Origin of the sequence: Mediterraneibacter torques, assembly GCF_044591705.1 — a bacterium.
Classification (GTDB): domain Bacteria; phylum Bacillota; class Clostridia; order Lachnospirales; family Lachnospiraceae; genus Mediterraneibacter; species Mediterraneibacter torques.
The window spans coordinates 2,825,908-2,941,250 of sequence record NZ_CP172594.1; the positions used below are offsets into that span (position 1 = coordinate 2,825,908).

The 115,343-nt window shown below is 42.1% G+C and carries 86 protein-coding genes, 10 tRNA genes, 3 rRNA genes and 3 pseudogenes (2 of these 102 only partly in view); 20 read left to right on the forward strand and 82 right to left on the reverse strand.

Features of this window, described 5'->3' with window-relative positions; translation table 11 throughout:
• Positions 1–80 carry the final stretch of a PolC-type DNA polymerase III gene (locus ACH9UM_RS13080; protein ID WP_009242537.1) on the forward strand. It extends 658 nt beyond the left edge of the window, so only the last 80 of its 738 coding nucleotides appear in the window; its start codon lies beyond the left edge, outside the window; it ends in the stop codon at positions 78–80.
• A 3-nt stretch (positions 81–83) separates the two neighbouring features.
• On the opposite strand, the gene ACH9UM_RS13085 is transcribed toward ACH9UM_RS13080, so the two are convergent.
• Positions 84–1,904, reverse strand: coding sequence for a DUF885 domain-containing protein (locus tag ACH9UM_RS13085; protein WP_009242538.1), 1,821 nt, complete (start codon positions 1,902–1,904; stop codon positions 84–86).
• A gap of 140 nt (positions 1,905–2,044) precedes the next feature.
• On the opposite strand from ACH9UM_RS13085, the gene ACH9UM_RS13090 reads away from it, so the two are divergent.
• Both ACH9UM_RS13090 and ACH9UM_RS13095 read left to right on the forward strand, forming a co-directional pair.
• Complete coding sequence (locus tag ACH9UM_RS13090; RefSeq protein WP_004845988.1) at positions 2,045–2,560, forward strand: spore maturation protein; 516 nt, start codon at positions 2,045–2,047, stop codon at positions 2,558–2,560.
• 210 nt (positions 2,561–2,770) lie between these two features.
• Positions 2,771–3,424: an ABC transporter ATP-binding protein gene (locus ACH9UM_RS13095; RefSeq protein WP_004845987.1), complete on the forward strand. Its 654-nt coding sequence runs from the start codon at positions 2,771–2,773 to the stop codon at positions 3,422–3,424.
• Positions 3,425–3,444: 20 nt separating this feature from the next.
• Here the strand turns inward: ACH9UM_RS13095 and rsmI are convergent, their stop codons facing one another.
• The 30 genes from rsmI to ACH9UM_RS13245 form a co-directional block, all read right to left on the reverse strand.
• Positions 3,445–4,305, reverse strand: coding sequence for a 16S rRNA (cytidine(1402)-2'-O)-methyltransferase (gene rsmI, locus ACH9UM_RS13100; RefSeq protein WP_004845986.1), 861 nt, complete (start codon positions 4,303–4,305; stop codon positions 3,445–3,447).
• Positions 4,306–4,446: 141 nt separating this feature from the next.
• Positions 4,447–5,160, reverse strand: a complete 714-nt coding sequence (locus tag ACH9UM_RS13105; protein WP_004845985.1) for a tRNA1(Val) (adenine(37)-N6)-methyltransferase — start codon at positions 5,158–5,160, stop codon at positions 4,447–4,449.
• A 10-nt stretch (positions 5,161–5,170) separates the two neighbouring features.
• Entirely contained in the window at positions 5,171–6,049 is an 879-nt protein-coding gene (locus ACH9UM_RS13110) for a stage 0 sporulation family protein (RefSeq protein WP_004845984.1), read from the reverse strand.
• 4 nt (positions 6,050–6,053) lie between these two features.
• Entirely contained in the window at positions 6,054–7,049 is a 996-nt protein-coding gene (holB, locus tag ACH9UM_RS13115) for a DNA polymerase III subunit delta' (RefSeq protein ID WP_004845983.1), read from the reverse strand.
• Between the two features lie 142 nt (positions 7,050–7,191).
• A complete protein-coding gene (locus ACH9UM_RS13120) occupies positions 7,192–7,776 on the reverse strand; it encodes a guanylate kinase (protein ID WP_004845982.1) in 585 nt (194 codons plus the stop codon).
• A complete protein-coding gene (locus ACH9UM_RS13125) occupies positions 7,769–9,271 on the reverse strand; it encodes an aminotransferase class I/II-fold pyridoxal phosphate-dependent enzyme (RefSeq protein ID WP_004845981.1) in 1,503 nt (500 codons plus the stop codon). The genes ACH9UM_RS13120 and ACH9UM_RS13125 overlap by 8 nt, the downstream gene beginning before the upstream one ends.
• 137 nt (positions 9,272–9,408) lie before the next feature.
• Positions 9,409–21,732, reverse strand: coding sequence for a Spy0128 family protein (locus ACH9UM_RS13130; protein ID WP_400091552.1), 12,324 nt, complete (start codon positions 21,730–21,732; stop codon positions 9,409–9,411).
• A 395-nt stretch (positions 21,733–22,127) separates the two neighbouring features.
• Positions 22,128–22,904, reverse strand: coding sequence for a response regulator (locus ACH9UM_RS13135; protein ID WP_302242021.1), 777 nt, complete (start codon positions 22,902–22,904; stop codon positions 22,128–22,130).
• Positions 22,905–23,203: 299 nt separating this feature from the next.
• Positions 23,204–23,276, reverse strand: a tRNA-Lys gene (locus ACH9UM_RS13140).
• Positions 23,277–23,311: 35 nt separating this feature from the next.
• A tRNA-Phe gene (locus tag ACH9UM_RS13145) sits at positions 23,312–23,384 on the reverse strand.
• Positions 23,385–23,408: 24 nt separating this feature from the next.
• Positions 23,409–23,482, reverse strand: a tRNA-Met gene (locus ACH9UM_RS13150).
• A gap of 30 nt (positions 23,483–23,512) precedes the next feature.
• A tRNA-Thr gene (locus tag ACH9UM_RS13155) sits at positions 23,513–23,585 on the reverse strand.
• 43 nt (positions 23,586–23,628) lie between these two features.
• Positions 23,629–23,710, reverse strand: a tRNA-Tyr gene (locus ACH9UM_RS13160).
• 14 nt (positions 23,711–23,724) lie between these two features.
• Positions 23,725–23,797, reverse strand: a tRNA-Val gene (locus tag ACH9UM_RS13165).
• Between the two features lie 6 nt (positions 23,798–23,803).
• A tRNA-Asp gene (locus tag ACH9UM_RS13170) sits at positions 23,804–23,877 on the reverse strand.
• A gap of 72 nt (positions 23,878–23,949) precedes the next feature.
• Positions 23,950–26,930 (reverse strand): 23S ribosomal RNA (locus ACH9UM_RS13175).
• A 220-nt stretch (positions 26,931–27,150) separates the two neighbouring features.
• Positions 27,151–27,223, reverse strand: a tRNA-Ala gene (locus ACH9UM_RS13180).
• Positions 27,224–27,260: 37 nt separating this feature from the next.
• A tRNA-Ile gene (locus tag ACH9UM_RS13185) sits at positions 27,261–27,334 on the reverse strand.
• A 6-nt stretch (positions 27,335–27,340) separates the two neighbouring features.
• Positions 27,341–27,458: ribosomal RNA gene (gene rrf, locus ACH9UM_RS13190) — 5S ribosomal RNA — on the reverse strand.
• 66 nt (positions 27,459–27,524) lie between these two features.
• Positions 27,525–29,055 (reverse strand): 16S ribosomal RNA (locus ACH9UM_RS13195).
• Together the 16S, 23S and 5S rRNA genes with 10 tRNA genes alongside form the textbook arrangement of a ribosomal RNA operon.
• 445 nt (positions 29,056–29,500) lie before the next feature.
• Positions 29,501–29,588: transfer RNA gene (locus tag ACH9UM_RS13200), tRNA-Ser, on the reverse strand.
• Positions 29,589–29,730: 142 nt separating this feature from the next.
• Positions 29,731–30,456, reverse strand: a complete 726-nt coding sequence (locus tag ACH9UM_RS13205; RefSeq protein WP_004847218.1) for a 1-acyl-sn-glycerol-3-phosphate acyltransferase — start codon at positions 30,454–30,456, stop codon at positions 29,731–29,733.
• Positions 30,453–31,004 carry a Fe-S-containing hydro-lyase gene (locus ACH9UM_RS13210; protein WP_400091555.1) on the reverse strand — a complete coding sequence of 184 codons (552 nt, stop codon included), beginning with the start codon at positions 31,002–31,004 and terminating at the stop codon, positions 30,453–30,455. Before ACH9UM_RS13210 ends, ACH9UM_RS13205 begins: the two co-directional genes overlap by 4 nt.
• A 55-nt stretch (positions 31,005–31,059) precedes the next feature.
• Entirely contained in the window at positions 31,060–31,905 is an 846-nt protein-coding gene (locus ACH9UM_RS13215) for a fumarate hydratase (RefSeq protein WP_004847222.1), read from the reverse strand.
• Positions 31,902–32,390, reverse strand: a complete 489-nt coding sequence (locus ACH9UM_RS13220) for a dCMP deaminase family protein (protein ID WP_044929531.1) — start codon at positions 32,388–32,390, stop codon at positions 31,902–31,904. Before ACH9UM_RS13220 ends, ACH9UM_RS13215 begins: the two co-directional genes overlap by 4 nt.
• Before the next feature lie 43 nt (positions 32,391–32,433).
• Positions 32,434–33,066, reverse strand: coding sequence for a uracil phosphoribosyltransferase (gene upp, locus ACH9UM_RS13225; protein WP_004847226.1), 633 nt, complete (start codon positions 33,064–33,066; stop codon positions 32,434–32,436).
• Positions 33,066–34,589 carry an L-threonylcarbamoyladenylate synthase gene (locus tag ACH9UM_RS13230; protein ID WP_004847227.1) on the reverse strand — a complete coding sequence of 508 codons (1,524 nt, stop codon included), beginning with the start codon at positions 34,587–34,589 and terminating at the stop codon, positions 33,066–33,068. The genes upp and ACH9UM_RS13230 overlap by 1 nt, the downstream gene beginning before the upstream one ends.
• A gap of 20 nt (positions 34,590–34,609) precedes the next feature.
• Positions 34,610–35,371, reverse strand: coding sequence for an N-acetylmuramoyl-L-alanine amidase (locus ACH9UM_RS13235; RefSeq protein WP_009320448.1), 762 nt, complete (start codon positions 35,369–35,371; stop codon positions 34,610–34,612).
• A gap of 88 nt (positions 35,372–35,459) precedes the next feature.
• Positions 35,460–37,418 carry a glycosyl hydrolase family 18 protein gene (locus ACH9UM_RS13240; RefSeq protein ID WP_009243007.1) on the reverse strand — a complete coding sequence of 653 codons (1,959 nt, stop codon included), beginning with the start codon at positions 37,416–37,418 and terminating at the stop codon, positions 35,460–35,462.
• Between the two features lie 126 nt (positions 37,419–37,544).
• The gene (locus ACH9UM_RS13245; RefSeq protein WP_330360053.1) at positions 37,545–37,778 is read right to left on the reverse strand and encodes a hypothetical protein; all 234 of its coding nucleotides are present in this window, start codon (positions 37,776–37,778) and stop codon (positions 37,545–37,547) included.
• Positions 37,779–38,156: 378 nt separating this feature from the next.
• Between ACH9UM_RS13245 and ACH9UM_RS13250 the strand changes: the two genes are divergently transcribed.
• Entirely contained in the window at positions 38,157–38,876 is a 720-nt protein-coding gene (locus ACH9UM_RS13250; RefSeq protein WP_004847238.1) for an adaptor protein MecA, read from the forward strand.
• Between the two features lie 90 nt (positions 38,877–38,966).
• Here the strand turns inward: ACH9UM_RS13250 and ACH9UM_RS13255 are convergent, their stop codons facing one another.
• On the reverse strand, positions 38,967–39,176 hold the full coding sequence (locus ACH9UM_RS13255) for a DUF1858 domain-containing protein (RefSeq protein WP_004847239.1): 210 nt from the start codon (positions 39,174–39,176) through the stop codon (positions 38,967–38,969).
• 567 nt (positions 39,177–39,743) lie between these two features.
• Complete coding sequence (locus ACH9UM_RS13260) at positions 39,744–40,889, reverse strand: NlpC/P60 family protein (RefSeq protein WP_004847241.1); 1,146 nt, start codon at positions 40,887–40,889, stop codon at positions 39,744–39,746.
• A 382-nt stretch (positions 40,890–41,271) separates the two neighbouring features.
• Between ACH9UM_RS13260 and ACH9UM_RS13265 the strand changes: the two genes are divergently transcribed.
• The 3 genes from ACH9UM_RS13265 (at position 41,272) to ACH9UM_RS13275 (ending at position 43,360) form a co-directional block, all read left to right on the forward strand.
• On the forward strand, positions 41,272–41,667 hold the full coding sequence (locus tag ACH9UM_RS13265) for a transcriptional repressor (protein WP_009243005.1): 396 nt from the start codon (positions 41,272–41,274) through the stop codon (positions 41,665–41,667).
• Between the two features lie 40 nt (positions 41,668–41,707).
• The gene (locus ACH9UM_RS13270) at positions 41,708–42,250 is read left to right on the forward strand and encodes an NADH peroxidase (protein WP_004847244.1); all 543 of its coding nucleotides are present in this window, start codon (positions 41,708–41,710) and stop codon (positions 42,248–42,250) included.
• A 210-nt stretch (positions 42,251–42,460) separates the two neighbouring features.
• Complete coding sequence (locus ACH9UM_RS13275) at positions 42,461–43,360, forward strand: ROK family protein (RefSeq protein ID WP_004847246.1); 900 nt, start codon at positions 42,461–42,463, stop codon at positions 43,358–43,360.
• An 85-nt stretch (positions 43,361–43,445) separates the two neighbouring features.
• Here ACH9UM_RS13275 and ACH9UM_RS13280 read toward each other — a convergent pair whose 3' ends face one another.
• The 22 genes and pseudogenes from ACH9UM_RS13280 to ACH9UM_RS13385 all read right to left on the reverse strand — a co-directional run bounded on the left by ACH9UM_RS13280 (position 43,446) and on the right by ACH9UM_RS13385 (position 81,782).
• A complete protein-coding gene (locus ACH9UM_RS13280; RefSeq protein ID WP_004847248.1) occupies positions 43,446–43,694 on the reverse strand; it encodes a GIY-YIG nuclease family protein in 249 nt (82 codons plus the stop codon).
• Between the two features lie 81 nt (positions 43,695–43,775).
• Positions 43,776–44,516, reverse strand: coding sequence for a M23 family metallopeptidase (locus ACH9UM_RS13285; RefSeq protein WP_009243004.1), 741 nt, complete (start codon positions 44,514–44,516; stop codon positions 43,776–43,778).
• 98 nt (positions 44,517–44,614) lie between these two features.
• Positions 44,615–45,655, reverse strand: coding sequence for a SpoIID/LytB domain-containing protein (locus tag ACH9UM_RS13290; protein ID WP_129795051.1), 1,041 nt, complete (start codon positions 45,653–45,655; stop codon positions 44,615–44,617).
• 60 nt (positions 45,656–45,715) lie between these two features.
• Entirely contained in the window at positions 45,716–46,354 is a 639-nt protein-coding gene (locus ACH9UM_RS13295; RefSeq protein WP_004847253.1) for a hypothetical protein, read from the reverse strand.
• Positions 46,355–46,399: 45 nt separating this feature from the next.
• Positions 46,400–48,871 (reverse strand): glycogen/starch/alpha-glucan phosphorylase, encoded by a 2,472-nt coding sequence (locus tag ACH9UM_RS13300; protein WP_009243002.1) that lies wholly within the window; start codon positions 48,869–48,871, stop codon positions 46,400–46,402.
• A 92-nt stretch (positions 48,872–48,963) separates the two neighbouring features.
• Positions 48,964–52,113, reverse strand: coding sequence for an isoleucine--tRNA ligase (ileS, locus tag ACH9UM_RS13305; protein WP_004847257.1), 3,150 nt, complete (start codon positions 52,111–52,113; stop codon positions 48,964–48,966).
• Between the two features lie 740 nt (positions 52,114–52,853).
• On the reverse strand, positions 52,854–53,747 hold the full coding sequence (locus ACH9UM_RS13310; protein ID WP_004847260.1) for a hypothetical protein: 894 nt from the start codon (positions 53,745–53,747) through the stop codon (positions 52,854–52,856).
• A 359-nt stretch (positions 53,748–54,106) separates the two neighbouring features.
• Positions 54,107–55,048, reverse strand: coding sequence for a hypothetical protein (locus tag ACH9UM_RS13315; protein ID WP_370741804.1), 942 nt, complete (start codon positions 55,046–55,048; stop codon positions 54,107–54,109).
• Positions 55,049–55,582: 534 nt separating this feature from the next.
• Positions 55,583–56,412: pseudogene (locus ACH9UM_RS13320) on the reverse strand (transposase); the annotation flags it as partial.
• A 134-nt stretch (positions 56,413–56,546) separates the two neighbouring features.
• The gene (locus ACH9UM_RS13325; protein WP_400091565.1) at positions 56,547–62,285 is read right to left on the reverse strand and encodes an endo-alpha-N-acetylgalactosaminidase family protein; all 5,739 of its coding nucleotides are present in this window, start codon (positions 62,283–62,285) and stop codon (positions 56,547–56,549) included.
• 315 nt (positions 62,286–62,600) lie between these two features.
• Positions 62,601–63,017: a NifB/NifX family molybdenum-iron cluster-binding protein gene (locus ACH9UM_RS13330; RefSeq protein ID WP_009242998.1), complete on the reverse strand. Its 417-nt coding sequence runs from the start codon at positions 63,015–63,017 to the stop codon at positions 62,601–62,603.
• Positions 63,018–63,101: 84 nt separating this feature from the next.
• Positions 63,102–64,646, reverse strand: a complete 1,545-nt coding sequence (locus ACH9UM_RS13335) for a D-alanyl-D-alanine carboxypeptidase family protein (RefSeq protein ID WP_009242997.1) — start codon at positions 64,644–64,646, stop codon at positions 63,102–63,104.
• Between the two features lie 154 nt (positions 64,647–64,800).
• Positions 64,801–65,340, reverse strand: a complete 540-nt coding sequence (rbr, locus tag ACH9UM_RS13340; RefSeq protein ID WP_004847609.1) for a rubrerythrin — start codon at positions 65,338–65,340, stop codon at positions 64,801–64,803.
• Positions 65,341–65,452: 112 nt separating this feature from the next.
• On the reverse strand, positions 65,453–66,145 hold the full coding sequence (locus tag ACH9UM_RS13345) for an LPXTG cell wall anchor domain-containing protein (protein WP_227077111.1): 693 nt from the start codon (positions 66,143–66,145) through the stop codon (positions 65,453–65,455).
• On the reverse strand, positions 66,135–67,043 hold the full coding sequence (locus tag ACH9UM_RS13350) for a class C sortase (protein ID WP_009242995.1): 909 nt from the start codon (positions 67,041–67,043) through the stop codon (positions 66,135–66,137). Before ACH9UM_RS13350 ends, ACH9UM_RS13345 begins: the two co-directional genes overlap by 11 nt.
• 86 nt (positions 67,044–67,129) lie before the next feature.
• On the reverse strand, positions 67,130–68,668 hold the full coding sequence (locus tag ACH9UM_RS13355; RefSeq protein ID WP_004847612.1) for a SpaH/EbpB family LPXTG-anchored major pilin: 1,539 nt from the start codon (positions 68,666–68,668) through the stop codon (positions 67,130–67,132).
• Positions 68,669–68,699: 31 nt separating this feature from the next.
• Positions 68,700–76,943 carry a hypothetical protein gene (locus tag ACH9UM_RS13360; protein ID WP_302545158.1) on the reverse strand — a complete coding sequence of 2,748 codons (8,244 nt, stop codon included), beginning with the start codon at positions 76,941–76,943 and terminating at the stop codon, positions 68,700–68,702.
• Between the two features lie 10 nt (positions 76,944–76,953).
• Entirely contained in the window at positions 76,954–77,364 is a 411-nt protein-coding gene (locus tag ACH9UM_RS13365; RefSeq protein WP_004847614.1) for an Rrf2 family transcriptional regulator, read from the reverse strand.
• 500 nt (positions 77,365–77,864) lie between these two features.
• On the reverse strand, positions 77,865–79,280 hold the full coding sequence (locus ACH9UM_RS13370; RefSeq protein ID WP_337597798.1) for a glycoside-pentoside-hexuronide (GPH):cation symporter: 1,416 nt from the start codon (positions 79,278–79,280) through the stop codon (positions 77,865–77,867).
• Position 79,281: 1 nt separating this feature from the next.
• Positions 79,282–79,944 (reverse strand): hypothetical protein, encoded by a 663-nt coding sequence (locus ACH9UM_RS13375; protein WP_009320435.1) that lies wholly within the window; start codon positions 79,942–79,944, stop codon positions 79,282–79,284.
• A complete protein-coding gene (locus ACH9UM_RS13380; RefSeq protein WP_004847617.1) occupies positions 79,944–80,603 on the reverse strand; it encodes a cyclase family protein in 660 nt (219 codons plus the stop codon). The genes ACH9UM_RS13375 and ACH9UM_RS13380 overlap by 1 nt, the downstream gene beginning before the upstream one ends.
• 15 nt (positions 80,604–80,618) lie before the next feature.
• The gene (locus ACH9UM_RS13385) at positions 80,619–81,782 is read right to left on the reverse strand and encodes an iron-containing alcohol dehydrogenase (RefSeq protein WP_004847618.1); all 1,164 of its coding nucleotides are present in this window, start codon (positions 81,780–81,782) and stop codon (positions 80,619–80,621) included.
• Positions 81,783–81,890: 108 nt separating this feature from the next.
• Here ACH9UM_RS13385 and ACH9UM_RS13390 point away from each other — a divergent pair, with 108 nt between their 5' ends.
• Complete coding sequence (locus tag ACH9UM_RS13390) at positions 81,891–82,730, forward strand: MerR family transcriptional regulator (protein ID WP_004847619.1); 840 nt, start codon at positions 81,891–81,893, stop codon at positions 82,728–82,730.
• Here ACH9UM_RS13390 and ACH9UM_RS13395 read toward each other — a convergent pair.
• From ACH9UM_RS13395 to ACH9UM_RS13445, 11 genes are all read right to left on the reverse strand, one after another.
• Entirely contained in the window at positions 82,722–83,360 is a 639-nt protein-coding gene (locus ACH9UM_RS13395) for an HAD family phosphatase (protein WP_004847620.1), read from the reverse strand. The genes ACH9UM_RS13390 and ACH9UM_RS13395 overlap by 9 nt on opposite strands.
• Positions 83,361–83,423: 63 nt before the next feature.
• A complete protein-coding gene (locus ACH9UM_RS13400; RefSeq protein WP_004847621.1) occupies positions 83,424–83,834 on the reverse strand; it encodes a hypothetical protein in 411 nt (136 codons plus the stop codon).
• A 128-nt stretch (positions 83,835–83,962) separates the two neighbouring features.
• Entirely contained in the window at positions 83,963–84,850 is an 888-nt protein-coding gene (locus ACH9UM_RS13405) for a fructoselysine 6-kinase (protein WP_009242988.1), read from the reverse strand.
• A gap of 132 nt (positions 84,851–84,982) precedes the next feature.
• Positions 84,983–85,771: a PfkB family carbohydrate kinase gene (locus ACH9UM_RS13410; RefSeq protein WP_129794966.1), complete on the reverse strand. Its 789-nt coding sequence runs from the start codon at positions 85,769–85,771 to the stop codon at positions 84,983–84,985.
• 7 nt (positions 85,772–85,778) lie between these two features.
• A complete protein-coding gene (locus ACH9UM_RS13415; RefSeq protein ID WP_004847626.1) occupies positions 85,779–86,216 on the reverse strand; it encodes a secondary thiamine-phosphate synthase enzyme YjbQ in 438 nt (145 codons plus the stop codon).
• Positions 86,217–86,221: 5 nt separating this feature from the next.
• Positions 86,222–87,070 (reverse strand): amidohydrolase family protein, encoded by an 849-nt coding sequence (locus ACH9UM_RS13420; RefSeq protein ID WP_004847628.1) that lies wholly within the window; start codon positions 87,068–87,070, stop codon positions 86,222–86,224.
• Positions 87,071–87,217: 147 nt separating this feature from the next.
• On the reverse strand, positions 87,218–88,753 hold the full coding sequence (locus ACH9UM_RS13425; protein ID WP_009242986.1) for an FGGY-family carbohydrate kinase: 1,536 nt from the start codon (positions 88,751–88,753) through the stop codon (positions 87,218–87,220).
• Positions 88,754–88,821: 68 nt separating this feature from the next.
• The gene (locus tag ACH9UM_RS13430; protein ID WP_004847633.1) at positions 88,822–89,631 is read right to left on the reverse strand and encodes a BtpA/SgcQ family protein; all 810 of its coding nucleotides are present in this window, start codon (positions 89,629–89,631) and stop codon (positions 88,822–88,824) included.
• 72 nt (positions 89,632–89,703) lie between these two features.
• On the reverse strand, positions 89,704–90,519 hold the full coding sequence (locus ACH9UM_RS13435; protein ID WP_009242985.1) for a sugar phosphate isomerase/epimerase: 816 nt from the start codon (positions 90,517–90,519) through the stop codon (positions 89,704–89,706).
• A 133-nt stretch (positions 90,520–90,652) separates the two neighbouring features.
• Complete coding sequence (locus ACH9UM_RS13440) at positions 90,653–91,975, reverse strand: anaerobic C4-dicarboxylate transporter family protein (RefSeq protein ID WP_004847639.1); 1,323 nt, start codon at positions 91,973–91,975, stop codon at positions 90,653–90,655.
• A 411-nt stretch (positions 91,976–92,386) separates the two neighbouring features.
• Entirely contained in the window at positions 92,387–93,397 is a 1,011-nt protein-coding gene (locus tag ACH9UM_RS13445; protein ID WP_004847643.1) for an SIS domain-containing protein, read from the reverse strand.
• 163 nt (positions 93,398–93,560) lie between these two features.
• Here ACH9UM_RS13445 and ACH9UM_RS13450 point away from each other — a divergent pair, with 163 nt between their 5' ends.
• Complete coding sequence (locus tag ACH9UM_RS13450; protein WP_009242984.1) at positions 93,561–94,271, forward strand: GntR family transcriptional regulator; 711 nt, start codon at positions 93,561–93,563, stop codon at positions 94,269–94,271.
• Positions 94,272–94,429: 158 nt separating this feature from the next.
• On the opposite strand, the gene ACH9UM_RS13455 is transcribed toward ACH9UM_RS13450, so the two are convergent.
• The 11 genes and pseudogenes from ACH9UM_RS13455 to ACH9UM_RS13505 all read right to left on the reverse strand — a co-directional run bounded on the left by ACH9UM_RS13455 (position 94,430) and on the right by ACH9UM_RS13505 (position 103,430).
• The gene (locus tag ACH9UM_RS13455) at positions 94,430–95,020 is read right to left on the reverse strand and encodes a sugar O-acetyltransferase (protein ID WP_129794965.1); all 591 of its coding nucleotides are present in this window, start codon (positions 95,018–95,020) and stop codon (positions 94,430–94,432) included.
• 93 nt (positions 95,021–95,113) lie between these two features.
• Entirely contained in the window at positions 95,114–95,239 is a 126-nt protein-coding gene (locus ACH9UM_RS13460; RefSeq protein WP_081017363.1) for a helix-turn-helix domain-containing protein, read from the reverse strand.
• Positions 95,240–95,260: 21 nt separating this feature from the next.
• Positions 95,261–96,721 (reverse strand): ribosomal protection-like ABC-F family protein, encoded by a 1,461-nt coding sequence (gene abc-f / locus ACH9UM_RS13465; protein ID WP_009242983.1) that lies wholly within the window; start codon positions 96,719–96,721, stop codon positions 95,261–95,263.
• Between the two features lie 504 nt (positions 96,722–97,225).
• Positions 97,226–97,528: pseudogene (locus ACH9UM_RS13470) on the reverse strand (DUF4143 domain-containing protein); the annotation flags it as partial.
• Between the two features lie 327 nt (positions 97,529–97,855).
• Positions 97,856–99,334: a glycoside hydrolase family 1 protein gene (locus tag ACH9UM_RS13475; RefSeq protein WP_004847650.1), complete on the reverse strand. Its 1,479-nt coding sequence runs from the start codon at positions 99,332–99,334 to the stop codon at positions 97,856–97,858.
• Between the two features lie 39 nt (positions 99,335–99,373).
• On the reverse strand, positions 99,374–99,856 hold the full coding sequence (locus ACH9UM_RS13480; protein WP_004847651.1) for a PTS glucose transporter subunit IIA: 483 nt from the start codon (positions 99,854–99,856) through the stop codon (positions 99,374–99,376).
• 1 nt (position 99,857) lies between these two features.
• Positions 99,858–101,246: a PTS transporter subunit EIIC gene (locus tag ACH9UM_RS13485; RefSeq protein ID WP_004847652.1), complete on the reverse strand. Its 1,389-nt coding sequence runs from the start codon at positions 101,244–101,246 to the stop codon at positions 99,858–99,860.
• A gap of 14 nt (positions 101,247–101,260) precedes the next feature.
• Positions 101,261–102,127 carry a PRD domain-containing protein gene (locus ACH9UM_RS13490; protein WP_009242980.1) on the reverse strand — a complete coding sequence of 289 codons (867 nt, stop codon included), beginning with the start codon at positions 102,125–102,127 and terminating at the stop codon, positions 101,261–101,263.
• 197 nt (positions 102,128–102,324) lie between these two features.
• Positions 102,325–102,498: a hypothetical protein gene (locus tag ACH9UM_RS13495; RefSeq protein ID WP_155492450.1), complete on the reverse strand. Its 174-nt coding sequence runs from the start codon at positions 102,496–102,498 to the stop codon at positions 102,325–102,327.
• A gap of 334 nt (positions 102,499–102,832) precedes the next feature.
• Positions 102,833–103,147: a type II toxin-antitoxin system RelE/ParE family toxin gene (locus ACH9UM_RS13500; protein WP_129794964.1), complete on the reverse strand. Its 315-nt coding sequence runs from the start codon at positions 103,145–103,147 to the stop codon at positions 102,833–102,835.
• On the reverse strand, positions 103,137–103,430 hold the full coding sequence (locus tag ACH9UM_RS13505; protein WP_004847656.1) for a type II toxin-antitoxin system RelB/DinJ family antitoxin: 294 nt from the start codon (positions 103,428–103,430) through the stop codon (positions 103,137–103,139). The genes ACH9UM_RS13500 and ACH9UM_RS13505 overlap by 11 nt, the downstream gene beginning before the upstream one ends.
• A gap of 202 nt (positions 103,431–103,632) precedes the next feature.
• Between ACH9UM_RS13505 and ACH9UM_RS13510 the strand changes: the two are divergent.
• From ACH9UM_RS13510 to ACH9UM_RS13520, 3 genes and pseudogenes are all read left to right on the forward strand, one after another.
• Positions 103,633–103,899 (forward strand): annotated as a pseudogene (locus ACH9UM_RS13510) (VaFE repeat-containing surface-anchored protein); the annotation flags it as partial.
• Between the two features lies 1 nt (position 103,900).
• A complete protein-coding gene (locus tag ACH9UM_RS13515) occupies positions 103,901–104,278 on the forward strand; it encodes an RNA polymerase sigma factor (RefSeq protein ID WP_022003030.1) in 378 nt (125 codons plus the stop codon).
• Complete coding sequence (locus ACH9UM_RS13520) at positions 104,250–104,453, forward strand: helix-turn-helix domain-containing protein (RefSeq protein WP_004847659.1); 204 nt, start codon at positions 104,250–104,252, stop codon at positions 104,451–104,453. The genes ACH9UM_RS13515 and ACH9UM_RS13520 overlap by 29 nt, the downstream gene beginning before the upstream one ends.
• A 98-nt stretch (positions 104,454–104,551) precedes the next feature.
• On the opposite strand, the gene ACH9UM_RS13525 is transcribed toward ACH9UM_RS13520, so the two are convergent.
• The 4 genes from ACH9UM_RS13525 to ACH9UM_RS13540 form a co-directional block, all read right to left on the reverse strand.
• Positions 104,552–104,788 carry a DUF4869 domain-containing protein gene (locus tag ACH9UM_RS13525; RefSeq protein ID WP_022003031.1) on the reverse strand — a complete coding sequence of 79 codons (237 nt, stop codon included), beginning with the start codon at positions 104,786–104,788 and terminating at the stop codon, positions 104,552–104,554.
• A gap of 65 nt (positions 104,789–104,853) precedes the next feature.
• Complete coding sequence (locus tag ACH9UM_RS13530) at positions 104,854–106,107, reverse strand: ATP-binding protein (protein ID WP_004847661.1); 1,254 nt, start codon at positions 106,105–106,107, stop codon at positions 104,854–104,856.
• Positions 106,108–106,308: 201 nt separating this feature from the next.
• Positions 106,309–106,800 carry a Spy0128 family protein gene (locus tag ACH9UM_RS13535; RefSeq protein WP_009242977.1) on the reverse strand — a complete coding sequence of 164 codons (492 nt, stop codon included), beginning with the start codon at positions 106,798–106,800 and terminating at the stop codon, positions 106,309–106,311.
• Positions 106,787–106,969, reverse strand: coding sequence for a hypothetical protein (locus tag ACH9UM_RS13540; protein ID WP_147607168.1), 183 nt, complete (start codon positions 106,967–106,969; stop codon positions 106,787–106,789). The genes ACH9UM_RS13535 and ACH9UM_RS13540 overlap by 14 nt, the downstream gene beginning before the upstream one ends.
• Positions 106,970–107,059: 90 nt before the next feature.
• On the opposite strand from ACH9UM_RS13540, the gene ACH9UM_RS13545 reads away from it, so the two are divergent.
• The 7 genes from ACH9UM_RS13545 to ACH9UM_RS13575 all read left to right on the forward strand — a co-directional run bounded on the left by ACH9UM_RS13545 (position 107,060) and on the right by ACH9UM_RS13575 (position 114,856).
• Positions 107,060–107,758 (forward strand): phage integrase SAM-like domain-containing protein, encoded by a 699-nt coding sequence (locus ACH9UM_RS13545; RefSeq protein ID WP_155236780.1) that lies wholly within the window; start codon positions 107,060–107,062, stop codon positions 107,756–107,758.
• Positions 107,759–108,299: 541 nt separating this feature from the next.
• Complete coding sequence (locus tag ACH9UM_RS13550) at positions 108,300–111,353, forward strand: VaFE repeat-containing surface-anchored protein (protein WP_117787946.1); 3,054 nt, start codon at positions 108,300–108,302, stop codon at positions 111,351–111,353.
• A 178-nt stretch (positions 111,354–111,531) separates the two neighbouring features.
• Positions 111,532–111,855: a YdcP family protein gene (locus ACH9UM_RS13555; RefSeq protein WP_005334875.1), complete on the forward strand. Its 324-nt coding sequence runs from the start codon at positions 111,532–111,534 to the stop codon at positions 111,853–111,855.
• 15 nt (positions 111,856–111,870) lie between these two features.
• Positions 111,871–112,254 (forward strand): YdcP family protein, encoded by a 384-nt coding sequence (locus ACH9UM_RS13560; RefSeq protein WP_118324635.1) that lies wholly within the window; start codon positions 111,871–111,873, stop codon positions 112,252–112,254.
• Between the two features lie 88 nt (positions 112,255–112,342).
• A complete protein-coding gene (locus ACH9UM_RS13565; RefSeq protein ID WP_117819228.1) occupies positions 112,343–112,870 on the forward strand; it encodes a hypothetical protein in 528 nt (175 codons plus the stop codon).
• Positions 112,871–112,965: 95 nt separating this feature from the next.
• Positions 112,966–113,361: a DUF6483 family protein gene (locus tag ACH9UM_RS13570; protein ID WP_400091583.1), complete on the forward strand. Its 396-nt coding sequence runs from the start codon at positions 112,966–112,968 to the stop codon at positions 113,359–113,361.
• 103 nt (positions 113,362–113,464) lie between these two features.
• Positions 113,465–114,856 carry an FtsK/SpoIIIE domain-containing protein gene (locus ACH9UM_RS13575; RefSeq protein WP_118001316.1) on the forward strand — a complete coding sequence of 464 codons (1,392 nt, stop codon included), beginning with the start codon at positions 113,465–113,467 and terminating at the stop codon, positions 114,854–114,856.
• On the opposite strand, the gene ACH9UM_RS13580 is transcribed toward ACH9UM_RS13575, so the two are convergent.
• On the reverse strand, positions 114,848–115,048 hold the full coding sequence (locus tag ACH9UM_RS13580) for a helix-turn-helix transcriptional regulator (protein ID WP_005334884.1): 201 nt from the start codon (positions 115,046–115,048) through the stop codon (positions 114,848–114,850). The two genes, ACH9UM_RS13575 and ACH9UM_RS13580, sit on opposite strands and share 9 nt — an antisense overlap.
• A 107-nt stretch (positions 115,049–115,155) precedes the next feature.
• Here ACH9UM_RS13580 and ACH9UM_RS13585 point away from each other — a divergent pair, with 107 nt between their 5' ends.
• Positions 115,156–115,343 carry the beginning of a hypothetical protein gene (locus ACH9UM_RS13585; RefSeq protein WP_118324637.1) on the forward strand. It continues 226 nt past the right edge of the window, so only the first 188 of its 414 coding nucleotides appear in the window; the start codon lies at positions 115,156–115,158; its stop codon lies beyond the right edge, outside the window.

Below are 115,343 nucleotides of genomic sequence, written 5' to 3' on the forward strand. Positions count from 1 at the left end.
AAGCGCTCTCTTATAATCCGGAAACGCTTTCACGAAGCGATGCTTCCAGGCTGATCGACAGATTACTGAAAGGGAATTGATTCTTACATTTTCCACATATAATCTTCAACTATTTCAAACGGCGCAGGTCCGATTTTCAGCACAGCCGAATGAAATTCCTTTTGTAAGAAATCTTTTCCTTTCTCGTCAACCCACATTTTCTTTAATTCAAGGAATTCTACATACCCGATATAGTATTTCAGATAGTTGGCAGGCGAACCGAGGATCAGCTTATAGATTTCGCCGACTGCATCTTTATCTGTAATCCCGTAGTTTTTAAAAAATGCTTCCGTATCTTCGACGCTCCACCCGTCATAATGGATTCCGATATCCGCAAGGGCATAAAGCGCCAGTATGATAGAGGCGTTTTTCTGTAAAAGGGTCGCCTGCTCTTTGGAAAGCCCCATCAGATAATAACTGCCCATTTCCGCATAAGTCGCCCATCCTTCCACATATCCGCCGAAATCAAGAAGACTTCTGATTGGATCAGGATGCGTACTTTCATAATAAATCGTCTGATAAAGATGTCCCGGATATCCTTCATGAGCAAGTGTCGTAAAAAGCGTCATATCGTTTCCCATGCGCGCCCTGTTAATATAGATCACGTTTTGCTGTGAATTATCGATCGCGGGTATCATGTAAAACGCAGGACTTAGATGTTCCTCCATTGCCTCCGGAACATACTTTACTTCCAGCTTTGTCTGAGGCGGTTCCGGAAACGCAGTTTTCGATCCTTCTTTTAACTGTTCCAATATCTGCTCTGCCTTTTTATCTGTGATCACCGCCGCAGCTTCCTTAGCTTCCTTTGTTGTCAGACCGAGCACTTGCTCCATCGCCGTAAGATCTTCGTTTATCTGTCTGCGTGTCAAATCTTTTAGTTCCTCTACCGAACGTCTTGAACCGGTTGACTGCCGGGCAAGAAGTTCGTAATATTCCTTCCCCTTCGGAAAATATACAAGACCTTTTTCATTTTTACCCGATCCTTTGAGCTGTTCCAGTTCCTCCGTCATACGCTCATACGCAGGAAACACATAATCGGATATTGCAAGTGCATTTTCCTGTATATAGTCACTTTTTTCTTTCTCTGTCAATGTATTTAATTCCATCACTCGATCTGCAAACGTCGAATACAAGTAATTTCCGTTCCCCATTTCCAAAAAGGCGCGGCACTGCCCGATCACTGTTTCCACCGCCTGATCCGGCATGAACAAACCCATCTCTGCCTTTTTCTTTTCAAATATCATGATCTCTTCAAAATATTCTTCCGTCTGTCTTACAAGCGCCAGATATACTTCCACATCTTCCTTATCATAAAAACGATATTCTGATAAAACTACCGGAAGCTGTGTCTGCACTCCGCTTACAAGCCCGAGCGGTTCTTCATACATTGTATAATCCGCGCTCTTTTTCATCAGCTTTAACCGATAATTTAAAATGTCATATGTAATCTTATTTTGTACGTTAAGATCATCATAGTTGAATCCAAGAAGAGCCTGACGCATATTTTCCGCCGCCGCCTTGACTGCTTCCGGCTCTCTTTCAAACTGACCGAATGTAGCGTCAGTTGCTTCAATCCCATATTTTTCCGGCGCTTTAAGCGTATAATGCAGACTCACTGTATTTGCCGACACTTCTTTGCAGAATAGTTCCGCCGTGTATTCTTCAAATCTTGCATCTTCACTTTGCCTTTTTCCTGCGCTTTTCGCACCTTTTGCTCCCTGCTTACTCTCCATTGAGCATCCGCCCACTGACGCCACAGAAAATACAAGTATTATAACGAGCAAAAGATTCAAAATTTTGAAATATATTCGTTTCTTTTGATTATTATTTACTTTCTCTTTGCCGTTACATTTCCATATCGGCATAATAACCCCCGAATCTTCTTTTACTGCATCCTATGTTATATCCGGCCTTAATATACATTGCTTTTTCTTATTTTAGGAATGGATCTTCCTGCCGTACATATAATCAAATAATCCGTACATTCTGTAAAGGAAGGTTTATTATGCAGCTTCTCGTCTATATTTCAAACTATATTGTTCCGTTCCTTATACTAAGCATCATCGTTTACGGTCTGTCCGCAAAGGTCAATGTTTACGAAACATTTATCAAAGGAGCAAAAAGCGGTTTTTTTACAGTCGTTCGGATCATGCCGACGCTTATCGGACTTATGGCGGCCGTCGGAATACTCCGCGCTTCCGGGTTCCTTGATTTCATTTCCGGTCTGCTTGAAAACTTTACCGGAAGGATCGGTTTTCCCGGCGAACTCGTTCCGCTTACTATCGTAAAAATGTTCTCTTCGTCTGCAGCGACAGGACTCCTCCTCGATATTTTCAAACAATTCGGCACAGACTCCCGTCTTGGTATGATCGCATCGATCTCGCTGTCTTGTACAGAGACAATCTTCTATACGATGAGTGTTTACTTTATGACTGCCGGAATCAAAAAATCCCGCTACACGCTCGCCGGTGCGCTTATCGCTACATTCGCGGGACTTGCCGCAAGCGTCCTCCTCGCATAACCTGAGCAGCATCTAAGTGCCGGTTTTATTTAAGGCTTTGAATATGGTTCGGTTTAAGACTTGAACGTCGGTCCGATTTAAGATTTGAGTATGGCTCGGCTTAAGACTTGAACGTCGGTTCGGTATTTGAACATCGGTTTTTGTTTAGGATTGTAGACCGAGGCGCTTTATGCTAATATATTACTATAATGTGATCATGGAGGTGTTTTTATGGCAAGTGTGACATTAGAACACTTATCGAAAATTTACTCAAACGGTTTCGTCTCCGTCAATGATGTCAGTCTTCGTGTTGACAACGGCGAATTCATTACTCTTCACGGTCCCAGCGGATGCGGAAAATCTACGATCCTCCGCATGATCGGCGGATTAGAGGATATCACTTCCGGTAAGATTTATCTCAGTGATGAATTATTAAACGATATTTTGCCGCGTGACAGACGGCTTGCGATGGCGTTCCAAAATTATACGCTTTACAAGCATTTTAACGCCTACGACAACATGGCGCTCGGTCTGCGTCTGAGGGATTTTCCCCGCAACATTATCGACAGCCGTGTAAACGATGCCGCCAAACTTCTCGGGATTTCAGGAGTTCTGGGGCAGAAGATCAAGGCGCTTTCTGAAAGAGACAAGCAAAAAGTCGCTCTCGGACGCGCGATTGTCTGCCAGCCGAAAGTCCTCCTCGTAGACGAAGATTTTGCGCGTCAAGATCCTGAACGAAGAAAAGAGATGCTTTGTGATATTCTCGAAATTAACGAAGAACTTAAAATTACCGTCTTATATGTAACAAACGATCCTTTGGAAGCCCGCACATTAGGCAAAAAGATCGTATTTATGAAAGACGGCAAAATAACCGATATCGGATAACCTCCGGTATCGGTTATTTTTTAGTTTCCTTCACCACTTTTTAGTTTTTCAAGATAGTTATAAATTTCTCTTTTCTGCACTCCTCGATCTTTTGCGGTTTTCTTCATCGCTTCTTTTTTATCGATTCCCTGCGACAGATAATACTCCATATGTTCTTCGATCGACAGATTACTCCACTTCTTTTGCTCTTCCTGCTCGATCTCTTCACGGCTCAATCCTTCAATTACAAGAACGCACTCCCCTTTCGGAAGATTTTCTTCATAATAAGAAACCGCTTCCAAAAGAGTCGATCTATACACAGTTTCATGCCGTTTTGTCAGTTCCCGGCATACGCTTACCCGCCTGTCGCCGAGCCGCTCTCCCAGCATCTTCAATGTTTTGATAAGACGGTGCGGAGCTTCATACAAAACGATTGTCCTCTGTTCCTTTTCCAGACAACTTAAGACAGCTTCCCGCTCTTTTTTATCTGATGGCAGAAAAGCTTCAAACGCAAATCTTCTTGTCGGAAGTCCCGAGATCGTAAGTGCAGACACACACGCCGAAGCTCCGGGAACAGCAGTAACCGTAATCCCTTCTTCATAACACATACGTACAAGCTCTTCTCCCGGATCGGAGATCCCGGGCGTTCCCGCGTCTGTAATAAGCGCAATATCTTTTCCTTCCAAAAGCTTCTCTATAAGCACTCTTCCTTTATCAAATTTATTGTATTCATGGTAGCTCGTCATCGGCGTTTCAATCTCAAAATAATTCAAAAGCCTAATGCTGTTACGTGTGTCTTCCGCCGCGATAAGATCTGCCTCCCGAAGCACTCGAAGAACTCGAAATGTAATATCTTCTAAATTCCCGATGGGCGTCGCACACAAATAGAGAGTTCCTGCCATCTTTCCCTCCTGTTTTTCTCTTCGTCTCTTTTTGTTTTCTGTTTTCTTTTCTTGTTGTCTATTTTTTTATTTCTTTATTTGTTTTTTCATTTCTTTTTTATATCTTTTTAATTCTTATTTATTTTACCTTTTCATTTCTTTTTATTTATAAATCACAAGCGGCGGTTCTACCGTGATACGCGGCTTTGCCCCGCGTACGCCTTCTATCATTACCATCGTCGGCTCTTTATCAAGATACGGATAAATAAACTGAATCCGTTTCGGCTCAATTTTATAATAATTCATTTTAATCATAATCTCCGTCAGCCTGAATGGACGGTGTATCATATAAAATCTTCCCTTATCCTGCAAAAGGCGCATACTCTCCCGCAAAATATCATCAAGTGAACAAAGCACCTCATGCCGTGCGATCGCCTTGGCGTCCGCCGGATTGCGAAGTCCGTGATCTGCGATCATGTACGGCGGATTTGTCGTGATCACATCAAAAAAGGCCGGCTTAAATATTTCCGCCGCCTCTTTGATGTCGCCTGTCACAATATCCACTTTATCTTCTAAACCGTTATAGTCTACACTTCTTCGAGCCATCTCTGCCATCTCCGGCTGAATCTCCAGACCTGTAAAATGACGTCCCTGCGTCTTTTCAGACAACAGTATCGGTATAATCCCGTTCCCTGTTCCCAGATCAAGAGCCCGCTCCCCCGCCTTTATTTTCACAAAATCCGAAAGAAAAACAGCATCTACGCCAAAACAGAATTTCTTCGGATCCTGAATCAATTCAAGACCGTTAAGCTGCAGATCATCCAGTCGCTCGCCCGGAAAAAGAACCGCTTCTTTCCCCTTCTTTTGTCCGCTCATATGCCGCTACCTACTCCTTTTCAAGTTCCGCAAGCTGCTTCATCTCTTCTTTTGTAACTTTCTGTTTCTTTCGTCTCGGTTTAAATTTCAGCTCATCCGCCATATATTCTCTGATCTCTTTCTCATCGTTTTCCAAATTTACGATTACTTTTACCAATCTGCGCAGAACGCTCAATGAATGGACAACTCCTGTAAGTCCGTCTTTTGTCGTAACCGCATCCCCGACTGACGGAAGCTGGCTGTTAAGCATCTCATACGTCTCTTCTTCATTCGTCAGACAACACATAAGCCTTCCGCACACACCTGATATCTTCGTCGGATTCAGAGACAGATTCTGTTCTTTCGCCATCTTAATCGACACAGCGGAAAATTCAGTCAAATATGTGCTGCAGCAAAGCGGCCGCCCGCAGATACCGATCCCCCCGCGGATCTTCGTCTCGTCACGCACTCCGATCTGACGAAGTTCGATCCTTGTGCGAAATACTGCGGCAAGATCTTTTACAAGCTCTCTAAAATCAATTCTTCCGTCTGCTGTGAAATAAAATAATATCTTATTCCCATCAAAAGTGTACTCAACGTCGATTAATTTCATTTCCAGTCCATGCTTACGGATTTTTTCAAGGCAGATCTTAAACGCCTCTTTTTCTTTCTGTTTGTTTTTATTTACAACTTTCTGATCCTGCTCAGTCGCAATCCTGATCACTGATTTCAACGGCTGGATCACATCTTCTTCGGCAACTTCTTTTACTCCGCTTACAACTCGCCCGAACTCTACGCCGCGGGCAGTTTCCACGATCACATTGTCGCCTTGCTTAATATCAAACTGTCCGGGAGAAAAAAAATAAATTTTCCCGGCAGTACGAAATCTGACTCCGATTACTTTTACCATTTTGTCAATTCTCCTTTATCGTCAGCAGGAGCAGTTCCATCGTCAGCTCAAAATTTACATTCGCTTTCATTCTTGCCTTTGCCTTTTCAAGAGAATCGAGAATATTTTCAATCCCCTCGTATGAGCTCTTCTTCGCCCGCTCCCGAATATATTTCATCTGATCGGAAAACACGACCCGATCCACACTTCTTGTTGCTTTATAGATCAACACATCTCTGTACCATATCGCGATCATATCAAGATAATCGCTGATCTCCATCTTATATATCATGCAGCGTTTTACCGCTTCCATCAGATCCGGAACTGTCATCTCGTCGATATTTCTCAGCAAATGTACAACTTCCTCTTTAATCTCATTGAAATATTCGGAGTTTGCCAACATGATCGCCTTCCCCATATTTCCCTGAGCAAAAGCAACGCAGACATCTGCTTTATAATCCGGCACTTCCAACTGCTCCATGAGATATTTTTTCACGAGCTGATCTTTAATATTGCGAAGCTTCATCATAACACATCTTGAACGGATCGTCGGAAGAAGTGTCTCCGCATTCTCCGTCAGAAGCATGATAACGGCATACTCCGGCGGTTCTTCGATTGTTTTCAAAAGCGCGTTCTGCGCCTCCACGCTCATCATATCCGCATCTGCTATAATATAGATTTTATATTTGCTGCTGTACGGCCGGATCATAATATCGTCATTCACCTGCGTACGGATATCTCCTACTCCGATCGTATTCGGTTTCTCATGCATGATCCGGATAATATCCGGCTGATTTCCGCCTGCCGCCTGCCTGCACGAACGGCATTTTCCACAGGCGTCGCCGTCTTCATCCCGGTTTTCACATTGCAGGCTCATGGCAAACAAATTCGCAAGCAGCTTCTTCCCTGAACCTCTCTCGCCATTCAAAATATACGCATGAGAAACTGCGTCCGCAGTCACTGCGTTCTGAATGTACTTAATAATATTCTTATGTCCTACTACGTCTTTAAAACCACTCATCCATATCACCTGCACTCTTAAAATTAATTTTCCAAAATGCCTCTCAGAAGACGTTTCCCTTTCAAGACATACTCCTATTGTACTACAATTTTAAATTAAAAGGTATTACAAAAGAGTGAAATCTCATAAAAACTGATAAAATCTATCTTATTTCTTCAATATATCTTTGTATTTTATTCAGACACTCTGTGAAATCTTCATTGCCAAACCGCTCTGTAATCCCGCTTTTGATAAGATTTTCTTCCGAAAAGTCCTCCTCGTCCGCAAGAAAACGGCGGCACATCTCCGCATATTTCGGCTTCTCCTGTCTGCGTTCCCGCTCAAGCGCGCGGGCAAGCCGCAGTCCGTCTTCCACTTCGAGATAAACCGGCACGATCGCCTCCTCTCCGAAATATTCCCGCAAAGCCTGATATGACACGAGCGTTCCGATCAAAAGATAATCTGCGGCGCTTAGATCGATCTGCCCGTCATCCGCAGTAAAATAAGTCCATATTCCGCACTTTGTGTTATAAGACCGGGACTCTATCACCTTCCCGTCCTCCTTCATCGCACGAAACTGTTCCGGATCCACAAAATAATATTCGACGCCGTCTTTTTCGCCTTCTCTGATCGGACGGGTCGTATAGGGAACAATCAAACGAAACTCTTTATATTGCTCTTTTAACTTTTTATAAACAGTATCCTTTCCCGAAGAACTCTTTCCCATCACACAATAAATTTTACCCATTTATCAATACCTCAATCTTTCCTTTCACCTTTGTTCCCTCAATCCGAAATCCCATTTTTTCATACTCGGACATCTCTTCCGCTATTTTCTCTGAGATCCGTTCTCCCGGAACGATCAGCGGGATCCCCGGTGGATAAATATAGGCATATTCTGCCGCGACCTTTCCGCCGCACATTTTCCATTCAACAGATTCGCATCCCTTTTTTAAACGCTGTCGTTTCGTCTCGCTCGGACTATAGATATATATATTCTTCTGATGATCCCGTTCTTTCTTGTCCTTCAATATATATTGATATGTATCTGAATCCTGCACTATATATCGCGCCAGAGAATTATTTCTTTCATACTTATCTCTTTTTGCAAGTTCGCCGTCAATTTCTTCCAATGCAGACACAAGGCGCTCCATCCCTTCGTCTGTATCTGCCGGCGAAGTCATCAAAACAACGTATGAGCCTGATGCCATCTCCGGTTGTAGTAAATATTTATCTTTCAAAACGTCATATAATTGTTTTCCTGTAAACCTATTTATGTCTTCATCGCCATGATTCCCAACCGCAGTTACTATCTTCGACCTGTCATACTTCTCCGTCTCAATCAGTTTCAACACAGAAAGCCTGCTTATTCTCTTTCTTACAGATTCCAGACGCTTCACATAATTGTCAAAAACATCTGAGCTTCTCTCTCCCACGAAACGAACACACTCGTCTATTCCTGCCATAAGTATATATGACGGACTGCTCGATTGAAGCATATGGACGTACTCTCTGATATCCGTTCTGTTAGCCAGCTCTCCATTCATATGAAGCAGCGCAGTCTGAGTCAACGACGGAAGCGTCTTGTGCAGACTATGAATAACGATATCTGCCCCTAAAGTATTACTGTTCTTTGGAAAATACGGATGGAACCCGAAATGTGCCCCATGCGCCTCATCCATGATCAATGGAATGCCCTTTTCATGAACAATTCCGGCAATCCGCTCAACATCCGAAACAACGCCTTCATACGTCGGAGATGTAATGACAACAATCTTCACATTCGGATTTTCCTCAAGAATCCGCTTAACTTCACCGGGATTTATTGCTCCGTTTTCAGGATAAATATAAATCGGATGAAGTTGGTTCATAAAGACTGCGTTATAGACCGATTTATGACAGTTTCTTGCCATTAAAATACAATCTCCCGAGTTTGTGCTTCCCATAACCGCACTCAGCAGCCCGACTGTGCTCCCGTTCACAAGGTAATGCGTTTCCTCCGCATGATATACGCACGCCGCATACTCCTGCAGTTCCTTCAGTATCCCCTCCGAATGATGAAGATCGTCAAATCCGTCGATTTCTGTGATATCCAGTTCATATGGAAGTTCTGATCCAATCAGCGCAGTATTCCTTTTATGCCCCGGCATATGAAACGGATAATAACCCGTGTTCGCATATTCCTTTAATTTTCTATATAAATGCTCCATCATATCCCTCCGGTCACCCTGTCCTCTGTACATCGGTTCTTTTCTCTTGTTTCTTTACATCGTCATATCACTGCTTTATTCTAACACAGAGCTTTATGATTGACTATGGCTATATACAAAAAAGCAGCGGCATCCTCTGCCGCTGCTCTCATTTCCAAAATCACGTTATTTTATGATTTTTTCTTTCTTCTGATCATAACACCTGCTGCCACCGCTAAAGCAAGCGCCGCCATTCCCAGCGTTCCCGCAAACGAATTATGATCTCCGGTCTGCACCGCTCCCGGATTCTGTGGTTTTACAGTCGGGGTCGGCTGTTCCGGTTTCACCGGATTTTGGGGTTTCACATATGTATTAACGAATTGCGGCGTCCTGCCGTCTCCGTATACCGCCTCTGCGATCAAATTGCCTTTTCCGTTGTCTGTAACCGTAATCGTTACATTGTATACGGTTTCGTCGTATGTTACATTTTTCTGCCCATCATTTTTCTCAGAAATTGTGTATTCATATACGCCCGCCCGGTCATAGATCAGCGTCTCAAACATAACCTGTCCGTCTGCGCCGTTCTTCGCTTCAAACACAACGTTTCCATCCTTGTCTTTGAGCACGAACGTAAACTGTTTGTCTTTCAGCTCCGCTCCCTTATAAGTCTTGGAAGCTCCGAGCGTTACCGACGCCGGACGAGCTTCGTAGATATTTCGGAATACGATGCCGTTCATATCTTCTCCGCTCTTCGTCTCTGCTTTCGCGCTCAATGTACCGTCGCCGTTATCTGTCACAATGACAGTCACCGTATGCTCTGCCGAATCGTATTGTACGCCTCCGGCTGTACCTTCCACCTCGCGGATCACATAATTGTATGTGCCTGCTTCTGTGTAATGCAGAGCTCCGAAACGAACCGTTCCGTCCGCCTCATTCACTGCCGAAGCCACAACATTTCCGGACTCATCGATGAGTTCAAATGTAAATTCTCCCTCGTGCAGATCACGTCCAGTCAGCTCTTTTTTGATGCTGATATGTTCATTCACACTGTAATCTGTCGGATTTACACGGTATGTGTTTGTAAACTCAAATGCGAAATCATTCTGCCATGAGGAAACGGCGCTGATCGTTCCGTCGCCGTTGTCTGTCACGGTTACTGTAAACGTCTTTCCTTCCGCAGCCGCCAAATCGTTCGTCACGCCCGCCATGCTGCCGGACTCTGTCACTCTATAAGTATAAACTTTTGTCCGAGGCTCGCTGAATCTGTTCGCCTGACCTGCTTCTTGCGCGTTCATTGTTCCGGCTTGATCAACGACGTTTCCGCCGTCCGCCGAAGCCGCTCCTGCCGCTTCTTTGTCCTGATCTTCTCCGCTTGATCCGGCGTTCGATCCGCCGTTTGCTTCAATGTCTGTTTCATCTGTTTCCGGCGCTTTCGTTCCTTCTGTTCCGTCTCCCGCCGTTTCTTCTGACGCCGCGTTTTCTGCCGCGTCTGCCGCATCTTCTGCCGCCGTCTTATCTTCCGCTGTATCGGCTGCCGCCGGGTCTTGTCCTGCTTCCGCATTCTGATTTGTATCCGCCGGGTCTTCTCCTGCTTCCACATCCTGATTTGCATTTGTCTGCTCATCCTGACTTTCCGCTGAACCAAATACATTTTCCATCGTATAGACAAGTTTTCCGAAATCGATATTTCCTGCCGCATCGTTCGTCGTCTCTGTCACGACTTTGCCGTCTTTTACAGGCATCGGCGCAGGATTTCCAAGTTCATCTGTTCCTGTGATCGTAAATGTATACTTTCCTGCTATATCCGGCGCGTTGACGGATTCTTTCTCATATACTTTCTTTCCGTTCAGCGCGATCTCTGCATTTGCAGACTTGCCGTATACATTCTCAAACGGAAGCGAATCTTTTCCGTCAGGATATTTCACTTCGATCGCCAGCGTTCCGTCGCCGCGGTCTGTAACGATCACCTGGATCGCAAATGTCGTCGCAATACCTGTCACTCCGCCGGACGGGTTGTCTTCCGTCACCGTATAGTCATATGTGTAGACATATGCCGGAGCCTGAGACTTTTTGTCTACGGATGCGATTCCTGCTTTCACATCTGCCATTAGTCTGTCTGTATCGTAGCTTACCGGAGCAAACGTAATGCTTCCGTCCGCCGCGTTCGTACCTGTCGCCTCGGCGTCTTTGCCGACAACCGGATTTCCTTTTTTATCAAATATTCTAAACGTAAATTCTCCGTCTGTCAGCGGTCTGTTTGCCAGCGTCTTTGTCGCGTTGATCTTCACGCTTCCTTCTCCGCCAAGCTCGACCGGTTCGTCGTTGTATGTATTTACAAACGATATAGTCGCTTTTTTCTGACCGACTTCTCCTGTTGTTACTTCCTGCTCGTCCACGATCACTTCCTGACCGTCTTTTACTTTCGTAACCCGTGTCGTTACCGTCAGCGTCGAATTGTTATTATCTTTTACTTTGACTGTTACGGTTCTTACATCTGTATCATACGTATAAGCTGTATTTGTTCCCGCCGTCTCCGCCGCTTCATAGGTAAACGTCTTGCCTGCGTCTGCCTGCGTAAATGTAACGTTCTTTCCGTCGAGTACGTTGATCGTCGTCACTGCGCCTGCTTCTGCGGCTTCATTCTTATATGTATTTGCCGCATTCGCAAGTCCGAATTTTTCCGCCGCTTCTTCCGCAGTCGTGCTTCCTTCCGTCGCTTTCGGCGTCACTGTAAAGGTGAACTGATCTTTTTCCATATCTCTTCCGTTCAGCGCCTTCGTGATCTGCAGTCCTCCTGCCGCCGCATAATCAAGCTGGGATTTGTACTCATTTGTAAATGTTCCGTTTTCGGAGGCGATGTTTGTTACTTCCAATTTACCTTCCAGGTTATCCGATACTGTGATCTTCAATGTCGCCTCATGTCCGTCGATCGTCACTCCCGTCATCTTTCCATCCGGAAGCGGATTTTCTTTCACTGTGTAACGGAATTCTTTCGTCCTTGTTCCATCCTGTCCTGCGGCAGCTCCGTTCATATCCTCATCTGTAAACCGGATCTTTCCGAAACCAAACAGAACAGCTTCTCCTGCTTTTGCACTGTCAGACGTTACTGTTACTGTTTTCGTACCGTCTGCCGCCGCGTCTTCCGCCGCCGGCGCGCCATCCTGCGGCGTAATGGTAAATGTAAACTCGTCTGTTCCTAACCAACCGCGCCCTGTCAGCACTTTATTAAAGTATGATTTTGCGTCCGCAGGATCTGTATTGACCTCTGTGTCTTCGGCAGTATAAGCATTTTCAAATACAATACCGCCTTCCGGAAGCTGTACTTGTGCAGTTAATGTTCCATCTGTACGATCTGTCACTACGACCGTAAAGTCGAAAGACGTCTTTCCTTCTACTGCGGTTACTCCGCCCGGAAGTTTGTCTGTTATCTCTCTTGCGGTATAGCTGACCGTCCATACATCCGAACCGTCATCATTTTCAGATTTTACGGCATATCCGTCTTTTACTGCCTGATCAAGCGACTCCGTCGTATACGTCAGAGCGCCGTCATTTCCTGCAAATTTTACTGCTCCTTCCGCTCCTTCCGCAGCTTCTGTATTCGTTCCTGCCGCTGCGAAAGTTTCCTTGAATCCTTCCGGATTTTCTGCCGCTCTTGTCACAATTTCAAATCGGAACTCATTCGCCTTCATATCACGTCCGGTCAGTTTCTTCGACGCCTCGATCTTCGCCGCGATATCCTCGTCTCCTGTGCCTGCGCCATATGTATTGATAAAGGTCAGATTCTCACTCTCGCCTTCGACAACGGCTGCTTCGAGCGTTCCGTTTTTCTTGTCTGTCACTTTCACAACCACAGTTCTTTCCGCTTCCTGATCGTCCGTAATACCGGCGATACCGCTTGGCTGCTCCGTAACATTGAACTTGAACGTTCCGGCGATCGTAAATTGGATATCTCCAAATGCCGCCTGATGTCCTGCAGATGCTTTTGTAATCTCAAGTCCGCCTGCATTTTCCGGAAGCGTGATAAATCCATTCTCAATGGCTTCCACTGTCGCTTCATCCGCTGCCGTCAACGTATAGCTAAACGTATCTGTATCAAGCCATTTTCTTCCTGTCAGTTCCTTCGTCACTTTAAGCGCTTCGCTTCCGCTAAGACTTCCTGCCACGCTGTACGTATTCGTAAAGTTTGCTTCTGCAGTTGTATTTGAAGTAATCGTACCGCTTGCCGCATTGCCGGCGTTTCCGTTTACAGTTGTGGTGTATCCGTCAACTTCTTTTTCAGTTACCGTATACTGCGCGCCAGCCGGAAGTCCGGTAATCACTGCCTTCTGTCCATGCTGGAAGGAAATCTCGGTACCGTCTGCAGCATTACCTTTCTTGATTTCCTCTCCGCTTTCGCCTGTTACGGCGTAAGCATATTCTTTCGTCAATGCCGTACCTTTGGCATCCTTAAGCGCTACTATAAATGTAAACTCTTTCTCTTTGTCGATCCCTGTGCCCTGACCTTCTGTCAGTACGATGGTTTTACTGATGGAAAGATTTCCATCTTTCGGAATCTCTTTCCGATCGGTATCCGTCTCATATTCAGGTCCATTTTCGCCGATCTGGATCGTCGCTTTGTTCTCAACTACTGTCTCGGCGCTTTCATTTACTCTAGCATCAAATGTAACCGTTCCGTCTGCTCCTGGCTGAACATCTGCAATCTTCCATGTCAGCATACGTGTCTCTGCGTTATACGATGCATATTCGCCCGCGCTGTCGTCTACATAATCAAGACCTTCCGGAATGCTGTCTGTAATGATAACTGTCGCCGCTTCAATTTCCGGGTTCTTATAGGAAATGGTATAGGTCAAAACCTTGCCGACCTGTAATTCTCCGTCGCCTTCTACTACAGAATCTTTGCCCGGAACGTTCGTGGTAACTGTATTGGTCTGATTTGGATCGTTGTCTCCAATGGTAATCTCTGCCGTATTTTCTACCGCTGTTCCGCCTGCGCTGTCAAGCACTTTTACTACAAAGCTTACCGTTCCGAAAGCTCCTGCTTCCTGCTCGCCAAGCGTCCAGGTGATTGTCTTTGAAGTCTCTTCATAAACTCCATTCGTATCTGCGCTTACATATTCCGTACCTTTCGGTACAATATCTGTGATCTTCACCTCCGCTTTCGCAGGAGCGCCTGTTTCATCTACTGCATTATTTACCCAGTCGATAGTATAAGTCAACTGATCGCCGACACCGACAATCTTGCCATTTACGGACGTGGACGGCTCTTCTGTGTTAATAACATCCTTCGCGTCTTCCGCCTCGTAAATATTAGTAAATGTCGCGCTTCCTGCTTGACTTCCATCCGCGACTTTCGCTGACAACGTTCCCTCCGCCGCATTATAAGTCACTGCAATGTCATAGCTAAAGGTATGCTTGTCATACGTCATATTCGGATCAGCATATTCCGGAACTACTTCCGTAATCTCTACATGATAGTTTCCTGCCGCTTTGAACTGAATATTTCCGAAGCTTACAGAACCGTCTGCCGCGTTTGCCGATGTGATTGTATCTCCAACTGCTCCCTCCGGAAGTACAACATTGTCCATGCTGCTTGTATCATCTGCCGGTGTAATCTTCATTTGGAAATTGAATTCACCTGCCGCTAAACCTGTGTCACGGTTTCCTTTCAGAACTTTCGTTACCTTTCCGGCAAATGCTCCCGGCTCAATGGTTACGATATCCGGTGTATAGCTGTTTACGAACGGCGCTACTGCTGTAGCTTTACTTTCTGCCGAACTATATTCCTTACTATCGTCTCCCTTGGTTACGGTTGTTACCGTATACAGTTCTCCATCTTTCTCCTGTACCGTAATTGCAACGGTCGCTGATACTTGATCATACGTATACTTTGTATCGGTGCCTGCTGCCTCGCGAACGGAGTATTGATATGTCTTACCAATGTCTGTTTCATCAAACTTCACGTCACTAAGCTTACTCATCACCGCGACATCGTCTTTGCCTGGTGCAGTATTCTTAAAGCTCTTATCAGCCTCTGCAAGTTTTGCTTCTGCTTCTTCTGCAGTTACACTGTCAGTTGCTTCACTGGTAATTGTGAAATCAAACATATCTGCTGCAAGTGTACGTCCATTCAATGTCTTTGTAACATTCAGTCCGCCTTCATCACCGTAAGTTGTCGATGCTTCAAATTTATTGATGAAGATTTGTGAATTGGTCACCCCGTCAGCATTGATCTCTTGTGTTGCCTTCAATACAGAATCCTGGTCTGTTACTTTAATAATAATCTCATATGTATGAGAATCATACGTCCATCCTGTCGGTGCATTTGCATTGGTCTCTTGAACGGTAAACTTATAAGTTCCGGCTTTCTTAAATGTCAGCGCATTAAAGTCTACTTGCTCTGTTCCATCCTTTGGAATCAGTTTAGTTGTCGTTTTCTCTGAGCTGTATAGATCTGCCGTCGTTCCAATTCCGGTCAGTGTTCCACTGTCAATCGCCGCCTTCGTTGCTTCATCGGCTGCGCTCAGCTTGAATGTAAAGATCTCTTTCGCATTAAGCCCCTTTACCTCCTTCACTACGGATGGCGTAAATGTTGCATCCTGCGTTGTTGCATAAGTATTCGTAAATATTAATTCCTGTGATCCTTCTGCCAGCGCCGCTGTTAATGTTCCGTCATCATTATCCGTAACATTAACGATAATCGTAACCGTCTCTGCATTATAGGCAACTCCCGGAATCTTGTCTCCCTCTGCCGGTACAACTTCACTGACTGTGAATTTGTAAGTTCCCTTCTTATTAAAGGTAATATCTCCAAAGTTGAAGTTGCCGTCTGCATCAGAAGTTGCCGTTACACTCTGCGGTAATACAACTGTGCCTGCTGTAATTGCCGCATTCGTTGCTTCGTCACCGCCCGTGATAGTGAACCGGAAGCCAGATAAATCTTTGTCGGTTGCTTCCCATGGACCATCCATCTTCTTTGTTCCTGCAAGATTTGCTGATCCGTCAAGAACACCGCTTCCGGCATAGCTGTTGTTGAATGCGAGAACAGTCTGCTTTTGATCTGTTTCATTGCTTGTCTCTTCGCTTATGACACTGCCTTTTTCATCTGTCACCTTTGTATGAAGCGTTAATGTTCCGTCTCCATCATCTGTTACCCATAATTCTACTGTATAAACAGTATCATCGTATGTATATCCCGGTTTCTTATCATTCATTTCCGATACTTCATATTTGTATACTTTACCCAGATTCTTCAACGTAAAGTTCGTATCTGTTTTTAACATGGTTACAGTTTGTCCATCTGCCGCCGCTTCGTTGTTCTTAAATGTAACCTCTGTCTCTCCCTCTTTAAATCCAAAGAGTTCTGCTGCTTCATCTGCTGTAGCAGTGTCTGTCTTAACCGCTTTTACCTTAAATTCAAACTGCTCTTTCGCTAATGCATGACCTGTCACTGTTTTTGTAATTGCAAGTCCGCCTGCCGCTCCGAGGTTCAGAGAAGCGCCGTATTCATTAATAAATATCGTACTATAGGACTGTATATTTGCGGTCAACTGCCCATTTCCCGGATCAGAAACATCAACTATTATTTTTGCCTCATTCTTACTATAAGTCACTCCGTTAATGGTTTGTCCTGCATTCTCTTCTGTAACAGTGTAGGAATACTTTCCGACTGTATCATATGTGACCTTTCCGAATCCAAACGGTACATCCGTACCATCTTCCGTTCCGCCTTTCTGTGATACAGTAACGCTTGTTACATCATTGCCTTCCGTATCTTTCGGCATTGGAGTTCCATCTTCTGCCGTAAGATTGAATGTAAACGAATCATCTTCTTTCCAGTCGCGTCCAACCAGTCGTTTGTGGAACAATGCTGCCGCTTCTGTGAAGTCTACTTCCACGCTGTCTGCATGATATCCGTTCGTAAAACCTGCTACTATCGTATCTCTTCCGTCTGAACTATCATGATGAGCTTCTGCTGTCACACCATCTCCCTGCATTGTAACTTTCGTTTCTGTATGCATCGTTCCGTCGCCGTTATCTACTACCGTAATATCAAAGCGATATGTGTCCTTTGAGTATGTAACTCCCGGTAAATTTCCTGCTGCCTCTGAAAGAACGTAGCTGAACGTCTTTCCTGCATCATCCTGTGTAAAGGTCACCCCTGACAATTTGTCAAAGATCCGAGATGCAACACCGTCTGCCGCTCCTGATGTGTTTGTAAATTCTCTGTCAGAATCTGACAATTTAGCATCCGCTGTCTCAGCATTTACAGTATCACTGTCTGCCGCCTCGATTTTAAATGTAAATTCGCCCGCTTTCAGAGCACGTCTGGATAACGTCTTTTCTACAATCAGTTCCGCGCCTGTTCCGTAAGTTGCAGACGCTGTATACAGATTGACAAATGCAGCCGCATCAGTATCTGCGCCTTCACCGTTATAGTAAGCTGTTTCTGCCTTTAATTCTCCGTTCTCATCTGTCACAATAACCCGTACTCTTGCTGTATGTCGGTCATATACCATTCCGTTTCCGTTTTCCGGGGCATTTTCTACTACACTAAATACATATGTTCCCGGACGTTTGAACTCGATACTGTCAAAATCAAATGTTGCAGCCTGATTATTCGTCAGTCCGTTCACCGTTTTTTGCATCGTATCCTGAGCCGTATCTCCATTGAAGATAATGAAATTTTCTTTAAGACCGGTTCTTGCTGCGGTATTTGCAGCACTCAATGTAAAGGAGAACTCTTCATCCACAAGAGAATCGCGTCCGACTAAAGTTTTTCTTCCCTGTACCGCTGATTCTCCCTCACCCGGAAGTACTATAGGCTTCGGTTCATAACTGTTGTTGAATACAACCTGATCTTCAGCAACTGCTCCTTCTGCTTTGCTGTATGTTTTTTCTATGACAATATACGCATCCTCGCCTGAACCTTGTGCCTTTGCCATAATAGATACGGAATATGTTTGTGCCTTATAAGTTATACCGTTTAAAGTATAAGTTCCGTCTCCATTATTAACCGCAGTTTCCGGAATCACTTCTGCAATTTCATACGTCCACGGTGTATCACTGACATTCTCCTCTGTAAACACCATGTTACCGAATGTAATTCCTGTTCCGACGTTGACTACATGGATATAACCATTTTCATCCTTCTCTCCGGTCGGCATTGGCGCCTGCTCTGCGTTGTCTCCGGTCGCTTTGAGTTTAAATTCAAACATTCCGTTTTTCAACGGATTCGCTCCGCTTTCATCTGCATACACTTTTTTTGCAAGTATAGATGTCGTTGCGGAATCTGCATGGAAATCATTTACAAATACCGCTGTTTTATTCTCAACCGGAATCGGCGTATTTCCTACTGACGCCCCGTCGTCATTAGCCGTTTTTTCCATTTCTGCCACAGCGGATAATGTTCCGTCTCCATTATCGGTCACCGTTACCCGATATGTATAGGATGCCAGAGAATATATAACTCCCGGTATTGCACTTGCCGGCTGTTTCTCCTGAATTTCATATTCATATACTCCGGGATGAGAAAATGTGATCTCTCCGAAGTTTCCTGATGAATTTTTTTCTGTTACCTCAACGCCTTTTTTACCATCAGCAGCTCCATTCGGAAGCGGAGCTCCTTCTGTTGTCGGAATCAATTCGATTCGGAACTTATCTGCAATATCCCACCGGTCAAACTGTTTCTCATAACTTGCGAAATCAGTTTCGGCAAGCGTGATTTCATCTACGTCATATGTATTTTCAAACACATGTTTTACAGATTTTCCTGAAACGATCGTTCCAGCCGCCTCTTTTGCGTCCGCCTTTTTATCAACTGCCGTCAGTTCAAATCCTTTCGGCAGTTCTTTTTCGGTTACGGTATATTGCGCATCTTTATCCAATCCATGAATATACAGCGTTTCGTCATCTTTAATCTGATACTTGGCAGCTCCGGTCTTATCAAATTCCAGTTCAAATGCTTTTCCCTGAATTTCATTTTGCGCATTTCGTACTTCCGCTTTGACTGTTTTTCCCTTCATAGACGGAATACTGATCTCAAATGTGAACTTTTTATCTTTTAATATTTCATCCGCATTCAGATTTTTATTCGCTGCCACGCGGGCATCTTTGCTGATTGCAAGAGCGCCCGGAAGCTCAAGCGCAAGCCTTCCGTTATTTCCCAGATAAACATTTAAGTAATCGGGATTATTGATATTATCCCAAATCGGATCGATCACTACATCCGCCGTATTTGTTATGTTCTCTGTTTTATCATCTATCAACGCATCGATTCTTGTCAATCGTGCAGAACCGGACTTGATAAAGTATTCTCCCTTGTCATTTATACCGAAGTTCGCACTTGCCTGCTGGAAGTTTGATCCCGTAAAGGCTACCTTGCCGTCGATTTCTTCAACCTGACCTCCGTTTAACTGCACATACGGTCTCTTATAATAATACGTCTGATCCGCACTCGGCTCGTTCTTTACTGCCATTGTACAATCTTTATCTGTATAAATCGGAGTATCTTCTGTAAAATAATAAAATGTATTTTTCTTTGCCGGTTGGAAAGAAGCAGTCGTATTGCCCAATGTCTTTCCATTCGGATCTATGTATTGTCCGTTATAATAGTTTGAATAGAAATACGGAACTCCATTCTCATTATGAGCGTTCAGATATTGCTGAAGCGCCTCGTCATCTGCATCATTCGGGTTTAGTCCGTCGGCAATTCTTTCCCGGACCTCCGGCTTGATGCTGACACCATAGAAGATACGGAGCGGATATGCCTCCTGTATATCCATCGTTTTATTTCCGTCACTGTCTGTATCTAACGTAAAGTGACGAAGCGGGATCAAACCTGCCGGAATCTGTACTGTAACTGTATCACCGGTTTTCAGGTCTGCCCCTTTCTTCACCTGAACGATAATATCTTTTACATTACCGTTCGGATAAAGTTCTGTATCTCCTGTTGCACTTCCTTCATATTTATATGTAGTAACACCGTTTTCAGTAACCGGTTCTCCTACCGGATCGAATATCTGATCTGCAAAGACCAAACTCTTAAATTCATCCACCTGCATATATTCGCCGAGCTGATCGGTAAATGTAATATATCCTACCTTACCCGGATCATACCCTTCTGTCTGTGTCGGAAAACCAAATCCTGTTTCCAAATCCGATGAAATCTCATTAAATATATTATTCAATTCATCTGCATCCGTTGCCGCTTTATAATAATCAGAATTATCTGTGCGTTTTCCTAATGTACAAGAATAGCGATTAGGTCGTGTACTGCTTGTAGCAGTCGCATCCGGATAGTTGCTAGAAACCGCATGCATATATCCGTTAAAGTTACCAGCGCTTGTATTTGTATCGTTCGGATTCGCATCCCGGAACACGCCGATACTGTAGATCAAAGCATTCGCATCCTTCAACTCTTTTGCGTTCGTAATGGCGGCAGCTGCAACACTGTTACTCCAGTCACTATTCGACGTCGGCTGACCATCTGTGAAGAAAACGACAACTTTCTGCGCCCCTTCTCTGGTTCCTCCAAGCTGAAATGCTCTCTGCGCCTGATTCAATCCAAAATCTGCGCGAGTTGCTCCTGCTGCAATCAGACTATTCACTGTTGAGGTCAAGTCCGAAATATTTTTCGTTGTGTAAGACTTTAATTCCGTTACAATTTGTGAACGATTATAATTGTTATTTATAAAATCATTTCCAATGTTGTCACTTTCATCACTTGCAAATTTTACAAGGGAAACTCGATGCTGTAATTTTATATCATCAATGGAATCATTCATTTTAGCTGTTTGTTCCACAAAGTTATTTACTGCATTTTGCAGAGCTTGCAGCTTCGTAATATTTGTTCCCAAATCTCTTCTCTCGTAAAATTGGATGTGATTTGGATTGGAATCTTCTGCGGATATCTTCGGCTCGACCGTTTGTCCATTTAATTCCCAGTGCGTAAATTCCCACCAAAACAGAATTTTTTGACCTTCAGAAGTAATTTTGCCTCCATCCTTTGTGTAATATTCTTGATCTTCTGTTTCACTAAGATTTCCTGCATATATCTCTTCATATCGATATCGCTCACTCTCAGGCCTAGTTCCCATATGCGGTGAATTTTCCATAGAACCTGACGTGTCTACTACCAGTACGATATCCAACGGTCTGCTAACCGTCTTTACTGTATTCGATGTAGATGACAATGCCGATAATCCAACTAAGAAATCAGAATCGCCTTTTTTGACACTTGGTCTGCTTCCGCCCTCAAGCTGAATATCCTCTGTGAGTACTGTTTTATCTGTCCAGATACGTCCGATGTTTTCTGTCGAATCTTTTACAACCTGATTCCAAGTATCCACAGTAGACGGATCTGACACAGAGGTTTCATCAAACGCTACCGCCGGAGTCGGAGTCGAATCTGAGGCATAGACTTGTCCCATACCACCGGGTATCATTCCGAGCACCATAGCCCCGGCAAGAAAAATCGCCAGCGCTGAACGCAGTTTACTATTTTTCTTTTTCCTCATAGTCACTATCTTTCCTTTCTTGCTTATTTACAGAATTATTTATATTCCTATTAACCCTGCATCAATCTATATAAAATCAATGGAGTATTTGACATCATTTCACTAAATTCATCACTCCCCTTACATATTTTTTCTAAATAATGCAAAATAGCTCCATCTTTTCAACAGCATATAAAATCATACGTTAACAAAGTGTGAATAACTTGCCATTTTCTCCTTTTTCAAGCTATTATATTTTTACTTTTTCACATTTTCCGCATTAATAATCCACTATATGTGAAAAACCGATCTATTGTCGAAATTTTAATAATTTCTACAATAAATCGGTTTTACTTTTTCTCTGTTTTTAGTTATCTTCCCTGAATTTATACCTGTTGATTCGGGCATTTGTTTCTTCAGCCCATGAATACTCCGTCATATCCCCCCCGGGTATCAATGCCGCTTCTAACACTTTTCCCTGTACCGGATAATATATTTTCTTCTATCCACATATAATAATCACAGTCCACATTGGCATAATTAATCCAACAGGCAGCCCGTTTCTTAACAAATACATCTTTAATCCCATATGTACTGAATATCTTATTCAAATCCATAACCGCCCTGCGATACAGATTTTTTACCTTTTCATCGTACAAACGATTCTCCCAGAGTTTGTCAACGGCTTCTTCCATTGTCACAACTCCGCCTTTATTGTCCACACATAACGCAAGCAGTTCTTTTGCCTTTTTATTGGAAAATATCACAAGTTCTCCATTAATAAATAAGTCGAATCGGCCAAATGTCCTAATATATGCCGGCTTCTTCTGTCGCCGACTGAGAAGTTTTGCATTTCCCATAGTCCATGTTAAATCTTCCATAGTATACGGCCTGATCATATAACCATCCGCTTTTATCCGAAGTGCCTCCAATATATATTCTGTATGTTCTATAAAAAATACAAGAACTATTTTAGGATTTAATTCCCGTAACTTTTCTCCGAGCTGAAGTCCGTCCATACCATTTAATTCGATATTTATAAAAGCCGCTTCCACTCTATGTCTGGAAACATATTTAAGCGTTTCCGCAGAATCATTAAACTTCCCGCTCAGCTCTACATATGAAAATTGTTTGCATTGTTCTTCAAAAAGACGGATAGCTTCTTCATCGTAATCTGCAATAATAACTTTCATAACATCATTTCATCCTTCTTACACATAATATATTTTTATATACTCTGTTTATTCCTCTTCCGAAGGGCAAACGACTGTGTTTTGCACCATATCCATATGATGATTCATCCATATGAGCTCATATCCAGTACCAATATCCATATTATATAATTTTCTGACCATTTTTTGCAAGTAAAAACAGTAGACACTAAAAAAGTTTATGTCTACTAAAATGATTCTATATCGCCAAACGGTAACATGCCGCCAATACAAATAACGGGAACACTATTCAATCATAGTATTCCCGCTATCATTCACAGTGAGCGTGCGGGGATTCGAACCCCGGACAACTTGATTAAAAGTCAAGTGCTCTACCAACTGAGCTACACGCCCTTATTCAATTATATTCCTTTTAATTACAAGGAAAATGCCCAGAGCCGGAATCGAACCAGCGACACGAGGATTTTCAGTCCTCTGCTCTACCAACTGAGCTATCTGGGCTTATACACAATATACTTGTGTAAATTGCGGGAGCAGGATTTGAACCTGCGACCTTCGGGTTATGAGCCCGACGAGCTTCCAGACTGCTCCATCCCGCGATATGAAATTAATTATCTCTATTGAGATCAAGCCGATGATCGGACTCGAACCGATAACCTGCTGATTACAAATCAGCTGCTCTGCCAATTGAGCCACATCGGCGTGTTTACTTCTTTTATAATGTATATTCAGAAGTATAATTAAATGGATGGAGGTGGATTCGAACCACCGAAGCAATTTGCAGCAGATTTACAGTCTGTCCCCTTTGGCCACTCGGGAATCCATCCTTATTTTTTTAAAGTGGGGCCTATAGGGCTCGAACCTATGACCCTCTGCTTGTAAGGCAGATGCTCTCCCAGCTGAGCTAAGACCCCACATAACGACCCAGAAGAGACTCGAACTCTCGACCTCCGCCGTGACAGGGCGGCGCTCTAACCAACTGAGCCACTGGGCCACTTTTTAATTCAGGTTATACCCTGAAAACTACATACAAAGAATCTTTTTTCATCCATTGCCTATCTCCGCTTTGGTTATGCCCTCGACCTATTAGTAACAGTCAGCTCCATGTGTTACCACACTTCCACCTCTGCCCTATCTACCTCGTCGTCTTCAAGGGGTCTTACTAACTTGACGTTATGGGATATCTCATCTTGAGGGGGGCTTCACGCTTAGATGCCTTCAGCGTTTATCCCTTCCCGGCTTGGCTACTCTGCTATGCACTTGGTAATACAACAGATACACCAGCGGCCAGTCCACCCCGGTTAGTCTCGTACTAAGGGCAGCTCCTCTCAAATATCCTACGCCCACGCCGGATAGGGGCCGAACTGTCTCACGACGTTCTGAACCCAGCTCGCGTACCGCTTTAATGGGCGAACAGCCCAACCCTTGGGGCCGACTACAGCCCCAGGATGCGATGAGCCGACATCGAGGTGCCAAACCACTCCGTCGATGTGAACTCTTGGGAGTGATAAGCCTGTTATCCCCAGGGTAGCTTTTATCCGTTGAGCGATGGCAATCCCACTTTATACCACCGGATCACTAAGTCCTACTTTCGTACCTGCTCCACCCGTCGGTGTCGCAGTCAAGCTCCCTTCTGCCTTTGCACTCTTCGAATGGTTTCCAACCATTCTGAGGGAACCTTTGAGCGCCTCCGATACCCTTTCGGAGGCGACCGCCCCAGTCAAACTCCCCACCTGACATTGTCCCCCAGCCGGATCACGGCTGCTGGTTAGAAACCCAATACTGCAAGGGTGGTATCCCAACATTGACTCCATGGCAACTGGCGTCACCACTTCCTAGTCTCCCACCTATCCTGTACATGCAATATCGAATCCCAGTATCAAGCTAGAGTAAAGCTCCATGGGGTCTTTCCGTCCTGGCGCAGGTAACCAGCATCTTCACTGGTATTTCAATTTCACCGGGTGCATTGTTGAGACAGTGCCCAAATCATTACGCCTTTCGTGCGGGTCGGAACTTACCCGACAAGGAATTTCGCTACCTTAGGACCGTTATAGTTACGGCCGCCGTTTACTGGGGCTTAAGTTCAAAGCTTCGCTTGCGCTAACCTCTCCCCTTAACCTTCCAGCACCGGGCAGGCGTCAGCCCATATACCTCACCTTTCGGTTTCGCATAGACCTGTGTTTTTGCTAAACAGTTGCTTGGGCCAATTCTCTGCGGCCATTCGCATGGCACTCCTTCTCCCGAAGTTACGGAGTCATTTTGCCGAGTTCCTTAACAATGCTTCTCCCGTCGGCCTTAGGATTCTCTCCTCATCCACCTGTGTCGGTTTACGGTACGGGTATCCTGTAAACAATAGCGGCTTTTCTTGGCAGCCAGCTCACACACTTCTCTACTTCTTTTCGATCCGCATCACGTCTTCGGATTGCACACCGGATTTGCCTGATGTACTCCTACCTCGCTTGCACCGGTCTTTCCATTCCCGGCTTGTGCTCTCTGTCTGCGTCCCCACAGTTCTGTTACAGGATAGTACAGGAATTTCAACCTGTTATCCATCGACTACGTCTTTCGACCTCGCCTTAGGCCCCGACTTACCCAGGGCAGATCAGCTTTACCCTGGAAACCTTAGATATTCGGCCAAGAGGATTCTCACCTCTTTCTCGCTACTCATTCCGGCATTCTCTCTTCTTAAAAATCCACTGCTCCTTTCGGTACAGCTTCGTCTCTTTAAGAATGCTCCTCTACCGATGAACAGTGATCAACGCAGACCAACAGCAGTCTGTTTCATCTGTTTTGGAATCTTCTTGATTTCATCAAGAAGCTTTCCTCTTGCATTGATCTGTATTGATCACTGTTCATCCCTGAGCTTCGGCAGTGTGTTTCAGCCCCGGACATTTTCGGCGCACCTCTCGACTAGTGAGCTATTACGCACTCTTTTAATGGATGGCTGCTTCTAAGCCAACATCCTAGTTGTCTTCGAAATCCCACATCCTTTTCCACTTAACACACATTTTGGGGCCTTAGCTGCAGGTCTGGGCTCTTTCCCTTTCGACTACCCAACTTATCTCGGATAGTCTGACTCCCATACATCATCTACACGGCATTCGGAGTTTGATATCCCTTGGTAAGCTTTGACGCCCCCGTAGGAATTCAGTGCTCTACCTCCGCAAGACTTGTATGAGGCTAGCCCTAAAGCTATTTCGAGGAGAACCAGCTATCTCCGGGTTCGATTGGAATTTCTCCCCTATCCACACCTCATCCCCACCCTTTTCAACGGATGTGGGTTGGGTCCTCCATTGCCTTTTACGGCAACTTCAACCTGGACATGGATAGATCACCCGGTTTCGGGTCTACTCCGACTGACTTTCGCCCTGTTCAGACTTGGTTTCCCTTCGGCTCCGCACCTTCAGTGCTTAACCTCGCCAGCCAGCGTAACTCGCCGGACCGTTCTACAAAAAGTACGCGGTTCATCATATAAAGATGTTCCACAGCTTGTAAACATATGGTTTCAGGTTCTTTTTCACTCCCCTCCCGGGTTTTCACCTTTCCTTCACAGTACTATGCGCTATCGGTCACTAAGGAGTATTTAGCCTTACGGGGTGGTCCCCGCATATTCAGTCAAGGTTCCACGTGTCTCGACCTACTCTGGATACCGCCATGTCAACTCGCCTTTCGCTTACGGGACTTTCACCCTCTTTGGTCAGCTTTCCCAAAACTGTTCTGCTAAACTTGTTGAATCAATTCCGCGGTCCGAACCCCGGGATGCACGCATCCCGGTTTGGGCTCTTCCGTTTTCGCTCGCCGCTACTCACAGAATCACATGTTGTTTTCTCTTCCTCCGGCTACTTAGATGTTTCAGTTCACCGGGTTCCCTTCCTGACGTTATGGATTGGCGTCAGGATAACTGAGGTTTGCTCAGTTAGGTTTCCCCATTCAGAAATCTCCGGATCGATGGGTATTTGCCCCTCCCCGAAGCTTTTCGCAGCTTATCACGTCTTTCATCGGCTCTTAGTGCCAAGGCATCCACCATACGCTCTTATCAGCATAACCAAACGATAGTTGTTCACGGGAATGAACTTCTATCCACACATGTATAGCGTTACATGTGTTGGTTCTAGGCCAATTTATTTTTAGTTTGTTTTCTTCAAACTTTATAGTAATTGTTAAATAACATTACCTCGGATGTCTTGATTAGATATTTTATCTTATCATTGATTTTCTCTGTATGCAGTTTTCAAGGTACACATTTTGACTTCTTCAAGAAGTCAAGTGGAGAATACGAGAGTCGAACTCGTGACCTCCTGCTTGCAAGGCAGGCGCTCTCCCAACTGAGCTAATCCCCCATATTAAATTATTTTTTCATATTATCCTTAATGGATATGGGCTTAAGTGGACTCGAACCACCGACCTCACGCTTATCAGGCGTGCGCTCTAACCAGCTGAGCTATAAGCCCATTTTAATTTGGCGGCCACCTACTCTCCCACACCGTCTCCAGTGCAGTACCATCGGCCGTTCAGGTCTTAACCATCGTGTTCGGGATGGGAACGGGTGTTACCCCTGAACGCATCGCCACCAAAAAGTTTTGTCATCCTTGATGACTAAACAATAGACAACGACTCACTCTACTTATATTTCTTCCTTAGAAAGGAGGTGATCCAGCCGCACCTTCCGATACGGCTACCTTGTTACGACTTCACCCCAGTTATCGGTCCCGCCTTCGGCAGCTCCCTCCTTACGGTTGGGTCACTGACTTCGGGCGTTACTGACTCCCATGGTGTGACGGGCGGTGTGTACAAGACCCGGGAACGTATTCACCGCGACATTCTGATTCGCGATTACTAGCGATTCCAGCTTCATGTAGTCGAGTTGCAGACTACAATCCGAACTGAGACGTTATTTTTGGGATTTGCTCCACCTCGCGGTCTCGCTTCCCTTTGTTTACGCCATTGTAGCACGTGTGTAGCCCTGCTCATAAGGGGCATGATGATTTGACGTCATCCCCACCTTCCTCCGGGTTATCCCCGGCAGTCTCTCTAGAGTGCCCGGCCTGGCCGCTGGCTACTAAAGATAGGGGTTGCGCTCGTTGCGGGACTTAACCCAACATCTCACGACACGAGCTGACGACAACCATGCACCACCTGTCTCCGCTGCCCCGAAGGGAAGGACGCATTACCGTCCGGTCAGCGGGATGTCAAGAGCAGGTAAGGTTCTTCGCGTTGCTTCGAATTAAACCACATGCTCCACCGCTTGTGCGGGGCCCCGTCAATTCCTTTGAGTTTCATTCTTGCGAACGTACTCCCCAGGTGGACTACTTATTGCGTTTGCTGCGGCACCGAATGGCTTTGCCACCCGACACCTAGTAGTCATCGTTTACGGCGTGGACTACCAGGGTATCTAATCCTGTTTGCTCCCCACGCTTTCGAGCCTCAACGTCAGTTACTGTCCAGTAAGCCGCCTTCGCCACTGGTGTTCCTCCTAATATCTACGCATTTCACCGCTACACTAGGAATTCCACTTACCTCTCCAGCACTCTAGATGAACAGTTTCCAATGCAGTCCCGGGGTTGAGCCCCGGGTTTTCACATCAGACTTGCCCATCCGTCTACGCTCCCTTTACACCCAGTAAATCCGGATAACGCTTGCACCATACGTATTACCGCGGCTGCTGGCACGTATTTAGCCGGTGCTTCTTAGTCAGGTACCGTCATTTTCTTCCCTGCTGATAGAGCTTTACATACCGAAATACTTCTTCGCTCACGCGGCGTCGCTGCATCAGGGTTTCCCCCATTGTGCAATATTCCCCACTGCTGCCTCCCGTAGGAGTTTGGGCCGTGTCTCAGTCCCAATGTGGCCGGTCACCCTCTCAGGTCGGCTACTGATCGTCGCCTTGGTAAGCCGTTACCTTACCAACCAGCTAATCAGACGCGGGTCCATCTCATACCACCGGAGTTTTTACCCCCGCACCATGCGGTGCTGTGGTCTTATGCGGTATTAGCAGTCATTTCTAACTGTTATCCCCCTGTATGAGGCAGGTTACCCACGCGTTACTCACCCGTCCGCCGCTCAGTCACAATCCTCTTCATCCGAAGAATCTAAGCAAAGTGCTTCGCTCGACTTGCATGTGTTAGGCACGCCGCCAGCGTTCATCCTGAGCCAGGATCAAACTCTCGTTAAAAGTGTTTGTCTTGGTCAAGAATCACTACTAGCAATTCTTTCCCTCTTTACTGTTTTGGTTTGTTTTCAAACCGTTCTTAAAAATTTTTCTCTTTAAAGAAATTTTCAAGGGTTGTTGTCTATTGTTCAGTTATCAAGGTTCTTTCTTTGTTCTGTCTCAAGCGACAGCTTTTATATTTTATCAAAAGCTTTATCGTTTGTCAAGAACTTTTTTAACTTTTTTCATTTTCTTTTTTGTGGAGCTTTCTCTCAACGAGTCAGCTCATCTATAATACCATTTTGTTTCATCTTTGTCAACTGTTTTTTACAATTTTTTCAAACTTTTTCGACTTGTTTTTTTCAAGCCTCCAGGTATTATATTACGTGTTTTCTCACCCGCTTATGCAGAATACCATAAAGCGTACAAAGCTTCCTTCAATCTGAAAACTTTTTGAGATAACACTTAACGGAGAAAGAGGGATTTGAACCCTCGCGCCGGTTTCCCGACCTACACCCTTAGCAGGGGCGCCTCTTCAGCCTCTTGAGTATTTCTCCTGATTCTGAATCCGACTGTTTACACAGCTTTTTTTCAATTCTTGCTTGATAATGCGAAATTTATTATACTAAACGTTCTATATAATGTCAACCATTAATTTAGTTTTTTTTAACCTTTTTCCGCCCTTTTTCAGCAACTGTTTTAGTAAACGGCTAGTTCCGTCTTTTCCTCTATCGTTTTCCTAATTCTTTCCTGAACTATCGCTGCGATTTCCGTCGTTTTCATATCTTTGTATTCATCATAATAAAGCGGAGGCAAAAAACAAACCTGAACCGTCACTTTACTGATAGACTTCGTATCAAACGGTTTAAACGAATCAATCAGCGCCACCGGAACGATTGGACAACGTGCCTTTGTTGCCGCTTTAAAACTTCCACCTTTAAATGTTCCGATTTTATTTCCGTTTCTCGAACGAGTTCCTTCCGGGAAAATAATATAATTTCTTCCCGCCTTCACTTCTTTTGCTACATTCATAATGACCTGCATTGCCTGCCGCACATCTTCTCTGTCAATCATATATGCTTTTGTACAAGCAAACACCTGCTTTAAAAACTGAATATTTGCAACTTCTTTTTTTGCAACAACCGAGATCGGAACCGGACACACATCCATAATAGCCAAAACATCATACATTCCCTGATGATTCGGGAAAAACATAAATCCATTTTCTTTCGGTATGTTATCCAGCCCTTCAGCCGCTATTGTCACATTTCCGCCTTTGTTTGCTCTGCGGACAATAAACTTCAGCATCTTATAATGCTCTTCCTCCGTATACTTATCTACGTGATGCGCATGATAACAAAGCTTGCACCACATAAACGGAACAAGAATTATATTTCGGAGCACCATCATCAATATTCTTTTCATATTTTCCGATACTCCTTTACCGCTGTTTCATAAAGATTATTTCCCTTAGAGTCAATCACCACTATCACCGGAAGATTTACTACTGTAAGTTTTCTAATCGCTTCTGTACCAAGATCTTCATAAGCAACAATTTCCGATGATGTAATACATTTTGACAGCAGCGCGCCCGCGCCGCCTACAGCTGCAAAATAAACCGCTTTATTGCGAACAACAGCATCGATCACTTCTTGACTTCTTTTTCCCTTTCCAATCATTGCCCCCATTCCGAGATCCAATAATTCGGGAGTATATTTATCCATACGGCTTGCCGTTGTCGGACCTGCCGATCCGATCGGGCGTCCTTCCCGTACCGGAGACGGTCCCATGTAATATATCGCCTGCCCTTCTATATTAATAGGTAAGTCTTCTCCCTCACGAAGCGTTTCGTACATCCGCTTATGCGCAGCATCACGCGCTGTATATATCGTGCCTGTAATATATACATAATCTCCTGCCCTTAGTTCTTCTGCCGTCTCTCTGCCGACAGGCGCTGAAATATGTCGATCCATTTCTGTTTCCTTTCACTTCTGCCTTTTTCCACTGCTGCTATCTTATCCGCTGTTTTTACAAAACACAGACTGTATGCCTGTTCACATGGCAGCATATATTCACCGCAACCGGAAGTCCCGCAATATGAGTCGGATATGTGTTGACATTTACTGCCAAAGCCGTCACCGTGCCACCCAATCCGCCCGGTCCGATGCCAAGACAGTTGATCTTCTCCAACATTTCTTCTTCGAGTTTTCTCACATATGGAATATCCGAATGTTTTCCCACTTCTCGCGTAAGCGCTTTCTTCGCCATTAAGGCGCATTTTTCAAATGTTCCTCCGATTCCGACCCCAACTACCAACGGCGGGCAAGCATTTGGTCCCGCGTCTTTGACAGCTGTAAGAATCGCATTTTTTACTCCTTCAAGTCCTTCCGCCGGTTTCAGCATAAACACACGGCTCATATTCTCACTTCCGAAACCTTTCGGAGCTACCGTGATCTTCACTCGATCACCTTCCACGATCCGCGTATGAATAACCGCAGGAGTATTATCTTTTGTGTTTTCCCGCAAAATAGGGTCTCCTACGACTGACTTTCTCAAAAAACCTTCCGTATAGCCCCGGCGCACCCCTTCGTTTACCGCATCTTCGAAACTTCCGCCTTCAAAATGCACATCTTGTCCTACCTCAAGAAACACAACTGCCATTCCTGTATCCTGGCAGATCGGTATCATATCCGAAGCGGCAATTTCAAGATTATCCTGAAGCTGTGCCAGAATTTGTTTTCCAAGCACGGACTCCTCTTTTTCCTCTGCTTTTCGCATCGCTTTCACCATATCCGAAGAAAGCGAGTAATTTGCCTCTATGCACATCTTTTTTATTGTTTCCGTAATTATCTCTGTCTGTACTGTCCGTATCATAATTCAATCTCAATCTTTCTGTTTGTACGATGATATTGATGGTATCTGACTCCCGCCGCATCCATCATTCTTTTCGACGCAATAACGCTCGGAGTATCGGCATATTTATCACAATCATAGATTACTTCTTTAATCCCCGCCTGTATGATCGCTTTTGCACATTCATTGCAGGGAAAGAGCGAAACATAGAGCTTCGCTCCGGCCAAACTTCCTCCGCTGTAATTTAAAATTGCATTCAACTCGCTATGTGTCGAATATACATATTTTGTCTCAAGCGGGTCTTCGCCGTCTCTTACCCACGGAAATTCATCATCCGAACACCCTAACGGAAATCCATTATATCCCATAGAGAGGATTTTATTATCCTGACTGACAATACAACAGCCAACCTGCGTATTCGGGTCTTTTGATCGCATCCCCGAAAGCATGGCTACTCCCATAAAATACTCATCCCACGTCAAATAATCTGTTCTCTTCCCCGACATCAACTCCGCTCCTTTCATCTCTGTTCTGTTCTCTGTAAGCTTTTTATTTTGTTCCGAAAATACGATCTCCGGCATCGCCAAGTCCCGGAACAATATAGCCATGATCATTGAGCTTCTCATCAAGCGCCCCTATATAAATGTCTACATCCGGATGCGCTTCCTGCATCTTCTTAACTCCTTCCGGCGCTGCAAGGATACAAAGGAAACGGATATGTTTTACGCCTTTTTCTTTCAGCATTCTGATCGCCGCCACACTGGAACCTCCCGTAGCCAGCATAGGATCAACTACAAACACTTCTCTCTCTTCACAATCTGCCGGAAGTTTACAATAATATTCTACCGGTTCTAATGTCTCCGGATCTCTGTAAAGACCGATATGTCCGACCTTCGCCGCCGGAATCAGAGATAACATTCCGTCTACCATTCCGATTCCCGCACGAAGGATCGGTACGATAGCCAGTTTTTTGCCTGAAAGCATTTTCCCTGTCATCTCCATAAGAGGTGTTTTGATCTGAACATCACTCATTTTCAGATCTCTCGTCGCCTCGTAGCACATCAACTGTGCAATTTCCCCGATCACCTCACGAAATTCTTTTGTTCCTACGTTTTCCTGTCTTACATAATTGATCTTATGTGTGATCAAGGGGTGATCCATCACAATTACTTTTCCTGTCATTATTCTTCCTCCGCAATGTAATTTAATTTTTCTGCAAGTTCTTTTATTAATTCACGCAATATCTCATAGCATTCTCCGTAAGCTGTCAAAGGTTTCCCATATGGATTCGGGATTTCTCCGTCGCTTCCCACGAATTCATTCAACGTATAAACGTTAGCTTTTGTTCCGTATTCGGACAAGATTTTGTTTTTCTCGGCTTCCTCGATCGTAAGGACAAGAGTATCCTCCACCAGCGTTTCCGGTTCAAGCTGTCTGGAAACATGATTTTCAAGGGTCATCTGGGCGCTCTTCATGATCGCCTCCGCTTTCTGATTCGCCGGTTCGGGAAACAGCACGACCAATCCCCGTGAATCAATCACATATTCCTGCGCCAGATCTTCATGCCTTAACATCTCCGCCGCCATCGGCGCCCGGGCAGAATCCGTACCGCTTATAAATATGATTCTTCGGTACTTCTGCCGTTTTGCGATCTCCGCCGCCGAAAGACGCGTATGCCCCGCCGCTTTTTCCAAACGATTCATAATCGCTTTTCCGATTCCTTGCGCGGCAAAAGATTCACTGTAAATCTCTTCCACATCTTCCTCATCAAATTCTCTGAGCACTCTATAGAGATTTCGAGCGATCGTTTTCTCATTTTCCCGTGTACCAATATTTTTCACTACGCCGTATTTATAAAAAGGAAGTGTCTCTGTCGTAGCAATAACCCCCACTTTTCTTCCTTCTTTATAAGCCTTGTATGCAAGCTGGCGAATCGCAAAAATCTCCTCCCGCAGATCTCCTTCTACAATCATCAGTTTTGCTTTCGGAGCGTAATGTCTGTACTTCATCCCCGGAGCTTTCGGAGCTTTCTCACTCTCCGCCACAAGAAGCGTCTCATCAACATCTACTTTTCCGATCACTTCTTCAAACATTTCCGCAGTAATCGCTCCCGGTCTCAAGATCATAGGCGGCGTCACCGTCATATCAAGTATCGTAGACTCTAGTCCGATCTCAACTGCTCCTCCGTCTAAGATCATATCGATCTTTCCGCCCAAATCTTCCGCAACATGTTCCGCCAACGTCGGACTTGGTCTTCCCGAAGTATTTGCGCTCGGGGCAGAAACGAATCCGCCCGCTGCCCGTATAAGCGCTCTCGCCACTTCATCTGTAGGCATACGAACCGCCACTGTATCAAGACCTCCCGTCGTACCATAAGGAACAACCTCGCTCTTTTCAAAGATCATAGTAAGCGGTCCCGGCCAGAAGTGAGCTGCAAGGGCATCTGTTTCAGCCGGGATATTAACAGCAATCTTCCTCAAATCTTCATATTCTGCAATATGCACGATCAGAGGATTATCCGACGGTCGCCCTTTTGCCGCATACGTCTTCATCGCCGCCTCCTCTTTGAGCGCATCCGCTCCGAGCCCATATACCGTCTCGGTCGGAAAAGCAACCAAACCGCCGTTTTTCAGAATCATTCCCGCTTCTTCTATAATCTCTTCATTTATTTTGTTTTTATCGATCTTTTCTATTTTTGTTTCCATGCCCTATATTATAGCATTATTTATTTCAAAAAAAAACTCTTAATTCCTTTTACTACAGCCTCTGCTATTTTTCCTTGATACGCTTCATCAGAAAGTTTTTCCGCTTCTTTGTGATTACTCAAAAAACCACATTCCACAATTACTGTCGGCACTTCTGTTTTCTTCAATATATAATAAGTATTATTTGCTTTTTCACGCTTTTTATTTTCCGGATCAATTTCCAGAAGTTCATTCTGCAAAATTTCCGCCGCCGCTTTCCCTTCCCCGGACGTCGTATAATAAAACACCTGCGCTCCAAAAACACTTTCTTCATGATAACTGTTTTGATGTATACTTACAGCAAGATCTGCCTTTGATTCATTCATAATGCGAACCCGCTCTTTCAAATCTCCGATCCTGGTTTCCGCAAGCCATCCGTCCTCTTCACGTGTCATGATCACTGCAATCCCTTCCTCTTCAAGAAGCTTTTTCACTTTCTCTGCGATTATTAAGTTCAGCTCTTTCTCAAGCTTCCCGTTGACTCCCGTTTTTCCGCCGTCAGGACCGCCGTGTCCGGCATCCACTACAACCGTTCTCTTCTTATGCGCTTCCCCTTGTTTTTCCCCGCGCTCCTTTTTATCCGATTTCTCATTCTCCTTTTCTTTCATCCCTATAACCGCCCCCGAATTAGTTTCTTCACTTTCCCTAAACGTCTCCTTAAGCCTCACCCCTGCTTTTTGACACAAAACAATGATTGCCACAAGAGAAATAATCGCCATTCCGAAAACTATTTTTTTCCGCATATAAAAACACCCTCCTTTTCCATATAAATATATATGCAAAAAGAGGATGTCCTTTTCAGATATTTTATTTCATGTTTTAGTTCACATTTTAATTTACATATTGCAGGATGAGATCCCACACGCCGGAACCTTCCATTCCAAGACTCCACTCCGCAACACCCGCAAGCTGGTTTTCTTTAATAACTTTCAGCTTCTCTTCCAGCGACTGAGTATCTTCTAACCAAATTTTATAAACGCCTCCGTCGCCTTCCCACTGGGCATAATTCTGCTTCGTCTTATCATCCCATTCCGTCTGTGCCCCCATTGATGAGATAAGTTCTGCCGCATCATCCATTCCATAAGCGGAACTCTTTACTTTATTCGGATAATTTTCGGCTTCCGTTCCCTCATCTGCCGCAAATTCTTCGTCAGTCTTTGGCCGTTCAAACCAAAGCCGGGTATAAAACGGTACTCCTGCGATCAATTTATCCGCCGGTACTGACTTAAGGGCCTCTGATATTCCGTTTTTCAGATACCCGATCGACGCAACCGAACCTGCTTCATACGATCCTTCTGTATGTTCATCATATCCCATAACAACAACATAGTCCGCCACTGCCGCCTGTTCTTCAATGTCATAATGTGCATTATAAGGCTGCGGAACATAATTATCTACAGAAAAAACAAGTCCATTCTGACGGCACTTCACCGAAAGTTCACGCACGAACTGCACATAATGCGGTCCGCACTCATCGGATACAAGTTCAAAATCAAGGTTAATTCCATCCACGTCAGTCTCCAGCGCTTTTGATATAACTTGATTGATCAGTTTTGCCCGCTTCGACGTATAGCTCAGCACTTGATATGTTTCTTCATAAGAATTGATTCCTCCATGAAAATCCCTCAGCACTGCCCATACTTCCAAATTAGACTGATGTGCGTAATTTACATAATCCGCATCTGCAAGCGATGTAATATTACCTTCTGTATCCGCAAGACTGAACCATGTCGGCGCAATCGTATTCAGCCCTTTTGTCGACGCAATCGTTTCCAATATATAACTATTAGCATCGGCGTTAGAAACATTATGCCACGCCATATTGATCGTATAGTTTTCCGAAATATTCGTATATTCCGGTTCTTCATAATCCCGGGATACCAGCTCTTTTTCAACACTGTTGAGCGCATTTGTTTTCACATATCCGATAAACCCGTCTTTTGTAGCCACTTTCATCCAGTCATTCTCATCTTCAAGAACAGTTACCTTATCCGATTTCTTTACTTCTGTCAAAACCGGACTTTTCACACCGCCCTGATAGCGTACCTGCGTATCCCTTTTGATGGAAGCCACTTTCTTCTCTCCCCACTCAGTTGTAATCACTACGCGGGTCGGATCATCATACACTTCGTATTCCATATTCGTGTATTGCTGGATAAACGGAAGGGCAATATATGCAATCTTTCCTTCTGTTTTCAGGATCACATAATCTTCACTCTTTTTCTCTGTTATGTCTGTATATTCTTTACTGCCTACCGCTGCCGAAACACTGCCTCCCGGAAGTGTATAAAGAAGAACGTTCTCATTAGAATCCCAATAAAACCGCTTATTGATCCGATTATGAGCAACAGAATATTCGACATAATACTGCCCGTCATAAACTTTCACCGGATCCGGCGTATTTCCTTCTTCTGCATTCTGAGACTGTTTCACAACCTGATCGTCAATTACAAGCGCAGGATCTGTTTCTGACTCCACTCCATAATATTGTTTCAAATCGGCCTTCTCATTCGTTGAACCGTATCTTTTCCAAATAACAAATCCGCCTATTGCAATTATGATCAACACAAAAAACAGAAACCACCGTATAACGGCATTCCGCCTTCTTCTCCTTGCTCTGCTGCTTTGTCTCGCAGGTCTTCTATTCCGTCCAGGTCCCGCTTCCGACATTCTTTGTCTGCTTTGTCCCGAACGGTTTACCGGTTTCCGGGCATTGTTTTCAGGGCGTCGTCTGCGGGTATCTGATGTCTGACTCCATTCCCGCACATCCCGTTTTTCTCTTTCGTCCATGCCGTACCTCCTACTAGCAATTATACGCGTACATTATATCACACTTTTAACACGCGTCGTTAATAATTTGCCTCTTTCAGCAGATTTTAGACATCTTTTTTCACACAACCTCCACTTTGTCCGGCATTAAGGGGTAATTTCTGCCCGAAAGTGTTCATTAATATCAGTAAATCTAAGAGTTTCTATATTGCCATCCCCACTCATCGTATAATCGCGCATATATGTTCCCGCTTCTTTTACCATATGTGCCGTCACGATCTGAAGCGGACTTGCCTGATATCCGTCAAGCAGCATATCAATCCCACGCTTCTCATACTTTTCCAGCTCCATATATAATTCTGTATATTCCGTTTCATCCATTTTCATCTCCCGCAATACTCCTTTCCATGCAAACCGTGATAAATATAGTTTTCCTGCCCTTTCATTATGTATCGTACGGAGGTTTGTGACATACATCCGGATTTTCAGGCAGGGCAAAAGACAGCCGATACGGAAATAAGAGTTTAAACAGCATTCCCTCCTTTCATTTTATTTACTTATCAGTGAATACTATCTTTTGTAAGTGCCATTATATTGTCCGCATTTTATGTTTTCAATGTGTTTTTTGTTCATAACCGCATGGGATTTGTTGATAAGTCTTTACATCCTTTTCTTTTTTGTTTATACTTATCTTGAGGATATGTATCTATTTTTATTCCCGATGCATATTATCTTATATAGTATAAAGGATGTGATTGTATGAAGATTGAAAAACTTAATGAAAATCAGATTCGTTGTACATTGACACATGCTGATCTGGCAGCGCGCCATCTGAAGCTAAGCGAGCTTGCTTACGGCACAGAAAAGGCTAAATCTTTATTTCGCGACATGATGCAGCAGGCGTCATTCGATTTCGGATTTGAAGCAGAAAATATTCCGCTGATGATAGAGGCAATCCCTTCATCTGCTGATTCTATTGTCCTTATTATAACTAAAGTCGAGGATCCCGAAGAATTAGATACCCGGTTCTCAAAATTCACACCGGCTGACAATTCAGACCCTCTGAATTCCGAGACACTGGAAAAACTCCAGGGGGCAGAGGAGTTTCTCAATCTCCTGAACAAGGTCAAAGAAGCGGCAGCGGCGACATCAGCTCCTGTTGAAGAGCCCCGGCAGACGGATTCGTTCTCGATCCGGTTGTTTTCTTTTTCTTCACTGGACGGAGTAATCGAAGCCGCGAAATTAATTGCTCCCGCTTATCACGGCGCAAATACATTATATAAGGATGAAAGCGCTGAGACATTTATTCTTGCCCTTGCACCGGTGGAAAATAAATTAAATGAATTTAACAAGATCTGCAATATGCTTTCCGAATACGGATCGCCGGAAAAAGCCGACGCTTCCGTGCTTGCATTTCTTGAAGAACATTGCACGATTCTCATATCGGCAGATGCAGTATGTAAATTATCCGCATTATAAACTTGTATGCGGACAACGGATCTCAAAAGAAAAGGGTCGGCGCTTTAACGATCAATCAAATCGCAAAGCGCCGACCCTTTTACGCAATTCTTATTTACCCATTGCCTTTGCAGCAGCATTGATTTTTTCTACAAGAAGTCCACAATCAATTCCATGAACCATTGCCGCTTCCTCTAATGTCTCCATCTGAGACGCCGGGCATCCGAGACAATGCATTCCGATCTCCATGAGAATCGGCGCGCTCTCCGGAAATTGATCAATAAGTTCTCCGATTTTTGTATCTTTTGAAAATTCTGCCATTTTCTCTTCCTCCTTGAATTTATGAGGCTATTATAAGCCTTGTTCTGCAAATTATCAACAGTTTTCCTGATTCACCTTTTTCCGCTAGCACCCTCCGAATTATTCCCTCTGAATTCCCCCTTGCTTTTTTAACCGTATGACTGTTTCTGCATCCTCTTTCTTCTCTGTACACTTCATAAATCTACATCGCATTAAATTGTCAGATATATCCTGCCTTTATTTTTGTTTTTTTGAATACTCAAAAGTCAATAATTTATCCGAGTTTTTTCGACATATTTGCATTTTTATCATAACTCACCAAAACATCCGTTCTTTTTTTATTATAAAGTAATCCACCGAAAACATATGTTTTTATGTGGATAATGTGGATAACTTTGTGGGAAAACCGACTTTTTCCACCTTTTTCGTTGTTTTCAGTGTGGATAAGTTGAAAACTCCACGTTTTTCAATTTCGACATTTTTTTACAAATAAACACAAATTTGTGCATTTTGTCTTTTTATGTCGAAAACGGGAAATCTGTATTTCTCTCATCAAAAATACAAATTCCCCATTTCAAAAAATTTGTGTTACAGAACTCTTCTTACTGCAATAATATCAGTATAGGTAGCGCTGCATATTCCGATTCCATCTGCTTCGTTCATTGCATTCACGATCGTTCCGTCCCCCATATAAAGCCCGACGTGACCGTCATACAAAATCAAGTCTCCGGGAAGAGCTTCCTCGTAACTGACGGCGTATCCTGAATTCACCATATCATATGTCGTCCGTGGAAGACTTACTCCGAAATGTGCATAAACCGACTGTACAAAACCCGAACAATCCGCTCCGTTTGTCAGGCTTGTACCTCCCCAAACATATGGATTTCCGATAAACTGACAAGCATAATCAATAACAGCCTGCCCCGGAGTTCCCGGAGCTTGCGAAGGCGTATTCACTCTCCCCTGCGAAACAGCGCCTACAGGCCGTGTTCCCGGTCTGCCGTCAGCACCGCAAACGACAGATGCTGCCATTTTTTCTTGCGCTTCTTCTTCTGCGATCCGCTTTTCTTCCTCTTCTTTTGTCTCCCCATAAGAATAAGAAGTTTCTGCAATCACGTAGTCGCCTGAGACCCAACCGCTTTTATCTCCTACTTTTACCGGATACCATCCGCCGGTCGCTTCTCCCACAGTCTCATAAACTTCGCCTTTTTTTATCTGTGTCAAAATCTTACTGTCCGTTCCGCAGCCTTCCCGAACATTAAGCACATATGCCGTAACCGTCACTGTATCCTTCTCATACTCCTGTGCACGCGCCTGCGCCTCCTCTCCTGTAAAAAGCGCATCTTCCGGCACATATCCTTCAGCCGAACCCGATCTGATCTTCGTCCAGCCATCCAGATATTCCAGCACCTGAGCCGCCGAATCTTTATAAAGTTTCCCGACCCAGTCGCCGGAATCATCCGGTGCGTTTCTGATATAGGTAAACTCCTTCGTATCAGAAAACGCCATATTCAAATACTCACCCTCTTCTGTTGGTACAAGATAGAGATTAATATTATCTTTTACTTCTGTCTCGTAACATTTCTCCAGTACCGATTCAATCCCCGATGCCTGTATAAATGGCTGCTCGTCTTTCCTTTCGGCCGCCGATACTTCAGACACGCTCCCCGGGATCAGAAACATTCCCGCTGCCGCAAACAGAATGCCTCTCGCTTTTGTGTGTGGTTTCTTCATATAAAACCTCCTCTATATTTCGGTCATTTACCGCATTACATTTATCTTTTGTAGGAAGCTTTAAATGTTACACATTTGTTAAATTTGTTACATTCACATTATATCAACTCGCTATTTGTTTGTCAACTTCTCTTACTGATTTTTCATTGACATCTCTCGACAGCAAGTTTCTATATTATTCTTTTTTCTTCTTCTTTCCATTTGTTTCATTAATTATTTTGTAACATTTTATCGTAAATATTCAATTTTAACAGCCAAAAATAATTTTTTTCAAAATAATGATTGACAAACATCTTTCTTTGTATTATATTCTAATTACAGTAATCGTTACTATTATTTATTAAATAACGGTTCTTAGTTAGTTATGAAAGGGGGATTCCCATTGGCAGCTTTAAAATATAGTAGACAACGAGAATCCATCAAGCATTACCTTATGACAACCAAAGAGCATCCGACCGCCGACACAGTTTATATGCATGTGAAGAAAGAATTTCCGAACATCAGTCTTGGCACGGTTTACAGAAATTTAAATCTGCTGACCGATATCGGCGAAGCCATAAAAATATCTACTCCCGACGGAGGAGATCGATTTGATGGACGGATTGAACCGCATAATCATTTTCTTTGTGAAGAGTGTGGACGGTTACTGGATCTGGATCTGGATATGAAGAGTATCGAAGAAGTCAACTGCCTTGCCGGTAAGAATTTTGACGGAGCGATCACTTCCAGTTCCACTTTGTTTTTCGGTAAATGCGGTGACTGCATTAAAAAGTCATAACAAATAAACAATATTATTTTCAAAAAAGGAGATCAAAATTATGAAAAAATTTGTATGTACAGTATGTGGTTATGTTTTTGAGGGAGAAGCAGCTCCGGCAGAATGTCCGGTTTGCCACGCAGGCGCAGATAAATTCAAAGAGCAGACAGGCGAAAGAGAATGGGCTGCAGAACACGTTATCGGTGTTGCTCAGGGCGTTAGCGAAGACATCCTTGCAGATCTGAGAGCAAACTTTGAAGGCGAATGTACAGAAGTTGGTATGTACCTTGCTATGGCTAGAGTTGCACACAGAGAAGGATATCCGGAAATCGGTCTTTACTGGGAAAAAGCAGCTTGGGAAGAGGCTGAGCACGCTTCTAAATTTGCTGAACTTCTCGGCGAAGTTGTTACAGACAGCACAAAGAAAAACCTTGAGATGCGTGTAGATGCAGAGAACGGCGCTACAGCAGGTAAATTCGACCTTGCAAAACGTGCAAAAGCCGCTAACCTCGATGCAATCCACGATACAGTTCATGAGATGGCAAGAGACGAAGCTCGTCACGGAAAAGCATTTGAAGGACTTCTTAAGAGATACTTCGGCTAATCAAAATCCCGAATATTGAAAGATAGGTTATCAGAAAGATGTCGGCTAAACTGTCGGCATCTTTTTTATCTCCTTTTCTTACATTTTTTTATTTTTGTCTGTTTTTTTGTTTTTCTTTTCTTTCTTTTTTATTTTATATGCATTCTTACCTTGTATCTTTTTTTCTATCTAGTATAATAGAAAGAAAAGGAAAAAAAACGAGGTGCTATCATGAGAAATTTTATTGGTGTTGACTTAGGCGGAACAAACATCCGCGCTGCTATCGTTTCCGAAGACGGAACGATTAAATGTATGAAAAAATCAGAAAGCCACCCGGAACGCGGTGCAGAAGCTGTTATGGAAACTATGATTTCCCTGATTGAAAGTCTTGACGGATATGAAGAATGTGAAGGAATCGGAATGGGTATTCCCGGACCGATCGACACGATCAACGGCAAGATCATCGTTTCTACAAATCTTCCAAAACTGATCGGTTTTCCGATAGCGGAATATATCGAAAATCATTTTCATAAACCGACTTACATGGACAACGACGTTAAAGTTGCCGCTCTCGGAGAAGCTGTTCAGGGAGCCGGAAAAGATTATCCTATCGTTTACTATGTAACAATTTCAACCGGAGTCGGCGGAGCACTTGTAATCGATCAAAAGGTAATCGGCGGTCAGAACGGACACGCAGGCGAGATCGGAAATATCTGTATTGACAGAAACCGTGAAAAATACAATATTTTGAATGTAGGCGCTGTTGAAAACGAAGCGAGCGGAACTGCTGTCACAAGAAAAGGTAAAGCTGTATTCGGAGATAAGATCAATCACGCGGGCGATGTATTTGATCTTGCCCGCTCAGGAGACGAGCAGGCTCTCAAAATTGTAGATGACATGGCATATGATCTTGCAATGATGTTCTGCGCTATCGGACATATTATCGATCCTCATGTATTCGTTGTAGGCGGCGGAGTTATGAAGGGAAAAGATGTATTCTTTGAAAAAATGGAATCTTATTACCGCTCTATGATTCATGTAGGTATGCAGCCGGTTGTATTCAAAGAAGCTCTCCTTGATGAGCCGGGTATCATCGGCGCTGCGATGCTTCCGATGACACATTTAAAGTAAAACTGTTTCCTTCCTTTCAATATAAGCAGTTTGCTACATAAAAGAACTCTTTTTTAAGTTCTTAAAAAGAAAAACTGAGCATGACCTAACTCTTTGAGTTTTCGATCATGCTCAGTTTTTCCTTTCTGCTCAGTCGCTTAATTTCCCACTCCCGCTTCATCGCTTCCTGCTTTGTCGGAAATTCTTCCTTATAAACAAGCACAACCGGACGGCGCGCTTTTGTGTATTTCGCGCCCCGCCCCGCATTGTGATCTTTGATCCGTTTTTCAAGATTGTTTGTCCAGCCCGTATAAAGCGAACCGTCACTGCACTTTACAATATAGGTATAATTCATGTCTTTTATTATTTCTTTTCTTTCGTTTTTCTTTTCTTGTTATATCTTTGGTCATTGCTTCTTTTATTATTACTTCTTTTTCTATTCCATAAAATTCATCGGATCGACCGGCTCTCCGTCTTTAAGCACTTGAAAATACAGATTCGTTCCTTCTACGCTGTAATATTTCGTCGGCTCATTCAAACTGCCGATTGCGCTGCCTGCTGCCACATAATCTCCTGTTTTAACTTGTACATCTTTTAACTGTCCGTACACTGCTGAATATCCGTTTCCCATATCAAGCGTCACCGTAAGTCCCGTCTGCGCCGACTCCTCGATCGCAGTCACAGTTCCTGCCGCAGATGCATTGATCGTTTCTCCTGCTTCCCCGGCTATAATCATCGCAGGATTATATTGATACTGTTCTAATGTCTGGAAAAATACAGTCTCATCCATACTATATCCATTGATCACTGCTCCGCTTGCAGGCCATGTAAGAACGCTTTCTTCTGAAAACCAAAGATTTGACGCGGCGCTTCCCGTCTGCTGAACTCCTTCTTCCGTCCCTGTTGTATCAGACACATCTTCCCTGCTTTCTTGTTCATTTTCATCCGTTTCTTCCACTTCCGGCAGGAGGATTTCATCTGTAGTTGTTTCTTTCGTGTTATCTTCTGTAAACTGTTCCGCCTCTTTTTCAGCTTTCGCCATCTGCTCTTTCATATCTTTTTTGTAGTTTCCGACCGTATATGTTCCAACGACCGCCAGAACTGCCATAAAGCAGACTACAATACCGATGGCTGCTCCTTTGCCTTTTAAAAAGGACATTTTTTCATTTTTATTCATTATCATCACCTCTGGTTATATTTTTGCCGGAAAATGATAACTTTATTCTGTCCTTTCAAAAAAGTTTTTCTCTGACTCTATTGTTGATTATAATTACTTTATTTATTTTTTGCAATAAAGTTCAAATCCTTCTCTGTCTTTGTCCCTTCATAAAAAAACTCCAAAATTTCTTTATATGTTTTTCCGTCTTTTGCCATTTTATTTGCAGTCCAACAACTCAGCCCCATGCCATGTCCGTTTCCCGCCGTTATAATTTTTATTTTCTTCCCGCTTTCCGCAAACGAAAAAGAACTCGACGGAAGCGACAGCGCATCCCGAAATTGATCTCCTGTGCAAATTGTTTCTCCTATCCGAAGCTTTCCCACATATCCCGCCGAATCATGTTCTAAAATTTCAAAATCTTTAAAAGAATATCCTGCCGCAGCTTTTTCTCCGTCTGTCTCTGCCGCCAGAAAATGATGACATTTTTTCTGTATTTGATCATAGGAAAACGTAAATACGCCGACCTGTTCTTCCGATTCTTTATCTGCCGGACATTCTTTCACTTTAATATACGGAAACTCCGAACTTCCGAGCACTTCTTCCGCACTGCGCGACATTCCCGTATTTGACTGATGGAACGGTGTCCATGCATATGTATCATTATAAAATAACACCTCGTTTTCTGTCGATTCTATGGCATTTCTGTATTTTTCATATCGCTTTTTATATTCATCGGCAGGCCATTGATCCTGCATTTCCTTCTGCGACAAATAATCGATCTCCAAAATAACATCTGATACATTTCCGGTTCTGTCCGACTTTTGATTCTCCGTCTCTTCTGCCTGAGTGCTTCTTTGCAGCGCACGGCTGATCTGTGTCCTCACAAGAACCGCCTGCGCCTTCAGTGCCTCCGTCTCTGTATCTGCCGGTACGTCTTTTGCCAACACTCCCGTAAGATACTCATTCCACTCTACTTCTGCAATCCCGTCTGCCTCTTCTTCCTCCGAAGCTTTAACTCTGATGTAAAAATTTTCATTCGTTGTCTCTTCTGGATCTACTCCGTTTACAAACACAGAAACAATGTACGGAAACAATATCAAAATAACAAGGAATGCAGCTGCCGATTTGAATTTTTGTTCTATCGTATATCTTTTCATCAAAAAACAGCCCTCCATATTTCTATCATATGAAGCGCTGTTTTTTTTATAACTTTTGTTTTATCGGACAAACGGTCTCTTTCTCATAATAAACAGGCATATCGCCTCGTATAACGGTACTAACGATGATAATACTGCATGAATAACCGGCATATTTCCTTCCGCGAAGTTTTCATAAATCTGTTTATTCACCAAGACGTTCAAAGCGATCTGAACTGCTCCGAATAAGATCGAAACAATGATCACTACGAAATACATAAAGAAAAACGCAAGTACGCTCATCCCCGCCCCTGTCACATTTTGATTCACCGCACTTCCGGCGAGCGTCATTCCGATGCCAAATACGAGTACCAGTACATAGATGCCGATCGCTCCGCTGTAGATGATCGGAAAAAGCAGTTTCCACAATCCCGGATTTTTGATCGTCGTATTTTTCAGTCGGATCGGACCTGCCATATTCCCGTGGTAATATGTTCTCGCAAAAGGTACAAATGCCATCCATGCATCTTTTTTCCCCATCCGCTTTGCGATCGTATACAGACCGAAAGAATGCAGAAGGTAACTTCCAAGCATAAATACGAGCATTCCTATCATGATCGCAAGCCAAAGCGAAGCGAACACTACGGCAAACATTTCTCCTGCCCTTTCCGGATGATACTGATACTCGTATTCATATGCGTAATCATACATATTTCTCATCTTACTACCTCCTTATCCCTTTTCCGAAAAATCAATCAGATGTTTTTACTCTTCAAGCGGAGCAACATCTACTTTTTCTAATTTCCAAATATCACTTACATATTCTTCGATTGTTCTGTCAGAGGAAAATTTCCCGCTGCATATCGTATTCATCATTGCCATTCTTGACCATCTCTGCTGATCTCTGTAAGCTTCTTCCACTCGTTTCTGAGCCTCTGCATAGGAACGGAAATCTTTCAGAATAAAGTAAGTATCCGCTCTGTCTGTACACTGCGTATTCAACAGAGAATTATACAGATTTTTATACATCTCGTGATCGCCGTTTGCATATGTGCCGTCCATAAGCTGATCGATCACACGTTTTAATTCCCAATCGTTAAAGTAAATATCCGTCGGATTATATCCTCCGTTATTCTCATAATTAATTACTTCTTCTGAACTAAGGCCGAAGATAAACGCATTCTCCGCTCCGACTTCCTGCACAATTTCCACATTCGCTCCGTCCATCGTTCCGAGAGTCGGCGCACCGTTGAGCATAAATTTCATATTACCTGTTCCCGACGCCTCTTTTGACGCCGTGGAGATCTGCTCGCTCACATCGGCTGCCGCAAAAATAATCTCCGCATTTGATACACGATAATCTTCAATAAATACGACTTTCAGTTTTCCGTTAATGCTTCTGTCATTATTTACAACATCAGCTACGGAATTGATCAGTTTGATCGTCTCTTTCGCTCTTAAATATCCCGCCGCCGCTTTCGCTCCGAAAATAAATGTTCTCGGATAAAACGACATCTCAGGATGTTCTTTGATCTGGTTGTACAGATACATAATATGCAGAATATTAAGAAGCTGACGTTTGTACTCATGGAGACGTTTTACCTGAACGTCAAAGATCGAGCGCGGATCAACTTCAATTCCATTATGCTCTTTAATATATTTTGCAAGACGTACTTTGTTCTCGTATTTAATCTGCATAAACTCACGTCTGGCCTTTTCGTCGTCCGCAAACGGTCTGAGCTTTTCAATCTGCGACAGATCTGTGATCCATCCATTTCCGATCTTATCTGTAATCCAGTCTGCCAGAAGCGGGTTTCCGTGTGCGAGGAATCTTCTCTGTGTGATGCCGTTTGTCTTGTTATTAAATTTTTCCGGCATCATCTCATAGAAATCACGGAGCTGCTGTGTTTTCAAGATATCTGTATGCAGCTTCGCAACGCCGTTTACAGAAAATCCCGCGATAATAGCCATATTTGCCATGCGAACCTGACCGTCTCTTAAGATTGCCATTTTCTTTACTTTATGCTCATTTCCCGGATACATCTCATTCACTTTGATCAGGAATCTTCTGTCAATTTCCTGCACGATCTGATAAATACGGGGGAGCAGTCTTGAAAACAGGTCGATCGGCCATTTTTCAAGAGCTTCTGCCATAATTGTATGATTCGTATAAGCACATGTTTTGCTCGTTACTTCCCACGCCTCTTCCCAGCTTAATCCTTCCTGATCGATCAGCAGTCTCATCAGTTCGGGAACCGCAACTGTCGGATGTGTATCGTTCATCTGAATGATTACTTTCTCATGAAGTTTACGAACATCAGAATGCTTTTTCTTATATTTCTCAAGCAGAGCCTGAAGACTTGCGGAGATGAAGAAATACTGCTGTTTCAAACGGAGTTCTTTTCCCGAATAATGATTGTCGTTCGGATAAAGAACGTCAACGATCAATTTCGCAAGATTTTCCTGCTCTACCGCCTTATGGTAATTTCCTCTGTCAAATTCATCAAGCTTAAAATCTGTGATCGCTTTTGCATCCCACACACGCAGTGTGTTTACGACATGATTTCCATATCCTACGATAGGCATATCATACGGAATCGCCAAAACAGACTCATAATTTTCCTGCACAAATTTTGCTTTTCCCGTCTCAGGGTCATTTTCAAACCGGATATTCCCTCCGAAGCGGACTTCTTTTGCATATTCTTCTCTTCTGATCTCGAACGGATTACCTTCTTTGAGCCAGTTATCCGGCACTTCCACCTGATACCCGTCTTTAATCTTCTGTTTAAACATGCCGTAACGATAACGAATGCCGCATCCATAAGCCGGATAATTCAATGTTGCAAGTGAATCAAGGAAACAGGCTGCCAACCGTCCGAGACCTCCGTTTCCAAGCGCTGCATCCGGCTCTTGATCCTCGATTACATTCAGATCGATCTCCATTTCTTCCAGCGCCTCTTTTACCTCTTTATACGCTGTCAGATTGATCAGGTTATTTCCCAATGCACGCCCCATCAAAAACTCCATAGACATGTAATACACAGTCTTTGCATCTGCCTCGTCATACGCTTTCTGTGTTGCGATCCAATCATCGATGATTACGTCTTTCACTGCATAGGATACTGCCTGAAAAATCTGCTGAGGAGTTGCCTCGTCAATCGTTTTTCTGTACAGCGTCTTAATATTTTCTCTTACGGTTTCCTTAAATGTTTCTTTCTCAAATCCTTTATTATGCATTGCTTTATTCCCTTCCTTTTGATATGCCGCGGCGCATCGCATCCTTTATCTTACAAGAACGAATGCGCCCGGATGTGCCGCATATCTTAAAATTATTGTTTCTCAACGCCCATTGTAACTGCTTCTCCGTTGATCTTCCACTCTTTCACATAACCTGCCGGCTCTGCCTTTACAACTTTATCTGCAAGCACTTCCCCGCCGATCTCGTCACTGTGTTCTGCAAAGATCTTTTCCGCTTTCTCACTTCCGTTATACGTTACTTTGATGCGGTCCATAACTTCAAAGTCAGCTTCTTTTCTCATTGTCTGTACTTTACTGATAATTTCTCTGACAAATCCTTCTTCAAGAAGTTCCGGTGTCAGGTTCGTATCAAGAACAACCGTGATTCCATTGTCGTTTTCAGAAACATATCCTTCGATCTGCGCTGTATCGATCAGAAGGTCCTCTTTGAAAAGTGTGATCTCCTGGCCGCTTACATCAAGCTTAAGCGCTCCTGTTTCATTGATCTCATCCATAGCAGAATTTCCGTCTGCATGATCAAGCGCCGCTTTAATTCCCCCTAACATTTTACCATATTTCGGACCTACTGTCTTTAATTGTGGTTTAAAACTATAAGAAGTAAAGTCTCTTACATCATCTGTAAACTTTACATTTTTTACATTCAGCTCATCAGCTACGATATCCTGATAAAATTCAGGCAGATCAAATGCTGCTTTTACGAACATCTGACCGATCGGCTGACGGTTCTTGATGTTCGATGTATTTCTGCAGGCGCGTCCCATAACGACAAGCTTCAGCACATGCTCCATATTCTGCTCAAGCTCTGTGTCGATCTGATCCTCGTTCACTTCCGGGAACATGCACAGATGGATACTCTCCGGCGCATTCTGGTCAACGCTGCGTACAAGATTCTGATAAATCTCTTCTGTCATAAACGGAATCATCGGAGCTGCCGCTTTTGATACCGTAACAAGCGCTGTATATAGTGTCATGTATGCATTGATCTTATCCTGCTCCATTCCTTTCGCCCAGAAACGTTCACGGCTTCTTCTCACATACCAGTTACTCATATCATCTACAAATTCCTGAAGAGCGCGCGCCGCTTCCGGAATACGATAATTTCCGAGGTTTGTATCTACCGTTTTTACCATCGTGTTCATCTTTGACAAAAGCCACTTATCCATAACGGACAGTTTATTATATTCTAATTCATATTTTGTGGCGTCAAACTGATCGATATTTGCATAAAGAACAAAGAAAGCATATGTGTTCCACAGTGTTCCCATGAACTTTCTCTGACCTTCTACTACAGCTTTTCCGTGGAAACGGTTCGGAAGCCACGGAGCGCTGTTCACATAGAAATACCAGCGGATCGCATCTGCACCGTATTTTTCAAGAGCATCAAACGGATCGACTGCATTTCCTTTTGATTTGCTCATTTTCTGTCCGTTCTCATCCTGTACATGACCAAGTACGATTACATTCTTATACGGCGCTTTGTTAAACAGAAGCGTTGAGATCGCAAGCAGGGAATAGAACCATCCTCTCGTCTGGTCTACCGCCTCCGAAATAAAGTCCGCCGGGAACTGTCTTTCAAACAGCTCTTTATTTTCAAACGGATAATGATGCTGTGCAAACGGCATTGATCCGCTGTCAAACCAGCAGTCGATTACTTCCGGAACACGGTGCATCTCTTTTCCACACTTCGGACATTTGATCGTCACCGCATCAATGTACGGACGATGAAGTTCAATGTCATCCGGGCAATTATCGGACATTTCTTTTAATTCCTCAATGCTTCCGACAGAATGCATATGTCCGCACTCGCATTCCCAAATATTAAGCGGCGTTCCCCAGTAACGGTTACGGCTGATACCCCAGTCCTGCACGTTTTCAAGCCAGTCGCCGAAACGTCCTTTTCCGATACTTTCAGGAATCCAGTTGATCGTATTATTATTTGCGATGAGGTCCTCTTTCACGGCAGTCATCTTGATGAACCATGATTCACGTGCATAATAGATCAGCGGTGTGTCGCATCTCCAGCAATGAGGATAACTATGCTCAAATTTCGGTGCATCATAGAGCAGACCTCTGGCATCAAGATCTTTGAGCACTTCCGGATCGGCTTTCTTTACAAACAATCCTGCAAACGGCGTCTCCTCTGCCATATTTCCTTTTTCATCTACAAGCTGAACAAACGGAAGGTCATATTTTCTTCCTACGTTCGCATCGTCTTCACCGAATGCCGGAGCAATATGAACAACGCCTGTACCGTCTGTCAACGTAACATATTCGTCACATACAACGTAAAACGCTTTCTTGTTCTGCTTCTGCGCACAATCTGCCGCGCACTGATAAAGCGGCTCGTATTCTTTTCCTTCCAAATCAGTTCCCTTATATGTCTCAAGCACCTCATACGCTGCTTTTCCTTCTTCTGCAAGTCTTCCAAGCACCGTATCAAGAAGCGCGCACGCCATATAATAAATATTTCCGTCCGCAGCCTTTACTTTCGCATAATCTTCTTTCGGATTTACACAAAGCGCAAGGTTCGACGGCAGCGTCCAGGGAGTTGTCGTCCATGCAAGGATATACGCATCTTCTTCTTTTACTTTGAATCTGACGATCGCAGAACGTTCTTTTACATCTTTGTATCCCTGTGCAACTTCCTGTGCAGAAAGCGGCGTTCCGCAGCGCGGGCAATAAGGAACGATCTTAAATCCTTTGTAAAGAAGCCCTTTATCCCAGATCTGCTTTAACGCCCACCATTCCGACTCTATAAAGGAATTATGATATGTGACATACGGATCGTCCATATCTGCCCAGAAACCTACTGTTCCTGAAAAATCTTCCCACATTCCTTTATATTTCCAAACACTTTCCTTACACTTATCAATGAAAGGTTCTAGTCCATACTCTTCAATCTGGTCTTTCCCGTCAAGTCCGAGCAGCTTTTCCACTTCCAGTTCTACCGGAAGTCCGTGTGTATCCCAACCTGCTTTTCTGGGAACCATACTGCCTTTCATTGTTCGATAACGCGGAATCATATCTTTAATAACACGAGTCAGCACATGACCAATGTGCGGCTTTCCGTTTGCTGTCGGAGGGCCGTCATAAAAAATATAATCCGGACATCCTTCCCGCTCTTCCATACTTTTCTCAAAAATGTGATTGTCGTCCCAAAACTTTTCGATTTGTTTTTCTCGATCGACAAAATTCATGTCTGTAGAAACTTTTTTGTACATGATCTTCTTCCTTTCCTCCTTAATAACAAAAAGCTTCCGTCCTGTAATAGGACGAAAGCTTATTCTCCGTTTTTAACCACCTGTTACAACATACTTGGATCTCACGCCTTGACTGTACGCGACAGAAAACATCTATTTACAGTATAGTACATCTCTTTCTATATCTCTTCTTTTCTGTAGCTTATGCATACGATTCGGATCCGCATATGGTGTCCTGTAACGTCGGACTTACGTCGGCTCTTACTTCTCTGTATTTATTTCAGATGCCGCGGCTCGGAAGTGATATTCAGAATCTGTCTACCGGTATCGGACTTACACCATCCCCGACTCGCTGTAACATTCGATCAGATCTTACTGTCTCCGTCATCGCCTTTTTCATCATATTTTTAATATGTCATATAAAATATTATAAAAAAAATATTAATATTAGTCAAGGTGGTTTTTCCGTAAACTTATTATAATCGTAACAGTTCAGCCACAATTATTTAGAATCAGTATACGAAAAAAAGAACTGTTCTACTAGACTATCCATGCAAAAACTGTTGTTGTATTGTATCGGGTAATTTTGAGGGAATTCCTCAGACCGGTGAAGCTGCCGGTATTTTTCACAGAAAGAATTTCTGTGAGTGGAATTATCATAGCATATCGGTAAATGAGAAACAATGATATATTTATATTTTAATCGACTTCTGACAGAGGAGAAATCAACTCTCTCCTCTGTTCTATGAAGTTATCTTTGATTAATTTATATGGAGATGAAACTGTTCAATCAGATGAGCAATATTTTCTTCTGTATTTTCAAGATCATCTGCAATTTCGGAAATTGTTTTTCCTTTTTCAAGTTTTTTCCGGATGAGAGCACTTTTTTCTTCTATTCGTCCTTCTTCTCTTGCCTCTTCTCTCTGTACTTCGATATCTGTCTCATAGTCGTATTCGTCTAATAACATATTGACAACCTCGCTTCCTTTTCGCATTAAATAATCAGCAAGAATCCCTTTTTCAATGCACTCTTTTATCGCTTTTTTATAAGGCTCTTCCTCCCCGGAGATCTGATAGTTCTGCACGATTTCCATGAACTGGCTGTATTCTTTCAGTACCTGACACTTTTCTAAAATTTCATGATGTTCTTCCGGCCGGATATTGATGACCTTTACTTTTAATTCCAGACTCGGCTCACCGTCTTTTACGATATAGGCATCTGACAGGCGCAGTTCTTTTTCCTTTTCCCACTTTTCTTTTCCGTTATAGAATGTGTAAAATTCCGGTGTCGGAAGGAAAACGATTTTCTTCTTATAACGGCTTCTAGGCGGTACAAGCCTTTCATAAGCACGTCCGATGTACAGCAGACTCCGAAGGGGCATGTTTTCGTTGACCGTAGACTGATGCTCGCCGAATACGATCACTTTTCCTCCTGCGTCAAAAGAAATATCGTTTTGAAAATTCATATAGATCGTATTGTCTACACGGAATCTCCGAATCTTCGTTCCTTCCGGCAACGGCTTATCATGGATTGCATTAAAAAGCGCGATCTCGTTTGCTTCTGCTGATTCATCCTCATAGAACAGATCTACAAAGACACTGTTTTTAATTTCTCTGTTTTCTTTTCCTGCCATAGGCTCTCCTTTCATGTGCATGAACGAATCCTGTAGTACAGACGGGAAAATGCTTTTAAGCTTGCTTTCGCCAAAAGTTTTTCCTCTGAAAAAGAAAACTTTTTCTCTTTTTTAAGACCTTCTCTTAAAAATCAGTATACGAAAAAAAGAACTATTCTACAAGACTATCCACGCAAAAACTGTTGTTGTATTGTATCGGGTAATTTTGAGGGAATTCCTCAGACCGGTGAAGCTGCCGGTATTTTTCACAGAAAGAATTTCTGTGAGTGGAATTATCATAGCATATCGGTAAATGAGAAACAATGATATATTTATATTTTAATCGACTTCTGACAGAGGAGAAATCAACTCTCTCCTCTGTTCTATGAAGTTATCTTTGATTAATTTATATGGAGATGAAACTGTTCAATCAGATGAGCAATATTTTCTTCTGTATCTTCAAGATCATCTGCAATTTCGGAAATTGTTTTTCCTTTTTCAAGTTTTTTCCGGATGAGAGCACTTTTTTCTTCTATTCGTCCTTCTTCTCTTCCCTTCTTCTGCCCTTCTTCTCTTCCCTGCTTTCTTCCTTCTTCTCTTGCCTCTTCTCTCTGTACTTCGATATCTGTCTCATAGTCGTATTCGTCTAATAACATATTGACAACCTCGCTTCCTTTTCGCATTAAATAATCAGCAAGAATCCCTTTTTCAATGCACTCTTTTATCGCTTTTTTATAAGGCTCTTCCTCCCCGGAGATCTGATAGTTCTGCACGATTTCCATGAACTGGCTGTATTCTTTCAGTACCTGACACTTTTCTAAAATTTCATGATGTTCTTCCGGCCGGATATTGATGACCTTTACTTTTAATTCCAGACTCGGCTCACCGTCTTTTACGATATAGGCATCTGACAGGCGCAGTTCTTTTTCCTTTTCCCACTTTTCTTTTCCGTTATAGAATGTGTAAAATTCCGGTGTCGGAAGGAAAACGATTTTCTTCTTATAACGGCTTCTAGGCGGTACAAGCCTTTCATAAGCACGTCCGATGTACAGCAGACTCCGAAGGGGCATGTTTTCGTTGACCGTAGACTGATGCTCGCCGAATATGATCACTTTTCCTCCTGCGTCAAAAGAAATATCGTTTTGAAAATTCATATAGATCGTATTGTCTACACGGAATCTCCGAATCTTCGTTCCTTCCGGCAACGGCTTATCATGGATTGCATTAAAAAGCGCGATCTCGTTTGCTTCTGCTGATTCATCCTCATAGAACAGATCTACAAAGACACTGTTTTTAATTTCTCTGTTTTCTTTTCCTGCCATAGGCTCTCCTTTCATGTGCATGAACGAACCCTGTAGTACAGGCGGGAAAATGCTTTTAAGCTTGCTGCTTTTAGGTTTACTTTCGCCAAAAGTTTTTCCTCTGAAAAAGAAAACTTTTCCCTTTTTAAGACCTTCTCTTAAAAATCAGTATACGAAAAAAAGAACTGTTCTACAAGACTATCCACGCAAAAACTGTTGTTGTATTGTATCGGGTAATTTTGAGGGAATTCCTCAGACCGGCGAAACTGCCGGTATCTTTCACAGAAAGAATTTCTGTGAGTAGACTTACTATAGCATATCTATCCTCTAAAAACAATAATATTTTTCATCCACTCCATTTAGAAAAAACACTGAAACAAAAAGTGGATTTTAGCCTTCACTCATTAAAAAACATAGGAGCACGGGAACTGCAAAAAGGGGCTGTCGCTTTAACGATTAGTAAATCGTGAAGCGGCAGCTTCCTTTTTCTCGATTTTCTCTATATAATTGCGCTGTGTCTATTGAAACGATAGTTTTTTTCGTAAAAAAGCCGTACTTTAACACAATCCAAAACTGGGTATCTGTAGGCTGCGGTCCGACTGTCAGCCATACAATGTATTCAGAGTCAACTCCATGCTGTAAATTAAATACTGGTTTCAACTGTCCATTTCCCATTGCATCTTCTTTCATCCGCATAAAGGTTGCATCTGGATCTGTTTTAGAATAACTGTTCCTTTTTCCACAAATATGCAGTTTTTTTGTATATCCTTTTAAACGGTCCAGATAGTCTTCTAATGTTTCGATATTCTTTTGCAGCCGAGTTTTTCGTTTCCCGATACCATGTACAAATACAATGTTTTCTTCCTGTTTTAATGCATACAGCTTTTTTCGCAGCCGTTTTACATGTTTCATTTTAACAGTATCACCGTAAACAATCTGAATACCGTAAAGCTGTTCGCATTCTGCAATAAGATCTGCGATTTTAATCAATAACTTCTCCTGATTTTTTGTTACTGCTTTTTTCCACACAAATGTGTATTTATTCGCACAGGTTTCGATTTTTGTGCCGTCTATAAAAATCGATTCTCCGGAAATTTCTCCAAGCTCATAAAGAAGATTAGACATTTCAGCGAGAATCCGTTTCGCACACGGTGCAAAATGAATACTGCGAAAACGAGCAAAAGTGGCATAATCAGGAACTGGTTTACCTTCTAAAAGATACATAAAGTTAATATCCCGTTTACAGTTTAATTCCATAGCCTCCACAAACTGACTCAGCAACCGCACAGAATCGTCTACCGGAATAATTGTTTCTAAGTTTAGGTTTCTAAGTTTAAAGGGAGTTTTAGTTGATATCCCTCCTCATTTAAAGTATAATTCTTGTGTAATAATATAGGGGTTTGCATACTTATATTTTACACCAACAGCCAGACTTTTCAAAGCCTGGCTGTAATTTTTTGTATAGAAAAGAGGCCGCGCACTAATTACTTAGTGCGACAGCCCCTTTTTTTCGACATTTCAACTTTTTGAAGTGTCTATTTTATTTTCTTTTTTTTACTCTGATTACAGAAACGCCCGCAAACATTGCCACTGCTATGAACATCATCATAAATGGTACTGCAAATGGTGTTGCGTCTCCTGTCTGAACAGTTCCCGGTTTCACTTCCGGCGTTGTCGGTGTTTCCGGTGTCTTTCCTTCTTTCGTCGTCGCTTTCACAGATGCTGCCGCTGATTTATTTCCTGCTGCATCATATGCTACAACTTCGATCGTGTACTCTGTCTTCGGAGTAAGTTTTGCGATCTCTGCTGTAAGAACATCGTCTTTTACTGTTCCGATTGACTTGCCGTTTACAAAGATTTCGTATCCTGTCACTCCTACGTTGTCTTTAGATGCTTTCCATTCAATCTTCACTGTTGTATCAGTTTTATCTGTTACTTTCAGATCAGATGGTTTTGTCGGAGCTTCTTTATCTTCTTCCGGCTTCGGATCTGGTTTCTGCTCTTCTTTCGTCGTCGCTTTCACAGATGCTTTCTCTGATTTATTTCCTGCTGCATCAAATGCTTCTACTTCGATCGTATACTCTGTACCCGCTTTCAGATCTTTCAGCTCTGCTGTAAGAACATCACCTTTTACTGTTTCAGCAAGTTTTCCGTCTGCATATACGTTATATCCTGTTACTTCTACGTTATCTGTAGATGCTTTCCACTCAACTTTCACAGTTGTCGTGGTTGTCTCTGTTTCTTTCAGATCAGACGGTTTTGTCGGAGCTTCTTTATCTTCTTCCGGCTTCGGCGAAGTTGCAAGAAGCGCTTTTCTTGCATCCTCTAAGTCTTTCTCTGCTTTATCTACTGCTGCCTGATCTGTCGGATTTTCAAGAACTTTCTGCGCAGCCGCGTATGCAGCTTCAAATGCAGCTTTTTCTTTTCCATCTTCAAATGCGTCTAATACAACTTTGTCTGCATTGTTTAATTCTGCTTCCAATTTTGTTGTATCAACTTCGCCTGATTTCACCGGAGTGATCTTCAGGTTATCAAGAATGAGGTCTTGCTGTCCGTAAGCTCCTCCCGGCTGTTTTGCACCGTTTGCATAAATACCGAACCATGTCTGTCCGCTCTCGCTTCCGGTAACCGTAAACTCATGATGACTTGCTTTACCTGTTCCTGCCGTTGCCGCAAGGTAATCATTATCTGTTGCGTTGTTAAAACTCTCTCCATCTCCAAGCACAACCGCATATGCAGATGATCCTGCCTCATAATCGAATTCTACTTTATATGTCTTTCCTGCTTCAAATCGGAAGTTCTGCGGAATCGTATGATACAAAAGACCTGTTCTTCCCGAACCGCTTCCACTGTCGCAGTGCTGTTTCAGCGACCATTCGCCCTCAATTACATCATTGATCACATAACCGCCCCAGCCGACAGATGTATATTTTCCGTTATCCTGAGACAGATGAAGCTGTCCGTCGCCGCCTCTTTGTGCCGGTCCTAAAACAAACGGATAATATCCTGATGTTACGGATTCAAAATCCTGCTCGAAAGAACCGTCTTCTTTATAGTTTTCAATCTTCTTGTCGATAATTCTGATATCGTCAAAGTATGTTGCTCCATCACCTGCCGCACGGCTGATCGTCAATGTTGCAGTTTCTTTTTCCGCTGTAAACGGAACGTAAACTCTCTGCATATAGGAAGCTTCATTGCCGCCTGCATGTTTCTGATCACTTGCCACATAGTTCTGAGCGATTGATTTCGTCGTATATGCAGACTCTTTGATCGTTCCTGCATTTACTTCTACCGTCGCTTTACTGTCGCTTCTGTTATCAACATAAACTTCTGCAACATAATCTTTGCCTGCTTTGAGCCCTGTCAGTTTTGTGCTGACTGCAACGTCTTCTGCCGGGCTTTCGATTGTCAGACGCTGATCGCCTGTCCATGCTTTTGTAACTTTTACGGCATCGTTGTCTGCTCCGCTCCAAACGTCTGCATCCACTTTGTCGCCGTCTGCATAAGAGTTGAATCCCGGATCTTTCACTGATGTCGTCTCACCGAAGTTAACTGTATCGGCTGTCGGCATTTCTTTTCCGTCAGTCACGATTACGTAAGCTGTTTTTGCTTTTGCTTCAAGCGTGATCTGTCCGTTTGAAACCGGAACCGCGATCGCTTCTCCACGTCCCTGATCTGACAGCTCATACATTGTAAGATTTCCTGTAAATCCGTCCGGCACATTCCATGTAGATGTTCCGCCTTCCAGATTGTAGTGATACAGTTTCGTCTCTTTCGTGTCGCTATCTGTCCACGGAAGCAGATAATAGAAATGATCGTTTGTCGCACTTAAAACTGTTTTATCATTCAATGTGATCTCGCGTTCGATGATCTCATCAGATCTTTGTGCTTCATTTCTTGTTACAACTACTTTATCATCACCATTTTTCAGTGTGATCTGTTTTTCCTGGTTTCCGACCGGTGACTCGCCTTCTGCGTAGTTCTCCCAATCGATTACCTGATAGTGCTGAAGGAATTTTGTCGGAAGGTTTTCGGCAAATGTCAGGTACAGATAATTATTGAAATCCTGATCTCCGCCCCATCCTTCAAATCCTTCCAGTTTATATCCGCCGAGAAGCGGGTTGTCAGCCGCTCCGCCATGTCCTACCCAGTTAAGAACCTGTACGTCTCTCATGTCGTTTCTGAGGAAACGGATGATGTCACTGTTCAAACCTTTTGTAGCTGATCCGCCGTATGGTCCTTCTGTTGCCCAGTGTGACCACGTGGAATCATACTCGCCTTCGTACGGGAACTCTGTGGAGAATCTCCATCCGAGAGAGTTAATCTCTTCTGCGATTCTTCTTGTCTCCCACGCATTCTGATACCATACGTCAAGATAGATGAAGTCCATATTGTCGGCGCCTGCTTTTTTCACTGCTGCCGCAATCTCATCCGCCGATGCAAGTGTTCCCTGTGAATCTTTTACATATTCGCCTTTATCCCAGTCGAGACTTAAAAGGTTCGTATTGTTAATTCTGTCAAATAACTGTGCAAATCTCTTATATCTTGCCTGTGTTCCTAAATCCCAGATCTTATTGATCACGCGGGACTGGTCAAGCCATCCCCATCCGCCCTGCTGCGATCCCATGATCATATCATCGTTGAAAGATCTCGCTTCCGGATAAGCTTCCTGTGCATTGACATGGATACCGATTTCTGTATCATACTCATGCGCAACGTCAAGAAGATCTCTGAAATCATCCACGCCGCCTTCTCTTTCGGAGATATCCGCATACTCGGAGTTCGCAGAGTCGTGACCTTCATTTCCGTAACCTTTCAGCATAACAGCCTGCGGAAGTCCGTCTGTTGCCAAAGCAACTTTCTTGATATTGTCCGCTGTCACCGAATACGGGTTTGTTACAGCGCTTCCGAAGTTCATAACGATTCTGTAGTTTACAAGGTCTTTCACATCCTCTGATCCATACGGAACATTGATGATGTCACGATAAGCAACTGCGGCATCCTGCCAGTCGATCGTCTTGTCTTCGTTCATATCCTCTGCGATACAAACTTTTGCATATGGAAGTTCACTAAGCGGGTAGTCATATGTAGCTGCCTGTGCCTGTCCGCCTTTATCTCCCGCCTCGTAATACCACTGAGCGCTTGTAAGGCTCATTGTGTCAGCTCCGCTGTTCATGATGACTCTCAGATCGTCTTCTGCCTCTGAGTTGCTGAACAGACCTGCGCTTAAATTCTTGTTTGTCAGGAATCCGTATACATATCCTACAGATTTCTGCGCTACGAATCCATCGTCAAATGTAATAAACTTATCTCCGCTCTTCTTTGTATCCGTGCTCTTAACAGCGCCTGCAAATGAAGCGTTTTCTTCTACCTGATCTACAGACAGAAGATTCAACTGCGGAATGTCGATAGAAGCAATCTTATCCGTTCCTTCTTTGCGGTCGATCTTTGTGATCTCCCATGTAAGATCATTGTCTTTTACACTGATCTCGACCGTCATGTTCATATTGATATTAATTTTTGTTTCTTCATCTTCACCTTCATATTTGAGGGTCATTTCATAAGAAGCTTTCGCCCCTTCAATCTTAGCCTTCACTTCAGGAGTGATCTCCTTGCCGTTGATCACAACTGTATTCACCTTTGCAAGATCTGATTCGTTTCCACGGAAGTAAACGTCATCTTTTCCTTTTACTTCATATCTTGCAACAACCGGGAAGTTCGGTCCTACATACACTTTCATGTAATCAGACTCGATGGATTTATAATTCTTAAGGTCGATCGGCGTTTTCTCGGAAAGTGTAAAGTTAAATACATTTTCTCCTTCCGCCGCATCCTGAACTTCAACCTCTTGTGTTATTGCTTCGTATCCCGGACAACTTGCCGCAGCTGTATAAGTTCCCACTTCAACATCTTCGATCTGATAAGCTCCGTTATCATCTGTTTTTGCTGATTTTGAACCAAAACGAACCGTTGCGCCTTTTAATGCCGCTCCTCCGTCTTTTGCCGTTACAGTTCCGGAAACAGTTGCGAGATTGATATATTCTGAAGACTGTGACTGTCCGTCTCTGTCTTTTGCAAATTCCCATGTATCTTCCATACATGCAGTCTCATTTACTTTCGCATCTGCAAATTTCAAAGACTGGTTTGCCGTTTTCACCATCACGCCCGGATGACCTTTTCCTGCGTTTGTTTCCAGCCAGTTTCCTGCGTTCTGATTGTTCGTTGTTCCGCTGATTCCGTTGACTGTAACTGTCAGAGCTTCCCTGCTCATCGTAACAGAGAACGTCATCTCTTTTCCGTTTTCCGGAGTCTCGAAATCTCCGTTCAAACTTCCGTATGAGCCTGAGCCGTTCTGCCAGTACCACTTGGAAGATGAATCATATCCGATATACAGGAAATCATTATCATTTACATATGAATAGAAGAAACCGAAGTTTCCGCTGTTGATCGGTGTAAATGACAGACTAAATACGTCTGCCGGCTTGATCGTGCGATCTTTGTCAAGCAGAAGCGCCGGTCCTGTTGCTCCCGCATAGCTATGTCCTCCGCCGTTCTGAGAGCCTGTCCGGATCGTGATCCATTTACGTCCTGCCGGAACTGTTTCTTCGTACTGTGCCGCCGGATCCCATTCCTGACCTGCAAGATTATCTTTATACAATTTCCATGTATTGAGATCCTCTTTTGTCTCTCCTACAACAACATCATTAAAATAAACGTCTGTGTATGCATCTCCGAATGTCGCGCCTCCGACTCCGACTTTACCCTGAACGTCTTTAAGAGCGACAAAGTTCGCCTCCGTTACAGTTGCCTTTGTTCCATTGACGTCAATTTCAAGGCCATTATCTTTATAGCTTAACTTAATTTCTGCCAACTGACCTTTTTCAAGTCTCGGAAGAGCAAGCGTATCATTCTGCCAAGCCTCGTTTCCGTCCTTTTTGTACTGCCACTTCCAGCTTCCGACATCATACATCAGAAAAGCCCAGTTATTGTCATCTTTATATTTTGTGACAATACGAAGCCTTGTTTTGTCTACGTCGCTGTTAATGCGAAGTTTCAAACTATATGCCTGATTTGTATAATCAGCTTTTTCTGACAAAACAAATGCTTCAGGTGTAGCGCTTCCGAAATGTCCGTTTGCATTACCGCTTCCGGATTTCAGATGTCCCATCGTGACCGGCTCTGCCTTGACAGATAATGCCGGAGCAGCGCCGAGCACTGTCGTCACTACCATCACGAGCATAAGTAAAGCTGCAGTTACTTTGTTCCACTTCTTTTTCATTATCCTCTTTTCCTTTCTTTAAATTTTAATATTAGCTCCTTCAGGACATAGAAAGAGCATCCTATCTTATATATCATAACTCTTTCACTTTTTTCAGTATTTACACTTTTTATCTTTAATGTTGATCTTTTGTTTGTTTTATTTATTTGTACTCATTTTTCACCTCGATTTTTGTATGTATTGCACAATATATTACCTCTCAATTTGTAACTATATCACATATTTCTTCTGTTCTTTATACAACAAGAGGGAGCTTCCCTCTAATATCTCAGTGAAAAACTCCCTCTTGTAATGTCCTTATTGATCTTAATGTATCTAATGTCCGCAATGTCCGCCGCAGGAATCGTGACCTTCTCCGTGTCCTCCACAGTTTTCATGATCGCCATGATGATCTTCTCCGTGATGGTCGCACATTACGTCAGGATTATATGAAAGGTTTCCTTCAATCAGCGCCTGAACCGCACTATCCGCAGAACCTGAAACTCCTCCATACAGTTTGATACCAGCCTCTGCAAGTGCGTTCTGCGCTCCTGCGCCGATTCCTCCGCAGATAAGAACCTCTACGCCTCTTTCCCGTAAAAATCCTGCCAAAGCTCCATGACCGCTTCCGTTCGTGGGAACAACTTCCGATGATTTCACTTCGCCGCCTTCAACTTCATAAAGCTTAAAAGCTTCCGAATGTCCGAAATGCTGAAAAACCTCTCCGTTTTCATAAGTTACTGCTACTTTCATTTTATTCATCCTCTTTCTTTATAATATAACCTTTTTCATAAGCGTAATGATTCCGCCGTGACATAGCGAATACTGTAAATTTATTTATCTGTACCGCCCTTCTCTGTCTCGCCTGCGATAACTTCCGCTTCTTCTGTCGTCTACCTGACGGTTTCTTATTTGGGTATTTTTTCTCCTGCCGGCACTGCTCTGTCGTCGGAAAGCATTTTCTCCCGTCTGCTCTGTATTTGACCGCCGGCGCTCTAATGCCTTTTTGCGTTTTCTTGCAAGCTGTCTTGCTCTCCTTCGTTTCACTTGCCGATATTTCAGCAGACTGAAAAGAACTGCCAACAAAATGATTACCAAAAGAACTACCGCTATTAACAGCTTTACATATATAGGCATCTCTGTTTTTTCTTCTTTATCCGTACTTTTCTTCCCGACGGATTTCATTTCCGGCTCAATATTATACCCTGTTTCTTCCTTAATATAATCCGCCGTCAGTTTCACTTCTACAGTTCCGACATTTTGACCTTTGTATAAATAGGTCAGCTTTCCGGCGGCATTTTGCCTGTCAGTAATCGTAATCTCATGCTCCAGAGATGAAACGTCAATTCCTTTCGGCAGAACAACATATGCATCTTCCGTTTTAAACTTCCTGACGCCATCGGGCTTGTCGTGTTCATTCAAAAACACTTTGGAAAAATTCGCATATACATAATCAAACATCGCCCTTGTATCTACATACACATCTCCCTGATCTTCCAAGACAACCGCAACAAGCTGCATATCTGCATTATCTGCCATAGTCACAAGAGTCGTTTTTGCCTGATCCGTATATCCGGTCTTGCCGCCCGTACAATAATCATAAGAATAATGTGCCCCTACCCAAAGCATCTTGTGATTCTGTTGGAACGTTCTGGATTCATTCACAAGGTTTGTAGGCGGAATCGTATAATTTAAAGTCTGAGTTACTTCCCGAAACTTGTCAAACTGATAGACTGCCGATCCGATCAACGCCATGTCATGCGCCGTCGTATAATGGTTTTCATCATGCAGACCATTTGCATTCGTCCAATGAGATCCCGTACATCCAAGTTCCTCGCAACGTTCATTCATTTTCTGGATAAACGTCTCAAAACCTCCGCCCATCTTTTTGCCGACACTTTCTGCGATTGCATAAGACACCTCATTGGCAGATGCAAGCAGCATACCGTACAGCGCATCGTTCATACTGAGTATTTCTCCCGGTCTCATCCCGATACTCGCATCTCCGTATTCCAGAAACGAAACGCTGTCTTCGGAAAAATAAACTTCGTCATCCGGATCCGCATTTTCCAACGCCACAAGCGCTGTCAACAGTTTTGTAATGCTTGCCGGATAATGCTTATCGTTTATTTTTTTCCCGTATAAAATCGCCCCGCTGTTCATCTCCATAACAATCGCCGAATTTGCATATACATGCGGTCCCTGCGGCCAGTTTTCCAAACCGTTTGTCTCAGGAACGGCATCATATGCCGCCTGTTTCTGCACCGCGATCGGGTCAACTACATCTTCTGCGTGTACGGCTCTTGACGGAATCAATGCTGTGCCGATCACACAGACTGCTGCCAGCACTGCCGAACATATACGGTTTCTATATTCCCTCATTATAACCCTCCACATCGATATAACCCTTCAGATTATTTTTCTCTAATAATTTATTATAACGATATTCTTTTTGTTTTACAAGTTTTAGATTTTCCGAAGTATTTTCATCCGCTTCCAGAAGGGATGTCAATTTTCATGGATGGGTTTCAGCATTTTAATAGTTCTCTGCATGTATTTCAAAATAACTTCTCGGATGCGCACAGGTCGGACAGATCTCCGGCGCCGCAGTTCCTACTACAATATGTCCGCAGTTTCTGCATTCCCACACTTTCACTTCACTTTTTTCAAATACTGATGCCGTCTCTACATTTTTCAGCAGCGCTCTGTATCTCTCTTCGTGGTGCTTTTCGATCTCCGCCACAAGACGGAATTTTTGAGCAAGTTCCGGAAATCCTTCTCTCTCGGCAGTTTCCGCAAAACCGGCATACATTTCTGTCCATTCATAGTTCTCGCCTTCTGCCGCCGCTTTCAAGTTATCTGCCGTATCTCCGATCCCGTTCAATTCTTTAAACCACATTTTTGCATGTTCTTTCTCGTTATCCGCCGTATCCCGAAACAACGCGGCAATCTGTTCATACCCTTCTTTTTTCGCCACAGACGCAAAATACGTGTATTTATTGCGCGCCTCCGACTCTCCCGAGAAAGCGTTTCTTAAGTTTTTTTCCGTCTCTGTTCCTGCATATTTACTTCCCATGTTATTCACCCTTTCTGCTCCTCTCAAAAGAAACAGCCTTTCCTTTTTTATATCCTATTATAACACAGTCAGCTTATATTAAACAATTAACATTCAAATGCCGGATATTATGTCAGTCCTTCCTGTATATTCTTCTTTTTCTACATAGAATTATAAACGCTCCCGAACTGAATATCAGTAAAAGCAATGACAAAGCCGCCGAGCTTGTATCTCCTGTTTTCGCTCCTTCCGTCTTCTCCGTTTCCGTATTTTTATCCGGCATTTCAGGATGCTGCGGCGCTTCCGTGATCCACTCGCTTTTTGGTTTCGTTACAACATCCCATATATAGCTGCCGTCTATTTCTTCCGGAATACTGATCAGATACGGCGATGCCTGATAACTGCCCTGCTTCTCATCGGTCCACACCTTTGTCTGGGCAATCAAATACAATCCCTGTTCTAATCCGCCGATCATTGCGATTCCATTCTCGTCCGTTTTCAAAGCGTTTCCCTGTATACTTTGCCGAACCGCATAGTTGTATAACTGCTTTGCCTGTTCGTTTTTTTCAGAAGATTCGATTCCTTCCAGAGAAACTCCCGCATTACCGAAATCTCCTGCAAGCGTCCACTTTCCATCCTCCATCTTTCCGACAAAAAAAACAGAAAAATCCGCATTCGCAAATACAACCTCTTCATTTTCCTGTGTCCTTCCATGATATTCAATCTGGATAGAGCCTACATTTTCCGCCCTGCAGGATAAACTTGGAATCAGTATTCCGAATACAGTCAAACAACCTACAAGAATATTTTTCCATCTATTTTTCATTTGAAACATGATCTTCCCTCCGTGTTTTTTCTCTCTTTTTCTTTCTCTTTTTCACATACGCAGCAACACCGCAAAAGAACAAAATAAGAAACAAAATGAAAAGTCCTATAAATAAAACTTTCATCTGGAACGGTAATCCTATTGCGATTTTTTCATCCGGAACTTTTTCCACTGCCTCTTCATAAGGAATCCTATACCCCCTTACAAGAAGCCTGTGTGTATTCACCGCATAGGGTGTACAAGTAACTAATGTAACATAATCTTTTCCCGGTACGATCGTAAGCTCCTTTGTATTTTCCGGCAGCACAGTAAGTATCTGATCCACTTGATAGGCAAATGTTTCACCGAGAACTTTAATATAGAAGATATCTCCTTTTTCCAAATTATCCAGATCCGTAAACAACAACTTAGAAGGAAGTCCCCGATGCCCGGTTAAAACTGCATGGGTACTTTCCCCGCCTATCGGTAAAGACGTCCCCTCAAAATGGCCTACCCCCGACTGAAGCACCTTTTCTTCTGTTCCGTGATAAATCGGAAGTTCTGCATTAATCTTAGGAATACGGATATATCCGATCATTCCCGACCCGTTTACATTTAACAGGCTTTGATATCTCTCGTCTACCTCTTTCTTTATAGATGAAAAAGGATCTAATAACTCAATATTTCCCAAAAGCTCTTCGTTATACTGTCTTGCTGCCTCGAGCATTTCACGCTTGTCACTTTCGCTTAACCGCACTGCGTTTTCATCATAAGCCGAAATCACTTTTGAGCCGTTCTTTTCATAAAGATAGTTGCTGACTGTCGGATATAACAGTACGGAGAATGCAATAATCAATCCTATCACGCGAAAAATATCCCCAATATAAAATTGTTTTTTCTCTGTCTTTTTTCTGCGCATCTTTATTTCATTCTCCCTGCTGTTATAACGAATGGGAAGACTGCCCGAAGGCAGCCCTCTCATCCATATGTCTGAATTATAAATGATTAAGCACGTTTTCTTCTGCTGATCACGAAGCTTACCGCAATACCGAGAATCATCACAACTGCAATCACTGTGAAAATTACAGTACCCATTCCACCTGTTTCCGGAAGAAGTGTTCCTGTAGTATTCTCAATGTCGATGATTTTATCATCCACCACCCCATCATTTTGCTTGATTGTCCAGTCATCCACATTCGTAGTATCAGATTTTGTAATTGTAATTTTAACCGGAGCTGTCAACTTGTTGTAACCGTCCGGAGCCTGTGTCTCCACTAACCAGTAGCTTCCTTCCGCAAGACCGTTTAACTTTAAGTTCATTCCTGTGCCTACTGTTGTCCCGTCACCGATAGATTCCATATCGTACATCTTATTATCGCCGACCTGTACCGGGTCTACTGTGTAAGTACCGTTAGAACCTGTAACTGCGATTGCATTCTGATTATTGTTTGCATCCTCTTCGCTTCTATAAAGACGGAATATTGCACCCGCAAGGTAGCTATTCTGCTGATCTTTGATTAATTTGTGAATCTGTACCGGATAAGTTGGTGTTGTTACTACGTCCGGTGTTGTTGTAGTTATGTTATCCGGATCGTTACCATACTCTAAGTGAGCGCTGTTGTTTGTCTGTACTACGGCATCAGCATTAACTTTTGCATAGTAAGTAACTGTAAAAGTCTTTCCTTTATGTGTCTGATTCTCTCTAATCCACTGTGATAAATCCAATGTCATCTTTCTGGCATTATCCGGATCAATATCTGCTTCTTTTATTACTGAGTCTTGCTCTCCTTCAATCTGAACGGATACCTCATATTTTTTTTCTGTTGGCAGTTTCCCCATTGTATCTTCTACAAAATCAAGACCTTCTGTCAATGTATCGTGGATTTTATATGTATACTGCGCATATCCTGTTGTATCCGGAATTGTTCCTGTAATTGTATAAGTTACAACCTGTCCAATTTCAACTGTTGTTTTGTCTGCCTCTTTTTCAATGCTCGGCGCTTTACCTTTTAAAGTAATTGTTTTGCTATCTTTATCCACAGATACGAGAGATGACTGAATCTCCTTTGTTCCTGTCTGATATACAAGATAATAACCGTATGCTAAATTATTGAATGTATAACTCTTCTCTGCACTTGTAATTTTTCCGGAAGTTCCAGTTTCTGCCGTTCCTGCTTTCAATGCAGCTGCTGTAAAGTCATTTGCGAATTTCTGAATTCCTGAAGGATTTTCCTTATACTCAGCAAGTTTGTTATATAATTGTTCACTTGTTGCTTCCTTCGATAATCCTAAAGCTGTTGCGATTGCATTTTTATAGTCCGCATTGACTGTATAAGCATAATGTGTATCGCTTACACTCAAATCAAAGAGCTTATAGACTTTAATTGTCTGACCCTTTAACGTGTTTCCTTCATTGACGTTTACTGTCAAATTTCCTGTTTTTATTCTGTCTGCGGCAAAAGCAGTTGTTGCCATTGCCAGTGTCATGATGGCTGCTAAACACAATGCCATCATCTTTTTGATTGAGTTTTTTACTTTTCTCATTCTTTGTGTCTCCTTTTCTTTTTGTTCTTTATTATTTATAGCTACTCTGACTTCTTGTGCTTTTTCTCTTCCTGTATTCCGTAGCTGTCACTAAGCAAAGAAGCAGAACACCTAACGTGTAGAGCAAAGCTTTTCCCATTCCTCCTGTTTCCGGAAGAAGGCTGTCAAACCAGTTTTTCGTATTTGTCACCGTAATACTGTATTGACGATCGCCTTTGTAAGTTATTTCTGTTGTATATCCGTCCACTTTCATCTCGCTGACATGATATGTGTAATAATATTTCTTTCCATCCGTGCCAACATGATATGCTGTATATTCAGCTCCCGTAAGAACCTTTTCCCATATGTCCGATGTTTGTGCATCTTTTTTTGTCAAAATAACTTCTTTATTGAAGTTTGTATCTACAACCGGTTTTCCGTCTTTTTCATAGCTTCTTGTAATGTTAAAGATGACCTCATTCGGACGATCTTTTTCCTCGTCCCTTTTCCAAACCTTTTTCAGACGAAGTTCAATAAGATCCTTACACGGGTCTTGAACATCCGGCGCTTCCTCATTGCCACCCGGTTCTGTCGGGCTGCTTGCCGTATTGTTCATCAGAACAGCCATCGCGCCGTCCTCCTGATAAACATTGACAGGTATTTGCCCTGCGCTGCCGCTCATCATAGCGTCTTTCAGATCGGTAAACTTCACAACTTTGTCTTTCGTCATATGCCGGATTGTATATACATTCTTCCATGCATCAGATGTTTCGTAGTTGTGCTGAAGTTCCTTGCCCGATTTACCAAACAGCTTCTCATATGCGGTATCACCATTACGATAGATCCGGTAATAGTTTTCATTGCCTTCAATGCCTTTCACATCGTTAAATTCCCAGTTGGAGTTCAGACTTGACTTTCCGGTAAACGGTCCGGTCAGATCCTTTGCACCTCGGATAACGTCTGCAAAGAACATGTTGTTGTTCTCAAGTAAGCCTTCGTTATTCCATCCGACGAAACCTCCGGCAATACCGTATTGACCTGTGCCGTTGGCATTGTTTCCGGCGCCGCCTCCATAGACGTCATAGCCGTCTGCAATACCTGTCACTGTACATTTATCAATCTTTGTACGGTTTGCCTTTATGAGTGAAATATTGATTTCATTTTTCAGGCTTTCTTCATCGATCGTACCGCTCTCTGAGCAGTTGATCTCAATCTTACTGTCTCCGATATAGATGGTCGCAAGACTCTTATCCTCTGCTAAGCCAACCTTAATATCCAGTCCAAGCAGATTCAGAGATACCAGTTTCCCATCATATAAAGCATCAATTTCAATAATGCCTAAATCAATTTTAATTACCTGACCTTTTTGAAGTTCATCTAACCAAAGCGCCTTCAAAATCTGATTCACAACCGTCACTAATCCTTTAACCAACTCGGAATCCAGATTAATATTTGCAAGATAAGCAAAGGTTGTCTTTCCTGCGAACCCTCCGGCGATCTGACCGCTTGTCACCTGTTTTAACCCGGTGACTTTATTTTCTGACAATCTTCCAAGATCTGCATATCCGGTAAATCCTCCGGCGATTTCTGATTTATTTTTCTGGTCTATCGTATTATTACTGTGTACAGTAAAGCCTTCGTTGACACCTTCGACACTGCATCGGTCTACATGAGAACCGAATACATCCATTACACCTGCACCTGCGCTTAATAAATCACCCAACGCACCTAAATTGTCCAAATCGACCGTACCGCTCTTTCCGAGATGTCCGATAAATCCTCCGGTGTAGTTCATACCGTTGACCTTGCGAAGATTTGTCACTTTGGAATCTTTGACAGAACCGTTAAGCAATGCGCCTCCGAATCCTCCGGCTGAACCCGAATAAACAGGATCGTTGACATATTCTGATTTTTTACTGTCTCTTGCCTGTACTTCCAGTCCTGCTTCTGCAGAACCGGACACATCGGAATGATAAACATAACTTCTAAACGTATCTAATACGCTTGTTCCTCCAAGAGTCAATAGGGCGCTCAATATACTTGTATTCCCATTGCTAACTTGCAATATTGCAGATACATCTGCAAGGCCGACAAATCCTCCGGCGTATTCTCCTCCTGTCACACTTCTGACATTCGACACATGAACGCCGCTTTCTGACTCATTCATTTCTCCGATAACAGCTCCGTTGATCTCTCCTGTGAAACCGCCCGCCGCCTTTGCATAGGCTGTATTGCCTGTACCGTTTGTATAAGCGCCGTTGATAATGATTCCCCAGTCATCCCACGCTTTGACATCTGCGCCTCGCACTGTAGAAATAGTTGCATCTAATAACCGTGCAAGATCTCCCGGAGTTCCTATCAGATACTGAAGCAATCCGCCAAGTAATCCTTCACTGCTTGCCGTGTCTAAATTCGCTGCGCTTGCCGGATCGATCTGTCCTGCAAATCCGCCGATTGCTTTCGTACCTTCCACTTTTCTCAAATTAGCCACGAAGCATCGCTTATTATTCGGATCAGGTACGGCATCTGTTGCACTGTACGTATTCGCTTTTTCAGACCAGTTGCCCCAGATCTGTCCGCCAACCATATGACCGACATACCCTCCGGCATAACCGACTTTTTCTATTTTCAAGGTTGAATCCTTAACCGGGATTCCTGTTGCCTTCACCGTCATTCCTGACTGGAAACCTGTAATATCCGAATTTCTTATAACCGGAACGAAAGTCTGCACGGCGCTGATAGAATTTGCAATATCCAAACCAATCAACTCTACTTTTCCGACTTCTGCAACGCCGCCGGTTTTCATTTCTCCGGCAAATCCTCCGGCGCTCTTGTATGCCATCACAGATTTCGCATCCCATGCATGAGCATTGGTAACCACTCCTGCTTTCATGCGTCCGACGTAGCCTCCGGCTACGCCTGCTTCCATATCCTGTCTGCCGACGCTCGTTCTGCCCGCCTTAACATTGTAACCATAGGCATATTGTGTGATTAATGCCTGTAACTGTTCTTCATTCTCAACAGGTGTACTTGTGAACTGATCTCCGTAAACACCGTTGTTGCCGACAGCCTCCGCCCACTTGTTCCATGTGTCCATATCCACTTTTCTAAGCGGTCCGTAAACGGCTGTGTTCGTTTCTGTCGGATAAACAGCTCCGAGAAGACTTAACACATTACTTGTTTTCAGTAAGCCAAACAGAAGCTGTAAGTTTCCTGTTCCTGCCAGATCCGCCGTTTCCATCAATCCGGTAAATCCTCCGGCAAACTCGCCGCCGTAGACTGAACGAATACGAATCGTGGCACATTCCTTCCCGCCGCCTTCTGCCGCATATCCTTTAATTCTTCCACCATGGTTATAACCTACATAGCCTCCGGCAAGACCTCTCACACACTGGGTGTCAGTGATGCCGTCGGCACGAACCGCGCCGCCGCAAGGCACGCTGCTCGTCTGACTGTCTTCTATAATCGGAATGAAAGACTGCACCAGACTGGCAAGACTATCTGTTACATTTAACAGTCCATCTAAAATACCGGCATCTTCGATTACGGAAGCAACATTTCCCGGTTCCATGATACCGGCATAACCTCCGGCTGCCTCGCGTCCGATAATATAGTTGAATAAATTCGCATCACTGTTTTTGATGATGGTACCGGACATTTCTCCGATAAATCCACCTGCTTTTCCTAACTTCTGATTCTTATCATCTCTGCCATCTGCCAGTACGGAATAACCGCCGACACATCCGTTGACATCGGAGTTTTCAATGGTAGACGCCACTACATCCAGCGCCTTCAAAAGATTCGTCAGCTCGATGTTCCCAAGAAGCTTTAATCCGCCTCCGACTGCTGCCGCGGAATCAATATCCACACATCCTGCATAACCTCCGGCGTATTTTCCACCTTTGACTGCATATTGTGAATCCGTTCCGAAATAGCTGTCTCCATTTGCAGATTCCAGACTATCGCCCGGCGGCGTCACCTTTGTATGCTTTAAGGATGTCACATCCGAATCTTTAATCTGCACACCGCCGCCATATCCAAGATAACCTCCCGCATAGCTGTCTGTATCCGTCGCTTCTACAGTAAATCCTTTTTCTGTCGACTTCACGCCCGCCGATTGAATGATCGGGATGTAAACTTGAAGTACATCGAGCAGCTGACCGATATCAAGGTTTAAAATACCACCAAGAAGATTCAGTCCATTTGAAGAAGCCGTTGCCCCTGCGTCAACTTTTCCGGCAAAGCCTCCGGCGTGAGATTCACCCTTGACTTTTTCCAGACCATAAACTGCATAAGCCTCTGTCCTTGTACTGTTATCGACCTTACCGCTTTGCATTTCTCCAAAAAATCCGCCGGCATAATCAGCCTTGACCTGAGGTTCTTCATTAGCTGAGCAAAATGTAACGGTAGTATTTGTATATTGAGGTATCAAATACGGAACTAAATCCAACAGCCCGCTGACATTTACAATTCCGGGAAGTTTCAATGCTCCGTCTTTGTCTTCCTGGGCCAGACCTGCCAGCCCGCCTGTGTGGCTTCTTCCCACAAAGCCTCCGGCATAACCTTCTTTATCTTTTGCAGCTTCTGCATAAACTGCCTTCAGATTTGTCACATGTGAATCTGCAATTTGTACCCCTTCTGCTTCGGAAATAAAGCCTCCGGCAAGAATAGATTCGCCTTCCGTTATCTCAACCTGTCCACTGGCTTTGATGACTGCGCCGTTCTCTGTTCCGCTCACAGATACATTGGAAACTTTTGTGGCAACACCATCAACCAGACTAAGTAAGCTGTCAACTTTAATCAATCCCAGGCCCAGAAGATCCAGACCGCCTTCTTTTGCAAGACTGCCTGTTCCTGCCCGTCCGGCAAACCCGGCGGCATAATTTCCGGCAGTCACAGATTGAATACCTTCAATTTTAATCTGCTCTGCTGTTCCTCCAAGCATTAAACCTGCTCCGCCGGAAGCATACTTATTCGATGCTTCGATTTGAAGATCATTACCACCTAGATCTACATTCGATACAGTAAACGAAAGATAACTTCCGATTCCCAGTGTATCGTTCAATACGCCGACCGCATCAGCTACAGTAACTGCTCCTGAAATTCCGCCTGCATAATTATTTGCTTTTACAAAACTTACCCCTTGTATCGTATTTTTCTCAGTTCCAGAGGATGTGATCTGTACGCCGTCTCCCTGTCCGATCAGACCGCCGGCATAATCTGCCGCTGCCTGAACACTAAAGTTTGTTCCACTGACAGAACTTCCTTTTATTTCAGAAGGCTGTGCACCGCTTAAGGAAAGAAGCACACCTAGTTCTTCTTCATTTCCCGAAGCAAGTAACTGTTCCAGTAGTTTTGATACAGATTGCAATAAAGTATCATTTTGTTCATCGTTTGAACCTACGGCCATTCCATAGCCCAACGTAGCTCTTCCCGCAAAACCTCCGGCATATTGATTGGCTTTAACCAGTTTCACTCCCGAAACATTTGATTCGATGCTGCTACTATTTGCCATTACGCCATTAAAACCTCCGGCATAACTATCTGTCGCCGTAACTGAAAGGTCGCTTGCGTCTACATGACAATTTCTCTGTGTAGAACGAATATCAAACGTTTTGATTTCCGCTCCCAGATCACTTAATAATCCTTTAACCTGTGCATCTTTTTCGATTCCGGCAAAGCCTCCGGCTCCGATATCTGCCACTACCTGATTCAAACCGGTTACAGAACAGTTATTTATATCTGTTCCTGTCTGGCTTCCCACAAATCCGCCGTTGTAATTGACAGTTTCTTTCCCCGTTCCTGTCGTTCCGATCGATCCCTCTGAAAGAGAAACACTGCTGTTTTGGATCAGTGGCTTATAATAGCCATTCGGCAATAACTGTCCAAGAGGAACATCATTTTTCAAAAGAATCGTAATCAAATCTCCCAGTCCCACGCCCGGAAGAATATTCAGCAAGGTTGATAATAGCTCTACGACTCCCGCTGTCACATTTCCGAGAATATAGGTTGCTTCTCCTGATGTATATCCGACAAATCCTCCTGTCATTCCTTTTACATTCGTTACAGAAGCGTTGGTTACCGTACAGTTTTCAACAGAAACATCCCCTACAATACGTCCTGCAAAGCTTCCGGTCGCAAACATATCCGGACTGCTTTGCTTTAATGTCAATAAGTCTTTAATGACATCTCCCAGTTTTAAGTTTCCGATTACCGGAACCAGTCCTTCAAGGATTCCACTTATCAGATCCAGAATTCCACCCAACAATCCACCCAGCACTTCCAACAATCCTTCTACTAATGATTTTGGATCATTATTTACTGTCACAGATTGATTATTAACTGTAACTTGATCTAAATGGAGGTTTTTTACTCCCGCCTTCCCCGCAGACTCGAAACCACCATTCCCACTTTTTTTCATTTCATTAGAGATCGTTCCGAAAAATCCAATTCCGCTGTCTTTTTGGATATCCAGTTCCCCTGTCTGATTCACTTGAATATTACTAATGGTAGGCACGCTGCCCTCCTGCATATTCAGGCGTCCTTCCATTTTTCCCGAAAAGTGAAGCGGTGTCCAGTCATCCTCTTTTCCGTCGGAATATTCTCCCTGCAATAAATCAATATCTCGAAAAATAATATAATTGGCATCCGGAGAATATTTTAGCGATTTTAATTCATTGCTTGCTTCTGATAGAGAAGGATAACTTTGAACGTTGTTTTGATTAAATTCCTTATCCACGATAACAATATCATCTGTCCGCTCACCGATAAGACCTGCTAAAAGATCCCCTAATATCGGTATATCAAACAAAGGTCCTAACAGTGCATGTAAAATGTCACCAAGCAGCTCTCCCAGTGGTCCAAGCAAGAATCCAACTAATCCTTCTTTATCATATTCGATATTCATCAAACCTTCTGTTTTGTTTGTATTTGCTTCTGAAAAATAGATGAAATCTTTTTGTTCAATTCCACTTTCTCCCAAAGCCTCACCTTGTTTTAGATTGAAGTCGGCATCACCGGGATAATATGGGGTATATGTTATTTTATCATCCCACGGCCAAGGCAGGTCTACTATGGATTTCACATACAGCATTGGGGTTACTTGCATATACTGATTGCCTTTTTCTTTAGGCTTCGCATCTTGTCCGATTGCTCTAAGCTGCCATTCGTTTCCGATAAGTATATATGGCTCTCCTTCAACTTTGGTATAAACCTGACCAAGATACTCACGCCCTCCAAGCTGTCCCGCATCTGCCTGAACCGTTGCTTCTTTCTTAATCTTTTCCGCCTTTAGTTCCGGCATCTGTTCTGTAAAGGACGGACTTAACACATAATTATGTTCTTTGCTGTAAGTCAGATATTCCTGCGCCGCTTCCGCGCTCTCATCTGCCAAAGTTCCGTCTTTATACAGAAGCTGACCTATTCCCACTTTTTCAGGGATCATATCATAAGACATGATCGGTTCTTCCGCCGAATTTTCCGAAGCGATCAAGAGAAGCTGATAGTTATTGTAAACATAAACCGTATCGCTTTCTTTATCATACAACGGAGCATCCTCTTTCGGAGCTTCTGCAAATGTTCCGGTAAATCCCTCCGGCAAAGTCCACATCGTTTTCTCAGTCAGCGGGATTTCATTCATCAGCATGTAATCCGCATCTGACGCATATGTAACCGCATTTCCGCCGTCAACAACTTCTTCGCCTGTGCCGAACAGTTCTTTCTCTGTATCGTTCATCCGTACAGAACTTCCTGTACCGATCGCCTGAAGCTGTTCGATGTTGTAAATCTTAATAATGCCGTTTTCATATAAATCTGCGCTTTTTGACTGCTGATCCGATGACGGATCTGTCTGTCCGTTTTCTGCCGAACCTGACTGATCGCCTGACGGCTGACCTGCCTGTCCGTTTTCTGCCGAACCTGACTGATCGCCTGGCTGCTGAACTGTCTGTCCGTTTTCCATCGAACCTGACTGATTGCCTGACGGCTGACCTGTCTGCCCGTTTTCCAGCGAACCTGACTGATTGCCTGACGGCTGATCTGTCTGTCCATTCTCTGTCAGCTCTGACTGCTCACCCGACGACTGAACGATCTGTCCTTCTTCTGACACGTCTGACTGCATCGGCATTTTTGCTTCCTGCAGCTGCTGTATGAGCTGCATATCGATCGGCGGCCCTTTCGCTATTCCCTGCGCCGAAACAGTCACCGTCTGCAGCAATACAGAAAATACCAACAGACATGCAGTTCCCTTTTTCCATATTTTCCACTTAAATAATTTTTTTATGTCTCTATTCTTCACTGTCTTTTTTTCACGCTCCCTCTTGTTCCAAAATTTCTTTCAATGAAATACTGAAAAATTGGGTCTCTAATTTTTCCTGAACTTTTGCGTAATATCTTCGCACCGCACAAAAATCTACCGCCTTTCGACTACAATAAGCATCATCCTCCAGACATCGGTTTATTTTTGTCGTGCTTTCCATAAGGCGTATCACATCTCCCAATGTAATATCTTTTAAAGTCTTATTAAGTCGATATCCGCCTCTGGCTCCCAGATCTGCGGAAATATATTCTGCCTTTTTCAGTTTTGAAAGCACTTTCTCAAGATATCCTCTTGGAATTCCCATTTCATTCGATATCTCTGTAGCGGAAGCAATCTTTTTACATTGCCCCAGATATAAAACAGTTCTGATCGCATAATCTGTTGTCACGTTAAGCTGCATAGTCCGCCTCCTCATAAGTTATATACAAAATAAAAAAACGACCTCCATGTGAAAGAATGCCGCCATCATACTTACAATATATAAATCTCTTTTTATATAATACCTCTCAGGTAGGTATTATATTTTTTAACATAACAAATGCCCACATATCTGACTATGTAGGCATTTAAAAGCTTTGATCGCTGAATTCTTTCCTCTGTTCTATTTTTATACTACAGTAAAATTATACCCCCCCCCCATGAAAAATTGTCAAGTTTTCGCCCTCAATTTATGTAAAATAATTTATTTTTTCCTACTATTCCACTTTTTACTTATACGAAATGTGAATTTTGTATATTTTTCAGTTTTTTTACATTTTCTTTACAAAATTTAAACCTGTATCACAGTCCCCACACATCTCCCTTAAAATATAAAAACTCTCTTTCCCACCTCAACACAGGAAGGTCATATGCATTTCCTTCCTTATATAAAATGCAAAAAGAGAGTTTTCATATGTTATATTATTTTCGGTTCTTTTTTATAAACAATAAATCTTTAAATTCATCTAAAGCAATCTCTTTCCCTGCCCTTTTCAAGCGCACGGCTTCCAACACTTCGGAATAACGTTTTTTCGTCAGAGGGTTTGTTGCCATTGTCACAATGGACAGCAGCAGACAGACAGAAGTTCCTATTACAAATATATTATGAAACCCTTGAACTGTCTGCATACTTTGCACGGATACCGCCGGATTATATCCGACATAATCTATAATCATCCCTAAAACACTGACGCCGGACGCAGCGGCTAATTTCTGGGATACGGTTGCCATAGAATAAAACAACCCTTCCCGTCTTTCACCGCTCATCAATTCATCGACTTCTACGCAGTCAGAAATCATGGCATAAATAACCTGATACAGTGCGTTTAACCCAACTACGAGAATGCTCGTCATAATGATCGGCGCTGCGGTTGAACCCGGCTTTAAGAAGAACAAAGGGAACACGATCATACACAAAAGCCAGATTCCCATAGAAATCGTCCATGAAACAACTTTTGAATATTTCGTAGACCAATGATCTATCGGGAAAACCCAAAACAACGCTACGATCCACATAATGATATTCACAAGGGATACCTGCGTGTCGTTCAGGTTCAGGTTATATCTCAGATAATATACCAATACTCCGAGAAAAATCGCCTGTGCCAAAATTGCAAATATAAACGCAATCGTTAAATGAAGAAACGGCTTGTTCCGAAGAGGACCTTCCAGCATTTCTTTTATGGAATAAGATTTTTTTGTAATAATATCTTTATTTTCGTATCCTTCACTCGCCTTATAACCGATCCAGATACTAAGCGTACAGATAATGCCGAAAAATGCAAAACATACGGACCAAGCTTGTCTGCTGCCGCCGACAACAGGCTCTAAAAAATCGGTATATGCCATGATCCCGCCGCCGATTGCCACTCCGATGATCGCCCAAAACGTTCTTATTGTAGCCAGCTTACTTCGCAGGTCATAGTTATCGGTAACTTCGCCGCTTAAGGAAGTATACGGAACGTCGATCAAAGTCTGAAATGTATAAAATAACAAAGCAACTATAATAAAATAAATTTTCTGCTGAATTTCAACAAAATCCCATGCCGTAAACAGTAGCCACGTTACAATTCCAAACGGAATCGCACATACTAATAAAAACGGTCTTCTTCTCCCTTTACGGGGATCGCGGTTATCTGAGATGATTCCGACCAAAGGATCTGTAACAGCATCCCATAAAGTTCCGATCGTCATGATCAGACCCGCGAATTTTCCTGACAATCCGACAATATTTGTAAAAAAATACAAGCCATATGTCGTAAACATGGTAAATGTAAAAAGCGTTGCCAAGCCGGGCAGTCCATATGCTATCGCCCTTGCAGGTGACATCCTTTTCATCTTACTTGCCTTTCTTATTTTCTTTTTTCATTCCTGCCACAGCAAATGAGAACGGCTCAATAATCCCCATCAGCCTGTCTATGATCGGTCCGTATGCAACAACTGCGATCAATGTTCCGATTCCCCATGACGATCCTAACGCCACTCCGATTACAAATAAGATTGCATAAGATATGATCAGACCGATTCCGTAACTCTTTTTAACAAGATCAGCCGCCATAAACGCAAATATATCGGATGTCTGATATCCTAAACCGATCGGGATATAATAAGCCAATGTCAAAATAATAATGATCGAACCTATTAAAATACACGCTATTTTCAGTCCGACACTCATTTCCGGAGCTGTCGGCAGCATCGGTGCAAGAACGTCTAACCAGAAATTTTCAAAAGGTCCTATTAAAAAGCACCATGCAAGAGTTCCTAAATGTACCAAATCTCTTCTTACAAAGAAAAATACAAAAAACATGATTCCTTCAAACACAAGAGCAACAGTACCAAACTGAACGTGAAATACATTTGATAACCCAATCTCAAATGTTGTCAGCGGATCACATCCCCATTCCGGCCAAACCAAAAGCGCTACTCCAAGAGCACAGATGAAAATAGAAGGGATAATTGCGAGCAGCCTTCTGGCATAACTCCAGATTTTTTTCGCATCCATTATTCTTCCTCCCACTGTACCGCGATCGCTCTTACAGGCGAACCGTCGCATCCTATAAGTTTCATCGGCAGTGCGATAACATACGGACGTTCAAAATCGATCTGATCAAAAAATGCCCAGTTTTCTCCGATCATCAATCTTTTTTCAGAGAACAGATCGTGTACCGGAAATTCCGTTCCACCAGTCTGATCCGCATTGATCGTATCAATTCCGATAAAGCGAACCCCATTATCAACTAAATATTTTGCTACATCTCCGTTTACATATGGATGGTGGAAAAATTCATCTGTACCTCTTGTTTTATACCAGTTTGTATTAAAAAGAACGATTTTTCCTTCACAAATTTCTTCTTTATACGGTTCGATATCTTCTAATGTAATTGCTTCGTCAGCCTTTTTATCCGTTACTCTTACAACAACAGCTTCTCCCAAGAAGAAATCTAATTCCATATTATCGATCGTTTCACCGCTGTTTGAAAAATGATACGGCGCATCTACATGAGTACCGGTCTGTGTTCCCATTACCAATGTAGATAGATTGTAACCTTCGTTTTCCAGTGTAGTAGCAACTGTAACAGACGGTTCCGGATCTCCCGGGTATATCGGTGTTTCGGCAGTAAATTCCCATGATAAATCTACAATCTTTTTAATTTTTCTCATAATCTCATATCCTCATTATTCATTGTAAGCTTTTTTTAACAGCTCCAAGTAATCTTCTTTCGTAATTTTTCTGGCATTGTCATTTGATAAAACATTGTTAGCAGATCTTTCCGCGATCGCCTCAAATCTCTCTTCCGTGATTCCTTTGATTTCTTTAATTGTAGGAATGTTTAATTTTCTGTTCAAAGCTTTCACATATTCTACCGCTTTCAATGCGTATTGCTCGTCAGACATACTTTCTTCTCTTTCGATTCCCATTGCATCCGCAATATCTGCAAACCGCTCAGGACATGCCGGAATATTAAATTCCATGATATATGGCAGAAACAGTGAATTTGCCACACCGTGCGGCGTATCAAACCAAGCGCCTACTGTCTCGGCAAAAGCATGTACCGCTCCGACATTTGAAGAAATGAACGCCATACCGCCGATCGTACTTGCGATCATCATGTTTCTTCTTGCTTCTCTGTCTTCGCCGTTCTCGTATGCTTTTTCCAGATTCTCTGCGATCATAGAAATCCCTTTCAGCGCCAGAGCATCTGTGATCGGCTGATGTAACTGAACCGTATACGCTTCGATACAATGTGTTAAAGCGTCGACACCGCATGCCGCAGTTAAAGATTTCGGCAGTCCGATCGTAATTTCAGGATCACAGATCGCTAAGACAGGAATCATATGAACAGGATCTCCGACTGTCATTTTGTACTGTCTTTCTGTATCTGTTATAACGGCACACCATGTCACTTCTGCTCCTGTTCCCGAAGTAGACGGAATGCAGATCAGCGGAAGTATATTTGTATCCAATTCCGTATCTCCCCACTCTACAGTGGATTTTCCGTTCGTGACAACCGCGCCGACAGCTTTCGCCTGATCCATCGCAGATCCCCCGCCTAACGCGATCAGTGCATCAACATGATTCTTTTTCGCAAACTCTGCCATTTCGTCACAATCTTCCGCTCTTGGATTCGGCTTCACATTCGTCAGCAAAAAGTTTTCGATTTTCGCATCATCCAAACTTTTCTTTAGTTTTTTATAATGCTCGGAAGACGCTAAAAACGGATCTGTAATAACCAACACTTTTCCAAAACCAAGATTCGCACATTCTTGTCCTGTCGTTTCTATTACTCCATACCCTTCTATAATACGTGTAGCATGAAATAAATTATTAACTTCCAACATACTTTTACTCCTTTTCTGTTTCTATACGTATTATTATATGGTATATTGTTACTATATACTCAAGCCTATTTATAAAATTTCCATTTTACGCAGGAAAGGATTGCTATTATGTACGAAAATCTATTAAATCCAAATGAATTTTCCAGTATTTCAGGAGTTTCCAAGCAAACTTTACTTTTTTACGAAAAGAAAAATGTATTTAAACCGATATTTAAAAATGAAAAAGGATTCCGATTTTACAGTTTAGAACAACTTGATATTATAGTAACTATACAGGCCTTACAGACAATCGGCTTGTCTCTCAAAGAAATTCAGAATTATATAGAAAACAGAAACGCCGACTTGATCTATGATCTATACAGCAACAGAATGATCCCTCTGAAACAAACAGTCAATAAATACAATCGAACAATAGAGATGATGCACGTAAAACTTGATCTGATAAATAAGGCGAAGTCTGTCTTATTAGATACGATTTATCTCGAATACAGACCCGCCATCCAAATTGTTAAAAGTAAAGAAATCCCCGCAGATGCAAGCGATACACTCCAATATAAAATCTTAGGAGAACATATGGCCTACCGCAAGGAAAAAGACTACAGCTTAGGACATGCGGTCGCCGGAATCGTAGATATGAAAACAGCGCTGAATCCGAATATCAATAAAACTCAATATAAATATTACTATACAATCCTTCCGTCAGATCACGATGAAAAAGATTATGACATTATTGAAAGCGGAACTTATATCGTAATGTATCATAAAGGTCCGTATAACCAAACTTATCAAGCTTATCCTTTTATGATAGATTATGCCGGAAAGAACCATTTTGAAATCGAATCTATGATCTACGACGAAAGCTTAATAGACGAAACTACGGAGTCAGATCCCGCAAACTACATTACTCAGATATCCATTAAAATAAAAGAAGTAAAGGGGTCAGATTAAGACCCTTTTACTTTCTTCATATGATGAAACAACATAATCCGCTTCGCTTACGTCCTGACCGTTCCCTGAACCGGTAAATGCCGCGACTTCGATCCCTGCCTGTTTCGCGGCGTGAATGCCGACAGACGAATCTTCAAACACAAGACACTCCTGCGGCACAGCGCCTAATAATCCCATCGCCTTTAAATAGCATTCCGGATCAGGCTTTCTCTCGGCACACATATCGCCGCAGACGATCACATCAAACAAGTCCGTCATCTGCATCCGATTCAGTCCCATAATAATAAGACGGGTTGCAGTAGAAGATACGAGCGCGGTTTTCACTCCGCTTTGTCTCAGCCCTTGTATCAGCGGAACAATTCCGGGAATCGGAGCAATATTTCCGTTTTCATATGTATTTCCAAGTTCTTTTCGTCTCCGTGTAAGCTGCTCTACTGTCACTTTGCGAGGCGCCCGCGACAGGAATTCTATAAGAAGTTCCTGATCATGCGTACCGATCAACCTCTGCTTGTCTTTTTCCGTCAGCTCAACTCCGAACTCTTTCAGTGCAAGACCGAGATAATGACTGTTGCTTTCTTCCGTATCTGCAATTACACCGTCAAAATCAAATAAAACATATTTTTTCTTCATAACCGCTCCTTTTCCGATCCCCGATTGCTTCTGATCTATTTTCCTTACTTTCCCTATGGAATATCAGGCGAATAAATGACGCGCTTCTTCCTGGATTTTTTTGATTTCTTCTTCTGAAAGATCGCAAAAATCACTGTTTTCCATAGAACATCCCGAATCCTGAACATAAACCATCTTTGTATCTTTCTGTGTGATCGAATAGAACCAACATTCTTTCGGAACATTATAAACTTTTCCCTTTTCCATAAGTGTCAGTTCTGTTTCAAATTTTCCGTCCTTTCTTTCTGCCGTGATCAGAATCGCTTTTCCGTTTACAAGGATAAACTGTTCATCTGTCGTATGATGAATCTCCAGGTGTTTCAGTCCTTCGATATCATTATCCGGCTTCCAGTTTTTAATGCTTACAAGCCATTTTTCATTCGTATATACACATTTGATTCCTTCTTCTTTGTTTTCATATACATTCGGTCTCATTTTTTTCCTCCGTTATTATACTATATTTTTCATTATTTTTAACTGGTTGATCTCTCTTTTACAGTTATCTTTTTATAGCTATCCTTTTTATCTTTTCTTTTATCCTTTTGTATCTTACCTTTGGATCTTTACACAGTTGTCTTTCCCAAGATCGGAACTCCGTATCCGAAAGCTCCTTCTAAAGCACATACTTTCGCCGCAAATACCGCGCCTTTTCCCATTGCCGTCTGAAGTCTTTTTGCCATTTCTTCATCTGTTCCCTCAACGATCTTTCCTTCCTTTGACGTTTCAAGAAGCGAACATAAAAATGCTGAGAAATAAGAATCTCCTGCTCCCATTGTATCGATCACATCGTCGGCGTGTACTGCAGGCGCATATAAGATCTTATCATTATAAAGAACGTAAGATCCGTCTTCTCCAATCGTTCCGAGAACAACTTTCACTCCGTAAGACTGTGCTTTTCTCATTTCTTTTTCCCGCTCTTCATCTGTCAAATGCGCGCACGACATAATCGCAACTGTTACATACGGACATATTTCTTTCAAATACTCGTCTGTCCAACGAGTAGAAAAATCATATGCAACCGGAACGCCCGTCTGATATAAAACAGGAAGTTCTTTTTCAATATAAGAATTCAGATTTGTGTAAATAAGATGAAAACCTTTGATATACTCTAAATCTTCTTTTGTAAATCCGAAATCATGCTCTTTTGCGATACCGCCTTTATTTGAACCTAAAAATACTCTGTCAGTTTCTTTCAAAGTTACAAGAGCGAATCCATTTTCACCTTCATAACGACGGCAGTGACTGTCATCAATTCCGATTTCTTTCAACGTATCCTGAACACAAGCTGCCACTTCATCATCTCCGTATTTTCCAAGATACGCAGACTCCATATTGTTCATCTTTACATAAACACATGTATTAACGCACTGTCCGCCCGGATACATCTTTCCTCTTGACAAATATTTATCACATACGTTATCTCCAACTGCAATAATCTTACAATGCTCCATCTTTCCGATTCCTTTCTTTTCTGACATTTTCTGCAACAGATCGCCTAATCGAAACTGTCACCGCTGAATTGTTACTCTTTTTTCATGCCGTATTTTGTTTCTTTGTTTTCCGGCATTTCACGATATCTTTCGCTACTTATAAGGATTGAACTGCTGTATAATCTCTGTCGCACGTTGTCTTCCGCGCCGCATGCACTGCATGATATCTTCTCCCAAGCTGACTCCGTATGTAAAAGCCGCGATATAAGAATCACCTGCTCCTACCGTATTTACTACTTCAACTTTTTCTGCATCCAACTTATAAAACTTCCCGTTCTCATAAGCAAGGCTTCCGTATTCTCCGAGCATGGCAACGACTGTTTTCGCCCCTTTTTCGTTCGTCTTCACCATGAAATTTCTTATATATTCGTCATCCCGATCATGAGAAAAGAATGCATAATCAAGATACGGAATGATCTCGTCGTTACTTTCCTGTTCCAAACGTTTAGAAAAATCATATACCCATATCTGCCCTTCCTGCCTGATCTCTTTTATATATCTGCCGACTTTCGCCCAACGCTCCGCATAAATAATATCAAACTGTTTTACAAATTCCAGATCATCGTCCTGAAGTTCGATCTCTTCCATCGCATTTCCTTCAAAATGCAGATGCTTTTTATCCCCGTCAACAAGATCCATTTTTGCGGCGGCTGTAGGGCGGTCGGTACGCTTTAGTATCCTCAAAGGAATTTCTCTTTCTTTTAACCTCTCTTCTAAAGCGTCGGCAAACACATCATTTCCGAGAATCGTCATTTCCGTGACATCACCGCCAAGATCTTTATAATTCAATGCAAAATCAATACTGTTTCCCGTCAGATAGTACCGATCTAGTTTATAATAAACGTCAATGCAGTTATCTGCCATCGCAAGTGTCCGTTTCATAATGATCTTAACCCCTTTCCCCGACTACATAAACCATATAACGTCTGTTTTTTATCCCATCGTATTCACAAAAATAAATATCGACTGCGTGTCCGAGTTTTAATGTGCCGTCTAAAACAGGAAATACGCAGTGATTTCCTGTCAGAAGCGATTTCAAATGTCCGGGCGCGTTTCCTCCGATCGTTCCGTAAGTCGGAAGGTAATGATTATGATGATACGGATAATCTTCAGGCGCGATCCGGTCAAGACATTCCATAAGATCTTTTTCTACACACGGAAGACTTTCGTTTACAGTGATCCCTGTCGTTGTATGCTCTGTAATTACATAGACAATTCCTTTTTCGACTCCGCTTTCTTCCACAACCTTGCGTACGTCATCTGTAATCTTGATCATCTCAAATTCTTTATCCGCACATATCGGAACTTCTTTTAGTATAAAATCCATCTCTCTCACTCCCTTCCAAGAAACCGCTCTGCATTTTCTGCATATATTTTTTCAAGTGTTTCTTCCGAGAAACCAAGACTGTCCAATCCTCTTTTACTTCTGACCGGGCGAATTCTCGGCGAACCCGAACCAAACATAATCTTATCCGCTATATTGTGTTCTACCCAAAGCGCTCCCATATCTTCGGTAAATACTTTCTTGTAAATCTGATACGGTCCGTCAAAATTCATCAGCGCCGTATTTGTATAGCAATTCTCATATTTCAAAAGCAACGCCGCCGTTTCCTGAACCCACGGCCAGCCGACATGAGAAAGACAGATGTTCACTTCGGGATATTTACTTAAAACCTCCTCAAATTCAATCGGACGGCAATATTTTGCCAGAGAGTTATTTTCCATACTCAATCCTGCCTGAAAAATGATCGGCCTTTTATATTTCTTACATATATCATACAGCACAAATAATCTTTCATCACAGGGATACATATGTAATCTTGCCGTATTGATATAAAGTCCCGCCAGATTTTGGAACTTAAACGCCTTTTCCAGTTCTTCTGCCGCCGATTCCTTTCTCGGATCTGCAGACGCAAACCCGACAAAAAACGTCGGATCACATTGTACGATCTTCTCGATCTCGTCGTTTGATATATCCGGTTCTCCCGTTTCAAACGAACAATCTGACGGAAGCAGAAATACTTTTTCAATTCCTGCCAATGCATATTGCTTTTTCAAAAGTTCGATACTTGACGGCTTCATCAAATGATAGTTCATCTGATCGCATCGCTTTTCAAAGCGCTCTTTATTTTCACAGATTGGTGAGAAAAGCGCCGGACGAATATGTGTGTCTATTACCATTTTTGTCACTTCCTCTTATTTTTCGCTTTTATTTTTCGCTTTTATTTGCCGCATTTCTTTTATATATCTCGTTTCTTATTTCTTTTGCTTCATTTTGTTGCTTTTTATTTTTTTGCTTCAATTTGTTTTCTTCTATATTGAAATTGTTTAAATTCTATGCATCATATCTTTATTATTCAAATACAAGTCTCTGAACATCTTGTAATGTTCTTTGTAATATATATGGTTCTTTTCATTCGGAACAAGTATTTTCCCTTTCGGAAGAGAATCTCTAAGCTCCGTAAAATCACGAAACCTCCGATCTCCAAGCGCCGCCATTGCAGCATCTCCGTATGCCGAACACTGATATCTTTTAGGAATACATATCTGCCTTCCGATCATATCGCATATAATCTGCATCCATGCCGCATTTTTTGTGCCGCCCCCTGCCGTAATAACGGATTTCGGCGGAAGGTTCATTTCATCAAACAAGATCATATGCTGAAGAGTCGAATATCCGACCGCTTCAAGCGCGGCTCTGTTAATCTGCTTTCTTGTATGTGTTCCTTTTAAACCGAATAGCATTCCCGATGCTTTCGCATCTTGTATCGGGCTGCGCTCTCCATAGATATAAGGAAGTATGATCAGCCCTTCCGATCCGGCTTCTACCTCTGCCGCCTCTCTTGCCATCACTGCGTATGCATTTTCACCGCCCGCTCGTTCCTTCTTCAATTCTTCCTCATAAAACGTATCCCTCACCCATCTCGTCAGCGTTCCCGCCGCATTCGTTCCGTCTCCGATACAAAATGTTCCCGGTATCGTAAATTCCTTTCCACCTTTTAAAGAACCGTTTCCGTTTGCCGACACATAATCATCAACATAACGATCAACACAGTAGTAATAAAACATAGACGAACCATACTGGAAAAATACAGTTCCCGATTCTACCAATCCTACGCTGATCGCTTCTGCAGTGGAATCTCCTGTACCGACGATCACTGGCGTACCTTTTTTCAAACCACTCTCTTTTGCCGCCTCTTCCGTCACTGTCCCTGCAATTTCAAAAGAATACGCGCACTCCGCGATCTGATCCGGCCGACAATATAAGCTACAATTTTCTTTATTTATCGTGCCGTCCCGATTATAAAGCGGACGAAACGATCCTTTTGCCAAAAACTGATCGATCACATACTTTCCGGTTAATTTTGCAGTGAGATATGAACTTCCCGTCAAAAACTTATATGTCTTTTCATACACTTCCGGCTCATGGTTTTTGAGCCACAAAATTTTCGTCGCCGTATCGCCTGTACAGATCGGATGACCGAACATTTTTTTGACGTCATCTCCATAATATTGAGTCAACCACTTAATCTCTTCTTCCGCCCGCGAATCGATCCCGTATAATATTGCAGGACGCAGCGGATTACAGTCTTTATCTACAGGCAGGCAGTCCGTACCAAGAGCGCTCGTCCCGACACATCTGATCTCGTCAGAACGAATGTTACTCTTTTCAAGAAGAAGCCTGCATAATTTACAGAAATCTCCCCACCAGACTTTGTCCGCATCATGTTCAAACCAACCTTCCTGCGGATGATCCATTCCATGAGTTACCGAACAATCTGCAACAGGGATCATATTTTCATCGATCAACATTCCTCTCGACTCATATGTACCGATATCTATTCCCAGATAATATTCTTTCACTGTTTTCTCCTCAAAGACTCTTCTTTCACTGTTTTTCTTATCAAAGATTCTTCTTTATTGATTTTTCCTTACAATCCTTTTCTTATGTCTGCCACAATCTCCATAAATTCTCTTACACGCTCTTTATCTACCCTGCCGTTAAATACGCCGTCTTTTTTAAATGCAGTTCCCATGCAGACGCCGTCACAGTTTCCCAGTTTCTCTCTGACATTTCCGTGATTGCATCCTGTATTACAGAATACCGGAACTTTTCTCGGCTTCGCCACTTCATGCACTCTGGATAGTATCACATCGTCCGGTTCTGCTCCTGCTGCCGCTCCCGACACACATAATCCATCTGCAAAATCGCCGAACATAATGGATTTTGCAACAACCTGAACGTCTCTTTGTACAAGATAAGCATCCGCTTCCGGGTTTACTTTAAAAAGAAGTTTCATATCTTCGATTCCGAGCGCTTTTCTGTGACGGATCGCTTCTCCGCTGTTCGAGACATATACTCCATATTCTCCCATATATGCTCCTGAAAAACAGCTTCTTCCGAATTTTGCTCCTGTTGCAGCTCCGAGATCGATCGTTGCAATCGGGTTTTTTACGACATTAACGCCAAACGGTACGCTGATCTCGTCTTTTAATTTTCCGATGATATACGCCATAGCCGAAACAACCGCGATATCCGCTACCGGCTGGTACGGCAAACTGAATTCGTTTGCAAAAAGGATTCCGTCAACGCCTCCGTCCTGCAGCGCCAGCAAGTCTTTCCTTGCGTGTTCTGTAACTGTTTTCATATCTCCGCAATATCCCGGATCTCCCGGAAGCGCGTCAAGATGCAGCAGCGCTATAATCGGTTTCTCTACTCCAAACATGTCTTGTGTCCACATAACACTTTCCTCCGTATAATATTTGTTTCTATGTTGTATTCTCCTTTATATAACAAGATTTGTAATTTATAATTAATCAAACTCGTTCGTATTTGCTTTCATCCATGCGACAATATCATCGATCGCCTTATCAGGATCGCGATAATATCTTCTGTCGCATATTTCAAACGACACCGTTCCGTCATAACCTCTGTTTTTAATCGAATCATAATATTCTTTCATCGGGAAATCTCCGTCTCCCGGAACAGTATGACCTCTGTCGTTAAAGTGAATATGCTGAAGTTTATCTCCTAGATTATCAAAATAATCATCGATCGTTTCCTTCGCATATGTCATCTGATCCATATCAACCATTCCGACGATTGACGGAGACTCGATCTCTTCCAGCATCTTTGCGATATCTTTGCTTGTGATAAGCACGTTTGTCGTCGTTACTTTTAACTCTTCCAAAAGTAACCTGACGTCTTTCTTTTCGCAATACTGCGCCAGTGTCCACAACGATTCTCTGCAGTATTTCCAACCCTCTTCTCTTGGCTGATCGAAGTATCCGAATCCGGTACTGATCTGCACACACGGACAGTCAAGAAACTGTGCCGTGTCGATTGCTCGCTGATAATACCGAATGCTTGACTCTCTTGTAAGATCATCCTGCGTACAGAAATTAACCGGATACACACAGTTTTCAGGCGTCATCGCCATCACACTTAAATGATGTGCTTCAATCTCCTTTTTCAATTCGATCAATCTTAAAAGCGGATAATCGAACAGATTAAGCTGCGGTGCCGAACAATACAAATCGATGCTGTTAAACGGTGAGCGTTCCACTTTATCAAGAAATTTTTTGATCGGATATCTTAAATAATGATAATTCATAGGCGCGAATTTCATTGCCATATTCCTCCGTTTCAATACTTAAAATTTGAAAAGACTGCCGCCCGTTCCATACGGATACAAGGCTGCAGTCTCTTTTTGCTTTTCAGCTTTCTTTCTATATTGCCGCAGCACATTGTCTTCTGACTTCTTAGAATACAACCGCTCCTATAAGAAGTGCGACTACTACTGATACGACCGTACATACAAGCCCCGGTATCATATAGCTGTGGTTCAATACAAATTTACCGATCTTCGTTGTTCCCGCCGAGTCGAATGCAAGAGCTGCAACACACTGTCCCGAAGCCGGAATAAAATAGTTAGATGAACATGCGATCCAACCTGCCACGATTACGTTTGCCGGAAGTCCTAAAGCGATTCCGATCGGAATCATGATCATTGTTGTCGAAGACTGACTCGTTGTGATCGCACCTACGATAAATACCGCTACAATGAAAATCCACGGATACTTATTTGTCAGCGCCGACATATTGTCTGTAATAAATGACGACTGATCTCCGATAAATGTATTTACAAGCCAGCACAGACCAAACGCCAGAACAACCGCAAACATACCTGTTCTAAATACCGGCTGATCAAGAACTTTGTTGCTGTCCAGTTTTGTAAGAAGGATCATAGCCGCCGCAGCTACGAGCATAAAGATTTCGATTACTGTCGTAAGCGGAAGTTTGCTTCCGTCTGCCAGCGTCGGAACTAAACCGCTGACTGCGCCGAGAAGAACGATTCCCACCATGGCAATGAGGAAGATCGTAACGGAAATTTTTGCTTCTTTGCTGACTTTTTTCTCTTCTTTTACTTTCTTGGAGAAATCCTCGATCAATCCTGCCTCAACACGAGCCTGAAATTCAGGATCATCTGCAAGCTCTTTGCCTTTCTTAATTACTGCGATTGCCGCAATGACTGTTCCGATCAATGTAGCCGGAACACAAACAATAAGTAATGTGAAGATATTTACTTTCGTATAATTTGTTGCCTCTGCCATGAAAGCGAGGATTCCGACTGTTGCCGCTGAAATCGGACACGCTGTGATCGCCTGCTGTGAAGAAACGATCGATGCGGAAATCGGTCTTTCCGGACGAACGCCTGTCTCAATGGCAATTTCGTTGATAACCGGAAGAAGACTGTAAACGATATGACCTGTACCACACATAAATGTAAAGATATATGCTACAACCGGAGCCAGTACCGTAATCATTTTCGGGTTCTTTCTCAGGATTTTCTCCGCTATGCGGACGAGGTAATCCAAACCTCCGCAAGCCTGCATTGTTGCCGCCGCACAAATAACTGCTATCATGATCAAAATTACTGTGATCGGCGGATCAGAAGGAGTAACATGGAGAATAAATGTCATAATAAACATTCCGATTCCTCCTGCCATCGCAAGGAACGTACCTCCCACACGAACTCCGATAAAAATGATCGCCAAAACGATAATCAATTCTATCCAAAACATAAGCTAACCTCCTAAATCACTCTTTAGTTTACCCTCATTTTGAGTTTTCCTTTTAAAGAACTATGCGCATATTCTTTAACTCTACAAACCAATCCAGTGCATTGTATTCTTTTGTATCGTTCTGTATTGTTTTGTATCTGATACAATAGTATATTTGTTTTGTTGTTTTGTCAATTTATTTTTGCAACTTTGTGTATTTTATATGAATATTAATTACATTTTTGTGCATGATGCTGTATTTCTATTATTTTGTATTATTTATATGTATTACCTATATTTTCCAATTTTTTTCATACCATAAGCATTACTATTCGCCCAATTTAAAAGAAGCCCGCACACTGTGCAGACTCCTTTTATAAAATAAGTTATATCGCTTAATTGGTCATAAATAATTTGTTTTTATATCCGTTTTTAATACTCTACTTTCCACATATAGCGGCGTGTTGCAAGCGGGTGCTCACGTTTTGTCGCAAGAGCATGGTTGTAGATCGGGTATACATTGTTAAACAAAGCATGATTAAAGTAATCGACAACAGATGCGTCGATTGTTGACAGTCCCAGTTCTTTTGCGTCGAGAACTTCAATACGTTTTGCGTATTTCTTAAGGAATGTAAGAGCTCTTTCATCTAATTCTCTCGTTGTTCCTTCTGAAATCTGGATCATAAACGGGCGGTTTGCATCTGTGATCTCAAATGGACCGTGGAAATACTCTCCTGTATGAATGCTGCTTGAATCAAGCCACTGCATTTCCATAAAAATACAGATACTTTCCATATAAGCAGCTCCGTAAGAAGCGCCGCTTCCCATTGTGTAGATTACCGAATCATTCTTATATTCTTCTGCAAAAGCTTCCGCTCTTTCTGCTACATGTTTGCGGGCATTTTTAATAATGTTGCTGATCATGCCAAGTCCTTCATAAAACTTTTCATAGTTCTCATAGCCTTCTGTCTGCGCTAACAGTTCAACAGCTACGAGCAGCGCGCACTGTGTTTTTTCTCCTGCATAATCGATGTCTCCCGCAAGGTGATCCAAACTTGCATCAAATGTATAACGAATAATGTAATCTCCGAACTCAATGATCTCAGATTCTTCAAGCCATGTAAGGATAATAACTGCGGCGCCTTTTTCTTTTCCGAGTTTTGCCGCCTGAATCGTCTCAGGTGTATTTCCTTTATGACATGCCAGACATATGATTGAGTTTTCTCCGAAATCCTTCGGTGTACTATGAACAAACTCGTTACTGTTGATCCATGCTGAACGAAGTACCTGCGCCTCTCTTTCCATAAATGTCTTTGCCGGATAAAGCGCTCCCAGAGAACCTCCGCATCCTACGAAATAAATATTTTTTACTCCGCCTTTTTCTTTTTTGTTTTCGATAATTTCCGCAATGATTTTCTTAATATCTGTACTTACATATGACATTGTATTACATCTCCTTCTCGTTGTGTATTTCTTTGTTTCTACCTAGAGTGTAATACAATATAATACTTATTGTCAATATATAATTTATTTTCTATTTATTATATACATTTTTATGCAAATGTATTATAATGTGAACAGTAATACTTTATATGGGAGGTTGTTTATGGAATTAAATAATACGATTGCAACGCCACTATACAAACAATTAGAAGAAAAGCTTCAGCATGAGATCGAGACAGGCGAACGCCCTGCCGGAAGCCGCCTCCCCACAGAAAACGAACTAAGCGAAACTTACCATGTAAGCAGAGTTACTGTTCGGAAAGCGCTTGCCGGATTATCCGAATTAGGATATCTCGACCGCAAATCAGGAAAAGGAACTTTTGTCGCAGAAAAGAAGCTCCACCGCAGTATAACGGAAGTCATCAGCTTTACTGATATGTGCCGTATGATGAACGCCACTGCCGGAGCAAAAACGATCAAAATCGCATTAGAAGAGCCTTCCGAACGTGAAATAAAAGAAATGTCTTTAAAACCCGGAGAGAAAATACTTGTATTGGAAAGAATCAGATATATGGATGATGAGCCGGTAATTATCGAACTCAACAAATTTCCCGAATCATTTTCCTTCCTGTTCGGCGAAGACTTAAACGATACTTCTTTGTTTGAAGTTCTGAAAAAACATAATATTATTTTAGATCACTCACGAAAAACTTTAGATATCATCTTCGCTTCTCCTCAGGAAGCAAAGGCGCTTAATATTAATAAAGGTTATCCGCTTCTTCGGATCAAAAGCACGATCCACGATGTTGAGAACACGATTACAAACTTATGTCAGCAGTTATGTATCGGTGATAAATTTACTTTTATTGTCTGACTTTACATTTGGACATTTAATTATGCTCCCCATTAAACAGTTCTTATCATAAAAATCTGTTTGATGAGGAGCATTTTTTAACTTATGTCTGATTTCTATTTACACTTTACACTTGGACTTCCGCATCTGTACACTATGCTTACACTCTATGACTGTACTTACGTTCTGTCCCAACATTTCTTTTTATCTTCTTCCGTAATCGGACGGATCACCTTACATGGATTTCCTACAGCCACGCTGTCCGAAGGAATATCTTTCACGACTACGCTTCCTGCGCCGATCACTACGTTGCTTCCTATCGTTACTCCGGGCATCACCTGTACACCTGCGCCAAACCATACGTTATTTCCTACTTTAATTGGATATGCATATTCCAGACCCCGATTCCTCCTCTCGAAATCAATCGGATGTCCCGATGTATGGAATCCGCAATTCGGAGCAACGAACACATTATCCCCGAAAGCAACTCCGCCTGCATCAAGCACAACCAATCCGTGATTTGCATAAAAGTTTTCACCTGCCGATATACAATATCCGTAATCGCACCAAAAGTCAGGTTCAATGTGAATTTTTTCTCCCGTTTTTCCCAGGATCTTTTTTATTAACCGACTTCTTTTTTCCGTCTCTTTTATCGGCAGATGATTATATTCCTGACATAACGCCTTACACTCTATTCTTTCCCTTTCCAATTCAGAGTCATAATTTGCATCATATAGTTTTTGAGACTGCATTTTTTCTTTTTCCGTCATTACCTTCTTCTCCTTCCCATCGCTGTAAAAATTATAGCTGTTTTTATATTCGATGTCTATCGCCCCTGTGAAAAATAGGGTGAATATTTTTCTCTATATCTCCTCTATGTAGATATTGATCGCAAGATGTATAAACGTATGATATTCCCGCAGATCGACGCCGGTAATCTCTTCAATTTTATTGATTCGATATAAAAACGAATTACGATGGATATGCAGTTATTTAATGGCCTTTCATTTTCACAATGTAATCACTTTAGCATCAATCTCCTTTTGAAAAGTAACATCATGCTCCACGAGAAGCATTGCAGGAGAAAACTGCCTGATCAGCTGCTCGATCTGGATTCTTGAATACACATCGATATAGTTTAACGGTTCATCCCATACATATAAATGCGCCGGTTCACAAAGACTTTTGGCAATCAATACTTTCTTCTTCTGCCCTGCCGAAAAATCTTTCATATCCTTTTCAAACTGCACACGTTCAAAATCCATTTTCCTCAATATCGCTTTAAACAGACTTTCATCTATTTTATGAACCTTAGCAAACTCGGTCAATGTTCCTTTTAAATGTGACGTATCCTGCGGAACATAAGAAATGACAAGTCCTGATCCACTCGTAACAGTTCCGGTATGTTCGATCGGATATTTTAAAAGCAATTTCAATAAACTGCTTTTTCCGCTTCCGTTTTTTCCTTGAATAAGAATACGCTCACCCCGGCATATCTGAAATGTAACCGCATCACACACTTGATTTCCTTCATAAATAACCGCTACATCAGAAAAAGATACCAGTTTTTCACTATGATACATAAGCGGAGTTATTTTCAACATTTCTGCATATTCTGCATTATTAAGCAGTTTTGATTTTTCTTCGGCTGCTCTTTCTTTTCTTGCCTCGGCATTTTTAGATCTTTTCATCATCTTTGCCGCTTTATGCCCTACATACCCTTTATCCGCCGCGCCTCTCTTTGACGACTCCACCTTATCAGACCATACTTTTGCCTGCCTTGCAGATTCTTTCATCCGACGAATATCTTTCTTCAAACTTTCATTTCTGTTTATCTCAAAATTCTGCCTCTTCTTAAAGTTCTCCATCCAAGAAGAAAAATTTCCGCTTTGTATTTCTATATTTGATCTGTTTAATGACAAAATGTGATCCACACACTCGTCCAGAAGATAACGGTCATGTGAAACAAGGATAAATCCCCTTTTCCTTTTCAGATAATCTGCCATCTGTCTGCGCCCTTCCACATCTAAATGATTTGTAGGTTCATCGATCAACAGAAAATGCTCTTCTTTTAAAAAGAGCGCCGCAAGAAGCGCCTTCGTCTGCTCCCCGTTTGACATTGTTTCAAACGGCCTCCATAACACTTCAGACTCTATTCCAAGGTAGGACAGCTCTCTTATTAATTCCCATTGCCGGGCATTCTGACATACTTGACGCAAAATACCTTCTGTCATCTGCGTTTTATCCGAAACAGGAAATGGAAAATAATCAAACGTAACAGCGCCTGTTATTTTTCCTCTATACTCATACTCTCCAAGAAGAAGTTTCAGCAAAGTTGTTTTTCCTCTTCCGTTTCTTCCTACAAGTCCGAGTTTCCATTCTGTATCAATCTGAAAACTCACATTTTCAAAAACAGGATCAAAACTTGAAGGATATGAAAACGTAATATTTTCAACACGGATCATCGACATAATAAATTCCTCCTCCGTTTTACAATCTATCTGCCGCACAGAATCACCGGAAGCGGCCGGCAAGATCCCGGACAGGTCCGGACTTTGTCTTGTCGACATCAAAAAGGCTTTTTTGCATACGCAAAAAAGCCTCTCATCACCATGTTCAGATACATTGACGCAAAATATCCGTCAATTCATATAACAAATACGGTGGAAGATAATCTAATTTAAGCGTACACAAAAGGAGCTGACTCTTGCAGCAACCAATCACAATTTTGCGTTTTACTTAAAATAAATTATCTGTTAATCATTTTCCCACCTTACGCAATAGCGCCCTCTCTGTTTATTAACTAGAGTTTAAACACAATCATTTACTTTGTCAAGTCACAGATCACTCAAAGCGCAGACCACTGCCGAATAAAAATACTTGTCGGGCCATCCGCACCGCCGATAATCGATACTGCCTGTTCTGTACAGTATTTCGACTAAAACTCCAAACTATCTGCGTTCAAAAGGAAATTTGTAACCACGGATCAACAGCTCGTTATAAACAATGTTTTCCATAATATGAGTAGACTCCTGCTGTCTGAAATTCAAACGAGCATTTCTCAGCCCCAGATCAGCAAAGTAGTATTTCAGATTTGCACCGATATACTTTCTACCCTTAATATCGTATCGACTTGCCTTGGAAATCAAAAAGGCATCTGCTAAATAGTCGATATGATTAGAGATTGTTTTATTGGAATAAATCATCTGGCGCTCACCGGCAAAGGTATTAGCAATCTTTGAGGGATTCATCGGTGCTCCGATTGCAGATGCAAGCACAATGTGCATTCACACATTTTTATGTAATGCAATTAAATAATCTCACAAACTCCAGCCAGTACAGGTCTGACAATCAATGGATCGCAAGCCCTGCCTGTGTATAATGACATTTCTCGCGAAGCGCCTTAATCACTGCTCCTGTAACATGTTGACTCATCTATTCGTACCTCCTATAGTCACATCATACGCCACAGGAAGATTTTTTCTACCTACGAAAAGTAGAATAGTTTTTACGGTTACTAATGTGTAAATCATCCCCGGTACAGACTAAATCTTATACTCCCGGTAATGTTCCCATTGCCAAATCTGCATCTTTATTTTCCGATCTTAAATACTTAAGTCTTCTCCGTTTGATTCGATTACTTTTTTGTACCAATAGAAAGATTTTTTTCTATATCGTTTCAGAGTTCCTTCTCCGGCATCGTTTCTATCTACATAGATAAATCCATAGCGTTTAGACATCTGACCTGAACCGTTTGATACAAGATCTATCGGTCCCCACCACGCATATCCGAATAAATCCACTCCGTTTCTAATCGCCTTTTTCATAGAAATAATATGATCTCTTAAAAATTCCATTCGGTATGTATCATCAACTGTCCCGTCAACTAATTCTTCTTTTACGCCAAGACCATTCTCAGCAATGAAAATCGGAACCTGATATCTGCTATAAAGATCTTCTAATGCCAGGAACAGTCCATCCGGATCTATCGACCAGCCGGATGGCGTTATTTTCAGGTATGGGTTCGTTTTTCCTGTATTGACGATATTATCATCTCCTCTATATGATGTATCGCCTTCTACTTCCTTATCCGATTTATTTGTCTCTTTTTGGACGGATTCCACATAATCCTTCGATGCAATTCGTGAACGATAATAAGTAAAGCTCAAGAAATCCACAGGATATTTTGCAATGAGTTCCATATCCTCATCCGTATATTCAATGTTAATATCATTATCTTTAAAATACTCCCATGCATATCCCGGATACTTTCCACGCACCTGGACATCCGAGAAAAAGTAACCTCTTTGCTTTTCTCTGCATACTACCAGAGAATCCTTTGGATCACAACTCATCGGATATATTGTCTTATATTCAATCACAGATCCCACTTTTGCCTGTGGATCGATTTCATGAATTGCTTTGACAGCCAGAGCACTTGCTACGAATTGATAATGTGACGCCTGATAAACATCCTGAAGTGTATCGTTCAATGGGTCGATTCCTGCAGTCATCCACTCCATTTTATGTATATTGTTTCCGATTTCATTAAATGTTAGCCAATACTTAACTACACCTTTCCACCGCTTTACCATAGCTTTAACAAAACGTACATAAAAATCAATCATCCGGCGATCCTTCCATCCGCCATATTTGTCAGCCAGATTCAGCGGCATTTCGTAATGAGAAATCGTAATCATAATTTCCATTCCGTTTTTCTTCAATTCATAGAACATCTTGTCATAAAATTCCATTCCTTTTTCATTTGGCTGGTCTTCCTCCCCTGTAGGAAACAGCCTCGTCCACGCTATACTTGTACGATATACTTTGAATCCCATTTCCCCAAACTCGGCAATATCTTCTTTATAATGATGATAAAAATCAATACCTTCATGAGTCGGATAAAATTTAGCATTGCGATCCGGATATCCAAATACACCATGTGGCTGAACATCCGCAACCGATGGCAATTTTCCATTTTCAAGATATGCTCCCTCATACTGATTTGCCGCAGTAGCCCCTCCCCATAAAAAATCTTCCGGAAAACTATCCATAACTTTTCTGTCTTTACTGAATTTCTGCATAATCTAAATCTCCTTTTCTTCTTGTTTTATTTTTATTTCTTATACAGAATAGGATGCAACTATTGTTTTCCCCTGATCTGCATAGCCTTCTTTTTTTACAGCTATCTTTTTATCGGCTGAAGGGAACAGTATCATAGTTGTCAGATCTATCCCCTTATTCTTCATGTCATAAGAATCCACTCTTATGATCCGCTCTCCGACATGAACTTTCTGCCCTTGCTTTACAAAACTCCGAAATCCTTTTCCTTTTAATTTCACAGTATCAATTCCTATATGAATTAAAATGTCCATTCCGTCTTCACTTGTAACGGCAAAAGCATGAAGCGTCGGATACAACATAGACACTGTTCCATCACAGGGAGATACGATATAATCATCTGACGGAACAATCGCTACACCGTCTCCCATCATTTTTTTCGCGAACGCTTCGTCTTTTACTTTTTCAATGGGGATAATCTGTCCACTGACAACGGCTGCAATATTTCCTGGTGAAACAGATTTTCTTTTTCCAAATCCTAACATATCACTTTGTTTCCTTTCCGTTAAATAAAACAAATGTAACAATAAATGATACAAGAAACGAAACGATTACACCTGCTATAATTGCAGCAATCGTTTTTTCAAAAATGACAACGCCCAATATACTTGAATATCCCATGCTAAACGCTTTTGCACCCATAAACCCTGCAACTGATCCACCGATAAAACCACCAAGTACAAGTCCGATCATGGGCTTACGAAGTCTCAAATTCACACCATATAAAGCAGGCTCTGAAACTCCTGATACAATCGCACCTATCCCTGCGGACAATGCTGCCATACGCATATCTTTATCTTTTGTTCTGGCAGCTACTGCAAAACATGCGCCGCCTTCTGAAATATTATGCAAAATCCATCCCGGGCGGAATACATTATCACTTCCTACCCTCGTCAGAAGTTCTGTCATCGGTGCAACCATCAACATATTAACTCCCATCATTACCAAAAACGGATGCGTTGCCGCAATAATTCCAGGCGCAAATCCTCCCACATGAGCCTGTATAAATACGATTGCTTTTACAATCCATGATCCAACAACAGCGCCTGCAGGACCAAGTACGAGAACTGTCAACGGATATCCGATCAGGAAAACACATAAAGGTGCAAATACAGACCGCAACATTCCCGGTATGATTTTATAAAATAATTTTTCAAGATAGGCTACCAGTATTGCCGAGAAAATTCCCGGAAGCAACGTACTTCCGTATGTCGTTAAATAAACCGGAAGTTTCATCATTGTCACTGCTTCTCCGGCTTCCATCATAGCGATAAAATTCGGGTATAAAAGCGCCGCTGCCATAGCGATTGAAAAAGCGGGGTTTGCTTTCAATACTTTTGATGTTCCATAAGCTACCAGAATCGGCATAAAATAAAACGGAGCCTGCGACATAAAATCAAACAACTGATATGTAGAACTCTCCGCAGCAGCCGGCGCAAAGTAGCTGACCAGAGAAAGCACAACTCTTAACATTCCGGCTCCGTAAACAACAGTAATAAACGGAGTCATTGCCTGTCCCATAAACAAGATCACTTTGCTGAAATAATATTTAAAGTTCTTCTTTTCACTGCTTTGCACTAAATCTTCATCGAGATTTTCATCAATAGCATCCTCTGTTTCTACAGAATAATTTTTTACGATATTATCGTAAACATTAAATAAATGCTCTCCCAATATAATCTGATATTGTCCATTCCCATATACTACTCCAAGGACTCCCGGCAGTTTTTTTATTTCGCTATCTTCCGCTATATTTCTATCATGCAAATAAAACCTCAATCGCGTCACACAATGCGTAACTGTTTTTACATTTTTTACTCCGCCGATATTGTCCATAATTTTTGCAGATAAATCCTGATAATCAATTTTTGACATAGCACATCCTCCATTCAATTCAATGTAGTTTCATATAATCGTACAACATGTAACATAAGATAAATGCAGTCCCCGTCTGTACATCGGTAATTAAATTTTTCCATAATATAATCTGCGATTTTCTTCACACACTCTATAACATTTTTATATTCTGATTTAATCTGAGTAAAAATGAAATCCATCCCTGCAACTTCCGGTACATTCTGCTTTGACAAAACAGTTTTAAACAAAAATTTTAGATGAATAACAAATCTCGAATAAGCCATGGTATCTTCATGTAAAGAGACATTCAGATAGTCTTCTACAATTTTTACAATATCCGAAACAGCCTTCATGATAATCATCATCTGATGATTCGACTTGTTCTCTGTTGCCGTAATCAAATGAAACGCTATAGCCGTTGCTTCGTCTTTTGGAAAAAGAATCTGAAATCTTTCATTAATCATTTGGACGGCAATTTCACCAATATGATATTCTTCTTTATAAAAACGCTTTACTTCCTCATTCACCAGTTTGGGTACGTGATTTCCCTGCCGGTATTGGATTAATGCAAAGTTAATATGATCCGACAGACTCATTAACAAATTTACATTAAATTTAACGTTCAACTTTTCCTGAGCATAATCAATAATTTTTTGCGAAGTTTCAATAACTTCAAATTGTATTTCCTCAAACAACGTAAGCACACCGCTGTCAACTTTGTCCAACAGCACATATGTCTTCATGATCTCAGATCTGTGAACCGCTTCATTCTTACGTTTACGAAACCCGACTCCTTTCCCTATGGCAACTACTTCCCGACCACGAAAATCTTTCGCTATCACAATATTATTATTAACAATCTTATCCACAATCAAAATTTGCCCTGTATCTTCTTTCACTATCACACCTCCTCCCTAAAACAACAAAAAAGACAAACTCTATAAATGACTGCTCACTCTTACAGTCATATTATAGAATTTGCCTTAATAACCAAGATTAAGTAACAAGCCTATGATTCCCTGTTTCGTATTTATTTACAAAAAGAATACTACAAATCAATTTTTTTGTCAACACTTTTTTATGTTTTGAGCATTTTTTATATATTTTCTTCAACTTCTTTGTGCAAATCTACTATTCCGAAGAAAACGCCGTTTCCGGTGTTCCTCTTTCTTATTTTACTTTGACTACTTCTCGGACATGTTGCCATAACCTCCAAACCAGTTAAGTCACCTATTTTTTCAGTTACATAGGTTTTAACAACATCATACACCAACCCTCATTAGGTTCATCATCCAACAGATTATTTGCTGCCTGGGGATTTTGCAAAGTTTCTGCTATATAATACTATTTTTTCCTCCAAATCCCGGTAAAATAGTAGCAAATATCTTAACTCATAATTTGTATTAGCCATTTATTTTTCTCCGAAGATTTGCAAACACTTCTTCGTGTGTATATCTTTTGTCATTCTCTGCAGAAAACCTGTCTTCTGATAATTCAAACCATAGAATTGGCTTGTCCCTCTGGTATCAGAAGTATTATAAAAATCAATCGTCTCTTTTCCCAAAAGTGTGAATGCACTTTTCCTTTATTTTGTTATCTCGATTTTATTTCATTTTGTTTTCGTAATCTTGAAGTTCATGAAATATGTCATCTATGAACACCGTATTTTCTTCGATTCTATAGAGCATAAAATATCGATGTCTTAAAAAATTAATTCTATGATAACCTAACGCTCTAAGTCTTTGGTTCTCACATAAAGACAAACTTCCTGCAACATTTTTCAAACAATTTAATGTATCTCCAAAATCGTCAAGAATATTTCCGGCTGCTTGTTCATTTTTCTTTTCAAAGGGAAGATATTGAAGAAATCTATCCAAATCTTCTTCTGCATCTGATGTAACGACAACCTTATAATCCATATTTTCCTCTCAGTTCTGAAACAACCACTTCCGCTGATTTGTGATTTCCCTTTGCTGCTGACTCTCTGGATTTCTCCAGTTTTTCTAAAATCTCCTCTTCCGTCATAGGACTATATGGACTTCGTACGATTCTTTTAATTTCAAATGGAAAACCATTATTTGCTACAGCTTGCGTTAAAAACATCCGAATTGCTGTAGTTGTATCTGTCCCAAGATCTTTAAAAAGCTGATCGGATTTCATTTTTAACTCATCATCGACTCGAATTTGTATTGTACTTGACATATTTCACACCTCCGTTTTTCTTTATTATAATGCCTAATCATTTCTAATTCAATACATTTGTAATGATATGACATTTATATTGGTTTTTATATCATATTTTAGGGGGTAAATAGTAACCCGAGAATCCCACTTTGTAAATGAAAGTCCTGTTTTGATTAGATAATTTTGAAAGTCAGCGTAGCTTCGTCTAATACGACATCCCCGGTCAACTTTGCCTTACGATACCTATACGATTGAGGAATTGCGCTGCGATTCCAATAAGGGAATGACGCTGATTCCTGCTTTTGATGTGGTAGTTTCAAGAAATAAGACCGTGATTGACTTAGGTACGCTGACAGATGAATACGAACCAGAAATCACTATCCATACGACTGCTGCCGATAAAGCAACAGGTGAAAAATCAATCGTCGCTGGTAAAAGTGTGACTATTGTTGATACTGTTACTTTAGACGGTCTGAAAAAAGGTACAAATGACTGCCTATCGTGATTTTGGACGGAAGCAGAAACGAGAAGTATCGCTTGAATACTTAATATCCGAAACACCGCTTGAACCGTTCACAACGGATACCTATTTTGAGCAGTACGACCAACCGACCTTCTTTGCTGTAAAAGGGCAAGAGATTGTTGTCGCAAGTAAGCGGTTAGCCGACGCACTATTGAAATTGACCGAACAAAGACGCAATGTTTTGTTCCTGTACTTTTTCTTCGGTTATACCGACGCTCAAATCGGAAAAGAGTATGGGCGAAACAGAAGTACAGCAAATTACTGGAAATTAGCGGCACTAAAACAGCTGCGAAAAGAAATGGAGAGATTAGAACATGAGGAACAAGAAGCTGATACCCTTTGAAGTCATTGAAAAGGCAGTCGCCGGAGAACCGGAAGCGATTGAACTTGTTTTACAACATTACAGTCCACGCATTAAATATCTGTCCAAATATCGAGGATATATTAACGACGATATTCAAGACCGTTTGAAAACACAGCTTATCAAAGCTATTCTGCAATTCCGTTTTGACAGGTAGTGAGTAGCAAAGTCAGAGAAAGAATTAAGAGGGACGGAAAGGAATGGAATGGGTAATTGATTAAATCTGTAATTATTTTATCTTTACTTTATATATCTTTATTTAAATGCCATTAGCATCAATGTCTTTACAGAACCTGATAGTTCTTTCACAGAAATTGTTCCCAATACCGGACTCTGTATCAGACTTGAATTTATCACATCTGATTTATCAACTTCTTTAATCATCCTGATTGATAATTCTTTTGTAATCCATTCATCCTCATATTGATTATCAAAATAAGTCGGAGGATGATAAATCGCTTTCTCCATATTTCCTAAATATATTTTTAACATAACGACCTCTTATTTAATCTTTGTAAGTCTCCAAATTACATATGCGCCTTTATAAACAAGCAAAACTAATATTCCAAACTATTTGCATTCAAAAGAAAATATTTCATTCCCATAATGACAAATCCCTCATCATTTCTCCAAGGTTTCTTACTTCCATTTACAATGACAACCTTCTTAAAAGAATCCGGGATATTACGCAAAGAATTGAACTCCTGAGTCTGCTTTTCTTCCGAGGTCATGTCGTATGCAACCTGAATATAATATCTTTGACTGCTTTGATTTACTACAAAATCAACCTCCAACTGCTTGCGAACACGCTTACCTTCTTTATTCCTGTCAAATACTTCCACAACACCCACATCAACATTATAGCCACGGATCAACAACTCATTATAAACAATATTCTCCATGATGTGAGTAGGCTCCTGCTGTCTGAAATTCAGTCGGGCATTTCTCAATCCCAGATCAGTAAAGTAATATTTCAAATTAGCGCCAATATGCTTTCTGCCTTTAATATCATAACGGCTAGCCTTAGAAATCAAAAAGGCTTCTGCCAGATAATCTATGTGGTTGGAGATTGTTTTGTTGGTATAGCTCATCTGACGTTCACTGGAAAATGTGTTGGCAATTTTCGTTGGATTAGTAGGTGCGCCAATTGCGGAAGCAAGCACATCAACCAAAATACCGATCTCGTCCACATTCTGAATCTTGTTTCGCTCTATAACGTCCTTCAGATATACATTAGCAAAGATGTTCTTTAGATAGTCTGCTTTCTGTCGTTCGCTCTGAAGACCTACGACCTGCGGCAGTCCACCATAAGTCATGTAATCGTCCCATGCATCGTCATAGTCTCCATTATAAACAGAATAAAACTCTGCAAAAGAGAGGGGATAGATTCTGATTTCATCACCTCTACCACGAAACTCAGTCACAATATCGCTGGAAAGGAACTTTGAGTTACTTCCAGTAACATACACATCAATATTGCTCATACGTAGCAGACTATTCAACACTTCCTCAAATCGTGGCATAAACTGTACTTCATCCAGAAGAAGATAATACTTCTTACTATCCTTCATAGCATCTTTAATGAACTTATAGCACACCTTGGGATCTCTCAATTCTTCATTTTCGATACCGTCCAATGCAATTTCAATAATGTGATCTGTATCAACACCATTTTCCAGTAAATATCTCTTAAATATGGTAAACAATAAAAATGATTTTCCGCATCTACGAATCCCAGTAATTACCTTTATCATTCCGTTATCTTTTCGCTCTATCAACTGTTGTAAGTAAGCATCTCTTTTAATTTCCATTATCTAATTCCTCATTTTTATGCATTTGCACAATTTTTAGTAATGAAATTCTACCACAGAAAAAACAGATTTTCAATATCTACTCCTATTTTATGTTCATCGACACGCTTTTATGTAATTCTATTGAATAATTTCCTGCAGAATTTTTCCACTAAAATTTCACTATTTTTCATTACTTCATTGCCTTCGCCAGATTATAATCTATATATTCCTCTTATTATATGAATTGTAAAACATTAATTCTCCACACTTCTTACCATCATTTTTTTCTGCAATTACTTGTGGAACCAATTTCCCATTTTCTCCGTTTTTGATATAAACAGCTATAATATAAGAACTTCTATCATATGTATAATTTTCTTTATCCTTACTTGTTTGAACCAAATGATAACGGTATACTCCGCCATGCTGGAACTGCAATGAAATCATCTTTTCCGCATTATTACCATCCAGTACAAAAACATGTCTGTCGTTATCAGAATCTCCCGGCATAGGAATGCCTATGTCTAATGCACGAAATTCATAAGTTCCAGTAAGATCAATTCCTTTTTCATTGCTATTTTCTTCAAAATTTTGCTTAACTGTTAACGGAACCTCTACTACATTTGATGCAGCTAAAACTTTATCAGCAGGAAAACACAAGAAGCTAAACAATAGAGCTGCTAACACAAGTATCTGTCTATTTTTCTTCATATTGCGGTTCTCCTTTTTCATCAGCATTATTTTCTAAAATTCTTCCAATTAGAAGATGTCTGCCGTTTGTACTCTCTGAAGTACAAGTAGATAGCGTTACATATCTTTCATTATCATCAAAAGATGTTTTCTTCAAACAAAACAGAAATGGGAAACCTGGCATACCCATAAAGAAGCGCTGAAACGGAAAGCGGAGGTTGAAAACCAACAGAACAATGGTACATTCCTTCCTCCGAATAATCAGAAAGTTTCAGATTTTCTGTATGATTTTGTTTCCACGTATGGGGAGAAAAAATGGGGCGTGTCTATGTATGACAGTCAAACAGCCCTGATTGCCAACTATATCAATCCGATTATCGGAGATATGGAAGTGCAAGACATTACTACCCGCGTGGTGGATAAGTATATTCAAACACTTCAAAAGACGCCTTCTGTTTCTCGGAAGAATAGGAAAGCACGGACAGAATTTGTCACGAACTCAACGATTGAGAAAATCATCAAACTTCTACGGTGTGCTTTTAAGCAAGCTGTTCGTTGGGAATTGATTGAAAAAAATCCTTTTGACAATGTAGTCCTTCCCAAGACTGAATATAAAAAGCGCGATATTTGGGATGCTGAAACGATTCGTCTTGCTTTGGATCAGTGTACCGACAGTAAACTGTATATTGCCATGAACCTTGCTTTTGCGTGTTCTTTGCGTATGGGGGAGATTCTTGGACTAACCTGGAAAAATGTTCATATTGAGGATGAAAACATAGCAACTGATAATGCTTATATCTACATAGAAGCAGAACTGGCACGAGCGTCCAAACAGGCGATTGAGACGTTAGGAGAAAAAGACATTTACCATATCTTTACTCCGTTAATGCCGAATACCAGCACCCGGATAATCCTGAAAAAACCAAAGACAGATTCCAGCATCCGTAAGGTCTGGCTGCCTAAGACAGTTGCCTATTAGCAAGGAAGCTATTTTTATTAGCAAGGACATCGTTTCTGTTCGTTTCCAATTAGCAAAATATAAGTTCCAACTCATAAACATACATTAACCTCCAATAAAAGAAAAATGGTTTTGTCTAAAGAGTACAGCTAAACAAAAAAAGCTGTAAACCCTTGAAAACAAAGGCTTACAGCGTTGTTTCCAGCGTCCCAGAGAGGATTTGAACCTCCGACCCCACGCTTAGGAGTTCCCTGTGGCGGTTAGTATGCAGTAGTTCGATTATCCTGTAAGGGACGTTTAACGCCCCAAAAAGCGGAAAAGGGGATTGCACAACGACTCTGTTAATAAACTCTAATATTCAATTATATCCTTTAGAGTGTTAGCAGGCTGTTAGCAAACCAACCACTTTTTCGGGATTTACTGATAATTTGTTACAATCGTATTTAAAATCATTTATCACATGGAAACAAGATACCCGTTAGGTTGAATTTAATTAAGTTAAAGGCGTTCAATAAATGAGCGTCTTTTTTCATACCCAAAATCGAAAGGAGAAAGAGAAAATATGAATAAGCTAGTAAAGCGATTGCTGACAGGAACGCTTGCTTTTGCAACCATTCTTACGGCATTACCAGTGACGGCGGTTCATGCTTCCGGCAATCAATACTGGACAGAATCAGCAGAACGTGTCGGCTACATTGAACAAATTATGAATGACGGTTCTATCAAATCCACGTTCCATGAGGGACACATGAAAGTTGAGGGCGAAACTGCCTACTGCGTGGACATCAATACCAATTTCAAGAATGGATATAAAACAAGGTCTGACGCAAGTACACGCATGAGTAGTGATCAGATTGCGGACGTTGCTCTTTCCTTAGAGTACGTCAAGCAATATACCGCTACTCATACAGGGCTGAATAACAACCAGAAGTATTTGCTGGAACAGTGTGTTGTCTGGCAGAGATTGAGTGAACAGCTCGGCTGGCAGTGCGACAACGTCAGAGCTTCCTATAATGAAATCTCACAGGCAGTACAGAATGAAGTGTATGCTGGTGCGAAAGCATTTGTGAAAGCAAACAAAGGACGCTATGAATGTGGCGGTTACATTTATACTGGCGAAGGACAGGACATCGGACAGTTCTGGGCGAAGTTAAATGTGGGAAATGCAAAGGTCAAAAAGACTTCTTCCAATCCCACGGTCACAGATGGAAATGCCAACTATTCCTTTGAGGGTGCGACATTTGGTGTCTATTCTGATAAGGGCTGTAACAGCCAGCTTGCCACACTTACTGCCGATGGAAACGGCGATACCAAAGAAGTTGAGGTAAAAGCCGGAACAGTTTACATCAAAGAACTTTCTGCTCCAAAGGGTTACAAGCTGGATTCTACTGTCCATGCCTTAAATGTGGAAGTTGGAAAAACAGCGACATTAACTGTTGCTGACACTCCAAAGGTCACAGAGACTTTGATTGATTTATTTAAAATCGACATGGAAACAGGAAAATCTACTCCACAGGGAAATGCTTCTTTAGAAGGTGCAGAGTTCACATGGAGCTATTATGACGGTTACTACAATGCAGACAATCTTCCTGCAAAGGCTACCCGTACATGGACAACCAAAACCGTTGCCGAAAAAGACAGTGACGGAACTATCCATTATGTATCCAGACTTGCCGACAGCTACAAAGTATCCGGCGACAGCTTCTATACACAGGACGGTAAGAATGTACTGCCACTTGGTACACTCACTGTCACAGAAACAAAAGCACCAAACGGCTACTTATTAGATGGTGCATATATGCAGACTGACGGAAGTTCCGAACAGATTAAGGGGACATACCTTACACAGATTTCCGAAGATGGCGAACTTGCCGTACTTTCTGGAAGCAACCAGTATTCCGTATCCGATAAGGTTATCCGTGGCGGTGTGAAAATCCAGAAACGTGACCTTGAAACAAAGGATACCAAAGCACAGGGAAGTGCGACCTTACAGTACACAGAATTTAATATCATTTCCTTAAATGACAGTCCTGTAGTGGTTGAGGGAAAATTATACAGCAAGAATGAAACTGTCAAGAAGATTCAGACAGGCATTGACGGAATTGCTTCTACTTCTGCTGACCTGCTCCCTTACGGAAATTACAGATTAGAAGAAAGCAAAGCACCAGAGGGCTACTTGACAGACGGTGCAAAAACAATCGACTTTTCTATCACGGAAGATGGAAAAATCGTGGACTTGACCGACAAATCTCACTCTGTCTACAACCAGATTAAACGTGGCGATATTGAGGGTGTAAAAATCGGTGCAGGTACACACAAACGTCTTGCAGGTGTTCCATTCAGAATTACAAGCAAGACAACGGGAGAATCCCATATTGTAGTTACTGACAACAACGGTCAGTTCTCCACTGCTTCAAGCTGGGCTTCCCATAAGGTCAATACTAATGCCGGAAAATCCAGTGAGGACGGAGTATGGTTTGGGACATCTGAACCAGACGACAGCAAAGGTGCATTACTTTATGATACCTATGTGATTGAGGAATTAAAGTGTGATTCCAACGCCGGATTTAAGCTGATTCCAGCTTTTGAGGTGGTCGTATCCAGAAATAAAGTGACCGTAGATTTAGGGACACTGACCGATGAATACGAAAAAGAAATCACAATCCATACCACAGCTACCGACAAGAAAACAGGTGAAAAAATGATTGTTGCCGGAAAAGACATCAAGATCGTGGACAAAGTTACACTTGATGGCTTGGAAACAGGCAGAAAATATAAACTTTCCGGCTGGCAGATGTTAAAGGAAGAAAACGCCGAACTTCTGATTGACGGGAAACGTGTAGACAATGATTACACATTCATTGCTGACAGCGAAAAAATGACGGTTGAGATTACTTACAGTTTTGATGGTTCAGCTCTTGGCGGTAAGAACCTTGTTACATTTGAGGAATTGTACGATATGAGCAATCCGAAAGAGCCTGTCAAGGTTGCCGAACATAAAGACATCAACGATGATGGACAGACGGTTCTTATCACGGAACGTATCATCAAAATCCATACGACTGCTACGGACAAGAACGGCAAGAAAGAAATCGAAGCCGGAAAAGATGTAACGATTGTGGATAAAGTCACATTAGATGGTCTGGAAGTTGGAACAAAATACAAACTTTCCGGCTGGCAGATGTTAAAAAAGGAAAATGCAGAACTTCTGATTGATGGAAAGAAAGTATCCAATGATTATGAGTTCACAGCCGACAGTGAAAAAATGACGGTTGAGATTGCGTTTACCTTTGATGGTTCTTCACTTGGTGGTAAAAACCTTGTTACATTTGAGGAATTATACGATATGACCAATCCAGACGAACCAAAGAAAGTGACGGAACATAAGGACATCACAGACGATGGACAGACCGTGACAATCAAGGAAGTGCCGGAAGTCCCAGACACACCAAAGGATACCGACACGCCGGATACACCATCTACGGTTACTAAGACAAGTGACAGTCCAAAAACAGGCGACAATACCAATATCTATGCTTATCTTGCCATGCTCGGTCTTTCCTGCGTAGGGCTTGGCGGTATGCTTTACTTCAAACGCCGTAGAAAAAAATCGTAAGGCAGTAACGTAGCGGTTGGTGGAACGTTCAAGGTCGCCACCCTTTTTGCAACTTCACGCTCCCGTGAAGCACTTGGTTTACGGGAGCGTGAAGTCCACTAGGGGCGTGGGGAGTGTAGCTCCCCACAACGTACAGCAGGAAAGAAACTAAAACAGAAAGAAAAGAGGTCAATTATTTATGGAATTAAGATTTGTCGTACCAAACATGGAAAAGACATTCGGAAACTTGGAGTTTGCCGGAGAAAATACTACGGAACAACAGAGAATCAACGGGCGTATGGCTGTCATTACCAGAAGCTACAACCTGTATTCCGATGTGCAGAGAGCCGATGATGTAGTTGTGACACTTCCTGCCAAAGCTGGCGAAAAGCATTTCTCGCCAGAGCAGAAAGTAAAACTTATCAACCCACGAATCACTACTGATGGCTATAAAATCGGAGAACGTGGATTTGTCAATTACATCTTACTTGCAGACGATATGTTACCAGCAGAAAATAAATAAGGGGGTATTCAGATTATGAGATTAGCAAATGGAATCGTCATTGATAAAGAAAAGACTTTCGGAGTGTTGAAGTTCTCCGCATTACGCCGTGAGGTTCATGTACAGAATGAAGATGGAACGGTTAGTGAAGAAATCAAGGAACGTACTTACGATTTGAAATGTAACACACAAGGACGTATGATACAGGTATCCGTTCCGGCGACTGTTCCGTTAAAGGACTATGACTACAACGCCGAAGTGGAACTTATCAACCCTGTTGCAGATACGGTAGCCAATGCGAATTACCGTGGTGCAGATGTGGACTGGTATGTAAAGGCAGATGACATTGTTCCGAAGAACAAAGGCACTCATGCCGGAAATCCACAGAACAATGTTTCACAGCAACCGCCGAAGAAATAAGTTTGTAACTAATGGATTTTCATTGTATTGTTCAAATGGGGTTGATATAATATAAAAAAATCAAATCGGAATTTGAGGTGATGAAACTATGGCTGAAATACAAATTGCATGGTTAGAATTGATGACAGTTGGAGGTCTTGGTGTAATATTAGTTCTACTAGGAGTTACTTTCAATATCATTGTAAAAAGACAGAATAAATTGTGTACAAAAAAGACAGACGGTATTGTTAAACAATATGGGTTTCCTGGAAATGGAAGAGTGTACCCAATCGTTGAGTACTTTGTGAATGGAACTTGTTATAAAGCAAAGAAAAAATTTCGAGGAATTATAACAACGCAACTATCAGGAGTACCTGTACCGATGAAATCAGAAGTCTATGAAGATGAAAAAGGATGGCTACATGTAAAAACTGGAGCTATTGCAAATTTACGTCAATTTGCGGAGCAGTTGTGGCCTATCAACAGTAAGATGACAGTTTATTATAATCCAAACAATCCTAAAAAGTGTTATGTTGATAGACCAATTTCAAAAAGTTTTACTTCCATGATGTTTATCATAATGGGGACAGTAACAATACTCTCGAGTGTACTGGTATTCTTTTTGATGCAGTTATAAATTGCAAAAGATAATTGCTAATCAGACAACTTCAAGTTTTATAAGTTAGCTTATATGTTCCAAACAATTAAACCAACATTTAAGGAGATGGGAAAATGAATTTTACCGATGAAAAAGATTACATCATGCGAATGATAAAAGAAATGGTGAGAGTATTATTTTCATTAGCCTTTGGGAAAAAGTATGTTTCTGTTGAACTTGAAAAAGAAAACAAGTATGAAGTATCGGGAAAAAATTTGAAAATTTTTCTTAATATGATTGATTTAGGACAGATTAACGAAGCAGAGAACATACTTTTAGATAGCATTGACTATACAAACAAAAACGAAGTAATGGCGGTGGCTCTTTTTTATCAGTACCTTAGTGAAAAAGATAATCAGTTTTTGGAAAACAACAATTATACAAAAGAAGAAGTGCTTTCTGGTTTCAAACAATTACTTATGAAATCGGGATATAACGATTTGCTTTATTTGCTCAAATATGATGAGTAATACAGAATTAAAAAATCAGCCTTTATAATTTTATATTTATATTCACAAAGCAGTTAGTCTACATGATTAACTGCTTTTCTTACGTCCAAAGAAAGGAGTTTATATGAAAGTATGGAAAAACTCTAAAGGTAACAGGATTCGTGCCAGTGACAAATCACTGGTCTATCATTTCTGTATCGGCTGGTTGTTGCTCCTGTTCGTTGCGGTATTCCTGCTACTGAACCTGCGACAGCTCCTTGTTACCAACTGGAAAGATTTTAACCTGCTCCATGCCGGAATCACATGGACTGCCTACAATTCCATTACGGTTCTGATAGCGACTGGTGTTTGTGCATTGGTCGTTTTTCTCTACTACCGTTACGGATATGACCGTATCAAGCGGTTGTTACACCGACAAAAACTGGCTCGTATGGTGCTGGAAAATAAATGGTATGAAGCGGAAAACACCAAAGACAGCGGTTTTTTCACTGACCTGCAAAGCAGATCAAGAGAAAAAATCGTGTGGTTTCCGAAAATCTATTATCAGATGGACAATGGATTGTTGCATATTTTGTGTGAAATCACAATGGGAAAATATCAAGAACAGCTCCTGTCCTTAGAGGATAAGCTGGAATCGGGGCTGTACTGTGAACTTACTGACAAAACACTGCATGACGGATACATCGAATACACCCTGCTCTATGATATGATAGCGAACCGTATTTCGATTGATGAAGTGATTGCCGAAAATGGTGGTCTGCGGTTAATGAAAAATTTGGTGTGGGAATACGATTCACTTCCCCATGCCCTTATCTGCGGTGGTACAGGTGGTGGAAAGACATATTTTCTATTGACCATCATTGAAGCCCTGCTTAGAACCAATGCGGATTTATACATTCTTGACCCGAAGAACGCTGACCTTGCAGACTTGGGAACGGTCATGGGAAATGTCTACCACACGAAAGACGATATGATTGACTGCGTCAATGCCTTTTATGAGAGCATGGTCACACGCTCGGAAGAAATGAAACTGCACCCGAACTACCGTACAGGGGAAAACTATGCCTATCTGGGGCTTGCTCCACAGTTCCTTATCTTTGATGAATATGTGGCGTTCTTGGAAATGCTCACGACAAAGGAAAGCACTGCCCTGTTAAGCCAGTTAAAGAAAATCGTCATGCTTGGCAGACAGGCTGGATACTTTCTGATTGTAGCTTGCCAGCGTCCAGACGCAAAGTATTTCGGGGACGGTATCAGAGATAACTTTAATTTCCGTGTGGGGCTCGGTCGCATGAGTGAACTCGGCTACGGTATGCTCTTTGGAAGTGATGTGAAAAAGCAGTTTTTCCAGAAGCAAATCAAAGGGCGTGGATACTGTGATGTGGGAACAAGCGTCATATCGGAATTTTACACTCCCCTTGTACCCAAAGGCTATGATTTCTTGGGTACGATTGGGGAACTTGCAGAAAGGAGAACAGAAAAAAAGGCTCTGGAACAATCCGAAGCCTTACTTTAATTTCAAGATGTCATTAGGTGTGCAGTCCAGATATTCACACAACTTTGCTAAGATGGAGAAGTCGATTCTGGTTACTTTATTTTTGCAGTAGTTGTTGAGCTGTGTCCTTTGTAAATTACAGGCTTCACAGACTTTGTTTTTACTGATATTCTTTTCTTTGAGAAGATTTTCTAAATCCATGTATACTGTCATTTTTGTTTACCTCGTCTTTTAATCAAATTATAAATATAGCTGTATTGAAAAATAAGCTGTTTTGCTCTACACTTGTACTGTAATACAGGTGTACGGAGGAAATTAAAATGATAAGAAAACGGACAATAATTATAGTAATCACTATACTTCTGCTCTTGGCAGGAATCCTGTTTTACCTGCAATGGGGACGACAGATGGACGTATCTTCTTCGTCTGGCTCTGGCTCTGATAACCATTATGAGCTACGGGTGTCGGTCATACTCAACACTTTGGTCGTGACCGATCAACAGAAATG

Coding starts and splice junctions, on each gene's coding strand:
- ACH9UM_RS13335 (WP_009242997.1), bottom strand. CDS start 64,646: ATGAGGGAATATAGAAACCGTATATGTTCGGCAGTGCTGGCAGCAGTC.
- ACH9UM_RS13560 (WP_118324635.1), top strand. CDS start 111,871: ATGAGATTAGCAAATGGAATCGTCATTGATAAAGAAAAGACTTTCGGA.
- ACH9UM_RS13095 (WP_004845987.1), top strand. CDS start 2,771: ATGGCAAGTGTGACATTAGAACACTTATCGAAAATTTACTCAAACGGT.
- ACH9UM_RS13275 (WP_004847246.1), top strand. CDS start 42,461: ATGAGAAATTTTATTGGTGTTGACTTAGGCGGAACAAACATCCGCGCT.
- ACH9UM_RS13440 (WP_004847639.1), bottom strand. CDS start 91,975: ATGTTTTGGATAGAATTGATTATCGTTTTGGCGATCATTTTTATCGGA.
- ACH9UM_RS13085 (WP_009242538.1), bottom strand. CDS start 1,904: ATGCCGATATGGAAATGTAACGGCAAAGAGAAAGTAAATAATAATCAA.
- ACH9UM_RS13570 (WP_400091583.1), top strand. CDS start 112,966: ATGAATTTTACCGATGAAAAAGATTACATCATGCGAATGATAAAAGAA.
- ileS (WP_004847257.1), bottom strand. CDS start 52,113: ATGTACAAAAAAGTTTCTACAGACATGAATTTTGTCGATCGAGAAAAA.
- ACH9UM_RS13515 (WP_022003030.1), top strand. CDS start 103,901: ATGACTGCCTATCGTGATTTTGGACGGAAGCAGAAACGAGAAGTATCG.
- ACH9UM_RS13315 (WP_370741804.1), bottom strand. CDS start 55,048: ATGCACATGAAAGGAGAGCCTATGGCAGGAAAAGAAAACAGAGAAATT.
- ACH9UM_RS13455 (WP_129794965.1), bottom strand. CDS start 95,020: ATGACGGAAAAAGAAAAAATGCAGTCTCAAAAACTATATGATGCAAAT.
- ACH9UM_RS13480 (WP_004847651.1), bottom strand. CDS start 99,856: ATGTTAGGATTTGGAAAAAGAAAATCTGTTTCACCAGGAAATATTGCA.
- ACH9UM_RS13345 (WP_227077111.1), bottom strand. CDS start 66,145: ATGAAAAATAGATGGAAAAATATTCTTGTAGGTTGTTTGACTGTATTC.
- ACH9UM_RS13520 (WP_004847659.1), top strand. CDS start 104,250: ATGAGGAACAAGAAGCTGATACCCTTTGAAGTCATTGAAAAGGCAGTC.
- ACH9UM_RS13280 (WP_004847248.1), bottom strand. CDS start 43,694: ATGAATTATACCTATATTGTAAAGTGCAGTGACGGTTCGCTTTATACG.
- holB (WP_004845983.1), bottom strand. CDS start 7,049: ATGAGTGGTTTTAAAGACGTAGTAGGACATAAGAATATTATTAAGTAC.
- ACH9UM_RS13575 (WP_118001316.1), top strand. CDS start 113,465: ATGAAAGTATGGAAAAACTCTAAAGGTAACAGGATTCGTGCCAGTGAC.
- ACH9UM_RS13250 (WP_004847238.1), top strand. CDS start 38,157: ATGAAGATTGAAAAACTTAATGAAAATCAGATTCGTTGTACATTGACA.
- ACH9UM_RS13550 (WP_117787946.1), top strand. CDS start 108,300: ATGAATAAGCTAGTAAAGCGATTGCTGACAGGAACGCTTGCTTTTGCA.
- ACH9UM_RS13325 (WP_400091565.1), bottom strand. CDS start 62,285: ATGAAAAAGAAGTGGAACAAAGTAACTGCAGCTTTACTTATGCTCGTG.
- ACH9UM_RS13295 (WP_004847253.1), bottom strand. CDS start 46,354: ATGAGAAATATGTATGATTACGCATATGAATACGAGTATCAGTATCAT.
- ACH9UM_RS13450 (WP_009242984.1), top strand. CDS start 93,561: ATGGAATTAAATAATACGATTGCAACGCCACTATACAAACAATTAGAA.
- ACH9UM_RS13355 (WP_004847612.1), bottom strand. CDS start 68,668: ATGAGAAAAGTAAAAAACTCAATCAAAAAGATGATGGCATTGTGTTTA.
- ACH9UM_RS13375 (WP_009320435.1), bottom strand. CDS start 79,944: ATGGATGCGAAAAAAATCTGGAGTTATGCCAGAAGGCTGCTCGCAATT.
- ACH9UM_RS13205 (WP_004847218.1), bottom strand. CDS start 30,456: ATGAAAAGAATATTGATGATGGTGCTCCGAAATATAATTCTTGTTCCG.
- ACH9UM_RS13245 (WP_330360053.1), bottom strand. CDS start 37,778: ATGGATGAAACGGAATATACAGAATTATATATGGAGCTGGAAAAGTAT.
- ACH9UM_RS13540 (WP_147607168.1), bottom strand. CDS start 106,969: ATGGGTATGCCAGGTTTCCCATTTCTGTTTTGTTTGAAGAAAACATCT.
- ACH9UM_RS13310 (WP_004847260.1), bottom strand. CDS start 53,747: ATGCACATGAAAGGAGAGCCTATGGCAGGAAAAGAAAACAGAGAAATT.
- ACH9UM_RS13505 (WP_004847656.1), bottom strand. CDS start 103,430: ATGTCAAGTACAATACAAATTCGAGTCGATGATGAGTTAAAAATGAAA.
- ACH9UM_RS13475 (WP_004847650.1), bottom strand. CDS start 99,334: ATGCAGAAATTCAGTAAAGACAGAAAAGTTATGGATAGTTTTCCGGAA.
- ACH9UM_RS13555 (WP_005334875.1), top strand. CDS start 111,532: ATGGAATTAAGATTTGTCGTACCAAACATGGAAAAGACATTCGGAAAC.
- ACH9UM_RS13235 (WP_009320448.1), bottom strand. CDS start 35,371: ATGCGGAAAAAAATAGTTTTCGGAATGGCGATTATTTCTCTTGTGGCA.
- ACH9UM_RS13565 (WP_117819228.1), top strand. CDS start 112,343: ATGGCTGAAATACAAATTGCATGGTTAGAATTGATGACAGTTGGAGGT.
- ACH9UM_RS13300 (WP_009243002.1), bottom strand. CDS start 48,871: ATGCATAATAAAGGATTTGAGAAAGAAACATTTAAGGAAACCGTAAGA.
- ACH9UM_RS13120 (WP_004845982.1), bottom strand. CDS start 7,776: ATGGGTAAAATTTATTGTGTGATGGGAAAGAGTTCTTCGGGAAAGGAT.
- ACH9UM_RS13420 (WP_004847628.1), bottom strand. CDS start 87,070: ATGGTAATAGACACACATATTCGTCCGGCGCTTTTCTCACCAATCTGT.
- ACH9UM_RS13535 (WP_009242977.1), bottom strand. CDS start 106,800: ATGAAGAAAAATAGACAGATACTTGTGTTAGCAGCTCTATTGTTTAGC.
- ACH9UM_RS13430 (WP_004847633.1), bottom strand. CDS start 89,631: ATGTGGACACAAGACATGTTTGGAGTAGAGAAACCGATTATAGCGCTG.
- ACH9UM_RS13580 (WP_005334884.1), bottom strand. CDS start 115,048: ATGACAGTATACATGGATTTAGAAAATCTTCTCAAAGAAAAGAATATC.
- ACH9UM_RS13215 (WP_004847222.1), bottom strand. CDS start 31,905: ATGATACGGACAGTACAGACAGAGATAATTACGGAAACAATAAAAAAG.
- ACH9UM_RS13110 (WP_004845984.1), bottom strand. CDS start 6,049: ATGGTAAAAGTAATCGGAGTCAGATTTCGTACTGCCGGGAAAATTTAT.
- ACH9UM_RS13395 (WP_004847620.1), bottom strand. CDS start 83,360: ATGAAGAAAAAATATGTTTTATTTGATTTTGACGGTGTAATTGCAGAT.
- ACH9UM_RS13285 (WP_009243004.1), bottom strand. CDS start 44,516: ATGAATAAAAATGAAAAAATGTCCTTTTTAAAAGGCAAAGGAGCAGCC.
- ACH9UM_RS13500 (WP_129794964.1), bottom strand. CDS start 103,147: ATGGATTATAAGGTTGTCGTTACATCAGATGCAGAAGAAGATTTGGAT.
- ACH9UM_RS13380 (WP_004847617.1), bottom strand. CDS start 80,603: ATGAGAAAAATTAAAAAGATTGTAGATTTATCATGGGAATTTACTGCC.
- ACH9UM_RS13365 (WP_004847614.1), bottom strand. CDS start 77,364: ATGCAGCTTAACGTGACAACAGATTATGCGATCAGAACTGTTTTATAT.
- ACH9UM_RS13370 (WP_337597798.1), bottom strand. CDS start 79,280: ATGAAAAGGATGTCACCTGCAAGGGCGATAGCATATGGACTGCCCGGC.
- ACH9UM_RS13130 (WP_400091552.1), bottom strand. CDS start 21,732: ATGAGGAAAAAGAAAAATAGTAAACTGCGTTCAGCGCTGGCGATTTTT.
- ACH9UM_RS13105 (WP_004845985.1), bottom strand. CDS start 5,160: ATGAGCGGACAAAAGAAGGGGAAAGAAGCGGTTCTTTTTCCGGGCGAG.
- ACH9UM_RS13410 (WP_129794966.1), bottom strand. CDS start 85,771: ATGAAACGGACACTTGCGATGGCAGATAACTGCATTGACGTTTATTAT.
- ACH9UM_RS13525 (WP_022003031.1), bottom strand. CDS start 104,788: ATGTTAAAAATATATTTAGGAAATATGGAGAAAGCGATTTATCATCCT.
- ACH9UM_RS13400 (WP_004847621.1), bottom strand. CDS start 83,834: ATGAGACCGAATGTATATGAAAACAAAGAAGAAGGAATCAAATGTGTA.
- ACH9UM_RS13260 (WP_004847241.1), bottom strand. CDS start 40,889: ATGAAGAAACCACACACAAAAGCGAGAGGCATTCTGTTTGCGGCAGCG.
- ACH9UM_RS13270 (WP_004847244.1), top strand. CDS start 41,708: ATGAAAAAATTTGTATGTACAGTATGTGGTTATGTTTTTGAGGGAGAA.
- ACH9UM_RS13390 (WP_004847619.1), top strand. CDS start 81,891: ATGTACGAAAATCTATTAAATCCAAATGAATTTTCCAGTATTTCAGGA.
- rsmI (WP_004845986.1), bottom strand. CDS start 4,305: ATGGCAGGAACTCTCTATTTGTGTGCGACGCCCATCGGGAATTTAGAA.
- rbr (WP_004847609.1), bottom strand. CDS start 65,340: ATGGGAAGTAAATATGCAGGAACAGAGACGGAAAAAAACTTAAGAAAC.
- ACH9UM_RS13125 (WP_004845981.1), bottom strand. CDS start 9,271: ATGTACAGAGGACAGGGTGACCGGAGGGATATGATGGAGCATTTATAT.
- ACH9UM_RS13415 (WP_004847626.1), bottom strand. CDS start 86,216: ATGGATTTTATACTAAAAGAAGTTCCGATATGTGCGGATAAAGAATTT.
- upp (WP_004847226.1), bottom strand. CDS start 33,066: ATGACAGGAAAAGTAATTGTGATGGATCACCCCTTGATCACACATAAG.
- abc-f (WP_009242983.1), bottom strand. CDS start 96,721: ATGTCGATGATCCGTGTTGAAAATATTACGTTTTCATATCCTTCAAGT.
- ACH9UM_RS13240 (WP_009243007.1), bottom strand. CDS start 37,418: ATGGACGAAAGAGAAAAACGGGATGTGCGGGAATGGAGTCAGACATCA.
- ACH9UM_RS13290 (WP_129795051.1), bottom strand. CDS start 45,655: ATGAAAAGATATACGATAGAACAAAAATTCAAATCGGCAGCTGCATTC.
- ACH9UM_RS13210 (WP_400091555.1), bottom strand. CDS start 31,004: ATGGATCGACATATTTCAGCGCCTGTCGGCAGAGAGACGGCAGAAGAA.
- ACH9UM_RS13530 (WP_004847661.1), bottom strand. CDS start 106,107: ATGGAAATTAAAAGAGATGCTTACTTACAACAGTTGATAGAGCGAAAA.
- ACH9UM_RS13405 (WP_009242988.1), bottom strand. CDS start 84,850: ATGGAGCATTGTAAGATTATTGCAGTTGGAGATAACGTATGTGATAAA.
- ACH9UM_RS13220 (WP_044929531.1), bottom strand. CDS start 32,390: ATGTCGGGGAAGAGAACAGATTATTTGACGTGGGATGAGTATTTTATG.
- ACH9UM_RS13255 (WP_004847239.1), bottom strand. CDS start 39,176: ATGGCAGAATTTTCAAAAGATACAAAAATCGGAGAACTTATTGATCAA.
- ACH9UM_RS13445 (WP_004847643.1), bottom strand. CDS start 93,397: ATGTCATATGTAAGTACAGATATTAAGAAAATCATTGCGGAAATTATC.
- ACH9UM_RS13090 (WP_004845988.1), top strand. CDS start 2,045: ATGCAGCTTCTCGTCTATATTTCAAACTATATTGTTCCGTTCCTTATA.
- ACH9UM_RS13230 (WP_004847227.1), bottom strand. CDS start 34,589: ATGGAAACAAAAATAGAAAAGATCGATAAAAACAAAATAAATGAAGAG.
- ACH9UM_RS13485 (WP_004847652.1), bottom strand. CDS start 101,246: ATGTCAAAAATTGATTATCAGGATTTATCTGCAAAAATTATGGACAAT.
- ACH9UM_RS13435 (WP_009242985.1), bottom strand. CDS start 90,519: ATGAAATTCGCGCCTATGAATTATCATTATTTAAGATATCCGATCAAA.
- ACH9UM_RS13385 (WP_004847618.1), bottom strand. CDS start 81,782: ATGTTGGAAGTTAATAATTTATTTCATGCTACACGTATTATAGAAGGG.
- ACH9UM_RS13330 (WP_009242998.1), bottom strand. CDS start 63,017: ATGAAAGTAGCAGTAACTTATGAAAACGGAGAGGTTTTTCAGCATTTC.
- ACH9UM_RS13350 (WP_009242995.1), bottom strand. CDS start 67,043: ATGCGCAGAAAAAAGACAGAGAAAAAACAATTTTATATTGGGGATATT.
- ACH9UM_RS13135 (WP_302242021.1), bottom strand. CDS start 22,904: ATGAAAGTTATTATTGCAGATTACGATGAAGAAGCTATCCGTCTTTTT.